This window comes from Sphingobium sp. TA15 (assembly GCF_037101235.1).
GTDB lineage: Bacteria > Pseudomonadota > Alphaproteobacteria > Sphingomonadales > Sphingomonadaceae > Sphingobium > Sphingobium indicum.
Genome location: NZ_AP025356.1, coordinates 1 through 115,343, shown reverse-complemented (window position 1 = coordinate 115,343; position 115,343 = coordinate 1). Strand labels below are relative to the sequence as shown.

96 protein-coding genes (1 of these 96 running past the window's edge) are annotated in these 115,343 nt (G+C 67.0%); 48 read left to right on the top strand and 48 right to left on the bottom strand.

What is annotated here, in order from left to right:
* From Sj15T_RS17860 to Sj15T_RS17850, 3 genes are all read right to left on the bottom strand, one after another.
* Positions 1-39 carry the beginning of an EamA family transporter gene (locus Sj15T_RS17860; protein ID WP_013053693.1) on the bottom strand. It extends 849 nt beyond the left edge of the window, so the window shows 39 of its 888 coding nt (coding positions 1-39); it begins with the start codon at positions 37-39; its stop codon lies off the left edge, out of view.
* A 330-nt stretch (positions 40-369) separates the two neighbouring features.
* A complete protein-coding gene (locus Sj15T_RS17855; protein ID WP_007688103.1) occupies positions 370-3,336 on the bottom strand; it encodes a TonB-dependent receptor in 2,967 nt (988 codons plus the stop codon).
* Positions 3,337-3,454: 118 nt separating this feature from the next.
* The gene (locus Sj15T_RS17850; protein WP_013053692.1) at positions 3,455-4,447 is read right to left on the bottom strand and encodes a cupin domain-containing protein; all 993 of its coding nucleotides are present in this window, start codon (positions 4,445-4,447) and stop codon (positions 3,455-3,457) included.
* Between the two features lie 104 nt (positions 4,448-4,551).
* Between Sj15T_RS17850 and Sj15T_RS17845 the strand changes: the two genes are divergently transcribed.
* Complete coding sequence (locus tag Sj15T_RS17845) at positions 4,552-5,028, top strand: hypothetical protein (protein WP_013053691.1); 477 nt, start codon at positions 4,552-4,554, stop codon at positions 5,026-5,028.
* Here Sj15T_RS17845 and Sj15T_RS17840 read toward each other — a convergent pair.
* Complete coding sequence (locus tag Sj15T_RS17840; protein WP_007688108.1) at positions 5,006-6,325, bottom strand: MFS transporter; 1,320 nt, start codon at positions 6,323-6,325, stop codon at positions 5,006-5,008. The two genes, Sj15T_RS17845 and Sj15T_RS17840, sit on opposite strands and share 23 nt — an antisense overlap.
* 114 nt (positions 6,326-6,439) lie before the next feature.
* On the opposite strand from Sj15T_RS17840, the gene Sj15T_RS17835 reads away from it, so the two are divergent.
* Together Sj15T_RS17835 and Sj15T_RS17830 are read left to right on the top strand one after the other, a co-directional pair.
* Positions 6,440-7,351: a cupin domain-containing protein gene (locus Sj15T_RS17835; protein ID WP_253720748.1), complete on the top strand. Its 912-nt coding sequence runs from the start codon at positions 6,440-6,442 to the stop codon at positions 7,349-7,351.
* Between the two features lie 57 nt (positions 7,352-7,408).
* On the top strand, positions 7,409-8,425 hold the full coding sequence (locus tag Sj15T_RS17830) for an SMP-30/gluconolactonase/LRE family protein (protein WP_013053689.1): 1,017 nt from the start codon (positions 7,409-7,411) through the stop codon (positions 8,423-8,425).
* Positions 8,426-8,470: 45 nt separating this feature from the next.
* On the opposite strand, the gene Sj15T_RS17825 is transcribed toward Sj15T_RS17830, so the two are convergent.
* Both Sj15T_RS17825 and Sj15T_RS17820 read right to left on the bottom strand, forming a co-directional pair.
* Complete coding sequence (locus Sj15T_RS17825) at positions 8,471-8,800, bottom strand: cytochrome c (RefSeq protein ID WP_007688114.1); 330 nt, start codon at positions 8,798-8,800, stop codon at positions 8,471-8,473.
* A gap of 9 nt (positions 8,801-8,809) precedes the next feature.
* A complete protein-coding gene (locus tag Sj15T_RS17820; protein ID WP_013053688.1) occupies positions 8,810-10,735 on the bottom strand; it encodes a pyrroloquinoline quinone-dependent dehydrogenase in 1,926 nt (641 codons plus the stop codon).
* Positions 10,736-10,884: 149 nt separating this feature from the next.
* On the opposite strand from Sj15T_RS17820, the gene Sj15T_RS17815 reads away from it, so the two are divergent.
* Both Sj15T_RS17815 and Sj15T_RS17810 read left to right on the top strand, forming a co-directional pair.
* Complete coding sequence (locus Sj15T_RS17815; RefSeq protein WP_013053687.1) at positions 10,885-12,072, top strand: CoA transferase; 1,188 nt, start codon at positions 10,885-10,887, stop codon at positions 12,070-12,072.
* Complete coding sequence (locus tag Sj15T_RS17810; protein WP_013053686.1) at positions 12,069-12,851, top strand: enoyl-CoA hydratase; 783 nt, start codon at positions 12,069-12,071, stop codon at positions 12,849-12,851. The genes Sj15T_RS17815 and Sj15T_RS17810 overlap by 4 nt, the downstream gene beginning before the upstream one ends.
* Before the next feature lie 35 nt (positions 12,852-12,886).
* On the opposite strand, the gene Sj15T_RS17805 is transcribed toward Sj15T_RS17810, so the two are convergent.
* From Sj15T_RS17805 to Sj15T_RS17760, 10 genes are all read right to left on the bottom strand, one after another.
* Positions 12,887-13,363 (bottom strand): cytochrome c, encoded by a 477-nt coding sequence (locus tag Sj15T_RS17805; protein ID WP_013053685.1) that lies wholly within the window; start codon positions 13,361-13,363, stop codon positions 12,887-12,889.
* 16 nt (positions 13,364-13,379) lie between these two features.
* The gene (locus Sj15T_RS17800; RefSeq protein ID WP_013053684.1) at positions 13,380-15,449 is read right to left on the bottom strand and encodes a PQQ-binding-like beta-propeller repeat protein; all 2,070 of its coding nucleotides are present in this window, start codon (positions 15,447-15,449) and stop codon (positions 13,380-13,382) included.
* A 41-nt stretch (positions 15,450-15,490) separates the two neighbouring features.
* Positions 15,491-16,975: an NAD-dependent succinate-semialdehyde dehydrogenase gene (locus Sj15T_RS17795; RefSeq protein WP_007688125.1), complete on the bottom strand. Its 1,485-nt coding sequence runs from the start codon at positions 16,973-16,975 to the stop codon at positions 15,491-15,493.
* Between the two features lie 20 nt (positions 16,976-16,995).
* Positions 16,996-18,231 (bottom strand): iron-containing alcohol dehydrogenase, encoded by a 1,236-nt coding sequence (locus Sj15T_RS17790; RefSeq protein ID WP_013053683.1) that lies wholly within the window; start codon positions 18,229-18,231, stop codon positions 16,996-16,998.
* A complete protein-coding gene (locus tag Sj15T_RS17785; RefSeq protein WP_007688128.1) occupies positions 18,228-18,626 on the bottom strand; it encodes a cytochrome c family protein in 399 nt (132 codons plus the stop codon). The genes Sj15T_RS17790 and Sj15T_RS17785 overlap by 4 nt, the downstream gene beginning before the upstream one ends.
* A gap of 39 nt (positions 18,627-18,665) precedes the next feature.
* On the bottom strand, positions 18,666-20,000 hold the full coding sequence (locus tag Sj15T_RS17780; RefSeq protein WP_013053682.1) for an MFS transporter: 1,335 nt from the start codon (positions 19,998-20,000) through the stop codon (positions 18,666-18,668).
* The gene (locus Sj15T_RS17775) at positions 19,997-21,367 is read right to left on the bottom strand and encodes an amidohydrolase family protein (protein WP_041386793.1); all 1,371 of its coding nucleotides are present in this window, start codon (positions 21,365-21,367) and stop codon (positions 19,997-19,999) included. Before Sj15T_RS17775 ends, Sj15T_RS17780 begins: the two co-directional genes overlap by 4 nt.
* A 223-nt stretch (positions 21,368-21,590) precedes the next feature.
* Entirely contained in the window at positions 21,591-22,316 is a 726-nt protein-coding gene (locus tag Sj15T_RS17770) for a GntR family transcriptional regulator (protein ID WP_013053680.1), read from the bottom strand.
* A 105-nt stretch (positions 22,317-22,421) separates the two neighbouring features.
* Positions 22,422-23,075: an HAD-IA family hydrolase gene (locus Sj15T_RS17765; protein ID WP_253720746.1), complete on the bottom strand. Its 654-nt coding sequence runs from the start codon at positions 23,073-23,075 to the stop codon at positions 22,422-22,424.
* Positions 23,076-23,200: 125 nt separating this feature from the next.
* Positions 23,201-23,680: a pyridoxamine 5'-phosphate oxidase family protein gene (locus Sj15T_RS17760; protein WP_338756240.1), complete on the bottom strand. Its 480-nt coding sequence runs from the start codon at positions 23,678-23,680 to the stop codon at positions 23,201-23,203.
* A gap of 104 nt (positions 23,681-23,784) precedes the next feature.
* On the opposite strand from Sj15T_RS17760, the gene Sj15T_RS17755 reads away from it, so the two are divergent.
* The 7 genes from Sj15T_RS17755 to Sj15T_RS17725 all read left to right on the top strand — a co-directional run bounded on the left by Sj15T_RS17755 (position 23,785) and on the right by Sj15T_RS17725 (position 32,724).
* Positions 23,785-24,495 (top strand): Crp/Fnr family transcriptional regulator, encoded by a 711-nt coding sequence (locus tag Sj15T_RS17755; RefSeq protein WP_013053677.1) that lies wholly within the window; start codon positions 23,785-23,787, stop codon positions 24,493-24,495.
* A 56-nt stretch (positions 24,496-24,551) separates the two neighbouring features.
* The gene (locus Sj15T_RS17750) at positions 24,552-24,749 is read left to right on the top strand and encodes a hypothetical protein (protein ID WP_013053676.1); all 198 of its coding nucleotides are present in this window, start codon (positions 24,552-24,554) and stop codon (positions 24,747-24,749) included.
* Between the two features lie 105 nt (positions 24,750-24,854).
* A complete protein-coding gene (locus Sj15T_RS17745; RefSeq protein WP_013053675.1) occupies positions 24,855-26,345 on the top strand; it encodes an ATPase domain-containing protein in 1,491 nt (496 codons plus the stop codon).
* Positions 26,342-28,354, top strand: coding sequence for an ATP-binding protein (locus Sj15T_RS17740; protein WP_013053674.1), 2,013 nt, complete (start codon positions 26,342-26,344; stop codon positions 28,352-28,354). The genes Sj15T_RS17745 and Sj15T_RS17740 overlap by 4 nt, the downstream gene beginning before the upstream one ends.
* Positions 28,355-28,526: 172 nt before the next feature.
* A complete protein-coding gene (locus Sj15T_RS17735; RefSeq protein WP_013053673.1) occupies positions 28,527-30,437 on the top strand; it encodes a TonB-dependent receptor in 1,911 nt (636 codons plus the stop codon).
* Complete coding sequence (locus tag Sj15T_RS17730; protein WP_013053672.1) at positions 30,425-31,000, top strand: YfiR family protein; 576 nt, start codon at positions 30,425-30,427, stop codon at positions 30,998-31,000. The genes Sj15T_RS17735 and Sj15T_RS17730 overlap by 13 nt, the downstream gene beginning before the upstream one ends.
* The gene (locus tag Sj15T_RS17725) at positions 30,997-32,724 is read left to right on the top strand and encodes an ATP-binding protein (protein ID WP_013053671.1); all 1,728 of its coding nucleotides are present in this window, start codon (positions 30,997-30,999) and stop codon (positions 32,722-32,724) included. Before Sj15T_RS17730 ends, Sj15T_RS17725 begins: the two co-directional genes overlap by 4 nt.
* A 59-nt stretch (positions 32,725-32,783) precedes the next feature.
* On the opposite strand, the gene Sj15T_RS17720 is transcribed toward Sj15T_RS17725, so the two are convergent.
* Together Sj15T_RS17720 and Sj15T_RS17715 are read right to left on the bottom strand one after the other, a co-directional pair.
* Positions 32,784-35,306, bottom strand: coding sequence for an FtsX-like permease family protein (locus Sj15T_RS17720; protein ID WP_013053670.1), 2,523 nt, complete (start codon positions 35,304-35,306; stop codon positions 32,784-32,786).
* The gene (locus tag Sj15T_RS17715; RefSeq protein ID WP_041386881.1) at positions 35,303-36,004 is read right to left on the bottom strand and encodes an ATP-binding cassette domain-containing protein; all 702 of its coding nucleotides are present in this window, start codon (positions 36,002-36,004) and stop codon (positions 35,303-35,305) included. Before Sj15T_RS17715 ends, Sj15T_RS17720 begins: the two co-directional genes overlap by 4 nt.
* Before the next feature lie 16 nt (positions 36,005-36,020).
* Between Sj15T_RS17715 and Sj15T_RS17710 the strand changes: the two genes are divergently transcribed.
* Complete coding sequence (locus Sj15T_RS17710; RefSeq protein WP_013053668.1) at positions 36,021-36,722, top strand: arylesterase; 702 nt, start codon at positions 36,021-36,023, stop codon at positions 36,720-36,722.
* A 76-nt stretch (positions 36,723-36,798) separates the two neighbouring features.
* Here Sj15T_RS17710 and putA read toward each other — a convergent pair whose 3' ends face one another.
* From putA to Sj15T_RS17650, 12 genes are all read right to left on the bottom strand, one after another.
* Positions 36,799-40,401 (bottom strand): trifunctional transcriptional regulator/proline dehydrogenase/L-glutamate gamma-semialdehyde dehydrogenase, encoded by a 3,603-nt coding sequence (putA, locus tag Sj15T_RS17705; RefSeq protein ID WP_041386880.1) that lies wholly within the window; start codon positions 40,399-40,401, stop codon positions 36,799-36,801.
* Between the two features lie 139 nt (positions 40,402-40,540).
* The gene (ccoS, locus tag Sj15T_RS17700; RefSeq protein ID WP_007688161.1) at positions 40,541-40,681 is read right to left on the bottom strand and encodes a cbb3-type cytochrome oxidase assembly protein CcoS; all 141 of its coding nucleotides are present in this window, start codon (positions 40,679-40,681) and stop codon (positions 40,541-40,543) included.
* Complete coding sequence (locus Sj15T_RS17695; RefSeq protein ID WP_013053666.1) at positions 40,678-42,810, bottom strand: cation-translocating P-type ATPase; 2,133 nt, start codon at positions 42,808-42,810, stop codon at positions 40,678-40,680. Before Sj15T_RS17695 ends, ccoS begins: the two co-directional genes overlap by 4 nt.
* On the bottom strand, positions 42,810-43,286 hold the full coding sequence (locus tag Sj15T_RS17690; protein ID WP_013053665.1) for a FixH family protein: 477 nt from the start codon (positions 43,284-43,286) through the stop codon (positions 42,810-42,812). The genes Sj15T_RS17695 and Sj15T_RS17690 overlap by 1 nt, the downstream gene beginning before the upstream one ends.
* 3 nt (positions 43,287-43,289) lie before the next feature.
* Positions 43,290-44,720: a cytochrome c oxidase accessory protein CcoG gene (ccoG, locus tag Sj15T_RS17685; protein ID WP_013053664.1), complete on the bottom strand. Its 1,431-nt coding sequence runs from the start codon at positions 44,718-44,720 to the stop codon at positions 43,290-43,292.
* A gap of 153 nt (positions 44,721-44,873) precedes the next feature.
* On the bottom strand, positions 44,874-45,761 hold the full coding sequence (ccoP, locus tag Sj15T_RS17680; protein WP_013053663.1) for a cytochrome-c oxidase, cbb3-type subunit III: 888 nt from the start codon (positions 45,759-45,761) through the stop codon (positions 44,874-44,876).
* Positions 45,754-45,918 carry a cbb3-type cytochrome c oxidase subunit 3 gene (locus tag Sj15T_RS17675; RefSeq protein WP_013053662.1) on the bottom strand — a complete coding sequence of 55 codons (165 nt, stop codon included), beginning with the start codon at positions 45,916-45,918 and terminating at the stop codon, positions 45,754-45,756. Before Sj15T_RS17675 ends, ccoP begins: the two co-directional genes overlap by 8 nt.
* Positions 45,915-46,661, bottom strand: coding sequence for a cytochrome-c oxidase, cbb3-type subunit II (gene ccoO / locus Sj15T_RS17670; protein ID WP_013053661.1), 747 nt, complete (start codon positions 46,659-46,661; stop codon positions 45,915-45,917). Before ccoO ends, Sj15T_RS17675 begins: the two co-directional genes overlap by 4 nt.
* Positions 46,662-46,675: 14 nt before the next feature.
* The gene (ccoN, locus tag Sj15T_RS17665; protein WP_013053660.1) at positions 46,676-48,334 is read right to left on the bottom strand and encodes a cytochrome-c oxidase, cbb3-type subunit I; all 1,659 of its coding nucleotides are present in this window, start codon (positions 48,332-48,334) and stop codon (positions 46,676-46,678) included.
* Positions 48,335-48,568: 234 nt separating this feature from the next.
* A complete protein-coding gene (locus Sj15T_RS17660; protein WP_013053659.1) occupies positions 48,569-49,336 on the bottom strand; it encodes a Crp/Fnr family transcriptional regulator in 768 nt (255 codons plus the stop codon).
* Between the two features lie 224 nt (positions 49,337-49,560).
* Positions 49,561-50,223, bottom strand: coding sequence for an OmpW family protein (locus tag Sj15T_RS17655; RefSeq protein ID WP_013053658.1), 663 nt, complete (start codon positions 50,221-50,223; stop codon positions 49,561-49,563).
* 285 nt (positions 50,224-50,508) lie between these two features.
* Positions 50,509-51,681 (bottom strand): outer membrane protein transport protein, encoded by a 1,173-nt coding sequence (locus tag Sj15T_RS17650; protein WP_007682473.1) that lies wholly within the window; start codon positions 51,679-51,681, stop codon positions 50,509-50,511.
* Positions 51,682-52,419: 738 nt separating this feature from the next.
* Between Sj15T_RS17650 and hemN the strand changes: the two genes are divergently transcribed.
* Both hemN and Sj15T_RS17640 read left to right on the top strand, forming a co-directional pair.
* Positions 52,420-53,736 carry an oxygen-independent coproporphyrinogen III oxidase gene (hemN, locus tag Sj15T_RS17645; protein WP_013053655.1) on the top strand — a complete coding sequence of 439 codons (1,317 nt, stop codon included), beginning with the start codon at positions 52,420-52,422 and terminating at the stop codon, positions 53,734-53,736.
* Positions 53,726-53,941: a hypothetical protein gene (locus Sj15T_RS17640; RefSeq protein WP_013053654.1), complete on the top strand. Its 216-nt coding sequence runs from the start codon at positions 53,726-53,728 to the stop codon at positions 53,939-53,941. Before hemN ends, Sj15T_RS17640 begins: the two co-directional genes overlap by 11 nt.
* A gap of 124 nt (positions 53,942-54,065) precedes the next feature.
* Here Sj15T_RS17640 and Sj15T_RS17635 read toward each other — a convergent pair whose 3' ends face one another.
* Entirely contained in the window at positions 54,066-55,154 is a 1,089-nt protein-coding gene (locus Sj15T_RS17635) for a helix-turn-helix transcriptional regulator (RefSeq protein ID WP_253720744.1), read from the bottom strand.
* A gap of 54 nt (positions 55,155-55,208) precedes the next feature.
* On the opposite strand from Sj15T_RS17635, the gene cysD reads away from it, so the two are divergent.
* From cysD to Sj15T_RS17620, 3 genes are all read left to right on the top strand, one after another.
* On the top strand, positions 55,209-56,150 hold the full coding sequence (gene cysD, locus Sj15T_RS17630) for a sulfate adenylyltransferase subunit CysD (protein WP_081440716.1): 942 nt from the start codon (positions 55,209-55,211) through the stop codon (positions 56,148-56,150).
* A 103-nt stretch (positions 56,151-56,253) separates the two neighbouring features.
* Positions 56,254-58,167: a sulfate adenylyltransferase subunit CysN gene (gene cysN / locus Sj15T_RS17625; RefSeq protein ID WP_013053651.1), complete on the top strand. Its 1,914-nt coding sequence runs from the start codon at positions 56,254-56,256 to the stop codon at positions 58,165-58,167.
* Entirely contained in the window at positions 58,164-58,922 is a 759-nt protein-coding gene (locus Sj15T_RS17620) for a 3'(2'),5'-bisphosphate nucleotidase CysQ (RefSeq protein WP_041386790.1), read from the top strand. Before cysN ends, Sj15T_RS17620 begins: the two co-directional genes overlap by 4 nt.
* Before the next feature lie 111 nt (positions 58,923-59,033).
* On the opposite strand, the gene Sj15T_RS17615 is transcribed toward Sj15T_RS17620, so the two are convergent.
* Both Sj15T_RS17615 and Sj15T_RS17610 read right to left on the bottom strand, forming a co-directional pair.
* Positions 59,034-59,612 carry a methyltransferase domain-containing protein gene (locus Sj15T_RS17615; protein WP_253720742.1) on the bottom strand — a complete coding sequence of 193 codons (579 nt, stop codon included), beginning with the start codon at positions 59,610-59,612 and terminating at the stop codon, positions 59,034-59,036.
* Between the two features lie 173 nt (positions 59,613-59,785).
* Positions 59,786-60,670: a LysR family transcriptional regulator gene (locus Sj15T_RS17610; protein WP_013053648.1), complete on the bottom strand. Its 885-nt coding sequence runs from the start codon at positions 60,668-60,670 to the stop codon at positions 59,786-59,788.
* Positions 60,671-60,770: 100 nt separating this feature from the next.
* On the opposite strand from Sj15T_RS17610, the gene Sj15T_RS17605 reads away from it, so the two are divergent.
* From Sj15T_RS17605 to Sj15T_RS17595, 3 genes are read left to right on the top strand one after another with little or no spacing between them, the layout of a single operon-like run.
* On the top strand, positions 60,771-62,270 hold the full coding sequence (locus Sj15T_RS17605) for a CoA-acylating methylmalonate-semialdehyde dehydrogenase (RefSeq protein WP_013053647.1): 1,500 nt from the start codon (positions 60,771-60,773) through the stop codon (positions 62,268-62,270).
* A gap of 36 nt (positions 62,271-62,306) precedes the next feature.
* Positions 62,307-63,098: a nucleotidyltransferase family protein gene (locus Sj15T_RS17600; protein ID WP_007684435.1), complete on the top strand. Its 792-nt coding sequence runs from the start codon at positions 62,307-62,309 to the stop codon at positions 63,096-63,098.
* Positions 63,082-63,825 carry a metallophosphoesterase gene (locus Sj15T_RS17595; protein WP_013053645.1) on the top strand — a complete coding sequence of 248 codons (744 nt, stop codon included), beginning with the start codon at positions 63,082-63,084 and terminating at the stop codon, positions 63,823-63,825. The genes Sj15T_RS17600 and Sj15T_RS17595 overlap by 17 nt, the downstream gene beginning before the upstream one ends.
* Here Sj15T_RS17595 and Sj15T_RS17590 read toward each other — a convergent pair.
* From Sj15T_RS17590 to Sj15T_RS17580, 3 genes are all read right to left on the bottom strand, one after another.
* On the bottom strand, positions 63,804-64,886 hold the full coding sequence (locus tag Sj15T_RS17590) for a PepSY-associated TM helix domain-containing protein (RefSeq protein ID WP_013053644.1): 1,083 nt from the start codon (positions 64,884-64,886) through the stop codon (positions 63,804-63,806). The two genes, Sj15T_RS17595 and Sj15T_RS17590, sit on opposite strands and share 22 nt — an antisense overlap.
* A complete protein-coding gene (locus tag Sj15T_RS17585; RefSeq protein WP_013053643.1) occupies positions 64,886-67,084 on the bottom strand; it encodes a TonB-dependent receptor in 2,199 nt (732 codons plus the stop codon). Before Sj15T_RS17585 ends, Sj15T_RS17590 begins: the two co-directional genes overlap by 1 nt.
* A 210-nt stretch (positions 67,085-67,294) precedes the next feature.
* Complete coding sequence (locus Sj15T_RS17580) at positions 67,295-67,657, bottom strand: hypothetical protein (RefSeq protein ID WP_007684441.1); 363 nt, start codon at positions 67,655-67,657, stop codon at positions 67,295-67,297.
* 114 nt (positions 67,658-67,771) lie between these two features.
* Here Sj15T_RS17580 and Sj15T_RS17575 point away from each other — a divergent pair, with 114 nt between their 5' ends.
* Genes Sj15T_RS17575 through fixJ form a run of 3 tightly spaced genes read left to right on the top strand, consistent with a single transcriptional unit; the run spans position 67,772 to position 70,389 of the window.
* Positions 67,772-68,587 carry a universal stress protein gene (locus Sj15T_RS17575; RefSeq protein ID WP_013053642.1) on the top strand — a complete coding sequence of 272 codons (816 nt, stop codon included), beginning with the start codon at positions 67,772-67,774 and terminating at the stop codon, positions 68,585-68,587.
* A 20-nt stretch (positions 68,588-68,607) separates the two neighbouring features.
* Positions 68,608-69,753, top strand: coding sequence for a PAS domain-containing sensor histidine kinase (locus tag Sj15T_RS17570; RefSeq protein ID WP_013053641.1), 1,146 nt, complete (start codon positions 68,608-68,610; stop codon positions 69,751-69,753).
* Between the two features lie 12 nt (positions 69,754-69,765).
* Positions 69,766-70,389 (top strand): response regulator FixJ, encoded by a 624-nt coding sequence (gene fixJ, locus Sj15T_RS17565; RefSeq protein ID WP_013053640.1) that lies wholly within the window; start codon positions 69,766-69,768, stop codon positions 70,387-70,389.
* Between the two features lie 97 nt (positions 70,390-70,486).
* Here the strand turns inward: fixJ and Sj15T_RS17560 are convergent, their stop codons facing one another.
* Genes Sj15T_RS17560 through Sj15T_RS17545 form a run of 4 tightly spaced genes read right to left on the bottom strand, consistent with a single transcriptional unit; the run spans position 70,487 to position 73,753 of the window.
* Positions 70,487-71,278 carry a DUF2182 domain-containing protein gene (locus Sj15T_RS17560; protein WP_013053639.1) on the bottom strand — a complete coding sequence of 264 codons (792 nt, stop codon included), beginning with the start codon at positions 71,276-71,278 and terminating at the stop codon, positions 70,487-70,489.
* 2 nt (positions 71,279-71,280) lie between these two features.
* Entirely contained in the window at positions 71,281-71,913 is a 633-nt protein-coding gene (locus Sj15T_RS17555; RefSeq protein ID WP_007684448.1) for a DUF1326 domain-containing protein, read from the bottom strand.
* A gap of 38 nt (positions 71,914-71,951) precedes the next feature.
* Entirely contained in the window at positions 71,952-73,100 is a 1,149-nt protein-coding gene (locus Sj15T_RS17550; protein WP_013053638.1) for a sterol desaturase family protein, read from the bottom strand.
* 53 nt (positions 73,101-73,153) lie between these two features.
* Positions 73,154-73,753, bottom strand: a complete 600-nt coding sequence (locus Sj15T_RS17545) for a TetR/AcrR family transcriptional regulator (protein WP_013053637.1) — start codon at positions 73,751-73,753, stop codon at positions 73,154-73,156.
* Positions 73,754-73,858: 105 nt separating this feature from the next.
* On the opposite strand from Sj15T_RS17545, the gene Sj15T_RS17540 reads away from it, so the two are divergent.
* From Sj15T_RS17540 to Sj15T_RS17460, 17 genes are all read left to right on the top strand, one after another.
* Positions 73,859-76,816 carry a DUF2339 domain-containing protein gene (locus Sj15T_RS17540; RefSeq protein WP_013053636.1) on the top strand — a complete coding sequence of 986 codons (2,958 nt, stop codon included), beginning with the start codon at positions 73,859-73,861 and terminating at the stop codon, positions 76,814-76,816.
* A gap of 24 nt (positions 76,817-76,840) precedes the next feature.
* Positions 76,841-80,236 carry an acyl-[ACP]--phospholipid O-acyltransferase gene (locus Sj15T_RS17535; RefSeq protein ID WP_013053635.1) on the top strand — a complete coding sequence of 1,132 codons (3,396 nt, stop codon included), beginning with the start codon at positions 76,841-76,843 and terminating at the stop codon, positions 80,234-80,236.
* A 44-nt stretch (positions 80,237-80,280) separates the two neighbouring features.
* On the top strand, positions 80,281-81,126 hold the full coding sequence (locus tag Sj15T_RS17530) for an oxygenase MpaB family protein (protein WP_041386876.1): 846 nt from the start codon (positions 80,281-80,283) through the stop codon (positions 81,124-81,126).
* Between the two features lie 103 nt (positions 81,127-81,229).
* Positions 81,230-82,093, top strand: a complete 864-nt coding sequence (gene phhA, locus Sj15T_RS17525) for a phenylalanine 4-monooxygenase (protein WP_013053633.1) — start codon at positions 81,230-81,232, stop codon at positions 82,091-82,093.
* A gap of 37 nt (positions 82,094-82,130) precedes the next feature.
* Entirely contained in the window at positions 82,131-83,171 is a 1,041-nt protein-coding gene (gene hppD, locus Sj15T_RS17520; RefSeq protein WP_013053632.1) for a 4-hydroxyphenylpyruvate dioxygenase, read from the top strand.
* Between the two features lie 303 nt (positions 83,172-83,474).
* Positions 83,475-84,383: a Flp pilus assembly protein CpaB gene (cpaB, locus tag Sj15T_RS17515; RefSeq protein WP_013053631.1), complete on the top strand. Its 909-nt coding sequence runs from the start codon at positions 83,475-83,477 to the stop codon at positions 84,381-84,383.
* Between the two features lie 50 nt (positions 84,384-84,433).
* Positions 84,434-85,576: a pilus assembly protein N-terminal domain-containing protein gene (locus tag Sj15T_RS17510; protein WP_253720740.1), complete on the top strand. Its 1,143-nt coding sequence runs from the start codon at positions 84,434-84,436 to the stop codon at positions 85,574-85,576.
* A gap of 2 nt (positions 85,577-85,578) precedes the next feature.
* Positions 85,579-86,730, top strand: coding sequence for a histidine kinase (locus Sj15T_RS17505; RefSeq protein ID WP_013053629.1), 1,152 nt, complete (start codon positions 85,579-85,581; stop codon positions 86,728-86,730).
* On the top strand, positions 86,727-88,055 hold the full coding sequence (locus Sj15T_RS17500; protein WP_013053628.1) for a CpaF family protein: 1,329 nt from the start codon (positions 86,727-86,729) through the stop codon (positions 88,053-88,055). The genes Sj15T_RS17505 and Sj15T_RS17500 overlap by 4 nt, the downstream gene beginning before the upstream one ends.
* The gene (locus Sj15T_RS17495) at positions 88,049-88,942 is read left to right on the top strand and encodes a type II secretion system F family protein (protein ID WP_013053627.1); all 894 of its coding nucleotides are present in this window, start codon (positions 88,049-88,051) and stop codon (positions 88,940-88,942) included. Before Sj15T_RS17500 ends, Sj15T_RS17495 begins: the two co-directional genes overlap by 7 nt.
* Complete coding sequence (locus tag Sj15T_RS17490; protein WP_013053626.1) at positions 88,942-89,805, top strand: type II secretion system F family protein; 864 nt, start codon at positions 88,942-88,944, stop codon at positions 89,803-89,805. The genes Sj15T_RS17495 and Sj15T_RS17490 overlap by 1 nt, the downstream gene beginning before the upstream one ends.
* 8 nt (positions 89,806-89,813) lie before the next feature.
* Positions 89,814-90,416: a tetratricopeptide repeat protein gene (locus Sj15T_RS17485; RefSeq protein WP_041386785.1), complete on the top strand. Its 603-nt coding sequence runs from the start codon at positions 89,814-89,816 to the stop codon at positions 90,414-90,416.
* 1 nt (position 90,417) lies between these two features.
* On the top strand, positions 90,418-90,615 hold the full coding sequence (locus Sj15T_RS17480; RefSeq protein WP_013053624.1) for a hypothetical protein: 198 nt from the start codon (positions 90,418-90,420) through the stop codon (positions 90,613-90,615).
* Between the two features lie 17 nt (positions 90,616-90,632).
* Positions 90,633-92,408: a pilus assembly protein TadG-related protein gene (locus Sj15T_RS17475; RefSeq protein ID WP_338756239.1), complete on the top strand. Its 1,776-nt coding sequence runs from the start codon at positions 90,633-90,635 to the stop codon at positions 92,406-92,408.
* Positions 92,409-92,481: 73 nt separating this feature from the next.
* Complete coding sequence (locus tag Sj15T_RS17470; RefSeq protein ID WP_007684467.1) at positions 92,482-92,664, top strand: Flp family type IVb pilin; 183 nt, start codon at positions 92,482-92,484, stop codon at positions 92,662-92,664.
* A 5-nt stretch (positions 92,665-92,669) separates the two neighbouring features.
* Positions 92,670-93,092, top strand: coding sequence for a TadE/TadG family type IV pilus assembly protein (locus Sj15T_RS17465; protein WP_013053622.1), 423 nt, complete (start codon positions 92,670-92,672; stop codon positions 93,090-93,092).
* Positions 93,093-93,207: 115 nt separating this feature from the next.
* Positions 93,208-93,741: a hemerythrin domain-containing protein gene (locus Sj15T_RS17460; RefSeq protein ID WP_013053621.1), complete on the top strand. Its 534-nt coding sequence runs from the start codon at positions 93,208-93,210 to the stop codon at positions 93,739-93,741.
* Between the two features lie 121 nt (positions 93,742-93,862).
* Here the strand turns inward: Sj15T_RS17460 and glf are convergent, their stop codons facing one another.
* Positions 93,863-96,109, bottom strand: coding sequence for a UDP-galactopyranose mutase (glf, locus tag Sj15T_RS17455; RefSeq protein WP_013053620.1), 2,247 nt, complete (start codon positions 96,107-96,109; stop codon positions 93,863-93,865).
* 304 nt (positions 96,110-96,413) lie between these two features.
* Here glf and Sj15T_RS17450 point away from each other — a divergent pair, with 304 nt between their 5' ends.
* Both Sj15T_RS17450 and Sj15T_RS17445 read left to right on the top strand, forming a co-directional pair.
* Complete coding sequence (locus Sj15T_RS17450) at positions 96,414-98,648, top strand: sugar nucleotide-binding protein (RefSeq protein WP_013053619.1); 2,235 nt, start codon at positions 96,414-96,416, stop codon at positions 98,646-98,648.
* 234 nt (positions 98,649-98,882) lie between these two features.
* The gene (locus Sj15T_RS17445) at positions 98,883-99,950 is read left to right on the top strand and encodes a cellulase family glycosylhydrolase (RefSeq protein ID WP_007684472.1); all 1,068 of its coding nucleotides are present in this window, start codon (positions 98,883-98,885) and stop codon (positions 99,948-99,950) included.
* 115 nt (positions 99,951-100,065) lie between these two features.
* Here the strand turns inward: Sj15T_RS17445 and Sj15T_RS17440 are convergent, their stop codons facing one another.
* Entirely contained in the window at positions 100,066-100,278 is a 213-nt protein-coding gene (locus tag Sj15T_RS17440; protein ID WP_013053618.1) for a hypothetical protein, read from the bottom strand.
* Between the two features lie 301 nt (positions 100,279-100,579).
* Between Sj15T_RS17440 and Sj15T_RS17435 the strand changes: the two genes are divergently transcribed.
* On the top strand, positions 100,580-101,800 hold the full coding sequence (locus Sj15T_RS17435) for a molybdopterin-dependent oxidoreductase (protein ID WP_013053616.1): 1,221 nt from the start codon (positions 100,580-100,582) through the stop codon (positions 101,798-101,800).
* Positions 101,797-102,111: a hypothetical protein gene (locus tag Sj15T_RS17430; RefSeq protein ID WP_013053615.1), complete on the top strand. Its 315-nt coding sequence runs from the start codon at positions 101,797-101,799 to the stop codon at positions 102,109-102,111. Before Sj15T_RS17435 ends, Sj15T_RS17430 begins: the two co-directional genes overlap by 4 nt.
* Before the next feature lie 78 nt (positions 102,112-102,189).
* Here Sj15T_RS17430 and Sj15T_RS17425 read toward each other — a convergent pair whose 3' ends face one another.
* The 5 genes from Sj15T_RS17425 to Sj15T_RS17405 form a co-directional block, all read right to left on the bottom strand.
* Positions 102,190-103,191: a ParB/RepB/Spo0J family partition protein gene (locus Sj15T_RS17425; protein WP_013053614.1), complete on the bottom strand. Its 1,002-nt coding sequence runs from the start codon at positions 103,189-103,191 to the stop codon at positions 102,190-102,192.
* Between the two features lie 94 nt (positions 103,192-103,285).
* Positions 103,286-104,503 carry an autotransporter outer membrane beta-barrel domain-containing protein gene (locus Sj15T_RS17420; protein WP_013053613.1) on the bottom strand — a complete coding sequence of 406 codons (1,218 nt, stop codon included), beginning with the start codon at positions 104,501-104,503 and terminating at the stop codon, positions 103,286-103,288.
* Between the two features lie 192 nt (positions 104,504-104,695).
* Positions 104,696-106,168: a hypothetical protein gene (locus tag Sj15T_RS17415; protein WP_049775189.1), complete on the bottom strand. Its 1,473-nt coding sequence runs from the start codon at positions 106,166-106,168 to the stop codon at positions 104,696-104,698.
* A gap of 410 nt (positions 106,169-106,578) precedes the next feature.
* Positions 106,579-107,139 (bottom strand): 2OG-Fe(II) oxygenase, encoded by a 561-nt coding sequence (locus Sj15T_RS17410; protein WP_007684482.1) that lies wholly within the window; start codon positions 107,137-107,139, stop codon positions 106,579-106,581.
* Between the two features lie 48 nt (positions 107,140-107,187).
* Positions 107,188-108,867 (bottom strand): ShlB/FhaC/HecB family hemolysin secretion/activation protein, encoded by a 1,680-nt coding sequence (locus Sj15T_RS17405; protein ID WP_253720738.1) that lies wholly within the window; start codon positions 108,865-108,867, stop codon positions 107,188-107,190.
* Positions 108,868-109,317: 450 nt separating this feature from the next.
* Here Sj15T_RS17405 and Sj15T_RS17400 point away from each other — a divergent pair, with 450 nt between their 5' ends.
* The 3 genes from Sj15T_RS17400 (at position 109,318) to Sj15T_RS17390 (ending at position 113,448) form a co-directional block, all read left to right on the top strand.
* Positions 109,318-109,593 (top strand): HU family DNA-binding protein, encoded by a 276-nt coding sequence (locus Sj15T_RS17400; protein ID WP_007684484.1) that lies wholly within the window; start codon positions 109,318-109,320, stop codon positions 109,591-109,593.
* Between the two features lie 753 nt (positions 109,594-110,346).
* A complete protein-coding gene (locus tag Sj15T_RS17395) occupies positions 110,347-111,186 on the top strand; it encodes a MucR family transcriptional regulator (protein WP_013053605.1) in 840 nt (279 codons plus the stop codon).
* 1,332 nt (positions 111,187-112,518) lie between these two features.
* Positions 112,519-113,448 carry a hypothetical protein gene (locus Sj15T_RS17390; RefSeq protein WP_013053601.1) on the top strand — a complete coding sequence of 310 codons (930 nt, stop codon included), beginning with the start codon at positions 112,519-112,521 and terminating at the stop codon, positions 113,446-113,448.
* Between the two features lie 692 nt (positions 113,449-114,140).
* On the opposite strand, the gene Sj15T_RS17385 is transcribed toward Sj15T_RS17390, so the two are convergent.
* On the bottom strand, positions 114,141-115,343 hold the full coding sequence (locus Sj15T_RS17385) for a replication initiator protein A (RefSeq protein WP_013053600.1): 1,203 nt from the start codon (positions 115,341-115,343) through the stop codon (positions 114,141-114,143).

The following is a 115,343-nucleotide window of genomic DNA, read 5'->3' as shown; positions in this document are numbered from 1 at the left end:
ACGCGTGGAAACGGATCGCGGCGCGGCAACAGAGGGCATGCGACACTCGGACTTTGAGGGACGGTCGCGGATGGACCATGCCGCGAGGACGAACTGGGATGTCCGGAAATGGCCAATAGCCGATGTTGGCCGCCCTTGCCATAGTCGTCCCCCTGGACGCCGCGCATCGCGGCGCGGGACATGGCTGGCCGCGACAATCCGGCGCGGCGCCTGTTCGCCGGCCCTGTCCCCAATGCGAAGTCCCCAATGCGAAAAGGCTCCGGAGCATGGATGCTCCGGAGCCCTTTCCTCGTCCTTCAATGCCGCATTTTCCCAGCCGTTGGCCGTGAACGGTCGACTTGAAAATGCTCCGGCGACCGGGCGGAAGGACTACATGCGGATGCGCAGGCCCACCGAGACCATGCGGCCGATCGGGTTGGAGACAAAGCCGTTATAGCCCCATGCGCCGCCCAAAATGCCGTTGGTGTTGCCGTTGTAGAAGGGCGGATCCTTGTCCAGGATGTTCTGCGCGTCGACATAGATCTGCCATCCCCGGGCGAAGCTCTCGCCCTGGAACTCATATTGCAGGTGCAGGTCGAACGTGTCGTTGGCCTTGACCTTGTCGCCGCCGCCGATGGGATTGCCCGCCGAATTGACGATGATCGGCGCCACCGTGGTGCTGATCCAGTTGCGGTAGGAACCCGTATGGTTCCAGAACAGGTCCGCCGACAGCCCGTCCTTCGCCCAGCCCAGTTGGGCGCGGTTCTTGAACCGCACAGAGGGGAAGGTGGTGTTGTAGCCCGACGTGTTGAGGATGCTGAAGTCCGTGCCTCCGCCGAAATTCTGCCGGAACTTGGTGAAATAGGTGAAGCCCGTGCCGATCACGAAGCTGCCCAGTTCGCCGATGTCCGCGCGATAGTTGAACTGGCCGTCAATGCCCTCCACCGTCAGGTTCAGCGCGTTGCGGCTGCTCTGGTCGATCAGGAAATAGACCTGCGGCGGGATCGCGCCCGACACCGTCGCGCCGTTGGCGATATTGGCGAACTCGTCGATCTGCGCCGGCGAACAGGTCTGCGGACAGATGGTCAGCAGGTTGCGCAGCCCGGCCGAGTTCACGATGGCGCTGGGGCTGGGGGAGGAGACGCCGCCGATGAACTTGTTGTGGAAATAGGTGAAGGCGGCGGTGAAGCCGGGCAGGAAGCGCGGCGCTAGGTCGATGCCCGCCGACCAGCTCCGCCCCTTTTGCGGGGTCATGTTGGAAAAGCCGCCGCCAAGCTGGCGCCGCATGCCCTGGATCGCCGGGGTGCCGATGGTGCAGGTGGTCGCATCGCACTGCACGCCGGGGATGTTCACGACATCGGGATAGTTGGCGATGGGCACGGCGATCTGCGTGCCGTTCACGCCGACGCTGCCCGAAGCGTAGAGATAGCCCTGGGTCGGATCGCCGATGACGGCGGTCGGCGGCGCCACGAAGGCGCGGGAATAGTTGCCGCGCAGCTTGACGCCCTCCACCGGCTCCCAGTTCGCGGCGAACTTCGGATTGGTGGTCGATCCCACGTCGCTATAGCTGTCGTAGCGGCCGGAAATGCTGAGGTCGAAGCTGTGCACCAGCGGAATGCCCATATCCGGGGAGACGACCGGAATATAGAGTTCGGCATAGAGCGACTTCACGTCGCGCTTGTAGTTGTAGACGCGGAAGTTGGAGCCGGTCGTGGTCGGGCCGGTATTGTTGGAGCCGGTGATCTTCTGCGTCTGTTCATACCAGAGATATTCGCCGCCGACCGCGATCTTGAGCTTGCCCGCGGGAAGGCTGAACAGCGATCCGTTCAGGTCCAGCTTCATCTGGTTGAACGTGTTGTAGTTCGTATTCTCGCTATTGTTGCGATAGAGCGAGCGGATGACCGCTTCGGAGGTCCGGTTGGTGCCGTCGAAGGGCCGCCAGACGTCCAGCGCGTTCGCCGCCGTCAGCGGCAGGTTGAGCGCGATGACGTTCTGGCCGGGAATGTTGGTCGCCGTGGTGCTGCCGCTCAACTGCGCGGTGCCGTTCAGCGCCAGCAGGGCGCAGGCCGAACAGAAGCCGTTGACGGTGTTGAGCGCCGAGCGGTTCCAGCCGAAGGCGTCGCTGAAGGTCAGCGTCCAGTCGTCATTGACGTGATATTCCGCGACGGCGGTGGAATAGATCGAATCCGACTGCGATTCCTGTTCGCCATAATTTCCGTCGGGCAGCAGGGCGAGCCATGTGACCGTCTGCTGCGTGGCGCCGGGCGCGCCGGCGGGCGCCTGGTAGAAGGGGTTGATCTGGCCGCCCCGGCCCGATCCGGGGCCGAAGGCGGCGGCGTTGGTCAGGCCGCCGGGGCCGGAGGCGTTATGGGTTTCCTGGCGGTTGTAGTTCATCATCGCCGTGACGGTGAACTTGTCCGAAAAATCGTTCGTCACCTTGATCATCGCGTTCGCACGGAACTGCGAGGGCAGGAGATTGGCGTAGACCGAATTGTTGCAGGGCGCGTTCGCCTGGATATTGGGGACGGTCGTCGTCGCGCCGGGCGAAAGGAAGACGCCGCTGACCCCCGGCGCGATGATCGTCGCGGGACTGCACTGGTAGCTGTTGGTGTTGGTGCCGCCGACCGGGCGATAGTCGCCCAGGCTGGAAAAGCGGCGATCCCTGTTCTTCAGTTCCGACTGGTCCGAATAGGAACCCGCGACATAGACGCCGCCCGTGTCCCACTTCTTGCCCCAGATGAAGTTGAAGTTGGTGTTGTGATAGCTGTCGGCAAAGCCCGCCTGCGCGTTCGCCTCGAACCCGTCGAACGTCCGCCGGGTGATGAAGTTGACCACGCCCGCGACCGCGTCCGACCCGTAGACGGACGACGCGCCGTCGGCCAGAACCTCGACCCGCTGGATCGCGCTGACCGGGATGATGTTGGGGTCGGTCTGGGCGAACTGCGTGCCGCCGCCGGGCAGGCGCAGGCCGTCCATGATCACCAGCGTCGTGTTGGACGAGGATCCCGCAAGGCTGTGGATCTGCGGCGAATAATAGGAATAGGCGTTCTCGCCCTGCGCGACCGAGCCGGCCGTGGAAATGGACGGCACGGTGTTGACGAGCTGCGACACGTTGACGGGCGCGGTCTTCTCGATCGTGTCCTGGCCCACCGAAATCAGGTTGGACCCGACCGGCGCCACGCCGCGAATGGCGGAGCCGGTGACGATGATGTCGCTGTCGGCCACCGACTGGCTGCCCTGGGGCGGCGGCGCGATGGTCGCATTATCCTGCGCCAGCGCGGGCTGGCCGGCCACCATCGCCGCCGCGATCGCGATCAGCGAGCTGTTCAATCGTGCAGGCAGATATTCTCCCAACATGACTCTCTCCCTTTCCATATCATATACTATAGGATTTCTGGTTGAACTTGCGGTTTTCCGAAGAGGCTGAAAGCCTCTGGATCGTCGAGCTTTGGCGATGCGCTCCGGGGAGCGCGCTTCAGTGCGGCTGGAAGCTGTGCAGGCCGCGGGGATAAGGGTTGATCGCGACGCGCGTGGCCATCCGGCCCGGTTGCCCGCCGAAGCTGGCCCGGTGCCACCGGCCCTGCGCGGCAGTCACGACGTCGCCGGGCGACGCGGTGAAGAACGGCACGCCTTCGATCTGGTAATCGATATTGCCTTCCATGACGAACCAGAATTCATCATAGCCGAAGTGGAAATGGCCCAGGTCGCTGGCCGGCGGAGTCTGGATGCCGGCGCCGCGAATATTGTTCACGAACAGATGATCGCCGGCCATGAAGGCGCCAGCCCTTTGCCCGCCCGTCACCACATCCCTGTAATAGTCGAGATAGGGCCGGTCGGCGGCGCCGTAACGCCCGTCCCCACCCATCAGGGCGGCCTTCACATAGGTGAAGCCGGGCACGTCCTTCGGCTTGTCCGGCCTGGTCGCGACGGGATAGAGCGGCACGTCGCCCGCGCCGTGCACCTCCAGCCACAGCGCCGGCTCCTCGCCCACGCTTTCCAGCGTGAACGGCAGGCGGAAGGGGATGTTGACCTCCCCGCCCTTGACCGCGACGAAGGGTTCCTGCCCCTTGATGCTGACCCGGAGCTGCCCGCCCCAGACGATGAGGGCGGTGGCGTTGTCGGCGTACATCAGCGGTTCGGTGCGCTGCCCGGCGGCCATCTGGCGCCAGTCCGCCTCCAGGTCGCGGTTGCGGACGATGGCGTGCGTCCAGCTTTTCTCGCCCTTGTGCGCGGCCAATATGTCCGCCAGCTTCCACCAAGGACGATTGGGCGCGTCATAGGCGCGCGGCGGCGTCCGCTTGGGCGACCAGGCATTTTCCATGGGCGGCCGGGCGGGCGGCGTGGATGGGGCCTGGGATGGAATCGGGGATGGGGCCTGGGACGGGGACGGCGCGGACGTCTGGGCCGCCGCCCCCAGGATGAGCAGAGCGGGCGAACACAGATAGAATGCGGCCTTGACGATTGCCATCAATCCTCCCCTTGAGCAGACTTTTGCGTCTTGCAATTGATCATATAGGATATGATGTTGGGGCATTAGTCAAACAAATTATGACATGAAAAGAGGAGAAGGGCGTGAAGCACATCTGGAAACTGGCCGTGATCGGCGGGATTGCGTTGTTTCCGCAATGCGTCGCCCATGCGCAGGAAGATGGCTGCGCGCGTCTGGACGACCCGTCGGAACGCCTGGCCTGCTATGATCGCCGGTCGGGCCGCGCGGCGGCGGACAGCCGCCCGATTCCCCTCCCCGCGTCGCCCGCCCCGGCACCGGCGGCGGGAGCGGCGGCGGCAGAAAGCGACAGCTATCGGGACCGTCGCGACGCGCTCAAGAGCCGCACGGATTTCGACAGCCGGCTGAAGGCCGCCGTCCCGTTGCGGCATGGCTATTACCGGCTGGAGCTGGAGGACGGCACCGCCTATGACATGACGACCGTAGGGCCGCCGCCGCCGGTCGGCGCCATGGTCCATGTCCGTCGCACGCCCTTCGGCACCACCTTCTTCGACATGGAGGGACGCAAGCCCTTCACCGTCAGGCTGTCGCGCCGCCAATAGGCCCCAGGGCGCCCTCCCCGGCCGGCTGCTCCAGCAGCCGGTTCGGGTCGACGACCGCCCAGGCGAGCACCCCCGCCAGCACCACGGCGGACCCCGCGATGAAGGCCGCCGTCCAGCCGAACTGCGCGGCGATCATCGGCGTCAGGGTGGAGGTCAGCGCCCCGCCGATCTGGCACCCCATGTTCATGAAGCCGGACACGACGCCGCTATGCGGCCCGGCGATGTCCGCCGTCACCGACCAGAAGGAGCTTTGCGAGAGGTAGATCGCGCCCGCTCCGCCCGCCAGGATCAGCACCGCCAGCGGGGCGTTGTCGACCATCGATCCGCCGGCCAGGAACAGGCCGGTCAGGACGAAGGACAGGATGCCCAGCCCGGACCGTCCCCAATAGAGGCCATGGCGCGCCGACACCCGGTCGTTGATCACGCCGCCCAGCAGGCAGCCGAAGGTCATGCACAAGAAGGGCAGCATGGAGAAGACGGCGCTCGACTTGACGTCCAGGTGCCGGGCTTCGGCCAGGTAGATGAAGAACCAGCTGAAGAATATCCAGATGACGTAGCCGAAGGCGAAATAGCTGACGAACAGGCCCCAGACGTTGCGGCTGGAAAATATGGCGCCCCAGGGAATGGGTCCGGACGACGCCCTTTTGGCTGGGGGCAGGCCCGCCTCAATATGCGCGAGTTCGGCCGCGTTGACGGAGGGGTGCTCCTGCGGCCGGTCCCGCGCCAGCCAGAACCAGATGGCGGCGGCGGCAAGGCCCAGGACCGCGCAGACATAAAAGGATGCGCGCCAGCCGCCCCACAGGATGATCGCGGTGATCAGCGGCGGCGTGATGCCCGACCCGGCCCCCACCCCGGCGAAGATCCACCCGTTCGCCTTTCCCCTCTCCTGCGCGGGTATCCAGCGCGACAGGAACTGGTTGCCGCATGGATAGACGACCGATTCGCCGATGCCGAGCGCGAAGCGGGTCAGCGCCAGCAGCAGCAGCGCGGCGCTGCCCTCCGGATGGATCAGCGCCGTCGCGGCGGTGAACACGCCCCACCACAGCAGCGCGCCCGTCAGCACGATGCGCGGGCCGTAGCGCGCCGCGAGCCAGCCCGCCGGCACCTGGAACAGCGCATAGCCGATCAGGAAGGCGCTGAAGACCCAGCCCAGCTGGACCTGGTCTATGGCATATTCCTTCCGCATCTCCACGCCAGCGACGGAAATATTGGTGCGATCGAGAAAGGCGATCGCGCTGATGATGAACAACAGGAAGATCAGGCCCAGCCTGACCCTGGACCGCGCGGCTCCATTCATAACCATCCCTCCCGCTTGGCTTCTGCGCCAAACAATATACTATATGATTCGAGACAAGATGATGTATGTCCGCATAAGCAGGCAAGAGCAAGCATTGGAGAGGGGAAGATGGGCATGGGCACGCCGCGCATGGCGCTGGTCGCAGCGCTGATGGCCTTTGGCGGAACCGCCGCGCAGGCCGCGCCGCCGCTGGCGCAACGCATCGGCCATACCGATCCGGACGGCATGCGGGTCGCGAACGGCGTCCATGGCGGCGCGGGATCGATGAAGTTCGGGCCGCTGCTGGGCGCCGATGCGCTCAGCACCAACCTCATCTTCGTCCATCGCGGGACGATCGCGCCGAAAAGCGGCATCGGCCAGCATTTCCACAATGATTGCGAGGAGATGTTCGTCATCCTCGACGGGGAGGCGGAATTCACCATCGACGGGCGCACCTCTCGCCTGGCCGGGCCGGCCGGCGTGCCCGACCGCATGGGGCATGCCCATGGCATCTACAATCCGACCGACCGGCCGCTGCAATGGCTGAACGTCAATGTCGGCATGACCAAGAGCTATGACAATTTCGATCTGGGCGACCCGCGCACCGGCGCGACGCTCGATCCCGTGCCGCAATTCATCAACATGCGGCTGGACCGCGCCCTGCTGAAGCCGGCGGCGGCAGCGCTGCCCGACGCGACCGGGGCCGTTCTCTATCGCCGCGCCTTGGGCCCCGCGGTGTTCTCCACGCCCTGGTCCTATGTCGACCATATCCTTCTGCCCGCCGGCGCGACGCTGGGCCGCCGGACGCAGGCGGACATGAGCGAGGTCTATTATGCGATCTCCGGCACGGGCGAGGTGACGCTGGGCGGGGAGACCGCGCCGATCCGGGCGGGCGACGCCGTGCCCGTCGACCTGGGCGAGGCGCGGGCGATCCGCCAGACGGGCGGCCAGCCGCTCGAACTCATGGTGATCGGCGTGGCGCGCGATCTGGCGGCGAAGGCCCGCTACCGCGCCGAAGCCGAGGCGCGCCTGCGACCGCGCCGATAGCGTCGCGCCGGTCCTCTCGCCTCCCCCCTTTCCATCATCCAAGAAGGAACCAAGCCCATGTCCTCCCGCCTTCGCGCCGCCCTGCTCGCCGCGGCGCTCTGCCCCCTGACCGCGCCGTCGCTGGCGCAGGCGCCCGCCGCATCGGCGGCCGCGCCCTCCTTCGAACGGCTGGACCCGGCGTTCGACGCGATCATCGCGCCGGGCACGCCGATCGAGCGGGTGGCGACCGGCTTCGGCTTTACGGAGGGGCCGCTCTGGCATGATGGCCGGCTCTGGTTCTCCGACGTGACCGGGGACAAGATGCGGGCCGTCACCCCGGACGGGAAGGTCGAGGAACTGCTCGCCAATTCGGGCGGCCTGCCCAATCCCCCGGCGGGCGCCAGCATCGGTTCCAACGGCATGGCCCCCGCCCCCGACGGCACGGTGCTGATGACGCAGATGGGCGCGCGCCGCATCGTCAGGGTCGGCAAGGACGGCAGCCTGCAACCCTTTCTGTCGGACTATCAGGGCAAGCGGCTGAACAGCCCCAACGACCTGGTCTATGACAAGAGCGGGGCGCTGTGGTTCACCGATCCGCCCTTCGGCCTGTTCAACGGCATGGACAAGGACCCGGCCAAGGAACTGCCCTATAACGCCGTGTTCCGCTATGCCGACGGCCGGCTGACGCCGGTCATCACCGACATGACGCTGCCCAATGGGATCGGTTTCTCCCCCGATTTCAAGACCCTCTATGTCGGCAATTACGGGCCGGACATGTATATCCGCGCCTATGACGTGCGCCCGGACGGCAGCCTGTCCGCGCCGCGCGAGCTGATCCGCTTCCCCGGCGGTCGCGGCGGGCCGGACGGGCTGAAGGTCGACACGGCCGGCAATATCTGGATGACGGGCCCCGGCGGCATCCGCATCGTCACGCCGCAGGGCAAGGTGCTGGGGCAGATCAGGCTGCCGGAAACGGCGGCCAATCTGGCCTTCGCGGAGGATGGGCACATGGTCTACATCACCGGCAGCACCAGCATCTATCGCCTGCGCAGCAAGGTGAAGGGAATGCTGCCGCTCTACGCCAGGGGTCAATGAAGGGCAGCGGGCGGCCACGCGCCGCCCGCTTGAGCCGAACCGCGTTTAACGGCCGCCCGCGCTCGGCGCGGCGCCAGGGGCGGGGGCATAGTTTTTCGCCAGATAGGCGGTGATCGTCTTGATCTCCTCCGGCGAGACCTCCGCCCCGCGATCGGCCATGCCCTGCACGGTCGCCGCCCATTCCGCCTCGCTCCGCCGCTTCTGGAACACCTGCCCGGTCGTGTGGCAGAAACCGCAGCGTTCATTGATCAGGTCCAGGCCGGGGCCGGGCGGCGGGGTCGCCGCGGCTACGGTGGCGGGCGCCTGCTGGGCCATCGCCCCCGCCCCGATCAGGGGCAGGGCAAGGGCCATGATCGTCAATCCGACTTTATGCATGTCATGTCCTCAAGGAAGCGCATAGGCCACCACCGCGTCGCTGGTGGCCGGTGAAAAGGCGAAGCCCCCCGTCGCCACGACGGCGACCATCTGCCGTTTCCCCGCGGCATAGGTCATCGGCGTCCCATAGCTGGAACCGGGCAGTTCCGCCGTCCAGAGCAGCTTGCCCGTCTTCGTTTCGAAGGCGCGGAAGCGCTGGTCCTTGGTCGCGCCGATGAAGGTCAGCCCGCCCGATGTCGTGAACGGCCCGCCCGCGCTGGTGATGCCCGCATCCTTGAGTGCGGGATGGCCGGTGTCGCCCAGGGGGCGGCGCCACGCCACCGCGCCCTTGACGACATCCACGGCCACCAGCTCGCCCCATGGCGGCTTGTGACAGGGGAAGCCGGTTTCCATGTCCGCGAAATAGGCGTAGCCGCCCTTCATGCCCCAGCTTCCGTCGGGCTGCTGCTCCAACTGCTGGGGGCTGGCGAGTTCGTTGAGGTTGATGACGTAAAGCCCCAGATCGGGGTCGAATGCGCCACCGCCCCAGTCCGCGCCGCCCAGGCTGCCGGGGAAGAAGTTGATCGCGCTGTCGGCGCGCAGCGGCTGGAACGGCTTGCTGGGGGTGATGTTCAGCTTCTTGACCAGCGCCTCGCACCGGGCCTTCAGCTCCGGCGTGACGTCCAATATGTCGTCGGCATCGTAGGACAGGCGGGTCAGCGGCGGCGGCGCGACGGGCATGGGCTGGGTCGGCCAGGGCTGCTCGCCCGGCACGTCGGTTTCCGTCGGCACCGGCACTTCGCGCACGTCGAACAGCGGCTTGCCGGTCACGCGGTCCAGGATGAACATGATCGCCGTCTTGTTCATCGCCACCAGCGCCGGCGTGACCCGCCCGCCGCGTTTGATGTCGACCAGCGTCAGCGTCGGCAGGTCGAGATCCCAGATGTCGTGGTGCACGGTCTGGAAATGCCAGAGATATTTGCCGGTCGCCGCGTCCACCGCGACCACGGAGTTGGAATAGAGATTGGCGCCCTTGCGGTCCGCGCCCCACCTGTCGAAAGTCGGCGCGCCGACGGGCAGATAGGCGATGCCGCGCTTTTCATCGACCTGCACGAAGGTCCAGACATTGGTGCCCGACCGCGCCTTCGCGCTGTCCCCCTCCCAGGTCTCCGACCCCTTCTCCCCCGCCTGCGGGATGGTGTGGAAGGTCCAGACCAGCTTGCCGGTGCGCGCGTCCCAGGCGCGCACGTCGCCCGCCGCGCCCTTGACCGGCATTTCCTGCACCCGCGATCCGGTGATGACCAGATCCTTGTAGATGGCGGGCGGGCTGCTCATGCCCAGCGGCGCGGCGCGCAGGCCGTTCATCACCTCGGGCGTCTTCATGTTGACGATTCCCGCCTCCCCGAAGGCGGCGGCAGGCTGGCCAGTCGCGGCGTCGAGCGCGATCAGCTTGCCCGACCGCGTGCCGAAGAAGATGCGCGCCCCCTTCCCCCTGGCTCCGGGCCAATAGGCGACGCCGCGGGTCGAGGGCTGGTCCTTGTTCGCCAGCGTATAGGCCCAGCGTTCCTTCCCCGTCGCGGCGTCCAGCGCGACGACGCGATTATAGGGCGTGGCGAGATACATGACGCCATCGACCACCAACGGGGTCGCTTCCGACGCCGAAAATCCCGTGGCGAACTTGGCGCGCATGCCGTCGGGCATCGGCCCCGTATCCGCTGTCACGCCGGGCGGGCGCATATGATATACCCAAGCCTGCCGCAGGGTGGACACGTTGGCGGTGGTGATCTGCCTGAGCGGCGAATGGCGCGCGCCGCCGGGATCGCGGCCATAGGCGGCCCAGTCGGCGTCGGCGGACGGCGCCGCCCCGGCCGCGCCACCCAGGGCGCTGGCGGCAACGGAAATCATGGAGGCCAATGCGATGGACCGGCGGAACGAAGATGCGATTTTCAACGACATGCCTCTCCTGAAGGCGGGGGTTGACCTTTGGCCGACAAGCCCGGTTGTTCTTTTGTCTTAGTAATGCTAGCAGAGGGTTAAATCATATACAATATGATCTGCACGGGAAAATCTGCGCCTTTCGGAACGGCGCGTGTGGGAGAAGGAATATGGCGACGCTGCCGTTGGCCGGCATAAGGGTACTCGACATTTCTCAGGTCATGGCAGGCCCGTTCTGCTGCATGCTGCTGGGCGACATGGGCGCGGACGTCATCAAGATCGAACCGCCCAAGACGGGCGATTCGACGCGCCACTCCATGGGATTCCGCCTGAAGGGGGAGGACAGCCCCGGCTTCCTGGCGCTCAACCGCAACAAGCGCAGCATCGCCCTCAACCTGAAGGACGACGCCGATCGCGAAGTGCTCTATGCGCTGGTCAAGACCGCCGACGTGCTGGTGGAAAACGCCCGCCCCGGCGTCGCGGCGCGGCTGGGCATCGACTATGACACCCTGGCCGCGATCAATCCGCGCCTCGTCTATGCCAGCATTTCCGGCTTCGGCCAGACCGGCCCCTGGGCGCAGCGCCCCGGCTTCGACCTGATCGCGCAGGCCATGTCGGGCATTTTGAGCTCCAACGGCTTTCCCGGCATGGAACCGGCGAAGAACAGCATCGCCGTGGCCGACCTGGGCGCGGGCCTGTTTTCGGCCTACGCCATCCTTTCCGCCATCATCGGCCGGGAAAAGAGCGGGCAGGGCCAATATATCGACGCATCGCTGCTGGAAGCGGCGCTGGGCCTCTCGATCTGGGAAACGACCGAGCTTTGGGGCACGGGCAAGTCGCCCACGCCCATCGGATCGGCCAACCGCATGTCCGCCCCCTATCAGGCGGTGCAGGCGTCGGACGGCTGGTTCGTCATCGGCGCGGCGAATCAGGGCCTCTGGCTGACCTTCCTGCAAGTGCTCGGCCGGCCGGAACTTCAAGACGATCCGCGCTATTCCACCAACGCCGCCCGCGTGACGAACCGCATCGCCCTGATCGAGGATCTGGCGCCGACCTTCCTCACCCGCACGCGGCAGGAATGGATCGACGCCCTGCTGGCGGCGGGCGTCCCCGCCGCGCCGATCCTGGACTATGGCGAGGCGGTCGGCAGCGAGCAGGCCGTCGCCCGCGACATGGTGATGCAGGTGCCCCATCCGGTGGAGGGCGAGTTCAAGGCGCTCGGCTTCCCGGTCAAGATGCGCGGCACGCCGCAGGAGGTCCGCCTGCCCCCGCCGCTGCTCGACGAACATGGAGAGCTGATCCGGCGGGAACTGGCGGAAAGGGGCCTGCTCGCCCCGCAGCGGGAAGCGGCGAAATGAGCAAGGCGCGCCTTATCTATGAGAAGCGGGGCGACCAGGCCCATATCCGCTTCGACAACCCGGCCGCCCACAATGCGCTGACCGGCGCGATGTGGCACGACCTGCGCGATGCGGCGCGGGACATAGCGGCCGACCGCTCCATCCGCGTCGCCGTGTTCCGCGGCGTCGGCGGCAAGGCGTTCATATCCGGCACCGACATCTCCAAATTCGCGGATTATGAAAGCGGCCGGCAAGGCGTCGATTATGAACGCGACATCGACGAATGCATGGGCGCTCTCGACGCCATACCCTGCACCACCATCGCGGTGGTGGAGGGGTGGGCCGTGGGCGGCGGCATCAACATCTCCTCCGCCTGCGATTTCCGCATCGCGACGCGGGACGCGCGCTTCGGATCGCCGATCGGTCGCACCATCGGCAATTGCCTGTCGGTCGCCAGCGTGGCGCGGATCGGCGCGGCGGTGGGCCTGCAACGGGCGAAGCGCATGGTGCTGCTGGGCGAGATGCTGACGGCCGAGGAACTGCTCGCCAGCGGCTTCCTGCTGCGGATCGTGGAGCGCGAGACGCTGGATGCGGAGGCCGACGCGCTGGCCCGGCGCGCCGCCGAAAACGCGCCGCTCACCACCCGCGCCACCAAGGAGACGATCCGGCGCATGACCTTCGGCGCCTTGCCCGATGTCGAGGATCTGATTGCGCAGGTCTATGGCAGCGCCGATTTCCGGCGGGGCGTGGCCGATTTCCTGGCGCGCACGAAGAAGCTGCCGGACTGGACCGGCGCCTGAGGCGGAACGGGGCGGCGGTTCCGCCGCCCCGCCCCTTATTTACCGCATTTGCATTCCGGCCCCGCCTTGGCCGGTTCGGGCCTTTGCGCCACGATCCTGACATTGGGCATCAGCGCCGCATTGGGCGGCAGCGCCAGGTCGCCGGCGGGAAAGCCGTTGGCTTCGAACATATAGGCTTCGATGTCCGCGACCTTCCGCCCGCCCAGGCTGCCCGGCGCGTTGAGCGGCATGGTCGTCTGGATGCGCGCGAACAGGTCGCCCGCCGAGGTGTTGTTCCAGTTGTTGAGGAATGTCGGCCCGACCAGCGCGGGCGCGACGTCGATTCCGGCGAGCGTTTCGCCATGGCAGGCGGCGCAATTTTCCGCATAGGCGGCCTTGCCCCGCTCCGCCTGATCCTTGGTGTAGACCCCGGTCCAGACGTGGCGTTCCGGCGCCTGCGCGCGCGTCACGACCGCCCCGCCCGCCAGCAGCAGCGCGCCCGCCAGCCAATATCCCCGCGTCACCTTGCCCATCAAGCCACTCCTGCCATTAAGCCACTCCGGGAAGTCGGAACGCCACCAGTTCGGCGCTGTAATTGCCGCCGCCGATGGCGACGACGATATATTGGCGGTTGTTCAGCATATAGGTCATGGGCGATCCGCTCTGCGGCGCGGGCATGTAGACCGCGCCCTTCTCCTCGCCCGTGGCCTTGTCATAGGCGCGCAGCATCGCGCCCCTGATGCCATATTCATTGGTGTAGAAGCCCGCCTCGCCGCAGATCACCAGGCTCTTGGTGCAGAGCGGCCCCAGATTGCCCGCCCGGCCGGTGCGGGGAATCTTCAGTCCCTTGAGCGCCGGATGGTTGCGGACATTGTCCGGCGTCTCGCCATGGGCGACCTGCCATTTGAGGTCGCCCTTGCTGAGGTCGATGGCGGTGATGCGGCCATAGGGGGGCTTGAGCAGCGGCAGGCCCTGCACGGTCAGGAAGCCGGGCGGCGGGCCGGAGCCGGGCTTCGCCGCCGGGGGCCGCATGAAGGGCGTCGGCGCCGCCGCGCCCATCGCCACCTGCGGCCGCACTTCGGACCCGGCAATGCCATGCACATGCGGAAATTCGGAGACGCTGGGGTCGTCGTTCGGGATGATGCCGATCACCGACGGCTGGGTCTTCGAATAGACGAAGACGGTATGGCTTTCCGGGTCGTAGCAGCCGCCCGGCCAGTTGGTGCCGCCCTGGATGCCCGGAACGGAGATGGTGCCCCAGCGGCCGGGCTTGCTGACCACGGGCGGCGTGTAGAGCGGCCCGATCTTGTACTGCTTCACCAGCTCCACCGCCTGCTTGCGCAGTTCCGGCGTGAAGTCGATGAGGTCGTCCATGCCGATGCCCTGCACGTCATAGGCGGGCGGCTTGGTCGGAAAGGGCTGGGTCTTGGCATACCATTCGCCCGGCACGTCGCCCGCCTCCACCGGCCGCTCGACAATGGGCCAGATCGGCTGGCCGTTGGTGCGGTCCAGCACATAGAGGAAGCATTGCTTGGTCGGCTGCGCCAGCGCCTTCACCGTCCTGCCGTTCACCGGAATGTCGCACAGGATCGGCGCGCAGGGAATATCGCGGTCCCACAGGCCATGATGGACAAGCTGGTAATGCCAGCGCCGCACGCCCGTCTCCAGGTCCAGCGCGACCAGCGATTCCCCGAACAGCGCATTGCCGCGGCGGAACATGCCCATCTCGTCGCCGGTGGGCAGTTCCACCGGCACATAGACCAGCCCCAGTTCCTCGTCGGCGGACATTTCCGCCCAGACGCCGCCATTGCCCGCTTCGTCGGCGTCGCCGTTCAGCCAGCTGTCATAGCCATATTCGCCCTTTTTCGGGATGGTGTGGAATATCCACTTGCGCTTGCCGGTGCGCACGTCGAAGCCGCGCACATAGCCCTTCACATTCTTGCGCACCGCCGGCACGTCGCCCGCCGTATGCGCCGCGCCCACCACCACCGTGTCGCGGGCGACGAGCGGCGTCGCGTGCAGCCCGACATCGGCGGTTTCCGGGTCCAGTTCCTGGTCGAAATCCTTTTTCAGGTCGACCACGCCGTTCACGCCGAAGGCCGGATCGGGAATGCCGGTCGCCGCGTCCAGCGACACAAGCTGATAGCCGATGGTCACGAACAGGATGCGTTCCTGCTTGCCGTCGGTCCAGTAGGAACAGCCATGGCCCGAAAGCTGGCGCGGCGAATTGAGCGCGCGCTGCCCCTCATCCTTGCGGAACATCCAGAGCAGTTCGCCGGTCGCCGCGTCGACGGCCACGCAGTCGCGCCGCGACCCGGCGGTCAGGAACAGCCGCCCCTTGACCAGCAACGGCGTCGGTTCGAACTGATATTCCTTGCGCGCCCCCAATATGTCGGTCTTGAAACTCCACGCGACCTGAAGGTCGCTGAAATTGTCGGCGTTGATCTGGTCGAGCGGCGAGTAGCGCGTATTGGCCTGGTCGGCCGCATAATGGCGCCATTCGGTGTCCGGCCCGCCGGGCAGTTCCTGCGCCATGGCGCGCCGCACCGGGGCCGTGCCGATGGTCGCGGCGACGGCGACCGTCCCGCCCAACAGCCTGCGTCGGGTCATCTTCAACATCGCGCTTTAGGCCCCTTCCCTCTCTCTTTCCCGGCTGCGGCTTACCAGCTCACCGCGATATATTTGGCTTCGCAATATTCCAGCAGGCCGTGATGCCCGCCCTCGCGCCCCAGGCCGCTCTGCTTGACGCCGCCGAAGGGCGCGGCGGCGTCCGACACCAGGCCGCGATTGACCGCCACCATGCCCGCCTCGATCCGCTCCGCCAGTTGCAGCCCGCGCTTGAGGTCGGCGGTATAGACATAGGCGGCCAGGCCATATTCGGTCGCATTGGCCAGCGCCACCGCCTCCGCCGGATCGTCGAACGGGATCACCGCCGCGACCGGGCCGAACACTTCCGTCGTCAATATCTCCGACCCCGGCTGGACGTTCGCGATCACCGAGGGCGGGTAGAAGAAGCCCGCGCCCTCCGGCGTCCTGCCGCCCAGCCTGACCTCCGCGCCGCGGCCGACCGCATCCGCCACCAGATGCTCGATCTTGTCGATCGCCTGCCGGTTGATCATCGCGCCGCACTGGGTCGCGCTTTCCGTGCCGGGGCCCATCTTCATCGCGCCCATGCGCTCCGCCAGCTTCGCGACGAAGGCGTCATGGATGCCGCGCTGGACGTAGAAGCGGTTGGCCGCCGTGCACGCCTCCCCCGCATTGCGCATCTTGGCGACCATCGCGCCCTCGATCGCCTCGTCGATGTCGGCATCGTCCAGCACCAGGAACGGCGCGTTGCCGCCCAGTTCCATGGACGAACTGATGACCTGGTCCGCCGCCTGGCGCAACAGGATGCGGCCGACCTCGGTCGATCCGGTGAAGGACAGCTTGCGCACGCGCGGGTCGTGCAGGATGCCGCTGCACAGCGGCCCCGGATCGCTGCTGTTGACGACATTGACCACGCCCGCCGGCACGCCCGCCCGGCGCATGATCTCCGCCACGGCGAGCGCCGTCAGCGGCGTTTCCTCGGCCGGTTTCAGGATGCAGGTGCAGCCCGCCGCCAGCGCCGGGGCGATCTTGCGCGTCGCCATCGCCGCCGGGAAGTTCCAGGGCGTGATCAGCAGGGCGATGCCGATGGGCTGATATTGCACCATGATGCGGTTGGCGCCGGACGGCGAGACGGCCAGTTCCCCGTTGATGCGCACCGCCTCCTCCGCATACCAGCGGAAGAATTCGGCGGCATAGGCCACCTCCCCCCGCGCGTCGGGCAGCGCCTTGCCATTTTCCAGCGATATGAGCTGCGCCAGCCATTCCTGCTCCGCCATCATCGCATGGAAGCAGGCGAGCAATATGTCGGCGCGCCTGCGCGGCGGGGTCGCGGCCCAGTCCGCGGCGGCCGCGGCGGCGGCGTCCACGGCGGCGATGCCCTCGGCCGGGCTGGCGTCGGCGACGGAAGTCAGCACCGTCTCCGTCGCGGGGTTGAGGATGTCGATGCGCCTGCCGCTGGCGGCGGGCACCCACGCCTCCCCGATCAGCAGGTCGGTCGGAATGGCGAAGGGGCCGGCATGGCCATCGGTCGTCGTGCAGCTATAGCTTTGCGTCGTCATGGGAAACCTTGTTCGAGAAGTCAGGCTGACTTGAGCGCCGCCCGCTCGCCGGCAAAGGCGGCGCGGGTGATGCTCTGCATCGCCGGGAGATCGAGGGGACGGGGATTGTTCTTGACCAGCCTGGCGGCGTTCAGGGCGTTTTCCGCCACGAAGTCCTGCTGCTCCGCCTTCAGCCCCAGCGCCGCCAGGGAGCGGGGGATGTCGACGCTGCCCAGCAGGTCGGCGACCGCATCGATGAACGCCTGAGACATGTCCTCCTCCGCCGCGTCGGGCAGTCCCACCGTCCGCGCCAGTTCGGCGAAGGCCGGGGCGCAGAAGGGACGGTTGAACTGCATGACATAGGGCAGCAGCGTCGCCACCCCGTCGCCATGCGCGGTGTGCGTCAGGTTGCCGACCGGATATTGCAGCGCATGCGCCGCCGCCGTGCCCGCCGTGCCGAAGGCGCAGCCCGCCGCAAGCGCCGCCAGCATCAGCCCCTCGCGCGCCTCCATGTCGCCGCCGTCGCGATAGGCCCGCTCCAGGAAGCGGAAGATGTTGTCGACCGCCAGCCGGGCGAAATGGTCCGACAACAGGTTCTTGCCCACGAACACATGATCCTGCGTCAGCATCGGGTCGGCCGGGCGCGCCAGCGTCGTATAGGCCTCCACCGCATGGGTCAGCGCGTCGGCGCCGGAACAGGCGGTCAGGGCGGGCGGGCAGGTGGCGGTCAGTTCCGGATCGCAGATCGCGACCAGCGGGATCAGATGCGGGCTGGCGATGCCGACCTTCACCCCGCGCTCGTCGTCGGACACCACGGCGACCGGCGTCACTTCCGATCCGGTGCCCGCCGTCGTCGGCATGGCGATCAGCGGCATGACCGGGCCGGGCACGGCGAATTCGCCATAATAGGACCGGATGTCGCCGCCATGGGTCAGCAGCACGGCGACGACCTTGGCCATGTCCATCGAACTGCCGCCGCCGATGCCGACGACCAGATCGGGGACGAAGCCGCGCACTTCGTCGACGCAGGCATTGATCGATCCGATCGGCAGGTCGGGGATCGTCCGGTCGAAGACCCGGACCTCCAGCCCATGGGCTTTCAGGTCCGCGACCATGGCGTGGAATTCGGGCTGGGCGGCCTGCCGCTCATCGGTGCAGAGCAGGGCGCGGCTGCCCAGCTTGCCGGCGGCGGAGCCGAGCGCGTGGCGCTGCCCGCGCCCGAACAGGACGGAACGGGGCAGGCGCAGCGCGCCGAAGGCGGTATGGACGTCGCTCACTTCTTCCTACCATCCGCGCCAAATTGTTTCAGATAGGCGATGATGTCGGCGCGATCCTGCGCGGCGGCCATGCCGGGGAAGATCATCTTCGTGCCGGGGACCAGCTTCGACGGGCCTTGCAGCAGCTTGTCGATGCTGGTCTCGTCCCATTTGATGCCCGACGCCTTCATCGCGGGCGAATAGCCATAGCCGCCTTGGCTGCCCGCCGCCCGGCCGACCACGCCGTTCAGCGACGGCCCCATGGCGCGCGCCGGGTTCGGCCCGACCTTGTGGCAGGCGGCGCAGCGCGCGAAAAGCTGCTGCCCATGCGCGGCATTTCCCTTCGGCGCGGGGGCGGCGACCGCCGCGCCGGCGATCACCGCGCCGATGCCCGCAGCGAATATCCAAGTCTTCACCTAAGCAACCTCCTGTCGTGCGCGCCATGCGCGCGATGTTCAGATTTCTTCCGGGGCCCGCGCCCCCTGCCCGTCTTCCAGCCTGCGCGAGGCGTCGATGCGCAGGAACAGCGCCGCCGCGATCAGGCAGAGGACGGAAAGAACCGCAAAGGCGGCGAACCAGCCGCTCATGCTGACGATATAGCCGGTGACCGCCGCCGCGACCGCCGCGCCGCTGTTGCCCAGCGTGTTCATGACCGCCGACACCGACCCCGCATATTCGCCGCCGATGTCGAGCGTCACAGCCCAGGACACGCCGACCGTCAGCTCCAGCCCGAACAGCGCGATGCAGAAGCACAGGATGCTGGCCACATGCCCGTCCATGGCGGCGGCCAGCGGTATCATCGCGGCCGCCGTCAGGAAGCCGACCACGGCGACCGATCGGCGCGCCATCTTCAGCCCCGCGCCGCGCTTCACCAGCAGGTCCGACGCCCATCCGCCCATCAGGTCGCCCACCACCCCCGCCATCAGAGGCAGGCTGGCGAACAGGCCCATCAACGCGATGTCGAACCCCCGCGCATCGTGCAGATATTTGGGGAACCAGGTCAGGAAGATGTTGATGCAATAGGCGTAGCAGAAATACATGGCCGACAGCACCCAGAGCTGCGAATTGGCCAGCAGGTGCCGCCACGGCACGCTCACCCGCGCCCGGCCCGCGCCCAGCGCGCCCTCGATCATCGCCAGTTCGGCGCCGTTGACCGCCGGATGCTCGCGCGGCGTGTCGCGATAGTACCAAAACCACAGGGCCGCCCAGCCGATGCCGATCAGCGCGAAGGCCATGAAGGGCATGCGCCAGCCGAACTGGACGATCAGCAGCGCGACGAACACCGGCGTCACCGCCCCGCCCAGCCGCGCCCCCGCATGGGTGACGCCCTGCGCCCAGCCGCGTTCCGACGGCAGCATCCAGCGCGACAAGGACCGGGTGGCGATGGGAAATGCCCCCGCCTCCCCCATGCCGAAGAGGAAGCGGCACACCATCATCGACCCGGCCGACCAGGTCAGCGCCGTGGCGGCGGTGAAGGTCGACCACCAGAGCACCACGCCCGTCAGCGCCCGGCGCGGCCCGAACCTGTCGCCCAGCCAGCCGCCGGGTATCTGGAACAGCGCATAGGCGATGGAGAAGGACGCGAAGATCCAGCCCATCGTCACGGGCGAGAAGCCATATTCCTTCTCGATCACCGGGGCCGCCGTGGCGATCACGACGCGGTCCATATAGGTGATGAGATAGGCCAGCACCGTCAGCCACAGGACGACATGGCGCGCCCGCGTCGGGCGCGCCGCGCCGGCTCCGGCGGCGGCGCCGCGCGGTTCCGCGACGCTTGCCTCGCCGGTCACGGGCGGGGTCCGCAGGCATCGGCGGCGCGGCCGGTGCAGGTCTGCCAGATGGTCGGCACCTTGTTGCCGGCGATATAGACGGCGTCGATGGCGCGGGTGTTGCGGATGTCCGCCGTGGGATCGCGGTCCAGCACCAGCAGGTCGGCCCATTTGCCCGGCGCGACCGCGCCGATGTCCCTGGCCCCCATGAATTCCGCATTGGCGCTGGTCGCGGCCGTGATCGCCTGCATCGGCGTCACCCCGGCCTTCACCATCAGTTCCAGTTCCCAATGCGCGAAATAGCCGGGGAAGCGCGCCGTCGGGCCGCTGTCCGTGCCCATGCCATATCGGATGCCCGCCTTCGCCTCCGCCGCGAAATTGTCCATCGCATATTGCAGGGTGGGCGCATATTTGGGGAAGTTGGGCGCCGCGCCCAGCTTCGCCGCCCGCTCCGGACTGGCCAGTTCCTTCAGCACGGCGGGCGTCACCCCCCGCGCGAAGAAGGGATCGTCCAGGAAGGGCAGCGTCTTGTAGGTGAAGGACGCCTCGCGGCTCAGCGTCGCGGCCATCTGCCACACGCCCCTGGCCTTCATCTGGCCCAGCAGCGCGTCGTCAACGGCGCGGTCGCGCACGGAATGGGCGAAGGCGTCCACGCCTTCCCGCGTCAGTTCGGCGGCGTTGGAATAATAGAAGATATGCGCGACGGCCTTCTTCCCGTCCTTGTGCGCCTGGTCGATCACGGCGCTGCTGATCGGGGGCGGCATGCGTTCCTCCAGCATGCCGAATTCGTCGTCGACCCACAGCTTGATGAGGTCGGCGCCCTTGGCCGCCTCCCTGTCCACCATCGCCCGCGCCTCTTCGGGCGTGGCGACCGACTGGTCGAGGCCGGCGACGCCGCCATAGCTGCCCTTGAAGACCACGCCCTGCCCCACGGTATAGACCCGCGACATCGCCGCGCGGCCCTTGCGCCGCTGCTGGATCGGGAAGATCATGTCCTTTTCCGTCCCCAGCGTCTGGACGGTGGTGACGCCGTAGGCGGCGTAGGTGCGGAGCTGCTTCTCGATATTTTCCGGCGTCTGATATTGCAGGTTCTGGGTGATGCCGTCGACCAGCCCCAGATGGACATGGCTGTCGATCAGGCCGGGCATCAGATATTTGCCCTTCAGCCTTTCGACCTTCGCGCCCGCCGGCGCCTTGAGCTTCGCGACCGGCCCGACCCATTTGATCCGCCCGTCCGTCATGACCAGCGCCTGGTTCGCCGCGGGCGCCTTTCCGGTGCCGTCGATCAGCGTGAAGTCGCGCAGCACCGTGGTTTCGGCCATCGCCGTCGCCGGAAGTCCGGCGAGCATCGCGACCGTCAGGCTGACAAGTGAAAAACCGGCTTTCATGGCTGACCGCATATCCATCCTCTCCAGACCTATTTCATATCCTATATGATCTGGTAAGCCCGTGGTAAGTGGTTGCCGCAGGCGCGTCAAGGGCCTTTCCCACCTTGTCGAACGGTCGGGCGGCCCGCGCCGCGCATCATTCCGAAAGCCGGTGCCAAGGACGCGACCGCCATGGGCCGCCCGTCCCCGGCCGGCGGGTTCGCGCTTCAGGCGGCCATGGCCGTCAGCGGGGCGACGTGCCGTTCGCCCGGTCCATCCGCTGCTGAGAACAGGTCAGATGGTCGCGCACCGACTGCTCCGCCGCGACGGGATCGTGCGCCAGCAGGGCGGCGATGATCGCCTGATGCTCCCGCGCCGCCACTTCGGGCGCATTGGGCTGGGCGCTGTTCTGGTAGAGCGATCGGAAGATCTGGAGATGCGCGTGCAGCCGCTCGATCGTCTCCTCGATCAGGCGGTTGCCGCTGCCCTTGGCGATCAGCCGGTGGAGCAGCGCGTCCGCCTCCGCGAAGCGGGCATAGGCCTGCTCGTCCCGCTCGACGACCGCGTCCATGTCCGCCTGGATCGACTGGAGGATGGAGAGCGTCTCGTCGTCCATCTGCTCGGCGGCGCGGGCGGCGGCATAGGGTTCGATCAGCAGGCGCAGCGTGTAGAGGTCATGCACCTCCTCCGGCGTCATCTGCGGGCTGGCGCGGTAGCCGACATTGGTGGTCTTGTAGACCAGCTTCTCCGCCTCCAACTGGCTCAGCGCCTCGCGAATCGGGGTCTGCGAAATGCCGAGCTGCCGCGCCACGGTATCGATGGGGATGCGTTCGCCCGGCGCGATCTTCACCGTCATCAGCATGGAGAGAAGATGCTCATAGGCGCGCTCCACCAGCGTCGGTCCGGAAGCGGCGCGCGCTGCGGGACCGATGGCGCTGGCAGGCTGTGACATATTGTGCAGGTCGGACATGATCGCCGCTTATAGGGTCGGATACGGAACATATAGGATATTTTCGTCGCAATGGCGATGGCGTTCTTGCATAGGCAGGGCGGCGCGAGGGAAATCGTCACGGTCTCAGCCCATCGGCCCGATGCGCACGGCCCCGCCGGAATCCGGCACCGCGCCCAGGCCGCGATAGTCGATGATGACGGGATGGCGCGTCTCCATCGGCCGGTGGTGGGTCGCGGCGACGACCAGGATGCTCGCGCCGGCGCGTTCCGCCGCCATGATGCCGGCAACCGAATCCTCGATCACCAGGCAACGGTCCGCCCTCGTCCCCAGCCGCTCGGCCGCCAGATGGAAGCAGTCCGGCGCGGGCTTGCCGCGTTCCACGTCCTCCGCCGCGATCAGCAGCGGCGGTGCGGGCAGGCCCGCCGCCCGGATGCGGCGCCGGGCAAGCCGGCGCGGGGCGGAGGTGACGACGGCCCAGCGGCAATCGGCCAGCGCGGCCAGGAACGCCGCCGCGCCCTCAATGGCCTCTATCCCCTCGACCGCGTCGATCTCCGCCTGGGTGACGAGCGCCGCCTCCGCCACCGGATCGACGCCGGGCAGGCCCAGCCGCCTGATCGTCTCCACCGACTGAACGCCATGGACGGTCGGCAGGAAGGCGTCGACATCCAGCCCATGGCGCAGCGCCCATTCGCCCCAGACGCGTTCCGCCGCCTTGATGGAATTCAGGATCGTGCCGTCCATGTCCAGCAGCACCGCATCCACGGACCTGTGTTCCATCAGCGTCGTCATTCCTGTGAAAAGGCCTTCAGGGGCGGGTCGGGGGCCGCACCATGCCTCCTACACAGGGGCGGATCGAAACGCACGTCCGTTTCGATCCGCCGGCGCGCCGCCGGACCGACGGGTCACTTCGCCGTCGTCTCGACCCTGGCGTGACTGCCTTCCTCGCCCGGACGGATCTTGCCGCCGAACAGCATCTTCAGCTTGCCGGTCAGGGACACGTCCGCCTCCCACAATTCCGCCTCGTCGATGTCGAAGCGCAACAGGGCCAGATTGGGGTCCGACTTGCCGCCGGGGAACCAGGCTTCGACCGTGGTCGACCACAGCTTGTCGATCATCGCGGGATCATTGTCGATGCGCGCTTGGCCCGCGAAGCAGGCGAAGAAGTCGTGCCCCTTGGAAACGAACTGCCCCATCGCCGCGCCGCCGCCGGCCAGGCGGTTGTCCTTGCCGATGAAGAACCACAGCCTGTCCACCTGGTCCTCGTCCAACTGGACGGTGAGCGGCTCGCTATGCTGTCCGCTGCCCGTCAGGCCCAGCATCATGAAGGGGCTGTCGGCCATCCGATCCCACAGATGTTCCTTCAGCTTTCGCGCATCGGTCATGATCGTCTCCTGATTTATGGAACCGGCTATACGAACGGCAGGCGCGAAGGGTCCGCCATTCCCGACGGGATGAAGCCGATCGGCCGTCCAGGCGTTGTCCACCCATGATCTTCGCCGATTTCCTCCGCAACCGTCGCCGCGAGCAGCTGTCGGAGCGCGATCTCGCGGCGCTGGAGGCCAGCGTCAGCCAGGTGCGCAAGACCCATGCGCGCCAGCTTATCGCCCAGGCGGGCGAGCCGATCGCGTACAGCACCTATCTGATGGAAGGGTTCATCTGCCGCTACATGGACGACCGCAACGGCCTGCGCCAGCTCGTCGCCGTCCATGTCCCCGGCGATTTCGTCGACCTGCACGGCTATCCGCTGGGGCGGCTGGACCATGATGTCGCGACCCTATGCGCATCCCGGATCGCCATGGTCCCGCATGAGGCGCTGGACGGCCTGCTGGCGCAGCGGCCCAATCTGACGAAGCTGCTGTGGTTCAGCACGCTGCTGGACGCGGCCATGCACCGGGAATGGATATTCCGCCTTGGCCGATTGGACGCCATGGCGCGGATCGCGCATTTCTTCTGCGAGATCGAGGCGAAGCTGCGCGCCGTGGGGCTGAGCGACGGCAGCCGGTTCGCGCTGCCGCTGACCCAGGCGGACCTGGGGGAGGCCTGCGGCATGACGTCGGTGCACATCAACCGCATGCTGCGGGAACTCCGCGAACGGGAACTGCTCCAGGTCCAGCGCGGGCGGGTCACCATCTTCGACCTCGCCGCCCTGCGGCGGCTGTGCGATTACGACCCGTCCTATCTGTTCATCGGCGGCTGAGGGAACCGCATCCGCCCGCAAAGCGTCCTTTGCACCCGAACGGAAGAGGAGAATCCATGCCCCGAGACGGCGTTTTCGATGAATCTGGCAAGGCCTATGCCGAGGAAGGACAGGTGATGCTGGACGGTCCCGACGGCGTCGCCATCAGCATGACGCCCGATGCGGCGGAAGAGACGGGGAACGAACTGATCCGCGCCGCGGCGGAGGCGCGGCAACAGATCGACGATAGCGCGCGCGGCGCGCACGGCCCATGAGCCGCATCGGACCGGCGGGACTTGATCGAAATCAATCTGCGACGCATTCAGGGCCGCCGCTTCTCGTGGTAATCGCCGATGCTCCTGCTCTGAAAGGGAGGTGACGTGGAGACCTATTCGACCAAACAGGCCCTGGCGGGCGTGGATGGCCTGGACGACATTCTTTCCGGCGGGCTGACCCGCGGCCGCGTGTTCCTGCTGGAAGGCAGTCCGGGCACGGGCAAGACCACCATAGCGACGCAGTTCCTGATCGAGGGCGCGCGGCGCGGCGAACGCTGCCTCTACATCACCCTGTCCGAAACCGAGGAAGAGATGCGCGAAAGCGCCGCGTCGCACGGTTGGACGCTGGAGGGGGTGGACCTGTTCGAACTGGTCCCTCCCGAAAGCCTGCTGGACGAGCAGCAGCAGCAAAGCCTGCTCTATTCGTCCGACCTGGAACTGGGCGAGACCACACGCCGCATCTTCGACGCGTTCGAACGGGTCCGGCCGGACCGGGTGGTGCTGGACAGCCTGTCGGAAATCCGCCTGCTGGCGCAAAGCTCGCTGCGCTACCGCCGCCAGATCCTGGCGCTCAAACATTTCTTCTCGAAACAGAATGCGACCGTGCTGATGCTGGACGACCTGACGGCCGAGGTCGCGGACAAAACGGTGCACAGCGTCGCCCATGGCGTCATCCGGCTGGAGGAGCTGTCGCTCGACTACGGCCCGGAGCGCCGCCGGATGCGCGTCATCAAATATCGCGGCCGGCATTTTCGCGGCGGCTTCCACGATTTCGTCATCGAAAGGGGCGGCGTCCGCGTCTTCCCCCGGCTGGTGTCGGCCGAACACAAGACCGATTTCCAGCGCGACGTGCTGAAAAGCGAGTCCACCGAACTCGACGCCCTGCTGGGCGGGGGGATAGAGCGCGGTTCGAGCGTGCTCGTCCTGGGCCCGGCGGGCACGGGCAAGTCGCTGCTCGCCCTCACCTTCGTCACGGCGGCGGTCGCGCGCGGGGAAAAGGCGGCGATCTTCGTCTTCGACGAGGAGATGGGCCTGCTTTTCAACCGCGCCCTGGGGCTGGGCATCGACATGCGGGCGATGGCCGACAGCGGCGACCTGATCGTCGAGCAGGTGGACGCGGCCGAACTGTCCCCCGGCGAATTTTCCCAGCGGGTGCGCAACTGCGTGGAACGGCATGGCGTGAGAACCGTCGTCATCGACAGCCTGAACGGCTATCAGTCCGCCATGCCGGAGGAGAATGCGCTGGTCCTGCACATGCATGAACTGCTGCAATATCTGAACCGGCAGGGGGCCACCACCTTCCTCACCGTCGCGCAGCATGGACTGGTGGGCGACATGAAGACGCCGGTCGACGTCACCTATCTGGCCGACACGGTCATCCTGCTGCGCTATTTCGAGGCGCTGGGCCGGGTGCGCCGCGCCATGTCGATCATCAAGAAGCGCACCGGATCGCATGAGGACACGATCCGGGAGTTCCGCATCGGTTCCTACGGCATCCGCCTGGGCGAACCGCTGATCGGCTTCCAGGGCGTGCTGCGCGGCGTGCCGCATTTCGTCGGCGGCGCGCCCGCGCTGCTGGAAGACGAGGAGGCGTGATCCCGCACCTGTCCGAACGGGCGCTCATTCTCGCTCCGGTCGGGCGCGATGCGGAGATCGCGGCGTCGATGCTGGCGGAGGCGGGATTGCGCTCGCATGTCTGCCGGGATCTTCCCGACCTGCTGGGCGGCATCGACCATGGCGCCGGCTTCGCGCTGGTGACGGAGGAGGCGCTGCACAATCGCGACCTGCATCCCCTGGTCGGCTGGTTGCAGAACCAGCCGGAATGGTCGGACTTCCCCTTCATTCTGCTGACCCGGCGCGGCGGCGGGCTGGAGCGCAACCCGTCGGCGTCCCGCTATCTGGAGATGCTGGGCAACGTCAATTTCCTGGAGCGGCCCTTCCACCCCACCACGCTGATCAGCCTCGCCCGGTCGGCGCTGCGCGGCCGCCGCCGGCAATATGACGCCCGCGCAAGGCTGGAGGAACTGCATCGCGGCGCGGAGAAATATCGATCCCTGTTCGATTCGATCGAGGCGGGCTTCTGCATCATAGAGATGATCTTCGACGATGCGGGGAAGCCGGTCGACTATCGCTTCATCGAAACCAATCCCGCCTTCGCGCGCCATACCGGCCTCAGCGACGCGGTGGGAAAGAGCATGCGATCGCTGGTGCCGGGGCATGAACAGCATTGGTTCGACATTTACGGCCAGGTGGCCCGCACCGGCGAGGCCGTCCGCTTCGAGGACGCGGCAGAGGCGCTGGGCGGCTATTGGTACGATGTCTACGCCTTTCGCGTGGGCGATCCCAAAGCGCCCCAGGTCGCCGTGCTGTTCAACGACATCACCGAACGCCGCCGCATGGAGGCGGCGCTGCGCCGGAGCGAGGAGCGGCTGCGCGCGCTCAACGAGACGCTGGAGGAACGCGTGCAGCAGCGGTCGCATGAACTGGAACTGGCGCAGGAGGCGCTGCGCCAGTCGCAGAAGCTGGAGTCCATGGGCCAGTTGACCGGCGGCGTCGCCCATGATTTCAACAACCTGCTGACGCCGATCGTCGGCAGCCTCGACCTGCTCCACCGCCGCGGCCTGGGCACGGACCGGGAGCGGCGGCTGATTGAGGGCGCGCTGCAATCCGCCGACCGGGCGAAGATGCTGGTGCAAAGGCTGCTCGCCTTCGCGCGGCGGCAACCGCTGCAACCCACCGCCATCGACATAGGCGGGCTGGTGCGGGACATGCGCGACCTGATCGTCAGCACGTCCGGCCCGCGGGTGCAGGTCGAACTGGCGGTGGCGGAAGGCCTGCCGGCCGCCCATGCCGACGCCAACCAGATCGAAATGGCGTTGCTGAACCTGGCGGTGAATGCGCGCGACGCCATGCCGGATGGCGGACAGCTTCGCATCGGCGTGACATGCGACAGCATGGCGGCCGACAACCGGCTGCGCCTGCGGGAGGGACGCTATGTCCGCCTGTCGGTGGCCGACACCGGCATCGGCATGGACCAGCAGACCGCCGAAAAGGCGATAGAACCCTTCTTCACGACCAAGGGCGTGGGCCAGGGGACCGGCCTTGGCCTGTCGATGGTGCACGGCCTGGCCGCGCAACTGGGCGGGGGCCTCACCATCGAAAGCGCCGTGGGCCAGGGCACGACGATCAGCCTCTGGCTGCCGACCAGCGAGATCGAGGCCGGAAGGGACGCGGCCGGGCCGGACACTGCGCCCGTGAAGCTGGACCATGGCATGGCGCTGGTGGTGGACGATGAGGAACTGGTGCGCGCCAGCACCGTGCATATGCTGCGCGAACTGGGATATGACGTGCTGGAGGCCAGTTCCGCCGAACATGCGCTGGCGATCATGAAGGCCGAGCCGGACATCGACGTGCTGGTCACCGATCATCTGATGCCGGGCACGACCGGCACCGACCTGATCGAGCAGGCACGGGTGCTCAAGCCGGCGATCCGGGCGCTGCTGATTTCGGGCTATGCCGAAAATGCCGGGATTTCGGCGGAACTGCCGCGACTGACCAAGCCTTTCAAGCAGATCGATTTGGCCAAGAGCCTTGCCGCGCTGTGACGGCGGGATGGCTCCGGCGGCGCGTTCAAGGCGGATTGCGCAAGGAATTGCGGGAGTTGGCGTGGAACTTTTCCGGCGCGGCCGCGTAACGACTCCGCGGCGCGCGGGGGATCATCGCATCGGGCCTCGCGTCGGGGGCAAGCGCAATGGGCAGCGCGGGGGGATAATGGGAATGGCATGGGCTTTTGGCGGCGCGGCGTTCGGCGGAATGGCCGTGGGCCTTCTATCCCTATGCTGCACCGCCGCCCAGGCGCAGAGCCTGGAAGAATTGCGCGACATGCCGATCGCCGCCCTGTCGAAGCTGGACGTCACCTCCGTCACCCGGTCGACGGCGTCGCTGGCCGATTCCCCGGCGTCGATCTACGTCATCACCCATGACGACATCGTCCGTTCGGGCACGCTGACGCTGCCGGGCATTCTCCGGCTTGCGCCCAATCTGCAGGTCATGCGCGGCGGCCCCAACAATACGGTCATTGCCGCCCGGGGGATGGGCGGCAATGACGCCGCGCAGAGTTTCTCCAACAAGCTGCTGGTGCTGATCGACGGCCGCAGCATCTATTCGCCGCTCTATTCCGGCGTCTATTGGGACATGCAGGACGTTTTGCCGGAGGATGTCGACCGCATAGAGGTGATTTCCGGCCCCGGCGCCACGCTGTGGGGGTCCAACGCGGTCAACGGCGTGATCAACATCATCACCCGCGACGCGGGGGCCTCCCAGGGCCTGTACGGCACGGGCGTGGTCGGCAACAGCACCTATGACCTGGGGCTGCGCTATGGCGGCCATGCCGGCGGCAACGCCAGCTACCGCCTGTTCGTGAAGCGGCACGAGAATTTCGAGAGCGCGAACGACGCGGACGACGGCAATCGCCGGACCCAGGCCGGCTTCCGCTTCGACTGGAACGCGACGCCCGACGACGCGCTGATGGTGCAGGGGGACGGCTATTACGGTTCCCGCTCGCAGGGGGCCGCGCCGGACGAGAGCCTGCACGGCTACGACCTGCTTGCCCGCTGGCGCCATGGCGCGGCGTCCGGGGCCACGCTCCAGCTCCAGGCCTATTACGACCACAGCGCCCGCAAGATCGAGAATGACGGCGGCCGCTTCGCGCTCGACACCTTCGACGTGGAGGGGCAGCACAGCTTCGCGCTAGGCTCCGGCCACAACATCGTCTGGGGCGGCGGCGCGCGCCTCAGCCGCTATGTGATCCGCAACATTCCCGGCCTGGACTTCGTGCCCGACCGGCGAAACCTTTTCGTCGGCAATCTGTTCGCGCAGGACAGCATCGCCCTGACGCCGTCCGTCACGGCCACGGTCGGGGCCAAGCTGGAGCGGCGCAGCTATATGGACCTCACCTTCCTGCCCAGCGTTCGCCTGTCCTGGAAGCCCGACGCCGAAACCCTGCTGTGGGGCGCGGTTTCCCGCGCCGTCCGTTCGCCCACCCCCTTTGACGAGGATGTGGTCGAATCCATCGGGGGCACCGTTTTCCTGACCGCCCTTCCCGGCTTCCGCTCCGAAAAGCTGACCGCCTTCGAACTGGGCACGCGGCTGATGCTCTCGCCCCGCGCGTCGCTTTCGGTATCCGCCTTCTACAATGTCTATGACGACCTGCGGACGGTGGAGCCGGCGCCGGGCGGGTTCCTGCCGCTGCGCTGGGGCAATGGGATAAAGGGCGACAGCTATGGCTTCGACGCCTGGGCCGACATCCGGCTGGCAAGCTGGTGGCGGCTCAAGCCCGGCTACAGCCTGCTGATCCAGAAGTTCCGCTTCAAGCCGGATTCGGTGCCCCTGATCGGCGTGTCGCAGGTCGGCAACGATCCCAGGCACCGCGCCACGCTGCGCTCCTCCATGGACATCGGGCCGGAGGTGAATGTCGATTTCGACCTGCGCTACGTGTCCGCCCTGCCCGACCCGCATGTGCCGGGCTATGTGGAACTGGGCGCAAGGCTGGGCTGGCAGTTCGACGAGCGCGCCGAATTGTCGGTGTCGGGCTTCAACCTGCTGCACCGCCGCCACCGGGAGCTTCCCGCCTCGCAGGCGACGCCGCTTCGCCGCAGCGTGTTCGTGGCGCTCAAATGGACGATCTGAGCCCCTGGCGCGGCAGGCGCGGGCAACGACGACGCCGTGCCGCGCTGTCCTGTCTCGCGGCGGTCGCGCTCCTCGTTCCGGCGCCGGTGCCGGCCAATTCGCCCGCCGCGCTGGAACGCGCGATCCAGGCGAATTTCCTGTTCAAGTTCGCGCCCTTCGTGGAATGGCCCCCGGCGGCATTTTCAGGGACGGAAAGGAATTTCGTGATCTGCGTGGTTGGGGAGGATCCGTTCGGCGCCATGCTCAACGATGTGGTGCGCGGGCAGAAGATGGTCGGCCGCCCGGTGGTGGTGCGGCGGACCGGCGGCGAGGCGGGTCCGGCCTGCCACATCCTGTTCGCCGGCCGCTCGGCCGACCCCGGCTATGCGCCCTTCGCGACCACGGGCGGCCAGCCGGTGCTGACGGTCGCGGACAAGGGCGCCGGTCCCAGCGGCGCGATGATCGAATTCGTGCGGCGGAACGGGCGGGTGCGGTTCCAGATCGACGACAAGGCGGCCCGCGCCAACGGCCTCAAGATCAGTTCCAAATTGCTGGGCCTTGCCATCGCGGTGGACCGGAAATGAAGCCGGCGACCCAAGGCAGGCTCAGCCTGGGCAAGGTCGTCGGGCAGATGGCGACGCCCCTGTCCGCGGTCCTGATCGCCTTCCTGCTGCTCGCCGCGGGGCTGGCCGCCGCCATCCAGCTCGAACAGCTCGGCCGGGTCGAAAAGCTGCGGCAGACGACGGTCCAGGCGCAGGTGCTGGCCAACGGGATCGCCGCGCCGCTGGCGTTCGAGGACGATGTCGCGCTCCAGGAATATCTGAACGCGCTGAAGGCCGATCCGCAGATCGTCGCGGTCGCCGCCTATGACGGCAAGGGCGCCTTCGTCGCCGGCTTCGCGCGCCCTCCCGCCCGGCTGCCCAGGCTGGCGGCGGAGGCGGGCCGGGATTCGCCGCCGTCGGGCCTTGCCGTCACGGTCCCGGTGAAGCAGGGCGGCACGCAGCTTGGCTCCGTCTATCTGCAATCGACCATGGACAGCCTGTCGCGCCGCCTGACCCGCTATCTGGGCATCGCGGTCATCGTCATCGCGGCGGCGGTGCTGATCGTGATGCTCGCCGCCTCCTATTCGTCGCTGCGCCGCGCGCATCAGGCCTTGCAGGCGGAGATCGCCAGCCGCCAGCAGGCCGAAGAGGCGCTGCGCCAGTCGCAGAAGATGGAGGCGATGGGCCAGTTGACCGGCGGCGTCGCGCATGACTTCAACAATCTGCTGATGGTCGCTTCGGGTGGCCTCGACCTCATGGAACGCACCCAGGACGCCGCCAGGCTGGAGAAGCTGCGCGCCGGAATACGCCAGGCGCTGGACCGGGGCGCGAAGCTGACGCGGCAACTGCTCGCCTTTTCCCGCCGCACCCCGCTCAATCCCGAAGTCGTCGACCTGCGGGAGCGGATCAGGGGCATGGACGCGCTGCTCGAACGATCGCTGGGCGAAAGCATAGAGGTGGCCATGCATCTTCCCGCCGACCTCTGGCCGGTGGAGGTCGACGCGTCGGAACTGGAGGTGGCGATCCTCAACATCGCCCTCAACGCCCGCGACGCCATGCGCAAGAGCGGCGCCATCGTCATAGAGGGCGCGAACCGTCCGGGCCATGGCGGCCTGCCCGACCGGGTGCAGATCGCGGTGACGGACAACGGAGAGGGCATCGCGCCTGAACTGCTCAACAAGATATTCGAACCCTTCTACACGACCAAGGCGGTGGGACAGGGCACGGGCCTTGGCCTCAGCCAGGTCTACGGCTTCGCGCGCGCTTCCGGCGGGGAGGTGCTGGTCGACAGCATCGTCGACCGGGGGACGACCATCACCCTGCTGCTGCCGCGATCCCTGCTCGCCCCCCGGCCGGGCGACGGGCCGGTCGAGCCGGTCGGCGCCTCCGGCAAGCAGCGCATCCTGCTGGTCGAGGATGACGACACGGTGGCCGACACGGTGGGCGGCATGCTGACGACGCTGGGCTATGAGATGGAGCGGGTCGACAATGGCGACGCTGCGCTGCGCCGGCTGGAGCGGGCGGACGATTTTTCCCTGATCCTGTCCGACATGATCATGCCGGGCGAGGTCGGCGGCATGGAACTGGCGCTCCGGGTCCGGACGCACTGGCCGCATCTGGGCACGATGCTGATGACGGGCTACAGCGCGGCGGCGGCCTCCGCCGCGAAGGAGGGCGTGCCGCTGCTGGCCAAGCCCTTCACGATACAGGATCTGTCCGTCCACCTGATGGCGGCGCTGGACCGCGCCGGCGGGCACAGGGCATAGAGCTTGTCGTCATTTGAACCTTGTTCCTGCGCAGGCAGGAACACGACCCAAGCCAAGGCTCAGAGCGCCCGCAGCGCCCGCGCCGGCCGCACCGACATCAGCGGGATCGACCCCAGCAACCCGATCCCCAGCGTCAGCACCGCCCCCGCGCCCAGCGTCAACAGCACCAGCAGCCAGTCCGGCGCCCAATGGAATTCGAATATCCGCACGATCACGAACCACCCCGCCGCCAGCCCCAGCCCCAACGCCACCAGCGCCAGCACCCCGGCCAGCAGCGCATATTCGATCCCCTGCGCCCCCAATATCTGCCAGCGGGTCGCGCCCAGCGTCTTCAATATCACGCTGTCATAGGCCCGCGCCTGCCGCGACGCCGCGATGGCGCCGATCAGCACGGCGATCCCCGCCAGGATCGCGACCGACCCCGCCAGCACGATGGCGGTCGACATCTGCCCCAGCAGCACCGTGACCTGCGCCACCACATCCCCCACCGCTATGATCGATATGGAGGGGAAGGCCGCCAGCAGCGTCCGCGCCATCACCCCTTCCGACGCGCCCTTCATCGTGATCGTCGCGGACAGGCTGTGCGGCGCGCCGCGCAGCGCGTTGGGGGAAAAGACCATGATGTAGTTGAACCCCATCGTCTCCCAATTCACCTGCCGCAGCGATGCGATGCGCGCCTCCATCTCCCGCCCCAGCACCGACACGGTCAGCATGTCGCCGACGCCGACGCCCATCACCTCCGCCGCCTCCCGGTCGAGCGAGACCAGCGGCGGCCCGGCATAGTCGCGGGGCCACCACCGCCCCTTCACCAGTTCCGATCCTTCGGGCAGCGCATCGCTATAGGTGACGCCGCGCTCGCCGCGCAGGAACCACGCCCCTTCGGGCAATTGCTTCAGGTCCGCCACCCGCTGCCCGCCATAGGCGACGATGGTGCCGCGCAGGGTCGGCACCATATTGACCTTCGCCCCCGGCGCCTCTTGTCCGACGAGGGCAAGGAAGCGATCCTTGGCGGCGATGGGAATGTCCAGCACGAACTGGTCCGGCGCGGTCCGGGGCACGGTGTTGCGGATTTCGGCGCTCAGGCTCGACTGGATCGCCGCCAGCGTCACGAACAGGGTCAGCCCCAGCCCCAGCGCCACCACCAGCGCCGACGTCTGCGCGCCGGGCCGGTGGAGATTGGCCACCGCCAGCCGTGCCAAGGGACGACGCGGCGCGGGCGCCCGCCGCGCCCCATGCCGGACGAGCAGCCCGATCCCGGTCAGCAGCGCCAGCATCCCCGCGACCGCGCCCAGCATCGCCGCCGCGAACCACGGCTCCCGCGCCGTGCCCAATGCCAGCGCCAGCGCAGCCGCCCCCGCCGCGCCCACGGCGATCATGCTCGCCCGGTCGACGCCGCGCCGCCGGTCCACCGTCTCGCGGAACAGGGCGGCGGCGGGCAGGGTCCGCGCCCGCGCCAATGGCGGCACCGTGAAGATGAAGGCGATCAGCAGGCCGTAGAGCGCGCTCGTGACCAGCGGCCAGATCGCGACGGCGAAGCCCGGCTGCACCGGCAATATGTCCCGCATCGCCGTCACCAGCCCCAGCGGCAGCACGACCCCCGCCGCCAGCCCGCAACCGATGGCCAGCAGCGCGACCGCGCCGATCTGCATCAGGTAGATGCGGGCGATGTCGGCGGAGGACGCGCCCAATATCTTCAACGTCGCGATGCCGTTGCGCTTGATCGCCAGATAGGAGGCGACCCCGTTGCTGACGCCGATCCCCGCTATGGCGAGTGCGGCGAGGCCGATCAGCGACAGGAACTGCCCCATCCGCTCCAGGAAACGGCTGGTTCCCGGCGCCGCGCCGTCGCGATCCTTGATCTCGAACCCGGCGGAGGGAAAGGCGCGTTTCAGCCGCTCCGCCGCCGCCCCGGCATCCCCGCCCGCGCTCAGGCGGATGCGATATTTGCTTTCATAAAGGCTGCCCGGCTGGATCAGCCCCGTGCGCCGGATGCCCTCCATCGACGTGAGCGCCACCGGCCCCAAAGTGAAGCCCTCCCCCACCCGGTCCGGCTCGTCGGCGATGATGCCCCGGATGCGGAAGGCCGCAGCGCCGTAGCGCAGGCCATCGCCCGGCTTCACGTCCAGCCGGTCCGCCAAGGCCTGCCCGATGACCAGTTCGTCGGCGCGCATCGGCCCGGCGCGCCCGCCTTTCAGGGTCAGCGCGCCATAGAGCGGATAGGCCCCGTCCACGCCCTTGAGTTCGGTCAGCACGGCGGACGGGCCATTGCCAGCGCCCTGCCCCACTCGCTGGGCCATCGCCCGCAATCGGATCGTCTCGCTCAGCGCGCCCTCGCGCCGGAAGGCGGCCTTCTCCGCAGCCCCCGCCTCGCGCTGCGACATCGCCACCTCGACATCGCCGCCCAGCAGCACCTGTCCCTTGCTGGCAATCTCTCCGGTGATCGCGGCGGTCAGGCCGCCGATGGTCGCCAGCGTCGCCACGCCCAGGAACAGGCAGATGAACAGCAGCCGCAGCCCCCGGAAACCGCGATGCAGGTCGCGCCGGGCGATCCGCCAGCAGCCGCGCCAACCCAGCGCCTTCACGGCCTGCGGTCCGCGACGATCGACCCGTCGCGCATCTCCACGATGCGGTCGCACCGCGCCGCGAGGCCGGGATCATGGGTGATGATCACCAATGTCGCGCCGTTCGCGGCCCGCCGGGCGAACAGCAGTTCGACGATGGACCCGCTGGTCGCCCCGTCCAGATTGCCGGTCGGCTCGTCGGCGAAGATGATGTCCGGCCCCGGCGCGACGGCGCGGGCGATGGCCACGCGCTGCTGCTCGCCCCCCGAAAGCTGCGCCGGATAATGGTGCAGCCGGTGCCCCAGCCCGACCGCCGCCAGTTCGTCCGCGGCGCGGGCGAAGGCGTCGGCAAAGCCCGCCAGTTCCAGCGGCACGGCGACATTCTCCACCGCCGTCATGGTCGGCAACAGGTGGAAGCTCTGCAATATGATGCCCACGCGCCCGCGCCGCGCCCGCGCCAGCGCATCCTCGTCCAGCGGCCCATAATCGATCCCGGCGACCCGCACGTCGCCGCCGCTGGCGCGCTCCAGCCCCGACAATATCGCCATCAGCGACGATTTGCCCGACCCCGACGGACCCAGGATCGCCAGGCTCTCGCCCTTGGGTATGGAAAGGTCGACGCCCCTCAATATCTGCGTCGGCGCTTCGCGGGTGCCGAGCGAAAGGGTGACATTGCGCGCTTCAATCGCAATATGGGCAAGGGAGGACGAACCGTGCATCGGCGAAAGGAACCCCATGAAGGCGGGAAGACGGTCAATATATGTGGGCGCGGCGGCGATTGTGCAATTGCTCACCGCCTGTTCGGGCGAACCCGCCGCCGACAATCATGCCGCGCCGTCCGTTCAGGCCGGTAACGCGGCCGCCCCGGTCGCGGACGGCAAGCTGGTGCTGGCCTTCGGCGACAGCCTTTATGCGGGCTATGGCGTGGCCCAGAATGAAAGCTTCCCCTTCCGCCTGGAACAGGCGCTGAAGGCGCAGGGGCTGGCGGTTCAGGTCCGCAATGCCGGGGTCTCCGGCGAAACCTCCTTGGGCGGCATGCAGCGCCTGGCCTTCACGCTGGACGGCCTGCCGCGCAAGCCCGACCTGCTGCTGCTCGACCTGGGCGGCAACGACATGCTGCGCGGCCTGCCGCCGGAGGACAGCGAGAAGAATCTGCGCGCCATATTGGACGAACTGAAACGGCGGCAGATCCCCGTGCTGCTCACCGGCATGCTGGCCGCGCCCAATATGGGCAAGGATTATGGCGCGAAGTTCGACGCCATCTATCCCCGGCTGGCGAAGGATTACGGCCTGCCGCTCTACCCCTTCTTCCTGGACGGCGTGATCGGCGATCCCAAGCTGATGCAGGCCGATTCCATCCACCCCAATCCCGCCGGTGTGAACATCGTCGTCGGCAGGATCGCGCCGGTCGTCGCGGGCTTGCTCAAGGACGCATAAACGCGCCGCGGGCCCGCCTGCGTTCGATTAACGCACCGTGTTCCTGCGCAGGAGCACCTTGCCCTTTAACCAGCCCTCATCCGATCATCATCAGGCTCGCATTCCCGCCGGCGGCCGTCGTGTTGATGGAGGTCGACACCTCCTCCAGCAGCCAGTGGAGCGGATACATCCCATCCGCCCCCGCCGCATGGACGCTGACGACCGGCCCCGGCAGGCCGGCCACGTCCCGAACCGCCGCGCCGATCCGCCCGGCATCGCCCTCTACCAGCACCGCCCCCAGCGGCCCTTCCGGCCGAGACGCGAAATGCGCGGCGATATGCGGGGGCAATCCCCGCGGCAGCGCCATGTCCTGCAGCACCCCGCGATTGCCCGTCGCCAGCACCGCCGCCATCTGCCGCAACAGGCCCTGCCGCGTCGCGGGCCGCATCCCGATCCATCCGCGCGGATGCAATGCATAGAGGTTGCGCTCCCCCACCGGCCCCGGCAGCGCCATCTCCACCCCCAGCGCCGAGGCATCGCCGCAGCGCCGCGCCATGGCCGAAGCCTCCGCCTCGCCCTCCGCCGCCAGCCAGTCGGCGAAATCGGCGAGCGCCGACGGGAACGAATCGGCCCGCCCGGCAAAGGCCGGCGGCACGCGCACAAGCCGCCCCAGATAGAGCGGCCCGCCCGCCTTGGGTCCGGTGCCCGACAGCCCGCGCCCGCCAAAGGGCTGCACCCCCACGATAGCGCCGATCACATTGCGGTTCACATAGAGGTTGCCCGCCTTCACCCGCCCCGTCACCTGGGCGACGGTATCGTCCAGCCGCGTATGCAGGCCGAAGGTCAGGCCATAGCCGGTCGCGTTGATCGCATCCACCAGCGCGTCCAGCCCTGCGCGGGGGAAGCGGATGACGTGCAGCACCGGCCCGAACACCTCCCGCCGCAACTGCGCGATGTCGTCGATCTCGATGATCGTCGGCGGCACGAAGCTGCCATGCGCGCTTTCCTCCGGCAATGGCTGCTGCTCCACCGCGCAGCCCAGGGCGCGCATCGCCTCTATGTGCCGCCCGATTCCTTCCTTCGCCTCGTCGGTGATGACCGGCCCGATGTCGACCGCCAGCCGGTCGGTCCGCCCGATGCGCAATTCCCTGAGCGCGCCCTTCAGCATCGCCAGCGTCCGGTCCGCCACATCCTCCTGCAGGCAGAGGATGCGCAGCGCCGAACAGCGCTGCCCCGCGCTGTCGAAGGCGGAGGCGATGACATCCGCCACCACCTGTTCCGCCAGCGCGGAACTGTCGACGATCATCGCATTCTGCCCGCCCGTCTCCGCGACCAGCGGAATGGGCCTGCCCGAAGCGGAGAGGCGCGAGGCCAGTTGCCGCTGGATCAGCCGCGCCACCTCGGTCGATCCGGTGAACAGCACTCCTGCGGTTTGCGGCGCCGCCACCAGCGCCGCGCCGATCTCGCCGCCGCCGGGGATCAGTTGCAGAGCGTCCCCCGGCGCTCCCGCCTCGTGCAGCAGGCGCACCGCCTCCGCCGCGATCAGCGGGGTTTCCTCGGCGGGCTTGGCCAGCACCGCATTGCCCGCGACCAGCGCCGCCGCCACCTGGCCGGTGAAGATCGCCAGCGGGAAATTCCAGGGCGAAATGCACACCACCGGCCCCAAAGGCTCCTGCGCCGGGCCGAAGGTCGACCGCGCCTGCTCCGCATAATAGCGCAGGAAATCGATCGCCTCCCGCACCTCGGCTATGGCGTTGGGCAGCGACTTGCCCGCCTCCCGCACGATCAGGCCCAGCAGGATCGGCATGCGCGCCTGCATCGCGTCGGCCGCCCGCTCCAATATCGCGGCGCGTTCCGTCACGGGCGCCCGCGCCCAGCCGCTTCCGTCCGCCCGCGCGACCGCCGCCCGCGCAAAATCCGTCGACGCCTCGAACACCGTCCCCACGACATCGCGCCGGTCGGCGGGGTTGAGCACGGGCCGCGCCGCGCCCTCCCCGCCCTCCGGCCGGGCCGTCCAGCCGATCTGCGCGCTTTCCGCCAGCGCCCGCGTCAGCATGGCCAGCGCATTTTCATCGCTGAGGTCGATCCCGTCGGAATTGCGCCGGTCGGGATAAAGCCCGGACGGCAGGGCGATGTCCGCATGCCGCGCCCCCGGATGCGGCATCGCCCGCACCTGCTCGACCGGGTCGGCGATCATCTCCTCCACCGGCACGGCCGGATCGGCAATGCGGTGCACGAAGGAGCTGTTCGCGCCATTTTCCAGCAGCCGCCGCACCAGATAGGCCAGCAGCGTCTCATGCGTGCCGACCGGCGCATAGATGCGGCAGGGCCGGTCGAGATCGCCCTTCCCCACCACCTGCTCGTACAGCGGCTCGCCCATGCCGTGCAGGCACTGAAACTCATAGTCGCCCAGCGTGAAACCCGGCCCCGCCAGATGATGGACCGTCGCCAGCGTCTGCGCATTATGCGTCGCGAATTGCGGAAACACCCGGTCCCGCGCCGCCAGCAGCTTCCTCGCGCAGGCGATATAGGCGACGTCGGTATGGACTTTGCGCGTGTAGACCGGGAAATCGGCCAGCCCGTCGACCTGCGCCCGCTTGACCTCCGCGTCCCAATAGGCGCCCTTGACCAGCCGCACCATGATCCGCCGCCCGGCCCGCCCGGCCAGATCGACGATCCAGTCGATGACGAAGGGGCAGCGCTTGCCATAGGCCTGCACCACGAAGCCCAGCCCGTTCCACCCCGCAAGCTCGGGGTCCAGCGCCAGACTCTCCAGCAGGTCGAGCGACAATTCGAGCCGATCCGCCTCCTCCGCGTCGATATTGAGGCCGATGTCATGGCCCTTGGCGAGCAACGCCAGCTCCTTCACCCGGGGCAGCAATTCCCCCATGACGCGATCCGCCTGGGCACGGCTGTAACGCGGGTGCAGCGCCGACAGCTTGATCGAAATGCCCGGCCCGGCATAGACGCCGCGCCCGTCCGACGCCCGGCCGATGGCGTGGATCGCCTGCCGGTAATCCTCCAGGTAGCGCGCCGCGTCCGCCGCCGTCGCCGCCGCTTCGCCCAGCATGTCATAGCTGTACTGGAAGCCCTTGGCCTCCTGCGCCCGCGCCCGCTTCAGCGCTTCCCCGATGGTCTCGCCGGTCACGAACTGCTCGCCCATCATCCGCATGGCGAGGTCGACGCCGCGCCGGATCACCGGCTCGCCCAGCCGCGCCACCAGCCGCGTCAGCGCCGCGCCGAGGCCCCGGTCATCGACGCTGCCGACCAGCTTGCCCGTCACCACCAGCCCCCAGGTCGCCGCATTGACGAACAGCGACCTGCCGCCGCCCAGATGCCCGCCCCAGTCGCCGTCGGCGATCTTGTCGCGGATCAGCGCGTCGCGGGTCGCATCGTCGGGAATGCGCAGCAGCGCTTCGGCCAGGCACATCAGCGCCACGCCCTCCTGGCTGGAGAGCGAATATTCCTGCACCAGCGCCTCGACCCCGCTGCCCTTGCCATTGGCGCGCAGCGTCGTCACCAGCCTGCGCGCCATGTCCCGCACTCCCCGCCGCATGGCGTCGGGCAGCGCGGCGGCTTCCAGCAGGGGCGCCATGCACTCCGCTTCGTCGCGGCGATAGGCGGCGGTGATCGCCTGGCGGAGCGGCGACTGCGGCCGGATGACAGGGGCGAAATCGGTGAAGGTGGGCGGGTTCGTCATGCGCGCCATGATAGGGAAATCATGGCATGCAATCCGACTTATGAACAGCCGATGCCAAGGAGATAAGCCTTATTGCAGCGGAATTTTCAGCCAAATCGACTATCCTGACGAGCTTCAACGGACGAAAATCCGCCTGCCGTCAATCCTCGTCAATCAGGATGCGCACCGCCGCCCCGTCCGTATCCTCGAACTGGCCATTGCCCAACGCCCAGAAAAAGGCCGCCAGCCCCAGCAGCCCCAGCCCAAGCGCAATCGGAATCAACAGGCTGAGACCCGTCATTTCACGGCTCCTTTCAGGCGCAGGGCATTGGCGATCACGATCAGCGAGGATGTCGACATGGCCACCGCCGCGACCAGCGGCGTCACCTTCCCCGCTATGGCCAGCGGCACCGCCAGCACATTATAGCCGATCGCCAGCGCGAAATTCTGCTTCACCACCGCAACCGTCCGCCGCGCCGCATGCACGGTCAGCGCCACTGGCGCCAGCCTGTCGCCCAGGAACACGGCGTCGGCGGTAAGCTGGCTCGCATCGCTGGCGGAGGCGGGCGCCATGCTGGCATGACCCGCCGCCAGCGCCGGACCGTCGTTCAGCCCGTCCCCGATCATCAGCACCTTCTCGCCCCTGGCCTTCAACCGGTCGATCAGCGCCAGCTTGTCGGCGGGGCGCAGATGGCCGATGGCGGTAGTGCGGGTTTCGCGGGCAATCTCCTCCAGCGCTTCGGGCCGGTCGCCGCTGGCGATCAATATCTTCATCCCCATGCCGCGCAGCACGTCCAGCGTTTCCGCCGCATCGGGCCGCAGCGCGTCGGTGAAGCCCAGCAGCAAGGCCTGATCCCCGCGCCGATATTCCGCCGCCAGCCCGAACAGGTTGATCAGGCTGCGCGGACGCGCCAGCGACACGGCCACGCCTTCATAGTCCCCGAACACGCCCTCTCCGGCGACTTCGCGGACATTGTCGAGCGCGGCGGGCGTCACCCCCCGCGCCTCCAATGCTTGCCTCAAGGCGACGCTCAGCGGATGGCGGGACGCCCGCGACAGGGACAGCAGGATCGACCGGTCGTCCCGCCACAGACGGCGCAACCCCTGCGGCACCGGACGGCCCAGCGTCAGCGTGCCAGTCTTGTCGAACACCGCCTCGCTGACCTCCGCCAGCCGTTCCAGCGCCGACCCGTCCTTGACCAGCACGCCCCGCCGCATCAGCGCGCCGCAGGCAACGATCTGCGCCGCGGGCACCGCCAGCCCCAAGGCGCAAGGACAGGTGATCAGCAACACCGCCACCGCGATCAGCAACGCCTGATGCACCCCCGCCCCGGCGATCATCCACCCCGCGAAGGACAGCGCCGCCAGCAGATGGACGCAGGGCGCATAGAGCCGCGCCGCCCGGTCGGCCAGCCGCACATAGCGCGACTTGCCCTGCCCCGCCTCCTCCATCAGCCGGGCGATGTCGGCAATGACGGTGTCGGCCCCCGCCGCCGTCACCTCCACCCGGATCGGCCCGTCGATATTGAGCGCACCCGCCTGCACATCGTCGCCGGGATGCACCCGCACCGGGGCGCTTTCGCCGGTCAGAAAGGCGATGTCGAGCCCGCTTTCCCCCTCCGTCACACGCCCGTCGGCGGCCAGCCTTTCGCCCGCCGCCACCAATATCGTCATGCCGGGGCGCAGCGCGTCCGCCCGCATCCACCGGCTGCTCCCGTCCGCCTCCAGCACCAGCGCGCCCGGCGCGGTCTGCTTCAGCAGCGCCGCCACCCCCGCCCGCGCCCGGCCGCGCATCATGCTGTCGAGCGAGCGCCCCGCCAGCAGGAAGAACAGCAGCATCACCGCCCCGTCGAACCAGGCATGCGCCCCGCCGGTGACGGTCTCATACAGGCTCATTCCGGTGGTCAGCAGCACGCCGATGCTGATCGGCACGTCCATGTTCGTCCGCCCCTGCCGCACCGCCGCCCAGGCCGAACGGAAGAAGGGCTGGCCCGCATAGGCCACCGTCGGCAAAGCGATCAGCGCGGAGAGCCAGTGGAACATTCCCCGCGTCGCGCCCGCCGCCCCGGACCAGACCGACACCGACAGCAGCATGATGTTCATCGCCGCGAAGCCCGCCACCACCAGCGCCCGGGTCAAACGACGACTTTCCGCCGCCGCCACGTCCAGTCCCGCATCAGCCAGCGGCTCCGCCTCGAACCCCAAAGCGGCGATGGCGGCGCGCAGGTCGGGCGGGGTCAGCGCCGGATCGTGCCGGATGGCGACCCGCTTCGCCCCCATATTGACCCGCGCCGACATAATGCCGGGCTGGCGGGGCAGCCCCTCCTCGATCTTGGCGATGCAGCCGACGCAATGGATGCCGGGAACGGCGAACAGGCTTTCGGCCGCCCCTTCCGCCACAGGATCGGAGATCAGCGCTTTCGTGGCCATCAGTCGACCTCCCTCAACAGATGCTCCTCGCGCCCGGTCAGGCGCAGGTCGAAACGGATCTGCCACCGCCCCTCCGGCAAGGCCCGGTCGCTGGCATAGACGCCCGGCGCGGTCTCGCGAAAGACCAGCGACAGGTCCGGCGTCCGCCCCAGCGGATGCTGCGCCACCGCCGTCACCTGGCCGCCCGCCACTGGCGCGCCCTTGGCGTCGGTAAGGACCAAGCCGACATGCCGCGCCGCATCCAGCGTCACCGCGTCCCGCCATCCCAGCCGCTTCTGCGCCCGCGCCTGCGCCAGCCAGCCGTTGAACTTCTGGCTGGCGACATAGCTGTTCTCGACCACCGTGCCGCCGAAGGATCGCACCGCGACGGTCGCCATCAGCATGTTGACCGCGATCACCACGGCAAAGAACGCCACCAATATCGCCGTCATGTGCCAGCCGGTGAAGCGGCGGAGGGGGGATGGAGCAGGGGTCATGCTTCAGGGCCTTTCAAATCGGGCGGGTTCGCTGGCGCTGCCGCCTTCGCGATCGATGGCGCGCACGGTGAAGCGGAAATCCTGCCGCGCCGGGCCGCCGGAAGGCAGCGTCAGGAAGATGCGCAGCTTCGCCACGCTGTCGGCGGGCACGGTCGTCCGCACCGTCGCGGCGGCATTCTCCCGCGACCCCGCATCTGTCCATATCCGGCCTCCGGGCAGGCCGGTGAGGCCCACCTCCATCGGCCGGGGCCGCGCCTGCATATTGCGCAGCTTGACCGTATAGGCGTTGCGGATCGCGCCGTCGGACAGGCGCACGAAGATTGGGTTGCGGTCCTGCTGCGCGCTGATCTCCAGCCGCTCCCGCGCCCCCAGCGCGAACAGCATGGCCGCGCCGATCCCGGCCCAGATCGCGAAATAGGCGATGGTGCGCGGCCGCAGCAGCGTCTTCAGCACCGGGCGCGGTTCCGACCCCTTCTGCTCCGCTTCGGCGTCATCCTGCGTGCAATAGTCGATCAGCCCGCGCGGCCGCCCGACCTGCGCCATCACCTTGTCGCAGGCGTCGATGCACAGCGCGCAGGTGATGCAGCCGATCTGCGGCCCTTCGCGAATGTCGATGCCGGTCGGGCAGACCGCGACGCACTGGTTGCAGTCGATGCAGTCGCCGAACGCGCCCGGACGCGCTTCGGCCTTCTTCAGGCTCCCGCGCTTCTCCCCGCGCCAATGCTTGTAGGTGACGACCAGCGACTTCTCGTCCAGCATCGCCGTCTGGATGCGCGGCCAGGGACACATATAGATGCACACCTGCTCCCGCATGAACCCGCCCAGCACGAAGGTGGTCGCGGTCAGCACGAAAGTCGTCGCATAGGCTTGCCACGCGGCGGTCCCGCTCCAGAATTCCCGTTGCAGGGTCGGGGCGTCCGCGAAATAGAATATCCACGCGCCCCCGGTGACGAAGGCGATCCCCAGCCAGACCGACCATTTGACGATCCGCCGGGCAATCTTGGCCGCGCTCCACGGCGCCTTGGCCAGCCGCAACTGCGCATTGCGGTCGCCGTCCACGAAACGCTCCACATGCTGATAAAGATCGGTCCACACCGTCTGCGGACAGGCATAGCCGCACCAGGCCCGCCCCACCGCCGAGGTAACGAGGAACAGCCCGATCCCCGCCATGATCAGCAGGCCCGCGACATAATAGAATTCCTGCGGCCAGATCTCGATGGCGAACATGTAGAAGCGCCGATGGGCGAGATCGACCAGCACCGCCTGATCCGGCGCATAAGGCCCCCGGTCCCAGCGCAGCCAGGGCGTGCCCCAGTAGATGGCCAGCGTCACCGCCATGATCGCCCATTTCAGGCGACGGTAGAAGCCGTCGACGGCCTTGGGATAAACCCCCTTGCGCTTCTCATAGAGCGAGGCGGACCCAGACATCAGCACCCCCCTGTTCCTCCCTGCGCCGAAGGCGTGGGGAGGGGGACCAGCCGAAGGCTGGTGGAGGGGAAATGCGCAACCTCAGCCCATTTCCCCTCCACCACCGCCTTCGGCGGCGGTCCCCCTCCCCATGCAAGCATGGGGAGGAACAGAAAAGCCTCACCGCCCCGCATCACCCTCGCCCCCGCCAAGGCTATGCACATAGGCCGCCAGCATGCGGATGGTCGCCTTGTCCAGCTTGTCGTCCCAGCGCGGCATCACGCCATGGCGGCTGTTCCACACGGTCTCGCGGATGGTCCCGGCATCGCCGCCATAGAGCCAGATCGCATCGGTCAGATCGGGCGCGCCCAACGCCCGGTTCCCCTTGCCCGCAGGCCCATGGCAAACCGCGCAATTGTCGGCGAAGACCCTGTCCCCCCGCCGCGAAGCCGCGCCTGGCCGGTCCTGCCCGCTGATCGCCCGGACATGCGCCACCACGTCATCGACCTGCGCCGCCGTCAACAACTGATCCTTGCCGAAGGCGGGCATCAGCGACTGGCGCGTGGCGTCATGACCGGGATTGCGGACGCCGTCGGTGATCGTCTTCTCGATGGCCGCCAGATCGCCGCCCCACAGCCAGTCGTCGTCATTGAGGTTGGGATAGCCCTTCGACCCCGCGGCCCCCGACCCATGGCACTGGACGCAATGCACCCGGAACGCGGCGCGCCCGCCCTCGACCGCCTGCTGCATCAGTTCGGGCCGCCCCGGCAGCGCCGTGACCGGCGTCTCCGCAATCGCTTTCCGGATCGGCGCGATCTGCCTTTCCCGCGCCGCCAGTTCCCTGTCCAGCGCCCCCCGGCTCGACCAGCCGAGCATGCCGCCGGTCGCCCGGTCGATCATCGGGATGGCCGGATAGGCGATCATGTACCCGACAGCGAACAGGATCGTCGCGTAGAAGGTCCACAACCACCAGCGCGGCAGCGGCGTGTCCAGTTCCTGGATGCCGTCCCATTCATGATGCTTGATCTCCGTCCCGGTGGCGGGATCGATGCGCTTCTCGTCAGCCATGGTCGGCTTCCTCTTGCTCGAAAATGGCGAGCGCGGCGTCGGCGCTGCGCTGCCGCCCATGGGGCAGGAAATGCCAGCCGATCAGGATCGCATAGAGCAATCCCATGAAGACCAGCCCCCAGCTATCGGCGAAATGCCGCAAGGCGTCGTAGCTCATCGCCCAACCTCCTGCGGCTTGGCGCTGTCCACATCGACCAGCGTGCCCAGCATCTGGAGATAGGCGACCAGCGCATCCATCTCCGTCAGCTTGCCCGGATCGCCGTCGAAATCGCGCGCCTGCGCCTTGGGATAGCGTTTCAGCAGGTCGCTGCTGTCCGCATCGGGATCGGCTTGCGCCTTCAGGTCGTCATTGGCCCTGTCGATATCGTCCTTCGTATAAGGCACGCCGACATCGTTGAGCGCGGTCAGATCCCGGCTCATGTCGCCCGCCTTCAATTCCCGCTCCGCCAGGAAGGCATAGCCGGGCATGATCGATTCCGGCACCACCGCGCGCGGGTCTTTCAGATGCTGGACATGCCATTCGTCCGAATAGCGGCCGCCCACGCGAGCCAGATCCGGCCCGGTCCGCTTCGATCCCCATTGGAAGGGGTGGTCGTACATGCTCTCCGCCGCCAGGCTGTAATGGCCATAGCGTTCCGTCTCGTCCCGGAAGGGCCGGATCATCTGGCTATGACAATTATAGCAACCCTCGCGGATGTAGATATTCCGCCCCGCCAGCTCCAGCGGCGTATAGGGACGCACGCCCTCCACCTTCTCGATAGTGTTGTCGATCCAGAAGAGCGGCGCGATCTCCACGATGCCGCCGATGGCGACTGTAATCAGGGCTGCGATGCCCAGCAGCGAAACATTCCGCTCCAGCCTGCCATGGTCGAAGAACTTGCCCTTGGTCTTGGTTTCCATGTCCGGATACTCCTTCAGGCGGGCTGCGCGACGATCGGCCGGTCGGCCGCGGCATCATAGGCCGCATCGTTCATCGGCTTCTCCACGCGCAGCGGGCTGCCCGCGATGGTCCTGCCGATATTCCAGGCCATGACGAGCGCACCGCTGAGGTACAGCAGCCCCCCCGCCGCCCGGATCAGATACATGGGGAACATGGCGCTCACCACTTCGGAGAAGGCGTAGACCAGATAGCCGTCGCTGCCATATTCGCGCCACATCAACCCCTGCATGATGCCCGCGACCCACATCGACGCGGCGTAGAGAACGATGCCCACCGTCGCCAGCCAGAAGTGACAGTTCACCAGCCGAAGACTGTACAGCCGCTCCCGCTTCCACAGTCGTGGCGTCAGATAATAAAGACAGGCGAAAGTAATCAGCCCGTTCCAGCCCAGCGCCCCGCTATGGACATGGCCGATGGTCCAGTCGGTATAGTGGGAAAGACTGTTGACCGCCTTCACCGACATCATCGGTCCTTCGAAGGTCGACATGCCGTAGAATGCCAGCGCCATCACCATCATGCGGATGATCGGATCGGTGCGGATGCGGTCCCACGCGCCGTTCAGCGTCATCAGCCCGTTGATCATCCCGCCCCAGCTAGGCATCCACAGCATGACCGAAAAGACCATGCCCAAGGTCTGCGCCCAGTCGGGCAGCGCGGTATAATGAAGATGGTGCGGCCCTGCCCATATATAGAGGAAGATCAGCGACCAGAAATGGATGATGGAAAGCCTGTAACTATAGACCGGCCGCTCCGCCTGCTTGGGCACGAAATAATACATCATGGCCAGGAAACCGGCGGTCAGGAAGAAACCGACCGCATTATGCCCGTACCACCATTGGGTCAGCGCATCCTGCACGCCCGCGAAAGCGCTGTAGCTCTTGGAACCGAGCAGGCTGACCGGCATGGAAAGATTGTTGACGATATGCAGCATCGCAATCGTCAGGATGAAACTCAGGTAAAACCAGTTCGCGACATAGATATGCGGCTCGCTGCGGCGCAGGATCGTCCCGCCGAACACGACCAGATAGGCGACCCAGACGATGGTCAGCCACAGGTCGACATACCATTCCGGCTCGGCATATTCTTTGCCCTCGGTAATGCCCAGCAGATAGCCGGTCGCCGCCAGCACGATGAAAAGCTGATAGCCCCAGAAGACGAACCGCGCCAAAGCCGGAAAGGCCAGCCGCGCCCGGCATGTCCGCTGCACCACGTAGAAGCTGGTGGCGATCAGCGCATTGCCCCCGAAGGCGAAGATGACGGCGGAGGTGTGCAGCGGCCGCAGCCGCCCGAAACTCGTATATTCGATCCCCAGGTTGAGCGCCGGAAAGGCCAGTTGAAGCGCGATATAAAGCCCGGCCAGAAAGCCCGCCAAGCCCCAGAAGACCGTCGCGATCACGCCCCAGCGGATCGGATCGTCGTCATATCTGCCTTGCGACGCAGGCATCTTCAGCAGCCCGCGGGTGATCGCCTCATAATCGGCGTGCCGCATCGTCAGCACCGCCACGGCCAGCGCGGCCGCGCAGGCGATCCCCATATGCACGGCAAAGCCGAAGTCCGCCGCCGCCAGCGCCGCCAGAAAGGCCAGCGTCGCGAGCGCGAACCAGCCGCCCGTCTTCCACACCAGTTGCTCCATCGGATTTCCCCGTCAAAGGCTATGCGGCGTCCTTCCTCCGGGAGCCGCACCCATGCATTGACCTCTGTCAAAGCCGGCGGCGCAGGTATGTAGGGGAATGTCCGTATGGGGCGGCCCTGGTAAGCCCCTCCCCTTCAGGGGAGGGGTTGGGGTGGGGGCGTGCCGTTATCCCCAAGCTTTCGCGTGGGGCACGCCCCACCCCTCGGTCCCCTCCCCTGAAGGGGAGGGGAAGTGCTATTCCCCCTCGGCCATCCCCTCCAGCCGCTCGGCATCCACGACGCGCACCCCGCGCCGCCCGGCCAGCGCGATCACGCCCATCCGCTTCAACTCGCCGATCTGCCGCGACACCGTCTCTATGGTCAGCCCCAGCACGTCCGCGATCTGCTGCCGCGACAGGGGCAATTCGATCACCCCGGCCCGGTCCGCCCGCAGCCGCCGCCGCATGTCCAGCAGCAACGTCGCGACCTTCTCCCGCGCATTCTTCCGCCCCAGCAGCAGCATCCACGCCCGCGTCCGGTCCAGATCGTCCAGCGTCCGCCGCAACAGCCGATGCTCCAGCGCCGGATGCTCCCGCGCAAAGCCGTCGAACGCCCCGCGCGGATAAAGGCACAGCCGCGCATCGGTCAGCGCCGTGACGCTGTGCGGCGTGCGCGCGCCGAAGGGGCGGCCGATGAAATCCGAAGCATAGACGACGCCGACGATCTGCTCGCGCCCGTCGCCGGTGGAGGTGGACAGCTTCAGCGTCCCCTCGATCACATTGGCGACCAGCGTCGAACTGTCGCCTTCCCACATCACGGTCTGCCCGGCCTGCAACGACACCCGCCGCCCGATCCGGTTCAGCGCCCCGCGCTGCTTTTCGTCAAGATCGGCGCAGATCGCCTGATCGCGCACCTCGCAACGGTCGCAATATTGCCCGCCGCAGCCCTTGGCCGATGGCGTTGCCGCCATGGCGAAGGCCGCATCCTCCTGCGCCTTTTGCGCCAGATCAAATCGCATATCCATGCGCCGATCCATGCCGCCCCGGCACACCGCGACCTATCCGTAATTGTCCCTATGAGGCGGAAGTGGGTGGAAAGCCGACGTTCCCGATTTCGTCACCCCGGGCTTGACCCGGGGTCCCGCTTTCTTTCTGAGTCCGCGCCCAGCCCAAGGCAGCGGGACCCCGGATCAAGTCCGGGGTGACGGAAACTGATATCAGCTATTGGCCAAAAGCCGCCACCCTCCCATCAAAACTTCATTCCCACGCCCACGCCGAAGACGAAGGGATCAAGCTCCAGCTTCACCCTCTGCACGCCCGCACCGGCGGTCGACAGCCGCGCCGTGGTGTCGATGTCGATATATTTGACGTCGAAATTCAGGAACATCCGCTCGTTGAGGTCGATGTCGACCCCCACCTGCCCCGCCCAGCCGAAGCTGTCGGACATATGCACTTTGGTCGCGCCCACCGCGCCCTCCAGCGCGCCCGAAGCCTTCTCGCTATAGAAGAGCGTGTAATTCACCCCCGCCCCGACATAGGGCCTGATCTTCCCTTCGGGCAGGAAATGATATTGCGCCGTCAGCGTCGGCGGCAGCACCCAGGTGGAGGCCAGCTTGCCGATGCCGCCGGTCGTGCCGCTCCGCCCGCTCGCGCTATGCTTGGTGGTCGCGGCGATCAGTTCGAAGCCGATATGGTCGGTCGCCATATAGGTGACGTCCACTTCCGGCATCACGCTGTCGTCGACCTTCACCTTCTCGCCCGGAAAGGCGGGCAGCACGCTGCCGCTCTTCTCGTTGGGCGCGACCATGATGCCGCGCAGCCGCACCAGCACGTCGCCCTGCGCCGCCTCAGCAGGCCCGGCCAGAACAGCGCAACCGGCGGCCGCGCCCAGCAGGATCGTCTTGACGCTCATGTCTTTGAAACTCCATCCCTGTTGTCGATGGAGCCCCTTGTGCCGGGCCGCGACGCACCCGGCATTGATCCCGCGCAACCGGCAATTTGACCTGGCTCAATGTGGCGGGCCGCCAACCCGCTACTTTCGCTTCCGATATGAAAAGCGATTCGAAACAGCAGGGCGCCCGCCATCCCGCCCCGTCCCGCAAGCGGGCGACATGACCGTTGCCGTCATGTTGCAGGACCGGCAGCGCCGGCGGCGGGATATGGTCCCGCCGCCGGCGCGCATGGTCCGATCAGGACGTCAGAAACGGTGGGAGAAGCTGAGGCCGGTGAACCCATAGCGCGAACGGATCACCGTCCCCGCGCTGTGGCCCGTCCCGACCACCTTGCCGTTCAATTCATAGTCCGCGCTGAACGTAAGCTCATCCTTCTCGCCCAGCCGCTTGGTGAAGCCGAAGGTCAGCGATTTGGACGACGTGCCCGGAGTATTGACGTTCGCCAGGACGAATTCGCTGCCGAAATGCCGCTTGGCAAGGCTGGTGCCTGCGCGAACCGTCAGCCCCGGCATCAGGCCATAGGCCACGCCGAGCTTGAAGGTGGTGTGATCGCGCCAGCCGAAGCCCGCCTGCTCGCTGAAGGCCTTGACGCCGCTCCAGTTGGTCCGGATCACGTCGAAGCCCAGCGTCAGGCGATCGTTCGGCTTGACCGAGACGCCGGCGCCGAACTGCTCGGGCGTGTCTATGCTCCCGCCCAGGCCGGCGAGCAGGTCGTCCTCATATCCCTTGAGGTTGGACATGTGCACCTTGGTGAAATAGGTCGCGCCCAGGCCCACGGCGGGAACCGGCTTCCACAGGATGCCGAACCTGCCGCCGACGCCGAAGGCATGGCTCCACCCATGGTTCGGCAATTGCGCCGGTCCCTGGGGCGTCGGCACGATGACGCCCCTGGCCCGGAAGAACTCGTTGACCACGCCTAGGCCCACGCCGATGGAAAGATTGTCGCGCAGTTTAAACGCGATGGTCGGCGCGATGCCCGCCTGGATGAAATTGGCGCGTTCCTTCGAAAAGCCCATGCCCGGCACGAAGGGCTTGTTGTAGCTCTGGCCCAATCCTCCGCCGAAAGAAGTGACGGCGATCGTCACCTTGTCGTTCAGGTGATAGTTGACGCCGAAGTCGGGAATCGGCTGATATTGATGGCCTTTCACGTCATTGCCGGGGAAGAACAGGTCCGTAGTGCGGGTGTTCAGGATGAAAAGCTGGGCGCCGATCTCGAAACCATTGTCGACGAAGGTCGCGCCGGCCGGGTTGATCGTCGCCGCTTCCGGTCCCTGGGGCAGAGCGATGCCGACGCCGCCCATGCCCGTGGCCCGCGCATTGGCGCCGGTGAGATAATATCCGTCCGTGGCGTAGGCGGGAAATGCGATCCCCAGGCCGATGAGGCAAATTCCGGCACTGAAGATATTTAACTTGTTCATCACTCTTGACTCTCTCCAACATTAAAACGTGCCCGGCCTCTAGACGCGAGGCCGGGGTTCTTCCGGATCAGGCGCAGCAAGGGATGGGACGACCTCCAGGGAGAGCCACCCCGTTCAGCGGTTTCCCGCCGTCATCGGGTCGAAAAACCCGCATGTTCATCAACTTATTGTTCCGCCGAATGACCTTCATTCAAATTCCGTATCACGTCGGCCCGGCGATTCGAGGTCTTTGGCTGAATGGCGGTCATTCGGATAGTGGATTGGAACCGGTCGAACTGATCCAAATCAGGGGCGCGCCGGCCAAAAACCCGCCTTCTCCTGCCATCTTCCGGAAAAATACTATGACATTCGATATATGAATTGCGGTCATTCACCGCAAATCCGCCAATGAAAACGGAAATTCCCCATGCGGATGACGCGAATCCACATCGCGGCAAGCCATGCTTGGACGGAATGCGGGGAAGAAGGTCGTTGTCCTGCCGAAGGGATGGGAGGGACTGTCCGGTCCGAACGATCTTCCGGCCGCCCGCCCCCTTCCGTTAGAACTCACGCCCAGCGGGGTCGACGAAATTCGAACCCGATTGAGATAAATCAAGATGCGTGCGCGCTCGCTGTCCTACACAGGCTCGGCGATGAGGGCCGGCGACGGCTCCAGCATAGTCAGATTTAGGCCGGAGCAAGCCAGCATGTCCGTCGCGATTTCTTCCGAACCGGCAAGACCGGCCTGAGTCCAGGATCATGTGGACCTATCATCCCGACCTGCTCGACCGGCCCGTCCCGCGCTACACCAGCTATCCCACCGCCGCGCAGTTCGGCGGCGATGTCGGCGCGGCGGAACTGGCCGCCCGGCTGGATGCGGTGGCCGGGGTGAAAAGGGACGACGCCCTCTCCCTCTACGTCCACATCCCCTATTGCCACGACATATGCTGGTATTGCGGCTGCAACACCGGCGCGGCGAACCGGGTCCAGCGTCTCGCCGCCTATGTCGAATCGCTGGAGCGGGAAATCGCGACCCTCGCCGCCCGGCTGAACGGACGCGGCCGGGTGCGGCGCATCGCCTTCGGCGGCGGCAGTCCCAACAGCCTGCCGCTGGTCGATTTCGTCCGCCTGCTCCAGCAATTGCTGCTCTGCTTCGAGGCGCATCATGCCGAATTGTCGGTCGAACTCGATCCCCGCCGCCTCGACGGCCAATGGATTTCGACCATGGCCGCGATGGGCGTCGACCGCGTGAACCTGGGCGTCCAGACCTTCACCCCCCATGTCCAGGCGCGGATCGGCCGCATCCAGCCGCTCGACATGGTGGAACGCGCCGTCGGCCAGTTGCGCGCCGCCGGGATCGCGACCGGCTTCGACCTGATGTACGGCCTGCCCGGCCAGACGCAGGACGACCTCGCCGCCACGCTGGAGGCCGCCATCGCCATGCGCCCCGCCCGCATCGCCCTGTTCGGCTATGCCCATATGCCGCGCCTGCTGCCACGCCAGCGCCGCATCGACGCGGGCGATTTGCCCGATCTCGCCACCCGCTTCGCCATGGCGGCGCGGGGTCATGAGACGCTGACCGGCGCGGGCTATGAAGCCATCGGCTTCGACCATTTCGCCCTGCCCGAAGACGCCATGGCCCGCGCCGCCCGCGAAGGCCGCCTGCGCCGCAATTTTCAGGGCTTCACCGACGATCCGGCGGACATATTGCTGGGCCTGGGCGCCAGCGCGATCAGCCAGTTCCCCGACCTCATCGTCCAGAATGAGAAACAGGCAGGCCCCTGGCGCGCCCTGGCCGACGCCGGGCAATTGACCGCCGCCCGCGGCACGCTCCGCACGCCGGAGGACCGCCGCCGCGGCCGCATCATCGAAGCCCTGCTCTGCCAGGGAGAGGCGCATGTCGGCACGGCGCACCCCCTGCCCGACCTCAGCCGCTTCGAACGACTGGGCCTCGTCCGCCTGAGCGAAGGCCGCGTCGCCCTGACGCGGGACGCCCTGCCCTATGCCCGCAGCATCGCCGCCTGCTTCGACGCCTATATGGAACCGGCGGAAAGGCGCTTCAGCCATGCGGTCTAGCGCGCTGGCATTGCTCGCCATCATCCCGCTGACCGCCGTCCAGCCACCGGCAGCCGCCGCCCAAAGCCCCTGGTATTGCGGTTCCGCCCCTCCCGGCTGGACGCCCCCCTGGCAACGCAAGCCCGCCACCCCGGACGACAAGAACGCCCCCTGCCATTTCATCCCCTGCGACCGGAAGAAGATCCGCAGCGAAACCTGCCGGTAAAGAACCTACGTGCTCCTGCGAAGGCAGGAGCCCAGTCCCGCCCTTAGTGGATGATCGGACCGTCTGAACTGGGCTCCTGCCTTCGCAGGAGCACATATCGTTCCATGGCCATAGCCAAACCTCATCAAGCCAAAGCCAGCACGCTCGTCAGAATATTCCGCACCAGTTCCGCCTGCCCCCGCGCTCCGGTCTTGGCGTAGATCTTCTTCGAATAATTCCGCGCCGTCTCCACCGTCAGCCCCAGATCGTCCGCCGCCTCCCCGATCGACATGCCCTGCGCAATGGCCCAGGCCAGCCGCGCCTCGCTGGGCAGCAGGCCGAACAGGTCGACCAACTGGCCGCACCTGTCCGCCTGCGACCATCGGTCGCCGCTGATATAGGCGATGGCGACGGGCGGCGACTGGACCGAGGGGGACCGGTCCTGGATCGGCCGCACCAGCATGTCGATCATCGGATCGCGGCTGAGGTTGATCGCCTTGGGCCGCGCCTCCGCATCCTCGGCGAAGCGCTTGACCAGAGCGGTCAGTTCCCGGTCCACCGCCGGGGAAGAGGGCATCAGCCGGTCATACCGCCCCCGCCGCAACACGCTCGACCGCTGGAAGAGCGGCTCCAGATGCGCCGTCATGTCGACGATGCGGCACCGCGCATCCAGCGTCAGCCAGCCCGAATTGAGCCGCCCGAACGCCTCCGAAGTCACCGACGACCGGAATTTCTCCCGCTCGAACGCGACGAAGCTGCGCAGCGCGATGCGCAGATGCGGCACCAGCGCGGTCAGCAGCGCGCCGACCGCCGGTCCCACCTCCCGCCCGCCCGCGCAACTCAGCCAGGCGTCCATGCCGCTCGCCTCCGCGACGCGCACCGACCGGAAGGCGGTGATGCGCAACGGGTCCAGCCATTCCCGGCGATAGGATTGCAGCGCCGCATCCTTCGGCTCGATCAGTTCGTCCAGCGTATAGACCCGCGCCTCCCGCATCCGCCGGTAGGGCAACGGATCGCGCCCCTGCTTCTCGTTGAACAGCCGGTCCGGATGCAGCGGCCCCGCCGGCCCGGCATGCAGTTCCACGATCCTTTCCTCATCGATGGGCCGGAACGCCAGCCCGGCATAGGCCGCCCCGGTCCGCGCCCGCAGCTTTTCCAGGAACCCGTGCCAAAGGGGTTGCTCGAACATACCCTCATGGAGAGCCGCCAATAATCCGCCGTCGTCCAGTCGCATGACTAATATGTATATCCTCCCATATGGGAGGTCCAGTCCCTCCCCGCTTCTGCCATCAGGCCGTCACGAAACAAGGCGGTGAACATGATCGATTCGAAAAGGCTGACCCATCTGGAACGTCTGGAGGCGGAGAGCATCCATATCCTGCGTGAAGTGGTGGCGGAGGCCGAAAAGCCCGTGATGCTCTACAGCGTCGGCAAGGATTCGGCGGTGATGCTGCATCTGGCGCGCAAGGCCTTCTACCCCTCGCCGCCGCCCTTCCCGCTGCTGCATGTCGACACCACCTGGAAATTCCGGGCGATGTACGACCTGCGCGACCGGATGGCGCGGGAATCGGGCATGGAACTGCTGGTCTACCGGAATCCCGAAGCGCAGGAACGCGGCATCAACCCGTTCGACCACGGCCCGCTGCACACCGACATGTGGAAGACGGAGGGGCTGAAGCAGGCGCTCAACCTCTACGGCTTCGACGCGGCCTTCGGCGGCGCCCGCCGCGACGAGGAAAAGAGCCGGGCGAAGGAGCGCATCTTCTCCTTCCGCACCGCCAGCCACGGCTGGGATCCCAAGAACCAGCGCCCGGAACTGTGGAACCTCTACAATGCCCGCAAGAACAAGGGGGAGAGCATCCGCGTCTTCCCGATCAGCAACTGGACCGAACTGGACATCTGGCAATATATCCACCTGAACGACGTCCCCATCGTCCCCCTCTATTTCGCGGAGGAACGCCCGACGGTGGAGCGCGACGGCATGCTGCTGATGGTCGACGACGAACGCTTCCCGCTGAAACCGGGCGAGGAGCCGGTGATGCGCTCCATCCGCTTCCGCACCTTGGGCTGCTACCCGCTGACCGGCGCGGTGGAAAGCACGGCCAAGACCCTGCCGGAGGTCATTCAGGAAACCCTGCTCACCACCACCTCCGAACGCCAGGGCCGCGCCATCGACAAGGACGCAGGCGGCGCGGGAATGGAGAAGAAGAAGCAGGAAGGTTACTTCTAGCCCACCTCTCCTCCGTTCGGGCTGAGCCTGTCGAAGCCCTCCACTTTTATCTTCAAGAAGAAAAGCCCTTCGACAAGCTCAGGGCGAACGGGACTGGAACGAGATGACCGACACGCTCGACGACCCCATCTACAAGACCGACGCCCTGATCGCGGAGGACATCGACCGCTATCTGGAGGTGCACCAGCACAAGACGATGCTGCGCTTCATCACCTGCGGGTCGGTGGACGACGGCAAGTCGACGCTGATCGGCCGCCTGCTCTACGACAGCAAGATGATCTTCGAGGATCAGCTTGCCGCCCTCGAAGCCGACAGCAGGCGCGTCGGCACCCAGGGTCAGGAAATCGACTTTGCCCTGCTGGTCGACGGCCTCGCCGCGGAACGCGAACAGGGCATCACCATCGACGTCGCCTATCGCTTCTTCGCGACGGAAAAGCGCAAGTTCATCGTCGCCGACACGCCCGGCCACGAACAATATACGCGCAACATGGTGACGGGCGCGTCGACCGCCGACCTTGCCGTCATCCTGATCGACGCGCGCAAGGGCGTGCTGACCCAGACCCGCCGCCACAGCTATCTCGCCCACCTGATCGGCATCCGCAACATCGTGCTGGCGGTGAACAAGATGGACCTGGTCGACTATGACCAGGCGGTCTATGACGGCATCGTCAAGGATTATGCCGAATTCGCCAACGGCATCGGCATAAAGGCCTTCACCCCGATCCCGATTTCGGGGTTCAGGGGCGACAATATCACCGGCCTCAGCGCCAACACCCCCTGGTACAAGGGGCCGGCGCTGATGGAGCATCTGGAGACGGTGGAGGTCGATCAGGTCTCCGACCGGGAAAAGCCCTTCCGCATGGCGGTGCAATGGGTCAACCGCCCCAATCTCGACTTTCGCGGCTTTTCCGGCCAGATCGCGACCGGCACGGTCCGCGTCGGCGACCCGATCCGCGTCCTGCCGTCGGGCAAGACCAGCACGGTCAGCCGCATAGTCACGCTCGAGGGCGATCTTGACTCCGCCGTCGCAGGCCAGTCGATCACCCTCTGCTTCGCGGACGAGGTCGACTGCTCGCGCGGCGACGTGATCGCCGCGTCCGACAACCCGCCCCAGTCCGCCGACCAGTTCGAGGCGACCATCGTCTGGATGGCGGATGAGGACATGCTGCCCGGCCGCCCCTATTGGCTGAAGATCGGCACGCAGACCGTCACCGCCACGGTGCAGCAGCCCAAATATCAGGTCAACGTCAACACGATGGAGCATCTGGCGGCGAAGACGCTGGAACTGAACGCCATCGGCGTCGCCAACCTGTCGACCGACCGCCAGATCGTGTTCGAACCCTATGCGCAGAACCGCGCGCTGGGCGGCTTCATCCTGATCGACAAGATCAGCAACGCCACGGTGGCGGCGGGCATGCTGCATTTCAGCCTGCGCCGGGCGCAGAATGTCCATTGGCAGGCGACCGACGTCAGCCGCGACTTCCACGCCAATCTCAAGAACCAGAAGCCCGCCGTGCTGTGGTTCACCGGGCTGTCGGGCGCGGGCAAGTCGACCATCGCCAATCTGGTGGAAAAGAAGCTGGCGCGGATGAACCGCCACACTTTCCTGCTGGACGGCGACAATGTGCGCCACGGCCTCAACAAGGATCTGGGCTTCACCGACGCCGACCGGGTGGAAAATATCCGCCGCGTGGGCGAGGTGGCGAAGCTGATGACCGACGCGGGCCTGATCGTCATCACCGCCTTCATCTCCCCCTTCCGCGCCGAGCGGGAGATGGTGCGCCAGATGATGCAGCCCGGCGAATTCATCGAAGTGCATATCGACACCCCCCTCGCCGATGCGGAGGCCCGCGACGTCAAGGGCCTCTACAAGAAGGCGCGTTCGGGCGAACTCAAGAATTTCACCGGCATCGACAGCCCCTATGAAGCGCCCGAAGACCCGGAAATCCGCATCGACACCACCGCCATGACCGCCGAACAGGCGGCAGAGGCCATCGTCGCCCGGATCATTCCATGAGCGGACCAGCCAGCACCATGACCGACGCCGAACTGGCCGCGCATCTGGCTGAGGTGGCCGGACGCATATTGGTCAATGTGCGGGAAAGCGGCCTGTTCGGTCCCGCCGCGCTGGGCAAGGCGGGCGACCAGACCGCCAACCAGTTCCTCTGCCGCGCCCTGCGGGAGACGCGGCCCGAAGACGGCCTGCTGTCGGAGGAGGAGAAGGACGATGAGGCGCGCCTGACCAAAAGCCGGGTCTGGATCGTCGACCCGGTCGACGGCACCCGCGAATATGGCGAGGCGCGGGCCGACTGGGCCGTGCATGTCGGCCTCGCCATGGACGGCCGCCCGGCGGCGGGCGCGGTCGCGCTGCCCGGCCTGAACGGGGGCACCTTGCTGCGCTCGGACCAGCCGGTCCCCATCCCGCCCGCGCCGGAAAAGCTGCGCATGGTCATATCCCGCACCCGCCCCGCCAAGGAGGCGGTCGCGGTGGCCGAACGCCTCGACGCCGAACTGGTGCCGATGGGTTCTGCGGGGGCCAAGGCGATGGCGGTGATATTGGGCCAGGCCGACATCTACCTGCACAGCGGCGGCCAATATGAATGGGACAGCCTGGCCCCTGTCGCCGTCGCCCAGGCCCACGGCCTCCACTGCTCCCGCATCGACGGCTCCCCCCTCATCTACAACCAGCGCGACGTCTACCTCCCCGACCTGCTCATCTGCCGCAAAGACCACGCCGACAAAGTGCTGCACCTGATAGCGGACCTACCCTGAAATTCCTCCCCATCGCAGATGGGGAGGGGGACCGCTCGCAAAGCGAGTGGTGGAGGGGAAATACGCAGGTCACGCCCCCTTCCCCACGCTTCCTCCAGTCCTCACCCCCAATCACCCAGGCCCCGAAGCCCAATAAAGATGACAAGGCGGCAAGTTCCGCCACTCGAACCCCACCCTGACCTCCTCGAAGCGCCGCTCCAGCAACGGCTTCACCGCCCTGCGCATCTGATAGGCCAGGAACTTCCCCTCCGGCCGCAACGCGCAGGCGCTCGCCTCCATCAGCCGCTCCGCCCGCTCCGGCGCCAGCGTCGAAAAGGGCAGTCCGGACAGGATGCAATCCGCCCTGTCCCACCCCTGCGCCGCCATGATCTCCAGCACGCCGTCGGCCGACCCCGTCACCGCGACCAGCCGCCGGTCCCGCATCTCCCCGCGCAGATGGCCGATGAAGGCCGGGCTGGTGTCGATGGCCAGCAACCGCGCATGCCCCGGCAGCCGGTCCAGCAGGGCGCGGGTGAAGATGCCGGTGCCCGGCCCATATTCGATCACCCGCTCCATCCGGCTCCAGTCCACCGGCCCGAGCATGGCGTCGACCAGGAAATGCGACGCCGGAAAGGCCGACCCGACCGCCAGCGGATTCCTGAAAAACTCCCGAAAGGCGAGCGCCGTCCTGTCTTCGACCAATGTCGCCACGATTGCTTCCCTCTCCACCATTGTCCTGCAAGGCAAACCCACAGAACCAAAGCCCGGTTCCTGCACCCCTAATCCTCCCCATCAAAGATGGGGAGGGGGACCATTCGCAAAGCGAATGGTGGAGGGGAGCGCCCAAAGGGCGCTAAGCCCTCTCCTCCGCCAGCCTCCCTCTCCTACAACCGCTCCCGAACCCCCCGCATCACCTCGTCCAGAAAATCCGCCGCCGCCCGCACACGCGGCAATCTCTGCAAATCCGCATGCATGACCAGCCAATAGCTGCGCCACACCTCCATCGACTCCGGGAAGATCTGCACCAGCCGCTCATCCTCCGCCGCCGCGAAGACATGCAGCACGCCCAGCCCCATCCCAGCCGCCACCGCCGCATGCTGCGCCGCGCTGGAACTGGCGCGAAAGACGATGGCCGCGCCGGGCAGCAACTGGTCCAGCGCGATCATCTCCGCGAACCCGGCCAGTTCCTCGATATAGGAAACGAAGACATGACGGCTGAGGTCGGCGCGCAGGGAGGGCCGCCCCTCCCGCTCCAGATAGGCCTTCGACGCATAGAGGCCCAGGCGATAATCGGCCAGCTTGCGGGTCACGAACCGCCCCTTGGGCGGCGGCTTCAGCATCACGGCGATCTCCGCCTCCCGCCGCGACAGGCTGGCCGCCTTGCTCTCCGACGCCAGTTCCAGCGTCAGGCGCGGATGCCGCTCCCGCAACGCCGCCACGCGGGGCGCGATCAGATGGCTGGCGAAGGCCTCCGGCGTGGCGAGCCGCACCGTCCCCTCCACCTCCCGGTCGCGCCCGGCGACGCTGCTCATCGCGGCCAGCAACTCGCTCTCGATCCGCTCGGCATGGGACACCAGAGCGAAGGCGGCAGGCGTCGGCGTCACCCCGCGCGGGCTGCGGTCGAACAGGCGCGCGCCCAACGTCGCCTCCATATTGGTCAGGCGGCGGGCGACCGTGCTATGATCCACCCCGATCCGCCGGGCCGCGGCCAGCATATTGCCCTCCCGCATCACCGCCAGGAACAGCCGCAGTTCGTCCGAGTTCAGCATAGGCAAATCCGCACAATCAATGTGTCGACATACATGTATATCTGCAAAGCCGGCCCGTCTATATCCATCCCATCCCACCGGCAGGAGAGGAACCGGAAAAATGCGTTCAGTTCACCATTTCATTCATGGACAATCCGCCCCCCAACCCGGCGCCCGCCTGTCCGACATCCTCAACCCCGCCACCGGCGCGGTCCAGGCCCAGGTGGAACTCGCCACCGCCGCCCATCTCCAGAAGGCGGTCGATTCCGCCCTTTCCGCCCAGCCCGAATGGGCCGCCACCAACCCCCAGCGCCGCGCCCGCGTCATGTTCCGCTTCAAGGAACTGATCGAACAGAATATGGACGAACTGGCCCTGCTGCTCTCCTCCGAACATGGCAAGGTGCTCGCCGACGCGAAGGGCGACATCCAGCGCGGCCTGGAAGTCGTCGAATTCGCCTGCGGCATCCCCCATCTGCTGAAGGGCGAATATACCCAGGGTGCAGGCCCCGGCATCGACGTCTATTCGATGCGCCAGCCGCTGGGCATCGCGGCGGGCATCACTCCCTTCAACTTCCCCGCGATGATCCCCCTCTGGATGAGCGCCATGGCCATCGCCTGCGGCAACGCCTTCATCCTGAAACCCTCGGAACGCGACCCCTCCGTCCCGGTACGCCTCGCTGAACTCGCCATCGAGGCGGGCATTCCGGCGGGCATCCTGAACGTCGTCCATGGCGACAAGGAAATGGTCGACGCCATCCTCGACCACCCGGCGATCAAGGCGGTCAGCTTCGTCGGATCGTCCGACATCGCGAACTATGTCTATGCCCGCGGCGCCCAGAACGGCAAGCGCGTCCAGGCGATGGGCGGCGCGAAGAATCACGGCATCATCTTGCCCGACGCCGACATGGACCAGGCGGTGGCCGACATCGTCGGCGCGGCCTATGGCTCGGCGGGCGAGCGCTGCATGGCGCTGCCGGTCGTCGTGCCGGTGGGCGAAGCGACCGCCGACGCCTTCCGCGCCAAGCTGCTGGACGCCATCGAAACGCTGCGCCCCGGCATCCCCACCGATCCCGACGCGCAATATGGCCCGCTGGTCACCGGCGTCCACAAGGCGCGGGTGGAAAGCTATATCCAGATGGCCGCCGACGAAGGCGCGGAAATCGTGGTCGACGGGCGCGGCTTCTCGCTCCAGGGCTATGAGGAGGGTTTCTACCTCGCCCCGACGCTGATCGACCGGGTGACGCCGGACATGAAAAGCTATCAGGACGAGATTTTCGGCCCGGTGCTTCAAATCCTGCGCGCCCAGAGCTTCGAGGAGGCGCTGAGCTATCCCTCGAAGCATCAATATGGCAACGGCGTCGCCATCTTCACTCGCAACGGCGATTATGCCCGCAAGTTCGCCGCCGATGTCGAGGTCGGCATGGTGGGCGTCAATGTGCCGATCCCGGTTCCGGTCGCCTATCACAGCTTCGGCGGCTGGAAGCGGTCGGGCTTCGGCGATCTCGACCAGTACGGCATGGACGGCGTGCGCTTCTACACCCGCACCAAGAAGATCACGCAGCGCTGGCCCGACGGCGGCGCGGTGATCGACCAGAGCTTCGTCATCCCGACGATGAAATAAGCCCGCGGAAACGGAAGGGGGAACGGAAGCGCCCGCTTGTCCGTTCCCCTGGGGATGAACCGCGAACCCGCCACCTTCGATCCTCCACCGGACGCGGCGGAATTCTATGCCGAAAGCCTTGCGCATCTGGTCCAGTCCGGCATCCCCTTCATGCTGTCGGGCACCTATGCGCTGGGATGCCATACCGGCATAACGCGGCCGACCAAGGATCTGGACGTCTTCTGCAAGCCGGGCGACGCGCCCCGCATCCTGGCCTATTTCAAGGCGCTGGGACATCGGGTCGAATTCGAGGACGAACGCTGGATCGGCAAGGTCTGGCGCGACGGCAATTTCTTCGACGTCATATACAACATCTCCTCGGCCAGCCTGCCCGTGACCGAGGAATGGTTCCGCGACATATCCCATGCGGAAGTCTATGGCACGACGGTGCGGATCACCCCGCCGACCGAATTCATCCTGTCCAAGGTCTTCATCCAGGATCGATACCGCTATGACGGCGCGGACGTCGCGCACATCATCCTGCGGCAGCATGAGCGCATCGACTGGCAACGGCTGCTGGACGCGATGGAACTGCATTGGGAAGTGCTGCTCATCCACCTGCTGAATTTCCGTTTCATCTATCCGACCGAGCGGCATTGCATTCCGCTCTGGCTGTTCGAGGAATTGCTGGGCCGGTTGCAGACCCGCGCCGAACTGCCCGTTCCCAATCTGCGCGTGTGCCGGGGACGGCTGCTTTCGCCGCGCGACTATCTGGTCGACATCACCGACTGGGGCTTTGCCGACGTGGTGGGCAAGGGGCTGGAGGAGAGCCATGACCGCAACCAGTGAGGCGCGGCCGAGGGACAGCCTGGTCCTGGCCGCCGTCGGCGACCTGCACGTCACGGATTCGTCCGAGCATCGCTACCGCGCCATGTTCGAGGAGATTTCCGCCCGGGCGGACATATTGGCCCTGTGCGGCGACCTCACCAATTTCGGCAAGACGCGGGAGGCCGAAGTCCTGGCCGAAGACCTGCGAAGCTGCACCATCCCGACCGTCGCGGTGCTGGGCAATCACGACCATGAATGCGGCCAGCCCGAAGTCGTGGCGCAGATCCTGCACGGCGCCGGCGTCACCGTGCTGGACGATCAGGCGGTGGAGATAAGGGGCGTGGGCTTCGCCGGGGTGAAGGGCTTTGTCGGCGGATTCGGCCGGGGGGAACTGGGCGCCTTCGGGGAAAGCGCGATCAAGGGCTTCGTCGAGGAATCGATCAACGAGGCGCGCAAGCTGGAAAACGCGCTGCGTTCGCTGCGGACGGAGCGGACCGTGGCCGTGCTCCACTATGCCCCGGTGGTCGATACCGTTCAGGGAGAGCCGCCGGAGATCTTCCCATTCCTGGGTTCCTCCCGGTTGGCCGAAGCCATCGACAGGTTCGACAATGTCCGCTTCGCCGTGCACGGCCACGCCCATCGCGGCGCGTTCGAAGGAAAAACGCCCGGCGGCGTTCCGGTCTATAATTGCGCCCAGTTCGTGCTGTCGGAACGGTTCGACCGGCCCTATGCCCTGATCGCGATCTGACGCGGGCGCGCCGCCCTTGCCGGACGCCTGAACCAGAAGGTCCAGACCGCGAGCGTGCCGAGCAGCGTCATCGCCAGCCCCGCCAGGGTCATGACCAGCCTGAACGCCAGGCCCCCGACCTTCGCCGCATGGAGGGGATAGAGCAGATTATACCCCTTCACCACCGTCGGCAGCGTGGCGGCGTCGCGCGCCGCGACCAGCGCGCCGCTGTCGGCCGCGAACCAGAGGGTGGTGCGACCATTGGGCAGCCATTCCTGCGGCCGGCGCATGCGGAGGGTGATCAGGCCGCTATTCTTGCGCGGCAGGCTGAGGCTGCGCAGTTCCGCGTCGGGAAAGCGGGCCTTGGCCGTCACGATCATGCCCGCCCAGTCCAGTCGGTCGGCAAGTCTGGCGTCGCGGGGCGGCGGAGCGGCCAAGGCCTTGTCGATCTGCGCGGGCGCGCCCGGCCCGAACAGCAGCGCCGCCATCGGCCGGAACACCAGCACGGCCCCCGTCGCCAGCGACAGCAGCAACAGCGGCGCGACGACGACGCCCAGGTCGCGATGATGCCGCACGATCGCCGGGCGGCTCATCCGCGCCGGCCATAGCCGCCATTCGAAGGTCCGCCGCGTGCGCCACCAGAGGATGAGGCCGGTGAACACGAAGAACAGCCCGCAAAGCGCGGCGATGCCGATAACCCAATCACCCGTCTCGCCGGAGAAGAGGTGATGGTGGAAGTCGAACAGCCAGAGTTCAGGCCGCTCCCACTGGCTGCTCCACCGCATCACCACGCCGCCGCGCTGATCGGCATAGGCGCCGCCGCCATTGTCGAACAGCAGTTTCAGCAGCCCGAAATCGTCGGACGCATAGGTGATCGATTGGGGCCGCGCCGCCGGATCGACCATGATGCGCTGCGTCACCTGCGCCAGTTGGCGCACATCCTCCACCCGCGGGTCGCCGGCATGGGGCGCCAGCGTCCAGGCATTCTTGTGAACCAGCAGCGCGCCGCTGAGGCCCAGAAGGGCGAGCAGCAGCCCGATCAGTCCGCCGGTCCAGCGGTGAAGGGCGTCGATCAGCTTCACTAGAACCGATAATCCCAGGACAGGGTGAAATTGCGCCCGCGCCCCGCGAAATAATGGGCCTTGTCGGTGGGCCGGACGGTTTGCGTGTAATAATCGATGGTGAATCTGTCGAAGATATTTTGCGCCGCCAGCGTCAACGCCCCGAACCGCGTCTGATAGCGGAGCGACACATCGGTCACCTCATAGCCGTCGAACCTGTATAACACGGGATATTTGCCCGGTTCGCGTTCGAACTGGCGCGAAAGGAAGAATTGCGTCTGGATGCGCGCCGACAGCGGCCCATGCACATAGCTGGCGGCGACATTCAGGCGGTCAGGCGAAATGTTCGCGCCGTCCAGGTCGCGATCCACCTTGTCGATGCCATTGTCCGATCCGTCGGTGCGTCCGATCAGATGGGCGTAGCCGGTGGACAGGGTCAGCCCCGGCAGCGGCGTCCTGACTGACAGGTTCAGTTCCAGGCCCTGTATCTCCACCCGCTGGCGTTGCACCTCGAACGGCGCGCCGACCGACTGCTGCACCAGCAGCGACCCGTTCTTGCTGGTCGACCAGAAATAGGCCGCGCTGGCATCCACGGGGCCGCGCTTCACTTCAACGCCGATCTCGCGATTGTTCGACACGATAGGGCTGATGTTCACATAATTGTCGATATCGACCCCGGCCCGGTCGACGGCGCGCGCGATGCGTCCGACGTCGGGGACGGTGTAGCCCTCGGCATAGCTGGCATAGGCGCGGATGCCCTCCCACGGCTCCAATATGGCGCCGCCGTTGAACAAGGTGTCGTGAAAGGTCGGCGTCCCGCCCGCCACGTCGAAGCCGCCGCGATAGGAGGCCAGCGTGTGATAGTCGTCGATATGGATGCGCACATCCTCATATCGGATACCGCCCGCCAGGCGCAGCTTCTTGTCGAACAGCGCCAGGTTGAGCTGGGCGAAGGGCGCCAGGCTGCGATAGTCGGTCGGCGGCACCCAGGTCCGGCCGGTGGCGATCAGGCGCTGTTCGGTCAGATCGTAAAGCGCATCGAAACCCAGAACGGCGGTCAGCGCCTCGAAACCCGGCACGGCGCGTTCATAGCTGATCTTGCCGCCATATTTGCGGCTGCGGTTCTGCGACTGGTCGAACAGCGTGTTGACCGGCGCGATGGCCGCATCCTGGAAGGTGGCGATGGGCGCAACCTCCCCGCCATAGGTGTCCCGCGAGCGGTTGAAGAAAAGCTGGGCGATGAAGTTGCCGCCCCACAGGTCGCCGTCGGTGAGCGTCAGCGCCGCGCTTTCGGTGCGGTTGGTGGCGGGGACGCCCGGCGGGGTGCCGCGCACGGAGGTCGTCGGGAGGTCGATGGCGGGATTGCCGTCCAGCGTGACGTAGTCGCCCTCCCCCTTCAAATGGAAGCGGCTCATGGTCAGGTCCAGCCGGGCGCTGTCGCTGAGCGCATAGCCGAAGCGGCCGAACAGCGACCAGCTTCGGCTGTCCTGCGTCTCGCCCTGGGTCAGGTCGGTGCCGACGCGATTGCCGTGGCCGTCGTAGAATGCGCCGCGCTTCTCATAGGCCGCGCCCACCGTCGCGTCCCAGCGCCCGGCGCGCCAGGCGAGCAGCCCCGCGATCTTGCCGCCGACGCCGTCGCCGTGAAAGCCGGTGTCGGCATTGCCCTGCACCAGCATCCGGCCCGACAGGCCGTCGCTCTGGGGCGGCGCCACCGTCACCTGGTTGACGATGCCGCCGGCACCGCCGATCCCCTGCAGCGCGTTGGAACCGTAGATCAGTTCGACCCGGTCGATGAAGAAGGGGTCGATGGTGAAGCCGTCCCGCGATCCGTCGCGCAGCGGCGCGGTTTGCGGGATGCCGTTGATCGCATAGAGGGGCGAACGGCCGCGCAGCGTCTCTCCCGCGCCGGACAGCTTCTGGCGCGTGGGCGAGAAGGACGGGGTCAGCGCCGACACCGCATCGACGATGGAGCCGCCGATCGCGACCTGTTGGTTGAGCGTTTCCCGATCGATTACGTCGATGGTCATCGGCAGGGCGTTGGCGGGCAGGATCGTGCGCGCCGCCGTCACGACGATCGGGCCTGCGCCCTCGGCCTCGGCCGCGGGTTCGGACTGGGTCGCGGGTTCGGACTGGGTCGCGGGTTCGGACTGGGCCAGGGCAGGCCGGCTCGACAGCGCGAGCATGGTGGTGACGAGCAGGAAAGACGGTCGGATGTGCATTCATTCCCCCATGAGGCTGCACTCCCGCTAGCCAAATGAGGAGGATGTTGCAAGTCATTAGCAGTATAGATTTGCATTTCGCGGGTGGCTCTGCCGACTCGATTCAGCGCCATCAACGCCCTGGGACCGGGCCGAACCCGCTTGTTCCCGAAGATCGACTCCCGGCCAGGCTCGCGGCAGCGACTGCGGGGCGAAGTGCGGCCGCCGCGATCAGGCCGGACTCATCCCCTTCACCACGAAGGGCAGGCATTCCCCGTCCGGGTCGGTCAGCGTCAGATAGGCGCCGGGCTGGATGGCGTGGGCGTCCAGCCGGTAGATCTTCTCGTCATCCGCCTCGCCCTGCTCATAGGACAAGGCCCAACCATTCCCGGTGTGCAGCAACGTGCCGTGCCGGTCCGGCTCGTTCGGCCAGAAACGGCGCGCCGTCGCCAGTTCGGGATGGATGCGATATTCCCTTTCGTCGATCAGGCCGCCGCTGCCCAGCGGCAGGCGCAGCACATAGCTTCGCGCCGCCGATCCGTTGGGAAAGGCGGGCGTCCGGGCAAGTTCGAGGCGTATGGTCGTCCAACTCATATTCCATGCAATCGGATTCCGCGCCGAAAAGGGATATAAGGATTATTCCTGATGGCGACCGCGCCGGGGGAGTCCTAGCCAAAAGGGAAAGAGACGCTTGCCGGGAGACAGACGATGAAATCGGTCCTGTTGCACATTCATGAAGATCGTGGCGCGGAAAGCCGCTTGCAGGCCGCCTGCGATCTTGCCCGCGCATCGGGCGCGCACATCCATTGCGTGCAGGTGACGGCCATGCCGGATTTCGTGGCGGCCGACATGTACGGGGGCGCGTCCATGGCCCCGGCGATGATGGCGGAACTTTACGACATCGATGAAAAGGCCCGGATGCGCGTGGAGGATCGGCTGCGCCGCGAGGATGTGAGCTGGGACTGGCGCCATGTGGAAGGCGATGTCGTCCATGGCCTGCTGTCCGCGGCGGCGCTGACCGACGGCATGATCGTCACCCTGCCGTCCGGGCCGCGCCGGGAATTCGCAGATCCGCTGCACCTGGCCGCCGACCTGGCGCTGGCCGGGCGGGTTCCGGTGATCGCCGTGCCGCAGGAAGCGAAGTCCTTTCCGGTCACGGGCCGCGCGCTGGTGGCCTGGGAGGGTTCGCAGGAAGCATCCGCCGCGCTGCGCCTGTCCGTGCCGCTGCTGAAGCTGGCGGAGGAGGTGCATGTCGTGACGGTCGAGGAAGCGGGCAAATATCCCTTCCCCGCCACCGACGCGCCGGAATATCTGGCCCGCCATGGCATCAAGTGCCAGTTGCACACATGGCCGCAGGACGGGCGCACCATCGATGCGTCGCTGAAGGCCGCCATCGGCGTGCTGAAGCCGGACTGGATGGCGATGGGCGCCTTTGGCCATAGCCGGTTGCGCGAAATGATATTCGGCGGCGTCACCCGCGCCATGCTGCGCGAGGCGCATGTTCCGCTCTTGCTGGCGCATTGAAGCCACGGCATGGTGTCGGCATGGCGGTAGCGGACGATGAAACCGATGGCCTGACGCAGCGCGAGCACAGCCTGGAACAGGCGTTGCTCGGCTCCATCCTGGCGACCGTCCCGGACGCGCTGATCGTCATCGACATGCGCGGCACGATCGTGTCGTTCAGCGCGGCCGCGCAGCGCATGTTCCAATATGCCGAAAGCGACGTGCTGGGCGAGAATATCTCCATGCTGATGCCGTCTCCTGATCGGGAGAAGCATGACGGCTATATCCACCATTATCTGACGACCGGGGAAAAGCGGATCATCGGCATCGGCCGCCTGACCAGCGCGCGGCGGCGGGACGGGTCGACATTCCCCATCGAACTGTCGGTGGGGGAGGTGCAGGATGAAGGGCGGCGGCTGTTCACCGGCTTCATCCGTGACCTCACCGAAAGCCAGCAGGCCGAGCGGCGGGTGGCCGACCTTCAGGCCGAACTGGCCCATGCGTCGCGGGTGACGGCGATGGGGACGCTGGCGTCGGCGCTGGCGCATGAACTGAACCAGCCGCTGACCGCCATCGCCAACTATCTGGAGGCGGGACGCGACATGCTGGACGCCGGGGAGCCGGTGGACCGCGAACTGCTGCGCGAGGCGATGGCGGAAAGCGCGAACCAGGCCTTGCGCGCAGGCGAGATCATCCGGTCGCTGCGCGAGTTCATCAAGCGCGGCGAGACGATGCGCCAGCCCGAACCGCTGCGCGGATTGCTGGCGGAGGGGGCGGCGCTGGCCTTCATCGGCGTGGACAGCCGGGGGTTGGACATGGACATCAGCGTCGACCCCCGCGTCGACAAGGTGCTGGTCAACCGGGTGCAGTTGCAGCAGGTCATCATCAACCTGACCAGGAACGCCGTGGAGGCGATGGCGGACAGCCCGGCGCGCATCCTGCGCCTGTCTGCCGTTCCGGGGGAAAATGGCCGGGTGGAGGTGATCGTCGCGGACAGCGGGCCGGGGCTGGCGCCGGATATGTCGCGCACGCTCTTCACCCCCTTCACCACCACCAAGGCGTCCGGCATGGGCGTCGGCCTGTCGATCAGCCAGACCATCGTGGAGGGGCATGGCGGGCGCATCTGGGCCGGACCGTCGCAATGGGGCGGCACGGCCTTTCACTTCACTTTGGACGCGGTGGATTAGGATGAAAGCCCGATGAGCGAGCCATTTCCCATCTATGTCGTGGACGATGACGAGGCGATCCGGCGGTCGCTGTCCTTCATGCTGAAGACCAGCGGTTTCGCGGTGAAGCTGTTTGAGGGCGGTTTGCCCTTTTTGAAAGAGGCCGCCGGTCTGGAGCCGGGCTGCGTGCTGCTGGACGTGCGGATGCCCGACATGGACGGGCTGGCGGTGCAGCGGGAGCTGCGGGATCGAGGCATCATGCTGCCGGTGGTGATCATGACCGGCCATGGCGACATCGACATGGCGGTGACGGCGATGAAGGCGGGGGCCAGCGACTTCATCGAAAAGCCGTTCGAAAAGGCGGCGCTGCTGGGCTGCGTCGAGGCGGCGCGGCGGATGGCGGTGGCGGACCGCGGCGCGAATGCGCGGGCGGAGGATGCGCGGGCGCGGCTCAACATCCTGACCGAGCGGGAGCGCGAGGTGCTGGACGGGCTGGTCGAAGGGTTGCCGAACAAGACCATCGCCTACGACCTGGCGATCAGCCCGCGCACGGTCGAAATCCACCGCGCCAACCTGATGCAGAAGCTGGAGGTGAAAAGCCTGGCCGAAGCGCTCAGGATCGCCTTCCACGCGGGCGTGGAGAAGGACAAGGCCTAGGGGCTGGCGGATGGCGTGGCCAGACCTGGCCATGAGGCGCACGCTGCGCTTCAATGAGAGCGGAAGGCGCGGAACTACCCCTGGCGGCCAAAAACCGTCACCCCATCAATATCGCCCACGCCGACAGGATGCAGCCTATACCCGTCGCCACGGAGACGACGCGGCCCCATGGCAGCAGTTTTTCCAGACCCACCAGCAGCGTCAGCAACGCGATCCAGGCGAGGTTCATGATCCCGCCCACGAACAGCAGCGCCATCAGCATCCAGCAACAGCCGACGCACCAGGCGCCATGGAGCGCGCCCATGCGCAGCGCGCCGGTCCAGCCCGGCCGATAATGGCGGCTGAGGAACTGCGCGGGATTGCGGCATTGGCGCAGGCAGGCATCCTTCCACGGGCTGATCTGATAGGTCCCCGCCGCGATCAGCAGGGCGGCGGCCAGCGGGCGGCTGGACGTCGCCATCGCCATGGGGGACAGCATCGCCATTGCGGCCAGGCGCCATTGCGCCAGGGTGGCGATGAGCGAAAAGAAACCCCAGACCAGCAGATAGCCCAGGGTGAAGCTCTCCGTCGCCGGGCGCGTGGAGGCGGGCGCGGCGCGGGCGTAGAGCAGGACCATCGGCGCCGCGGAGGGAAGCATCATCGCGACCATCATCACCCACCACATGGCGAAGGTCATGACGAACCGCGCCATCGCCCATGGCATGTCGCCGGGCATCATCATCGCCGCCATCGGGTCTTCCGCCAGGCCGGCCGGAAACAAGGAGGCGGTGAGGGCCATCCCCATGCCCGCGCCTGAAAGCAGCCAGCCCCAGGCCAGCAGGATCAGCACCGCGAGCGCGACAAGCGAAATCAAGCGGTGCCGGGCAAGCACCACGCTCCATATCGGCATCGTCAGCCCCTGACGACGCCGTGGCTGTCGAGGTGGAGATAGGCGAACTGGCCATAGCTCGCCGCATGGTCGAGCCGCATCGGCGCGATCGAGCGGCTGGTGCCGGAGCCGATCTCCGCCACTTCATATTCGAAGCCGTCGGGCAGGTCGATCCGGGCGCGGATTTCCGATCCGTCCACCGGGCTGCGGATGGGTTCGCCGTCCATTTCCAGATGCCCCGCTATGCGCAGGCGGCCCTTGCGTCCTTCCACGTCGACCTCGAAGTCGACGGGGACGAAACTGGGTTCGTGCATGGTGGTGATGGTGGAGGCGAAGACGGCGAAGACCGTCGCCATCGGGGCGGTGTCGCCGCCGGTCATGATCGTCAGCAGGGCGTTGCGCTGCGCTTCCGTCGCCCGTTCGTCGACGAAGGCGGCGCATTCCCCCTGCCCTTCGTGGATCGGGCCGGGCCAGCGGAAGACGGCTGCGATGTTGAGGCCCGACAGGTCGGTGTCGCCGTGACGCCCCTCATCGATGGCGAAGCCGAAGGCGGCCTGGCAATGCCCCTTGTCGGGCAGGCCGCCGAACTGGCAGTTGCAGCCATATTCGCAGTTGCAATTGGCGAATTCGCGGCCCTTGAGCATCCAGTAGACCATGGTCCGACTCCCCTGACAGCCGGAAGACCATAGCAGATTCACAAGGCTGCGTCGCGCTTTCGGCGGAAGGGGTAGAGAAATTGCGCGCGATAGCCCTGGGGCACCTGTTCGGGCACGCCATAGCCGGTCGGCCATGCGCCGTCGGGCAGATGATGTGTGCCGAACAGGCGGTCGAGAAAAGGGAAGTGGATCGCGAAATTCTTGTCGACCGCGACCTCCTCTATCGCATGATGCCAGTGGTGGAAGCGCGGCGTCGCGACAATGCGGCCGAGGCGGTTGAAATCGCCGCGCAGATTGGCGTGGAGCAGCGAGGAGTAGATATAGACGAAGCCGATATAGGCCTGCATCACCGATGGCGAGAAGCCGAAGGTGAGCAGCGGCAGGGACGTCACGCCGCGCAGGGCGATGATCTCGAAGAAATGCATGCGCGCGCCCGCGAGCCAGTCCATCGACCGGGCCGAATGGTGCACGGCATGGAAGCCCCAGAGGAAGGGGACGCGGTGGAAGGCGCGGTGGAACCAATATTGGACGAAGTCGGTCAGCAGCACCACTTCCAGGAACTGGAGCGGCCAGGGCTGGCCGGCGATCATGGCGCGGACGCCCGCCAGGCCGGCGGTGTTGGCGTTGATGAAGCTGGACGGCGCCAGCGCGAGGAAGGTGATGAGCTGCACCATCATCGAACTGATCAGATAATAGAACAGGTCTTCCCGCCATTCCTGTCGGAACAGCCGTTGCTGCGCCCTGTGGGGGAACAGGCGCTCGATCGGCGCGAACATCAGGCCGGTGGCGACCATGTTGACGGCGAAGAAATCGACGCCGAAGAACACGCCCCAGTCATGGGTCTCACGCGGTTGGACTTCCGCTCCGCCCAACAGGGTGGCGAGCAGCGCGACGATGAGCGCGGTGGCGCCGATGGCTTTGCGTGTGCGCAAAAGCAGGCTGAGCAACGCCAGGGCATAGCCGCCGATCAGCAGCGCATGGACCAGAGGACGCAGCCCGCCCCAGGCGTGCAGCGCGGCCAGTTCGGGCGTCGCGAACCAGTCGGGCCAGCGCAGCGCCATCACCAGACAAAGCCCGGTGGTGCTGAGCAGCAGCGCGAAGAAGCCCGAGAACCAGCCGCTGCCCAGGCGCCGCACGGCAAGCGGCGATTGCAGGTCGCGTTCCAGGCTGTCGAACCAGTTTGCCATGATATGTCCCCCTTTTGTCTCCAGCTTGCCGCCCGCCGTGCCTGCCGCCTATGTTAAAGCTCCGCCCCTGCCGCCCTCAAGCTTTCCTTGACCCGCGCCGTGGCCATTTCGAGGGGGTCCGTCTCGCCCAAAAGGGCGAAGCTGCCGTTGAGCGCGAAGGTGCAATGGCCATGGACCGTCGCCACCAGCGAGCGGGCGAGGCGCGGAGCGACATCCTGGGATTCCGGCGGCAGCACGGCGGCGACTTCGCGCACGACGACATCGGTGAGACCGGCGCGCTGCCGGGCATATTCCTCCGGCAAGGGCACGCCGGACGGCAGGCGATGGTCGTAGATCGCCATCCAGATGTTCGTGTTTTCCGAAGCGAAGCGGAAATAGCCCTCCACCAGCGCGGCGATCCTGTCCCGCGGCCGGCTGGCGAGGCGCCGTTCCAGAAAGGCGGCCCACAGGTTGAAGGTGCGCGTGTTGATGGCGGCGACCAGCCGGTCGTAGCTGCCGAAGACATTATAGAGCGTGCCCACCGAATAGCCGATGCGCTTGGCCACCTCTCGCGAGGAGAATTTGGCGAAACCGGACTCGGCCATGTGGCGGTGGCCCTCCTCCAGGATGAGCGCCTCCAGCTCCTCGCGGCTATGGTCGGATCGTCTGCCCATGGAGAGGCGAATAGAAGATCAATTGAACGCTGTCTAATTATTTTATTGAACAGTGTGCAATTTTGCGGTAGCCGATGGGCATTGCTGGGTGCAGGGGTTCGAATCATGCTTGTGACGCTGGTTCTGCTGGTTTTTGGGGTGATGCTGTTCGACATGCGCGGGCGGTTGAAGGCGGCCGAGCAAAGGTTGGCGCTGCTGGAAGGGGGTGTTGGAAATGCGCCCTCCCTTCCCGACCGCCCCGTCCCAGAAGACGGGGATGACGATGCGCGGGCGAGGCCGGCGGCGCCCGCAAGCGTCGTGGAGCGGCGGGTCGTCATGGACGCCGCGGCTCCGCCCCCCGCGAGCGCGGTCATCGTTGACCGTCAATCCAGCGAAGGCGGGACGGGCGGGGAAGAGGCGAAAGGCATCGCCATCGAAGTCGCGCGCCCTGCACGCCCCTCCTTCAGCTTCGAGGAACTGTTCGGCCGACGCCTGCCGATCTGGGCGGGCGGCGTGACGCTGGCGGTCGCGGGCGTGCTGCTGGTCAAATATTCGATCGATGCGGGGCTGCTCTCGCCGCTGGTGCGGGTGGTTCTGGGGCTGCTGTTCGGCGGGGCGCTGATCGGCGGGGCGGAGGCGGCGTTGCGGCTGGAGGATCGGGTCCGCGATGCGCGGGTGCGGCAGGCGCTGGCGGGCGCGGGGCTGGCGACGCTCTATGCCGCAGTCCTGGCGGCGCACATGCTCTACGGGCTGGTCGGGCCGGGCATCGCCTTTGCGGGGCTTGCGGGCGTGACCGGGCTGGCCATGGCGCTGTCGCTGCGCTTTGGCGCGCCGAGTGCGCTGCTGGGGCTGGTCGGCGGCCTGGCGGCGCCCGCCCTGGTCGAGGCGGGGCAGCCCAATGTGCCCCTGCTGAGCTGTTATCTCGCCCTGGCGGTCGGTGGGCTTTGCGTGCTGTCGCGCACCCAGCGCTGGATGTGGCTGGGGGTGAGCGCGCTGGCCGGCGGGGCCGGCTGGGGCGTCGTCATGCTGGCCATGGGCGCGCTGGATTGGGCGTCGTCGCTGTCGGTCGGGTTGCTGGTGCTGATGCTGGGGATGGCGTTGCCGGTCCTGGCCTTTTCCGGAATGCGGGCCGCGCTGCTGCGCATGGGCGCGGCCGTGGTGGCGGCGGGCCAGATGGCGGCGCTGGTGGCGACCGGCGGCTTCGGCCTGCTGCAATGGGGATTGTTCGGGCTGCTGTCGCTTATGCTGGTGTGGCTGGGGCGGGAGGCGGCCTTGCGGCCGCTGGCGGCGATCGGCGCCGGTGTCGCGCTGCTGCTGGCGGCGGTGTGGCCGCAGCCGGAAATGGGTCGCTTCGCCCTGGTGATGCTGGGCATGGCGGCGATTTATGGCGGCGCGGCCCTGCTGCGGGTCTGGCGAGGCGGATTGGTCGAGGCGGGGCAGATCGCGGGGCTGGCGCTGGGCGGCTTTGCCGTGGCGCTGGGGCAGTGCTGGCGGGTCGGGCTGGACGGGGAATTCGCCCTGCTGGCGCTGGCTGCCGCCGGATTGCCCGGCGCGGCCATGGCGATGGGCTGGCGATGCGGCACGCGGCGGGAGGATGCGCGCTTCGTGACGCTGGCGAGCGCCGCGGCGCTGCTGCTGGTGGTGGCCGGCGGGCTGGGGCTGCCGGAATGGACTCTGGCCATGGTGATTGCCGCGGTTGCGGCCGGGCTGCTGAAGCTGGCGGCGCTGGCGGAGGACCGGCGGGTTGAATGGAGCGGCTGGGGCTTCGCCTTCGGCGCGCTGGTGGTTCTGGCCGGATCGGACGATGTCGTCCGGCTGTGGGGAGAGGCTGCGGATGGGCCGGGCTGGCAGGGCGTGATGCGCTGGACGGCGGGCGCGGCAATGGCGGCGCTGTTCGCCTGGCGGGCGCGCTTCGCGGAGGGACGGATGGTCGCGCAGGGCGTGGCGGTGCTGCTCGCCTATGGGGCCGTGGCGCAGGCGGTGCCAACGCCCTGGGTGCCGGTGGGCGCCGCGCTGGGGCTGGCGGTGCTGGCGGAAGGAGCGCGGCGGCTGGCGGGCGGGCGAATGGCGCCTGCCCTGGGCGTGGCCTTGGCGCTGGTGGTGCTTTGGGCGGCCTGGCCCCTGGGGATCTGGCTGGGCCGGGTGTTGCTGTCGCTGGTGGGTGAACCCGTGTTGGTGCGGGACTTGCCCGGAACAAGCGAGGTGGCGCGGCGGATCGCCTTGCCGGCGATGGCCCTGGGCCTTGCCTTGTGGCGGGGCGGTTCCGCCGTGGATGCGGTCGGGCGACGGATCGGCGGCTGTGTCGCGGCGGTGCTTGGCGGGGTGGCGGCGCATGTCGCATTCAAGCAGCTTTTCGCTTTGGGCAGCCTGGCGGAGGTGACGCGCCTTGCTCTGGCGGAGCGCACGCTTTGGGAAGCTGTGCTGATAGGCCTGGGTTTCGTTGCGTTGGGGGCCCGGATCGCGCCGGCCCATTTCCACCCGTCGCGGAAAGCCGGGGAGAATTGGGCGCGCGTGGTCGGGACATGCCTCGTCGCGGCAGGATTGGGGCATTTGCTGGTTTATTCGGTGGTGCTGCACAATCCGCTCTGGTTCCCGCAGGCGGTGGGGCGTTGGCCCTTCGTCAATCTGCTGCCGGTGGTGCTGGCCCTTGCCTTTGTTGCGCTGAAGGTGGCGGACGGCTGGTCGCGGCGCATCGCCGATGGGGTGCGCATGGCGTTGATCGCGCTGTTCGGCGTGGCGATGCTGCGGCAGCTTTTCGTCGGATCGCTGCTGACCGTGCGCGGAGTGGGCCAGGTGGAGGATATTCTCCGTTCCGTGCTCGCATTGGCGCTCGCCATCGGCTTCCTGCTCTGGGGCATCCGCAGGCAGGCGCAGGCCGAAAACGCCAGAGACTGGCGCATCGCTTCGCTGCTGCTGATGCTGCTCGCCGTGGCCAAGGTGTTCCTGTTGGATGCGTCGGGGCTGACCGGGCTGCTGCGGATCGCATCCTTCCTGGCCCTGGGCTTCAGCCTGATCGGCATCGGATGGCTCTATAATCGCCTGTTGCGGGAGCCGATTAACAACTCCGCGACTATTGCTGCATAATGCGTGAAGGACGGGGGTAAGAAAATGTCCGCACCTGATCTGTCTTTGCTGGGTAAACGCCGTTTCGCGCCCTTGTTCGTGGTGCAGTTCCTGGGCGCGTTCAACGACAATCTGTTGAAGTTCGCGCTGCTGTTCCTCGCCAATTTCGGCCTCTATCGGGCCGAGCCCGACAAGGCGGAGATGCTGGCGACCGTCGCCACGGGCCTGTTCATCCTGCCCTATTTCCTGTTTTCCGCGCTGGCCGGGCAACTGGCCGACGCCTGGGACAAGGCGAAGCTGGTGCGGGCGGTGAAGGCGGCGGAAATCGTCATCATGACCCTGGCCGTCACCGGATTCTGGCTGGAATCGGTGCCGCTGCTGCTGTCCTGCCTGTTCCTGATGGGGCTGCATTCGACCATCTTCGGGCCGGTCAAATTTTCCATCCTGCCGCAGCATCTGCGCACCGACGAGATCATGGGCGGCACCGGCCTGATCGAGGCAGGCACCTTCCTCGCCATATTGAGCGGTCAGTTGCTGGCCGGGGTGATCCCGCCATGGGAAGCCGGGCTGGTGGCGGTGGGCCTGGCGATCCTGGGCTTCCTGGCCAGCCTGGCGGTGCCGTCCGCGCCGACGGTGGTGCCGGGGCTGCGCATCGAACCCAACATCTTCAGGAGCACCTGGCATATATTGAAGGCGGCGCGGCATGGGCGCGGCGTGTGGCTGTCGATCCTGGGGATAAGCTGGTTCTTCGCCGTGGGCGCGGTATTGCTGGCGGAGTTCGCGCCGCTGGTGAGCGGGGTGCTGAAGGCGAAGCAGGAGGTCGCGACCTTCTTCCTGCTGATCTTCTCGGTCAGCGTGGCGCTGGGGTCGATGCTGGTCAACCGGCTGCTGGGCGGGCAGGTGTCCGCCCGCTTCGTGCCGGTATCCGCGCTGGCGCTGGCCGGGTTCATGATCGACCTGTGGCTGTCGACCGGCTCCTATGCGCCCATGCATTCGGGCGCGGGCATAGCGGAATTCGTCGGGTCGCCGGGGAGCTGGCGGATCATGGTCGACCTGTTCGGCATCGCCTTTTCAGGCGGCATGTTCATCGTGCCGCTCTATGCGATCCTCCAGACGCACAGCCCGCGGCAGGAGCGGTCGCGCACCATTGCGGCCAACAACATCGTCAATGCGGCGGTCACGGTGGCGGTCGTCGCGGTGGTGACGGCGATGCTGGCGCGCGGCGAGAGCGTGCCCGGCGTGATCGGGGCGATGGGCTTTGCGACGCTGGCGGTGGCGCTGATCAGTTGCTGGCTGCTGCCGGAGACGGTGATCAAGGCCATCGTGCGCGGGATGCTGCGGCTCTGCTACCGGGTGGAGGTCATCGGCGCTGAAAATATGCCCGGCGCGGGCGAACCGGCGGTCGTCGTGGTCAACCATGTGTCGTTCCTGGATGGCCTGCTGCTGGCGGCCTTCCTGCCGGGCAAGCCCACCTTCGCGGTGCATACGCGCATTGCCAGGGCCTGGTGGGTCAAGCCCTTCCTGCCGCTGTTCGACGCCTTTCCGGTCGACCCGACCAATCCGCTGTCCGCCAAGGCGATGGTGAAGGCGGTGCGCGAAGGGCGGACGCTGGTGATCTTTCCCGAAGGCCGGATCACCGTCACCGGCGCCTTGATGAAGGTGTTTGACGGCCCCGGCATGGTCGCGGACAAGGCCGACGCGCCGATCATTCCCGTGCGGATCGACGGCGCGCAGTTCACGCCCTTTTCCCGCCTCAGGGGCAAGGTCCGGCTGCGGCGCTTTCCCCGAATCACGCTCACCGTGCTGCCGCCCCGCCGCTTCGCCATAGAGGGCGAGATGACGGCGCGGGCGCGGCGCGCTATCGCCGGGCGGCGGCTCTATGACGAGATGAGCCAGATGATGTTCGCGACCTCCGACACGGACAGGACATTGTTCGAAGCGCTGCTGGAGGCGAGCCATGTCCATGGGCGCGGATCGGCCGTCGTCGAGGATGTGAAGCGCGAACCGCTGACCTATGGGCGGCTGGTGACGGGATCGCTGGTGCTGGGACGCGTGCTGGCGCGTTCGACCCGGCAGGGGGAGGCGGTCGGCGTGCTGCTGCCCAATGTCGCCGGGGTGGCGGTGGCCTTCTTCGCGCTCCAGGCAGGCGGGCGGGTGCCGGCGATGTTGAACTTCACGGCGGGCCTGGCGAACCTGAAGGCGGCCTGCATGGCGGCCGAAATCCGGACGGTGGTGACGGCGCGGGCCTTTGTCGAGCAGGGCAAGCTCGGCGATGTCGTCGCGGGGCTGGAGGCGGAGGGGATCGCCTTCCTCTGGCTGGAGGATGTGGCGGCGGGTATCGGCCCCGGCGCGAAGCTGCGCGGGCTGATCGCCAGCCGCTTTGCCGGGCGCGCGCACCGGCGGCTCAAGGTTTCGCCGGACGATGCGGCGGTGATCCTGTTCACCAGCGGGTCGGAGGGGCTGCCCAAGGGCGTGGTGCTGACGCATCGCAACCTTCTGTCCAACTGCCGGCAATTGGCGGCGCGCATCGACTTCAATTCGGCCGACGTGGTGCTGAACGCCCTGCCGGTGTTCCATAGCTTCGGCCTGACCGGGGGCACTTTGCTGCCGATCTTCCACGGGGTGAAGACGCTGCTCTATCCCAGCCCGCTGCATTACCGGATCGTGCCGGCGCTCGCCTATGACGCCAATGCGACGATCCTGTTCGGGACCGACACCTTCCTGTCGGGCTATGCGCGGATGGCGCATGGCTATGACTTCTACTCGCTGCGCTACATCTTCGCGGGCGCGGAGCGGGTGCGGGACGAGACCCGGAAGATCTATGCCGAGAAATTCGGGCTGCGCATCCTGGAGGGCTATGGCGCGACGGAGGCGGGGCCGGTGATCGCGGTCAACACCCCGATGCATTTCCGCGCCGGATCGGTCGGACGGCTGCTGCCGGGGATCGAGGCGCGGCTGGACGATGTGCCGGGGATCGAGGAAGGCGGGCGGCTTTCGATCCGGGGGCCGAACATCATGGCCGGCTATATGAAGGCCGATGCGCCGGGCGTGCTGCAACCGCCGGAAGGGGGCTGGCACGATACCGGCGACATCGTGACCATCGACGATCAGGGCTTCGTGACGATCCGGGGGCGGGCGAAGCGCTTTGCGAAGATCGGGGGCGAGATGATCTCCCTGCCGGCGGTGGAGGGCTATGCCTCCGCGGTCTGGCCGGATGCGGACCATGCCGTGGTGACGCGGCCCGACGCGCGCAAGGGGGAGCAACTGGTGCTGTTCACGACCGCGCGGGATGCGAAGGCGGCGGCGTTGCAGGCCTGGGGCAAGGCCAATGGCGTGGCGGAACTGGCCTTGCCCAGGGAAATCCGGGTGCTGGATGCTCTGCCGCTGCTGGGAACCGGGAAGACGGATTATGCGTCCATGACGCAGATGGCGGCCGGGTAGGACAGATCCTTCCTGCGCCGAAGGCTTGGGAAGGATTTGTGTCGGTGGAACGGCCTTCGCATCTGGTGCGGCGGTTGCTGGTGCGCCAGGTGCGGGGCGTGTTTCATGACAGCGCCCGAGGAGAAGCGCCGGTCGTCGCTTCGGACCGGGCGCTCTATCCGCCGGGGTCGGTGATCCGGCGCGTGCATGGCGACGTCACCAGCATGATGATCGGCGGGGTCGGCGCATTGCTGCTCCAGATGCTGCATCCGGCGGCCTTGGCGGGAATCTGGGACCACAGCCGGTTTCGGGACGATATGCTGGGGCGGCTGCGGCGGACGGCGCGGTTCATCGCCGTCACCACCTATGCCGAACGGGCCGAGGCGGAGGCGGCGATCGCGCGGGTGCGGCAGGTGCATGACCATGTGCGCGGGACGCTGGCGGACGGGACGGCCTATGCGGCGGGCGATCCCTGGCTGCTCGCCTGGGTGCATGTCTGCGAGGCGGTGAGCTTTCTCGACGCGTGGATGGCCTATGGCGAGCCGTTCATGCCGGTGGCGGAGCAGGACCGCTATTTTGCCGAGGCGGCGCTGGTGGCGCGGGCTTTGGGGGCTGATCCGGTGCCGGAGAGCCGGGCCGAGGCGATGGCGCTGATGGCGCGCTTTCGCGGCGAGCTGGCCGTGACGGAGCGGACGCGGGAGGTGGCGCGGATCGTGCTGCGGCAGCCTGCGCCCTCGCTGGGGCTGATGCCCGCGCAAGCGATGACGATGCAGGCGGCGGTGGCGCTGCTGCCCGGATGGGCGCGGCGGATGCATGGCTTTTCCATGCCCGTCGTGGCGCGGCCGCTGGTCCGGGCGGCGGCTTTCGCGCTGGCGGGGACGATGCGCTGGGCGTTCAAGGCGCAGAAATGAGATTTCATAATCCGCCGATATGTGACCACCCCATTTCATTGGGGGCCATGAAGGGCGTCAGAATGAAACCCTTTTTCCGTCGGAACATGGGATAAGGCTGAACATGGCACAGGCGGACATGACACCTCCCGAGGGCGCGGCTGCGGACTGGACGGTTCCGCAGGACTGGTCTGCCTATACGCCCGGCGAGCATGCCATGTGGGACCGGCTGTTCGAACGGCAGGCCGCGATGCTGCCGGGGCGGGTGGTGCCGGAATTCCTGGAGGGGCTGGACATATTGCGGATGACGCGGCCGGGGATTCCCGACTTCGCCGAATTGTCCGAACGGTTGATGAAGCGCACGGGCTGGCAGGTGGTGGCGGTGCCGGGACTGGTGCCGGACCGGGTTTTCTTCGAACATCTCGCCAATCGGCGGTTTGTGGCGGGGCGGTTCATCCGCAGGCCCGAACAGATCGACTATCTGCAGGAGCCGGACGTGTTTCACGACGTGTTCGGGCATGTGCCTTTGCTGACCCATCCGGCCTTTGCCGATTATATGCAGGCCTATGGCGAGGGCGGGCTGCGCGCCGACGGGCTGGGGTCGATCGATCATCTGGCGCGGCTTTACTGGTATACGGTGGAATTCGGGCTGATGCGGCATGGCAACGACTTGCGGCTTTACGGGGCGGGGATCGTTTCGTCCTTCGGCGAGTCGGTGTTCGCGCTGGAGGATGCTTCGCCCAATCGGATCGGTTTCGATCTGAAGCGGTTGATGCGGACCCAATATCGCATCGACGATTATCAGCAGAGCTATTTCGTCATCGACAGTTTCGAGGATCTTCTGCGCAAGACGTCCGATGTGGACTTCGGGCCGATCTATCGCGAATTGGAGACGGAGAGCGACGTGGCGCCCGATGCGGTGCTGGCGCAGGATCGCGTCTATCATCGCGGCAGCCAGGATCACGCCCGCGCCAAAATGCCATGCTGACGCGGTAACCCCAACCATAATCGAGAGGATTGGCTTCATGGCCGACATCATCAATCCGCTGGGCCTAAACGGTTTCGAATTCGTCGAATTCACATCGCCGGATCCCGAAGCCATGGGGCGGCAGTTCGAACAACTGGGCTTCGTGGCCAGCCACCGGCATCCGACCAAGAACATCACCCGCTACAAGCAGGGGCGCATCAACCTGATGCTGAACCGCGACGATGCCGGGCGGGTGGCGGCCTTCCGGGGCGAGCATGGCCCGTCGGCGAGCGCCATGGCCTTTCGCGTGGCCGATCCGGAGGCGGCGATGCAATGGGCGCTGGAGCACGGCGCCAGGCCGACGGACGAGGACGATACCGTCATCCAGGGGATCGGCGGTTCCTATCTCTATTTCATCAAGGACGGCGAAGACCTTTATGCCGATTGGGCGGAGTTTCCCGGCTGGCGGCAGGCGGCGGCGGAGAACGATGTCGGCTTGGACCTGCTCGACCATCTGACGCATAATGTCCGACGCGGGCAGATGCGGGTGTGGAGCCAGTTCTATCGGACGCTGTTCGGATTCGAGGAGCAAAAATATTTCGACATCAAGGGGCAGGCGACCGGGCTGTTCAGCCAGGCGATGATCGCGCCCGACAGGGCGATCCGCATCCCCCTGAACGAAAGCCAGGACGACAAGAGCCAGATCGAGGAGTTCATCCGCCAATATCATGGCGAGGGCATCCAGCATCTGGCGCTGACCACCGACAATATCTACGAGACGGTGGAGAAGTTGCGGGCGCGGGGCGTACGGTTGCAGGACACCATCGAGACCTATTATGAACTGGTCGACAAGCGGGTGCCTGGGCATGGAGAAGATTTGGAGAGATTGCGCCGGAACCGGATATTGATCGACGGATCGGTGGAGAATGGCGAGGGAATCCTGCTGCAAATCTTCACCGAGAACATGTTTGGACCGATCTTCTTCGAGATCATCCAGCGCAAGGGCAATGAGGGCTTCGGGAATGGAAATTTCCAGGCCTTGTTCGAGAGCATCGAGTTGGATCAGATCAGGCGCGGGGTGATTTCGGTCGACGCCTGAGGTGGCAAGGCCCGGCGGGGAACGGTCATGAAAGGACGCTGGACCCTCCTTGCGCGCAGCGTGGGGAGGGAGGCCGCGGTAATTGTCGCCGATTTGGATCAATCATCGTGGCTTCCAGCGGCTTTTGCGTGAGCGAAATCGGTGAAAACATCTGGCGTTCCTGCGCAAAGCCACCATTTGCCAGTGCAAGCGCTTTGCACCGTAACGGTTGCTTCTTTCATGCCCTGACAACAGCGCCAGGGTTATGAATTCCCCCGGTTGAAGCGCTTTTGCGTTCACGCAAAGCGCCGTTGGGGGAAAGCAATGCGTCTGGGTTCGAAAGCCAAGCTGACGATCGCCGTCGGGCTGACCTCCGCTTCGGCTTTTCTGGCGCTGGGCGTCCGCGAATTGCGCAACGCTTCCGCCGCGACGGTGCAGGGCCAGGCCGCGCCCGTCAGGGTGGCCGCGCCTGTCCTGCTGGTGCGGGCGGCCCGCGCGATCCGCACGGGGGAGACGATCACGGCCGCCATGATCCGCAACGCGCCGGGCGATCCGACGCGCTATCCCTATGCGGCGACATCCGCCGAGGTGGTGGGCAAGGTCGCGACGCGGGACATAGGCCTGCATGCGTTGATCGCCCGCGATGCGGTGGGGATGGAGAGCAAGCTTGCCATCCGCGTGCCGATGGGGATGCGCGCAATCAGCATCGACACCACGGCGGAGATCGCCGTCGCCGGCCTGATCCGTCCGGGCGACCGGGTCGACGTGCAGGTCGTCTATCCCGGCGCCGACGCGATCAGCGGGGCGCGCGGATCGGGACGCAGCCGGGCGCAGGCCCTGCTCCAGATGGTGCAGGTGCTGGCCGTGGGCGAGGTGGTGGTGGGAACGCAGCAGGCGTCGGGAGCCAATGGCGGCGTGGAAGGCGCGCTCTCCTCCCCTCCCCCGCCGGCGCGGACAGTGACGCTGGCGTTGACGCCGGAGCAGGTGTCGATCCTGTCGCTGGCGAAGAATATCGGGGCGCTGACCTTGTCGCTGCGCAATCCGGCGGACAGCGCGCAGGTCGCGGTGGCCGTGGCGGCTTCGGCGGGGGTCGAGCCGGTGGCGGCGCCCGCGCCGATGCCGGTGGCGACGGCTCCCGCGCCCCGCGCGACGGCGCGTCCTGCGCCCCATGCCATCGAACTGGTCGTGGGGAGCCGGCGCGAAACCATCTATTCGGGGAGTGGCGCGAAGTGAGGATTTCGGGCTGTTGGCAGCGGGCGCGTCTTGGATTGGGGCTGATCGCGATGGGCCTGCCCCTTGCCACCGTGGCGCAGACGGCGTTGCAGGTGAAGGAGCAGCGCACCCTTTCCTATCCCCGCGCCATCGGGCGGGTCGAGGTGGACCGGGAGGGCGTGTTGTCCATCGCCGCGCCTTCTGCCCGGTCGCTGCGGCTGACGGCGATTGGCGAAGGCGCGGCGACCGTCAGCGTCTATGGCGGCGATGGCGGACTGATGGCCCGGGAGCCGGTCAGCGTCGCGCCCGATGCGGCGGCGAGCGCGCCCATCGTCAGGGCGGGCGAGCAGGTGGTGGCGGTGGACGTGCAGTTCGCGGCGGTCTCCGCGACGACGCTCAAGGCGCTGGGCTTCAACTTCTCCAAGCTCAGCGGCGATATTCAGGGGGCCATCGTTTCGCCCAGCAGCCTGGGGAGCGCGTCCTTCAATCCCGATGGGCTGGCGCTGGAGGCGAGCGCGCCGATCCAAAACGCCTTCAACCTGTTCCTTTCCGCGCCCAATCGGGGGATCGGCGCGGTGTTGAGCGCGCTGTCCTCCAACGGGCTGTCGCAGCTATTGGCGCAGCCGACCTTGCTGGTGCGATCCGGCGAGCAGGCGAGTTTCCTGGCCGGGGGCGAGTTTCCGGTGCCGGTGCCGCAGGTTTCGGGATCAGGCAATACTCTGTCCATCCAGTATAAGGAATTCGGCGTGCGGTTATCGGTGACGCCCTTCGTGTTGTCGAAGGATCATATCGTGCTGAAGATCGCGCCGGAGGTCAGCGAACTCGATTATAATAATGGCGTGCAGTTGCAGGGCTATGTCGTGCCGGGGCTGCGGCGGCGGTCGGCGGAGACGACGGTCGAACTGGGCAGCGGGCAGAGCTTCGTCATCGCGGGGCTTAGCTATTCCAGCCAGACGGTGACGAAGGAGAAGACGCCCCTTTTCGGCGATATTCCGGTGCTGGGCGCCTTCTTCAAGCGGCAGCAGAACCAGAAGGAGAAGCAGGAGCTGATCATCGTCGCGACGCCCCGGCTGGTGGGGCCGATGAAGCCGGAGGAGGTGCCGCCCTTGCCCGGCGCGGCGACGGCGGGGATCGACCCCGGCATAGGCGACATGATTTTGGGCACGGACGGGCTGGACCAGTCCAGCGCGCCCTTCGGCGTGGTGCGGCGGTGAGCATGGCGAAGATCCTTCTGCTGTCGGTCGACCGGGTGCTGGCGCAGCGCATCGAGGAAGCGGCGGGCGGCCGCGCCACGGTCGAACTGGCGCAATCGGTGGAGCGCGAGGCGCTGGACGGGCTGGCGCTGATCGTCATCGACCGCGCCGCCATTCCGCCCGAGCGCGCCCTGTCGGTCGCGATCGGCGCCGTGGTGGCGGACGCGGGCGGCCGGCCCGTCCTGCTGGCGACCGACGAGATGGAGGCCGAGCCGTTGCTGCGCGCCATTCGCGCCGGCGTGCATGACGTCGTTCCGCGCGACGGGCAGCGCGGGGAGATCGCCCCCATATTGGCGCGGCTGTTGAACGAGGCGGTCGCGGACCGGGGCGGCCGGGGACGGCTGACGCTGCTGCTGGGCGCGGACCGCGATGCCTGCGCGATGGTGGCGACCGATATGGCCGTCGCCACGACGGCGCGGGGATCGACGTTGCTGATCGACTGCACCCTGCCGACGAGCGCGGCCGCGAGCTATCTGGACCTGGTCGTCGATTATGGGCTGGCCTCCGCTATCGGCGACATGGACCGGCTGGACGCCAGCCTGCTGGCCAGCACGGTGGCGCGGCATGAACCGAGCGGTGTGATGCTGCTGACCTTCGACGGCGGGACCGGGGCCGAACCGGCGGGACTGACGCCAGTCGACCTGGCCGCGCTGATCCGGCTGCTGCGGGGCTGTTGCGGGCATGTGGTGCTGAATGCGGGCAGCCTGCGCCATGGCGGGCTGCTGCGCGAGGTGGCGGCGGAGGCGGATCGGGTGGAATTGCTCTGCGGCCAGACCATTCGCGAGATCGAGGCGTGCCGCCGCTTGCTGGACAGGATCGGGACGGAGCGCGAGCGGATAGAGGCGATGCGGCTGCTGGTGTGGGATCATCTGCCCGGCGTGCTGCTGGATGGGCGGCGGATGGCGGATGCGCTGGGCGTCGGCGCGGCGCTGGCGCTGCCCATCGACCGGGCGCGGATGCGCAATGCGCTGAACGCCGGGCGGCCGATGGCGATGGAGGCGGATGGCGGGGCCTATATGGCCGCGATCCGGCGGCTTTGCGGGATCGCGCCGAAGCCTGGCGGGATCGACCGGCTGCGGGGGGCGATGCTGCGCGTCGTCCAGCGTGCGTCATGAGCCTGCTGACCGGGGAAGAGGGTTTCATTCCGGCGCGGGAGGTGCGGATCACGCCCGTCGCCCAGCCCGCCGCGCAACGGATGAGCGACATCTATCAGCTCGCCAAGGCGCAGACCTGCGCCCAGTTGATCGAGCAGCTGGAGGCGCGGGGCGAGACGGCGGAGACGCTGGGGCCAAGGGCGCTGCGCGAGGAGATAGAGCAGGTCATCTCCAGCCGCAGCCGCCGTGGGCAGATGGCGCTGAACAGCGCGGAGCGGCTGCTGCTGATCGAGGATGTCGAGGATGAGGTGGCGGGCATGGGGCCGCTGGCGCCGCTGCTGCGCGATCCGGGAGTGGACGACATCATCGTCAACGGGCCGGGGCATGTCTATGCCGAGCGGGGCGGATTGCTGGAGAAGGTGGAGACGCGCTTTCGCGACGACGCGCACCTCATGAACATCATCCAGCGGATCGTGGGGCCTATCGGACGGCGCGTGGATGAGGCCAGCCCCTATGTCGATGCGCGGCTGGCGGACGGGTCGCGGGTGAATATCGTCATTCCGCCGGTGGCTCTGGACGGGCCGACGCTCTCTATCCGCAAATTCCGGTTGCAGAGCATGACCATCGAGGACTGCGTCGCCGGCCAGGTGATGAGCGCGGACATGGCGGCTTATCTGAGCGCGGCGGTGCGGTCGCGGCTGAACATCCTGATCTGCGGCGGGACGGGTGCGGGCAAGACGACCCTGCTCAACATGCTGTCGACCTTCATCGGGGATCGCGAGCGGCTGATCACCATCGAGGACGCCGCCGAACTGCAGTTGCGGCAGAGCCATGTGGTGCGGCTGGAAACGCGGCCGCCGACGGTGGACGGCAGCCGCGAGGTGAGCAGCCGCGAACTGGTGCGCAACGCGCTGCGGATGCGGCCGGACCGGATCATTTTGGGCGAGGTGCGCGGCGTCGAGGCCGTGGAGATGTTGCAGGCCATGTCGACCGGGCATGACGGGTCGATGGCGACGCTGCACGGCAATAGTCCGAGGGACGCCTTTGCCCGGCTGGAGATGCTGCTGGGCTTTGCCGGGGTGCAGAGCGACGTGCGGGCGATCCGGCGCTTCATCGCCAACAGCGTGCATGTGGTGGTGCAGTTGCAGCGGCTGTCCAACGGCAGCCGGCGGGTGATGTCGGTCAGCGAGGTGACGGGGCTGGAGGGCGAGGCCTATTCGCTGAACGAACTGTTCGCCTTTCAGGAGCAACCTGCGCTGTCGGGGCTTGGCGAGTTTCAGACGTTGTCGCCGCGGCCCTTTTTCGCGGGGCGGCTGCGCGATTATCGGGGCAATCGGCCGTGCTGAGCGGGGCGGCCTTCATGATGCTGTCGCTGATGATCCTGATGGGAATCGGCTGGCAGTTGCTGGCCGATCAGGCGCGGGAGCGGGCGGTGATCGACCGGCGGCTGGGACTGACCCCGACGGCGGCCATGCCGCGCCCGGCGGTGCTGGCGGCGCCGGACAGGATGGCGCCGCTGCTGGCGCAGGCGCAGATCGACGTGACGGCGCGGGGGCTGGGCATGGTCGGCGGCGGGCTGCTGCTGATCGCGCTGTTCGCCCTGCTGGCGGCGGGGCCGGTGGCGGCGCTGGCGGTGGCGGCGGGCGTGCCGGTGGCGCTGATCGGCTGGGTGCGGCGGCGGGCGCAGCGGCGCGTGGAAGCGCTGATCGAGGCGCTGCCCTATTATATCGACGCGGTGCGGCAGATGCAGGCGGTCGGCAATTCGCTGGCGCAGGCGCTGGACCGGGCGCTGGCCGACGCGCCCGCCGTGGTGCGGAGCTATATCGCGCCGGTCGCAAGGCGGCTGGAGCTGGGCGCGCCGGTGGCCGATGCGATGCAGGTGCTGGCGGAGCGGCTGCGCGTTCCTGAAATATCGATGCTGGCCGCCGCGATCCGCACGAACATGCGCTATGGCGGGTCGATTTCGGCGGTGCTGCTGAACCTGGCGAACATCCTGCGCGAGCGCATCCGCATCAAGCGCGAGCTGAAGGCCGCCATTTCCGAAGCGAAGATCAGCGGCCGGGTGCTGATCGTCATGCCGCTGGTGGCGATGGCCGTGCTGGTGGCGATGAACCCCGATTATATCGACTTCTTCCTGCGCGATCCGCGTGGGCATCGGCTGGCGGTGGTCGCGCTGGTCTTGCAGGGCATGGGCATGCTGGTGATGCGGCGGGTGATGAGGCTGGCCTTCTGATGGGGGCGCTGTTCCTCCTTTGCGCGGCGCTGGGCGTCGCCTGCGCCGCGATGGGCATGCGGATGCTGCTGGCCGACCGGCGGCTGGAGGCGCGGCTGGGCATGGCGGGCGACCGGCCGGGCTTCCGCCTGCCCGCAGCCTTCGGGGCGCGGGGGCGGGATCGGTCGGAAATTGCCGACAAGCTGATGCTGGCGGGGTTCCAGGATGCGCGGGCGGCGGACAGGTTCGTCTGGGCGCGCATGGCGGCGACCGTCGGCGCGGGGCTGGCGGCGATGCTGGTTTCGCGGATCGGCTGGGGCGGATTCCTTGCCCAGCCCTTGTTGGTCGTCATCGTCACGGGCCTGACCTATGTCGGGGCGAAGCAGGCGATCCATCTGCTCGCGGCGCGGCGGGCGCGGGCGATCATGGCGGAATTTCCCTTCCTGCTGGACCTGATGCTGATGATGCTGGAAAGCGGCATCTCGCTCGACCAGTGCTTCCGCTCGATTGCGCGGGACGAGGCCATTGCGGTGCCGCATCATGCGCGGCTGATCGCGATGCTGGTCGCCGATCTCGACCGGGGCATGCGCTATGAGCAGGCGCTGGACCGCTGGGCGGCGCGGGTGGCGGTGAACGGGGCGAAGGAACTGGCGGCGCTGTTCCGCCAGGCGCTGTTCCAGGGGGTCGAGCTGGCCCCTGCCCTGCGCGAATTCGTGCGGGAGTTCACCCAGCGCCGCGTCGCCAATGCGCGGGAGGCGATGGGCGGCATCACCGTGCGCATGGTTGTGCTGATGATCCTGTTCTTCATGCCCGCCCTGTTCGTGGTGCTGGGCGGGCCGCCGGTGGTGGCGATCTTCGATACTTTGCGGGGGGTGTCGCAATGAGGCGGTTGATGCTGGCGGCGATGCTGATCGCGGCCGCGCCGGGGCAAGCGGAGGAAGCGCCGGACACGCGCGGGCTGTATCTGCAACTCATCCACCAGGCGCGGGCCGATGGGCGGCCACGGGCGGCGCTGGCCTATCTCGACGATTTCGAACGGCGCTATCCCGGCGATGCCGAGGCGCGGCTGTTGCGGGTCAACAGCCTGCTCGACCTCAAGCAGATCGACGCGGCGGAAGCGGTGGCCCTGCCGCCCGAAACGGCGAGCGGCGGGGTCAGCGCGGTGCGCGGGCATCTGCTGGCGGCGCGGGGGCGATGGGACGAGGCGGCCGCCTGTTACGAGCGGGCGAGCCGGGCGAGCCCGGCCGATCCGCTGCCGCGCAATGCGCTGGGCTATGCGCTGTTGCGAGCCGGGCGGATCGGCGCGGCGATAGAGGCGTTGCGCGGGGCTAGCGATCTGGCGCCGCAACTGGCGGTGGTGCGCAACAACCTGCTGCTGGCGCTGATCATGGGCGGGCGGCGCGACGAGGCGGAGGCCGGGTTGCGCCGGGCGGGAGACGGGGCGCTGCGGCAGAAGCTGGCGGCGGAAGCGGCGCGGATCGGCAAGGGAGGCTGAGATGGTAGTGCTGTTGCTGATGGCGGCTGCGCCCGCGCCGGTGCCGGTGGGCGAAGCGCGGCGGGTGGTGGAGGCACAGTTGAAGGCCCCGGTGCGCGAGGATGCCGAACTGTCGGCGGAGGAGGCCGCGGTCATCCGGCAGCGCTATCTGGAGTCCATCGGCCGGCGGGTCGAGCGGGCGGTGGATGGGGCGCGATGATCCGATCGAGGCGCCCCGTGTTTCGTCGGGCCTGGCTTCGCCCGCTGCTTGGCGACCGATCCGCCGCAGTCGCGCCGATGTTCGCGGCATTGGGGGCGGTGTTGATCGGCGCGGCGGGATTCGCGCTGGATGGCGGGCTTTATTATGTCGGCCAGCGCAATCTGCGGGCGGCGACCGATGCGGCCGCGCTGGCCGCCGCGCAGAATCCGGCTCAGGCGGCCGCGCGGGCGCGGGACAGCCTGAGCCGCAACGGATATGATCCGGCTATTCTCCGATCGGTCGAACTGGGCCGCTATTGCGCCGATGCGGGGTTGGGCGCCGCGCAGCGCTTCGACGCCAGCATGGCGCTTTGTCCCGGCAATGGGCGGGTCAATGCCGTGCGCATCCGCACCGGGAAGCCGGCGCGCCAGTTCCTGATGCGCGTGCTGGGTCCGGCCAATCCCCTGCCCGACCTGTCGGCCAGCGCCACGGCGGCCCGCATCGACGAGGCGGGGATCGGCATCAGTTCCGGCGTGCTGACCGTCACAAATGCGCTGGTGAACAGCGTCAACGACCTGCTGGGCGCACTGCTGGGCATCGAGCTGCGCCTCTCCGCCGCCGATGTCGAGGCGCTGATGGCGAGCAATGTCGATGCCGGCCTGTTCTTCGATGCGCTGGCGCAGCGGGTCGGGGAGAGCGGCACCTATGGTGCGCTCACCGCCCGCACCGTGGGGCTTCGGGACTTGCTCGCCGCCGCCGCCAGCGCGGCCGACGACAGCGCGACCGCCGCGACCCTGAGCCTGCTCGCCGGGCAGGTCGGCAATGGTCATGCGGTGCCACTCAACGGCCTGTTCGGCCTTGGCGTGTGGAAGAACATGCCGGTCGGCGGGGCGGACGAGAAACCGGCCCTGCGCGCCGGGATCAATGCCTATCAGCTCTTTTCCTACGCCGTGCAGGCCGGCAATGGCGCGGTCGACCTGTCGGACGCGATCGGCGCCGTGGCGCCGGGCAGCAGCGTCCTGCTGGCGGCGATGGCGACCGGGCCGATGGACCGGCCCCGCTTCTCCTTCGGTCCGGCGGGGGAGACCAGCGTTTCCACGTCCGCCTTGCGGCTGCAACTGGATGTCGGGATCAGGAACGTCAGCCTGCTGGGCGTTCCGCTGATCGTCGTCAAACTGCCGGTCACGATCGACATTGCGGCGGCGCAGGGGCAGGTCAGCGCCATCGATTGCCCCGACACGGCGGAACAGGCGCGCGACACGCGGGTGACGGTGCAGGCCGGCAGCGGTCTCGTCAACGCCTATATCGGCGCCTTGCCCGCCGGCGCCATGACGCGGCCGATGCCGCCCCTGTCCGCCGCCGACGTGCGTTCGGTCCGGATCGTCAATGTGCTGGGCGTCGTCACGGTGGACAGCCGCGCGGTGGCGCAGCCGGTCATGGGCGCGAGCGGCGCCCTCGTCTTCGGCCCCGGCGGGCAGGGCAGCATAGGCCGTCCCGGATCGCCCGGCACGCCCGCCAGCATCGGCAATGGGGCGCAGGTCGGGCCGCTGCTGACATCGCTGGTGGGCAGCCTGGGCGGACAGGACGGGTTGCAGGTGACGTTGCTGGGATCATGCCTGCCGATCGTCTGCGACGCGACCAGGGCGCTCGCCCGGTCGCAATTGTCGAGCGCGGTGGTCAATCCGATTGCCGGGCTGGTCGGCACCACCATCGATCCGCTGGTCACCGACCTGCTCGCCGCGCTGGGCGTCCAGCTTGGCCATGCGACGCTCTGGGCGACAGGCGCGCGCTGCGGGGTGCCGGTGCTGGTGTGAGTTTTCACGGCGGCGCGCGGTCCCCCCTCATCGTGCGCCGTTGGTCTTTTGCAGAGGGGATTGGAGGACAAGGATGAACAAGTTTTTAGGTTCGCTGATCGCGAAACTGGCGCGGGATGAAAAAGGCCTGACGGCTGTGGAATATGCCGTGCTGGGCGCGGTGGTGGTCGCCGCCATCGTCGCGGTCGGCGCCAATTTCCGCACGCAGCTCGGCACCGCCTTCACGACGATGTTCAACAGCGTCAATCCGGGCTGATCGCGATGCCGGCGCTGCGGCTGCGGACATGCGAGCGGGGGCTGGCGGCGCTGGAATTCGCGCTGCTGGCGCCTGCGCTGCTGATGCTGGTCTTCGCGGTCGTGCTCTATTCCTTCTACTTCGCCGCGCTGATGGGCGTGCGCCATGCCGCGGTCGAGGGCGCTCGCGCCGCCGTGGCGGGGCTTTCCACCACGGAACGCACGGCGCTGGCGCAAAGCCGGGCGCGGGCGGTGGTCGACGGATATGGCGCGTTGCTGGCGGCGGGCGGCGGGCCGATGGTCACGGCGGGGCCTGATGCGACCGGGACGTTCCGGGTGCGGGTCAGCTATGACATGAGCGGCAGTCCGATGATGCGTTACGCGACCTTCATCCCCATGCCCTCCCCCACGGTCAGCGCCAGCATCGTCGTCACGAACGGCAGCTATTGAAGGGGACGCCCCTAAACCTGTGTTAGCGGCCTTCCGCTTTGGTCCGCCGTTCAGGAACCGGAAGCGCGGTGCCGCGCTTGCATGGGAGTCACGCCCATGAGCAGAGGAGAATCCCATGTCCGTCATCGACAGGTTCGTCGCAGCCGTCACGCCGCCGGAATCGGAAGAGGACCGCGCCCGCGCAAGAGAGAAGGCGCGGGCGGCGGCCGGGGCGGGAGACTGGCTCGACCAGATCCTCCAGCATCACCAGCAGATCGAAATGGCCTTCAGCGAGGCGGAGGCGGCGATGGACGCGTCCAGCCGCACGCGCGCCCAGCGAAAGCTCGCCGCGCTGCTGACGGCCCATTCCAGCGCGGAGGAAGCGGTCATCTACCCGCAGCTTTCGCACGACCATAAGACGCATATGGCGATGGCCTATGAGGAGCAGCAGGCCGCCAAGGTCCAGCTCGCCCTGCTGGAAGCGCTCGATCCGCTGAGCGACGATTGGGGCGAAAAGCTGGAGCATATCAAGGGCGCGGTCGCCCATCATGTCTATGAAGAGGAAAATGACCGCTTCCTTCACCTGAAGGAGGAAATCCCGCCGGCGGATCAGGAACGGATGACCGCGCGCTATCAGGAGGAGATGGCGCGTTACGACAGCGGGCTTTAGGTTTCCAAGCCGATAGGATCATCGGCTGGCTCGGAAAAGGCGGTAAAACAAAGGCCTGAAGCGGCCGATCCGACTACATCGGATCGGCCGCTTCAATGTCGATCCTTTCCAGCTTGGTGAGTCACCCCGCCGAAGGGCGGGGCTGCGCGGCGGCGGCGAGGTGGGCGGGCACGGTGCGGATGGCGGGGGTCTTCGTCATCCGGCGATAGGTCGCCAGCGCCTGTCCCACCACTTGGTCCATGTTGTAATAGCGGTAGGTGGCGAGCCGCCCGACGAAGGTGACGTCGGTCTGCGCCATCGCCAGCGCTTCATAGCGTTTGAAGAGTTGCTGGTTTTCCGGCCGGGGGATCGGATAATAGGGGTCGCCCTCCGCCGCCGGGAATTCATAGGTGATGCTGGTCCCCGGCACCTGCTGCCCGGTCAGGTGCTTATATTCGGTGATCCGGGTGTGCGGCACGTCGGGGGACGGATAGTTCACGACCGCCACCGGCTGGTATCGGTCGACATCCAGGCTGACATGCCGGAACCTAAGCGAGCGGTAAGGCAGCTTGCCATAGCGATAGCCGAAATATTCGTCGATCGGGCCGGTGAACACCAGATGATCGTGCGGATAGGCGTCGCGCGCCTCGCAATAGTCGACCCCCAGCAATATGTCGATATTGGGATGGTCCAGCATCCGCTCGAACATGCGCGTATAGCCTTCGAGCGGCATTGCCTGGAACCTGTCGGTGAAATAGCGATCGTCTTTGCTGGTGCGCGTCGGCACGCGCGAGGTCACCGCCTTGTCCAGTTCCGACGGATCGAGACCCCATTGCTTGCGCGTATAGCCCTGGAAGAACTTTTCATAGAGTTCCCGTCCCACGGCCGAGATCACCACATCTTCCGAAGTGCGGACGACCGACACCGGCTCCGCCTGCGCAGCGAGGAAGGCGGCGGCATCCTCCTCCGTCGCCAGGTCCAGGCCATAGAGCAAGTTGAGCGTGGTCCGGTTGATCGGCATCGGCACCAGCAGGTCGTCCACCGCCGCCAGCACGCGATGTTCATAGGGCCGCCATCGGGTGAAGCGGGAGAGATAGTCGAATATCTCCTGCGAATTGGTGTGGAAGATGTGCGGGCCATAGCGGTGGATGAGGACTCCGGCATCGTCCAGCTCGTCATAGGCATTGCCGCCGACATGCGGGCGGCGGTCGACCAGCAGCACCTTCCTGCCGCCGTCGGCGGCCAGCCTTTCGGCCATGACGGCGCCCGCGAAGCCCGCCCCGACGACCATCGCGTCATAATGCCGCGACGGGCCGCTTTTCCAACTGGTGGGCGACACGATGGGATGGGCATGGGCGCCGCGCGAGATCGCTTCCCTGATGAGGCGGCTCATCTGCTGGAAACTCTTGTCCCAGGACATGCCGGCCAGCACCTTGTCCGCCTCCGCCAGCCAGTCGCCGCCGGAGCGGGAAAGGGCCAGCGCCGCATCGCAGGCGCGGATGAAGGCGTCGCCGCGCTCCGCGATCCGCACCGCCTCGATCTGTCCGTAATGGCGGATGACGTCGGCGATGGGCGTCGACACGACCGGCTTTCCGGCCGCCAGATATTCGGGCGTCTTTGTCGGGCTGATGAAGCGCGTCGCGTCGTTGATGGCGAACGGCATCAGCGCCACATCCCAGTCCGCGACGCAGCCGGGCAGGTCGTCATAGGAACGGCCGCCCAGGAAATGGAGATTGGGCCGGCGCGGCAGGTCCGCCTCGCCGATCTTCACGACCGGGCCGACGATCTCCAGATCCCAGCCGGGGCGCGCATCGGCCAGCGCCGCCAGCAGTTCGACATCCATCCTCTCGTCGACGACGCCGTAAAAGCCCAGGCGCGGGCGGGCGTCATCCGGACGCCGGATCGGGGCAGAGCGGGCCTGGGCGAAATGCGCGGCATCGACGCTGGAGGGAAAGGGATAGACATGGCCATGCCGGTCCTTCTTCGCCTCATAAAGGCTGTAGCCGCCGGTGAACACCAGGTCGGCCTGGGACAGCAGGCGCTGTTCCAGCGGCAGCAGTTCGGGCGGCGCGCCCTTGAAATTGGCCAGCTCGTCCATGCAGTCGTAGACGATGCAGTCAGCCATGACATGTTCCGAAAAGGGCAGCATCATGGGGGTGTAGTACCAGCGCACGAACGGGCCGGATTCGCCCGTCAGGAACAGGTCGAGCAGGCGCTTCGAATTCTCGCCATCCTCTTCCCGCGCGCCGTCGGCCGGCAGTTGCGGCGTGATGACGATGACGCCGCTGGTGGCGCAGACGTCGATATGCAGGTCCGGCTCCGGCAGGCCTTCGACAAGGCAGGGTTCTTCCCAGAAGAGGACGCGGGATTGGGCGGCGAAGCGACTCATCAGATGCTGAGGACGCTGAAAGACGAATTTCCACCGCAGATGACTGAAGCAGAGAATGGTATGCGCGCCGTTCGACGGAATTGATCCAGATTCATGCCAAGGGGAAGACTGGGTCTGGACCATATTACGCAACCTTTCTGCGGTGTGAACATTGGTCAAACCACGACGGCGAACGGTCCGTTCCTTGTCCTCTATTGATCCAGGTTGCTGGGACGTCGCAATTCTCCGCTTTTCACTTGATCGAAGTTCAACGAGCCAAATAATCGACCGATCATCGCGCCCGCCATTGCAACGGAGGACCGGAATGACCATGCAGCCGCAGCTATGGGGTGGTCTGGAATGCACCGTGAACCGCGTCCACGACCGTTACCAGGACCAGGTCCGGGCGACCGGGCATCAGGACCGGGCGGAAGACCTGGACCGGCTGGCGATGCTGGGCATCCGGGCGATCCGCTATCCCGTCCTGTGGGAGAGGGTCAGCCCGCGCCATCCGGACGAGCGCGACTGGCAATGGACCGACGAACGGCTGGGGCGGCTGCGCGACCTTGACATCCGCGTCATCGCCGGGCTGGTCCATCATGGCAGCGGCCCGGCCTATAGCGGCCTGCTGGAAGAGGGTTTCGCAGCCGGGCTGGCGCGTCATGCGGGGGCGGCGGCGGAGCGCTATCCGTGGATCGCCGACTGGACGCCGGTCAACGAGCCGCTGACCACCGCCCGCTTTTCCGCCCTGTACGGCCATTGGTATCCGCATCATCGGTCCGAACCGTCCTTCTGGCTGGCGCTGCTGAACCAGATCGACGCCGTTCGCCTGTCGATGCAGGCGATCCGGCGGGTCAATCCCGCCGCGCGGCTGATCCAGACCGACGATCTGGGCCGCAGCTACGCCACCGCATCCCTTCGCGAACAGGCCGGGTTCGACAATCTGCGCCGCTGGGCGAGCTGGGATCTGCTCTGCGGCATGATGACGCGCGAGCATCCGCTGTGGGAGCGCCTTTCGGGCTTCGGCTTTCAGGACAGGCTGCGCGCCATCGCCGACGATCCCTGTCCGCCGGACATCATCGGCATCAACCATTATCTGACGAGCGACCGCTTCCTCGACCACCGGCTCCACCGCTATCCCGCGCATAGCCATGGCGGCAGCGACACGCAGCTCTATGCCGATGTGGAGGCCATCCGCGTGCTGGAGCCGCCGCCCCAGGGGCTGGAGGGCGCCCTGCGCGAGGCATGGACCCGCTATGGCCGGCCGCTGGCCGTCACGGAGGTCCATAATGGCTGCACGCGGGAGGAGCAGTTGCGCTGGATCGCGCAGGCCTGGGACGTCGCGAGCCGATTGTGCGCCGAGGGGATAAAGGTCGAGGCCGTCACCCTCTGGTCGCTGCTGGGCAGTTCGGGGTGGAACAGCCTGCTGACGCAGCCGGGTCATTATGAGCCGGGGCTGTGGGACGTCAGCAGCGGAACGCCGCGCGCCACGGCGCTGCTGCCGCTGGCGCAGGCGCTGGCCCGCGGGGGTGAGCGCCCGATGCTGGCGGATGGCGCGGGCTGGTGGCAGCGCCCCGTGCGGATCGTCCATCCGGGGGTCGCCCGCCCCGCATCGATGAAGGCGCATCTGGCCGGGCGTTCGCATAACTCTGCGGCCCGTCCTTGTTCGGACCATCTCTCTTCGGTCCGCCCGCTGCTGATATGCGGCGCGACGGGAACGTTGGGCCGGGCGATGGCGCGGGCCTGCGCGCTGCGGAACATTCCCTTCATCCTGACATCGCGGGCGGAACTGGACCTGACGGCGCCGGAGACGGTCGCCGCCGCGCTCGACCGCATCGCGCCCTGGGCGGTCGTCAACGCCGCCGGCTGGGTCCGGGTGGATGAGGCGGAAACGGCGCGGGACGCCTGCCTGAGCGCCAATGCGCGGGGAGCCGTGGCGCTGGCGAAGGCGTGCGGGGATCGCGGCGTCGCGTCGCTTTCCTTCTCCAGCGATCTCGTCTTCGACGGGAAGAAGGGCGCGCCCTATGTCGAGGACGATCCGGTCGCGCCGCGCAACTGCTATGGCCTCAGCAAGGCGGAGATGGAAGAAGGGATCGCCGCGCTGGGCGCCCCTCACCCGTCCGGTCGCCACCTGATCATCCGCACCGCCGCCTTCTTCTCGCCCCATGACGATCATAATTTCGCGGTCGCCGTGGTGCGGTCGCTGAGGCGCGGGGAGACCATATTGGCGGCGGAGGACCTGATCGTGACGCCCACCTATGTGCCGCATCTGGTCGCGACGTCGCTGGACCTGCTGATCGACGGCGAGGCCGGGCCATGGCACCTGACCAATGGCGAGGCGCTGTCCTGGGCCGATTTCGCGCGCCGGATCGCGATGAGCTGCGGCTGCGACCCCTCGCGCATCCGGGGCGTTCCCCACCGGACGCTGGGCTGGACGGCGGAGCGGCCCGCCAATGCCGCGCTGGCCAGCCGCCGGGGGGCGCCGCTGCATTCGCTTGCCATGGCCATCGATCATTTCGCGGCGCATCTGCCAGGGGAGATGATCCGGCAGGCGGCATAAGACCATGTCCGGCCTGGCGATTATGCTCGTTTCGCCGTGGCATTTATTTCGACTTCATAACCAAAGGGCGGATTGGCGTACTATAACGTAAGTGTAATGAAGAAGTGCTATAATATCTTCTCAAAAGATCGAAATTTCCTCTTACTCAGATCATATTAATCTTCTTGCCCTATAGCTGAGCGATGTTAATGGCCGCCTTCAGGGCGGCAATAGAAGCGGGTCTTGAGCGGGCATATGGGCAATCGTTGGACGCCGGAAGCGGCGCATCGCTGGTTCGCGCGGCAACCATGGCTGGTCGGGTGCAATTTCACGCCCTCCAACGCCATCAATCAACTGGAAATGTGGCAGGCGGGCAGCTTCGACCTTGCCACCATCGACCGCGAGCTGGAACTGGCGGCCTCGGTGGGGATGAACAGCGTCAGGGTCTATCTGCACGACCTGCTGTGGCTGGACGACGCCGCGGCCTTCCTGGCGCGCATCGACGCCTTCCTCGCGGTGGCGGACCGTCATGGCATCCGCACCATGCTGGTGCTGTTCGATTCCTGCTGGCATCCCGAACCGGCGCTGGGGCCACAGCCCCAGCCGCGCGAGGGGGTTCACAATAGCGGCTGGGTCCAGTCTCCAGGCGTCGCCGTGCTCCGGAATCCGGACGAGCATGCGCGGCTGGAGGATTATGTGCGGGGCGTGGTCGGCCGCTTCGGACAGGACCGGCGCGTGCTGGCCTGGGACATCTGGAACGAGCCCGACAATGGGCCGGAGGTCGCGCTGTGCGACCCGGCGGCGCTCAAGGCGAAGGCTGATCTGGTCGTGCCGCTGCTGGTCGAGGCGTTCGGCTGGGCGCGGGCCATGCAGCCGATGCAGCCGCTGACCAGCGGCATCTGGCTGGGCGACTGGTCGGCGCCCGACCTGCTCAGTCCGATCCAGCAGGCGCAGACGTCGCATTCCGACGTCATCTCCTTCCACAATTACGGCATTGCGGAGGATTTCGCCCAGCGCGTCAAATGGCTGAAGACCATGGGCCGTCCGCTGCTCTGCACCGAATATATGGCGCGCCCGGCGGGCAGCACCTTCCAGGCGATCCTGCCCATCGCGAAGGAGGAGCAGGTCGGCACCTTCTGCTGGGGCCTGGTGAAGGGGAAGACGCAGACCCACCTGCCATGGGACAAATGGGAAAACCCCAATCTGGAGGGGCTGAAGGAAAAATGGTTCCACGATATTTTCGATGCGGACGGCACCCCGCATGACGAAAGCGAAGTGGCCTTCCTGCGGCTCATCAACCGGCTGGACGAAATGACCGCCTGAACGGATTTTCTCCGGGCGGAGGGGCGATGCTGCCTCGCGCCGAGGCAAAGTGTTTCCCGCGACGGGACGTCATCGAAGCGCAACCTGTTCCTGCGCGGGCAGGAACAGGTCAAATTTAGCCGGGGTTCCGATCCACTTTGCGCAGCGCGTCCAGTATCTCGTCGATGGGGATCGGCCGCTTGTGGGGGGGCGGGCGCCTGACGGCGGGATTGCCCTCCACGGCATTGGCGTCCGAAGCCCAGGATGCAAGGATGGCGCGCTTCACCTCAGGTTCCAACTGGGGATGATGGGCCACTTCGAAGGGGCCTTGAAAATGGGAGAGGGACATGGGCTTGCCTCCTTTCTTCCAATCCTCTCTTCCTTCCGGCGGTGACCGCCAGGCGCCAAATTAAGGGCGGGAAAGCATCCATTCAAGGTCGTTTTTTCAGCTAGGCCGGCTCTCCTCATCGCCGATTTGGTTTCCGCCGGGGCAGCGCCGCACCTGCCGGATTGACTGGCCAGCCGCCACGTCCTACCCACAGCGGATCGGCATTCCCACCGGGATGGCCGGGGCAGCCAGACTGCGCACCGGACAACCGGCCGCATCCATTCCGATCATCAGAGTGCAGGAAGGTGCAGGCAGGACAGCCATGGCGGACGGACGGACCATGAATGGGGTGGATCGGCGCGGCCTTATCGCCGCCATGGCGGGGGCGCTGTTGCCGGTATCCGGCTGGGCGCGGACCCGTGGCGGCTACGCCGCCCTGCCCTTCGGAAATGGCGAGCGGCCCCTGGTCCGCTATCCGCAGAAGCGGGCGCTCATCGGTCTCACCACGCGCCCGCCGCAGCTTGAAACGCCGCTGGCCCTGTTCGACGGACCGATCACGCCCAATGACGCCTTCTTCGTGCGCTATCATCTTTCGGATCTGCCGCTCGACATCGATGCGCGGAGGTTCCGGCTGGCGCTGGGCGGTCATGTCGAGCGGCCGCTCTCCCTTTCGCTCGCGGAACTGAAGCGCGACTTTCCCGTGCAGGAGATCGTCGCGGTCAACCAATGTTCCGGCAATGGGCGCGGCTTTTTCGAACCGCGTGTAGGCGGCGGGCAACTCGGCAACGGCGCGATGGGCAATGCCCGCTGGCGCGGCGTTCCGCTTCGCGCGCTGCTGGACCGCACGGGGGTGCGCGCCGGGGCGCGGCAGGTCACGTTCAACGGACTCGACAATCCCCAGGCCGACGGCATTCCCGACTTCGTCAAGGCGCTGGACGTCGACCATGCCCGCGACGGCGAGGTGATGGTCGCCTGGGCGATGAACGGGGCGGACCTGCCCTTTCTCAACGGCTATCCGTTGCGTCTGGTCTTGCCGGGCCATTACGGCACCTATTGGATCAAGCATCTGCATGAGATCAACGTCGTCGACGCGGCCTATGACGGCTATTGGATGAAGACCGCCTATCGCATTCCCGACAATGATTGCGCCTGCGTCGCGCCCGGCGGCAAGCCGGACAGGACGCGGCCCATCGGCCGGCTCAACATCCGGTCCTTCCTCACCAGCCATATGTCCGGGGCGCAGGTGGCCGCGGGCAAGCTGACAGTCCTGTCCGGCATCGCGTTCGACGGCGGATCGGGGATTGCGCGGGTCGACATCTCCACCGACGGGGGCGCAAGCTGGCGGCAGGCCGATCTGGGCGAGAATCTGGGCCGCTACAGCTTCCGGGCATGGCGGTCGGCGCAGAGCCTGGCGCCCGGCCGCCATCGCATCCTCGTCCGCGCGACGGGCCGGTCGGGAGAGGTCCAGCCGTTCGATCCGCTCTGGCAGCCCGCCGGCTATATGCGCAATGTCGTCGAAGCCGTGGAGGTCGTCGCCCTGTGAAAGCGCTACTGCCCATCGCCCTTCTCGCCGCGAGCGGCGCGGCTGCCGCGGGCTATCGCCTGCCCGACGAACGACCCATTGTCCTGCCGCCCGGCGATGGCGCGGAACTGACGACGGCGATCTGCTCCGCCTGCCATTCGCTGGACTATGTCACCACTCAGCCACGCGGCAAGGGGACGCAATTCTGGAAGGATAGCGTCGGCAAGATGATCAAGGTCTATGGCGCGCCGATCGAGCCTGCCGATGCCGAACGGATCGCCGCCTATCTGGCCGCCACTTATGGGCGGAAGGAGGCCGCCGGGCCTTCATAGAGGCGCTGGCATCAGTGGTCGCGGGCTTTTTGCGTATACGCAAAGTCGCCTGTTGAGGCTCCGGAAGCGATCGCGTTCCTATGGCATGACCGGCGCGGCCCGGGCCGCGACGATGGTTTCGCGCAGCCGCGCCAGCAGTTCGTCCAGATCGGCATCCTCCGATATGTTGAGGTCGATGGTCAGGCCGCCGCTCCGGCCGGGCCTGGCGCGGCCGATGCGCGCCCCGCCCGCGATGATCGCCATGTCGCGCCCTTCCTCAACAGGCTGCGGCATGGCGGCCTCCCGCAGCCGGGCCAGCACCGTCGCGGGCGAAAGCATGCGGCCGCCCTCCCGCGCCAGCTCTTGTTGCTGTTCCCCGATGGATCGCGCCTCGGCAATGATGCGCGCCCGCTGGTCCGGACGGCGCAGCAGCGGCGTCAGGATTTCGGAATAGCGCACGCGCAACTCGTCCCGCGTGGCAAAGGCGTCCACCACCTCCTCAGGCAATTGCGCCAGGGCGAGCAGGCGGCTTAGCTGGCTGTTGGAAAGGGTAAGCGCCTCGGCCATGCGCGATTGCACCCCGCCGTAGAAGCGTTCGACCGCATGCTGATAGCTGCGCGCCCGGTCCAGTTCGCTGATGTCCGCCCGCTCGCGATTTTCGATGTCCGCCAGGCGGAAGGCTTCCTCGTCCGACAGGTCGACGACCAGGGCCGCCAGCCGCATTTCCGGCCGCCCATTATGGTTGAGCCAGTCCACCGCGAAACGGCGGCGGCTGCCGACCAGAAGCTGGTAGGGCCGGTCCGAACCCGGCGGATTGAGGCGCACGAGGACGGGGATGCGGTTCCCGCCTTCGCTGGCGATGGAATCGATCAGCGACCGGCAGCCGTCCGCCGTCAAACCCGGCTGGTCGCGCGGATTGCCGTCCCAGACCGAACATTCGTCCGGCTGGATCGAAATCGTGCCGCGCGATCCCGGCCCCTTGTCCGTGAAAGGCGCGAGCCGCTGGTCAAGGCGGCTCAGCTCCTCCTGATCGACCGGACCTTTGCCGGCGGCGGGTTCATGGGAAAGGGTCGCCAATATGTCGCGGATGAAGCGGGCCATGGATCACTTCCTTTGCGTGAGCAGGCCCACGCAATAGCGGGACAAGTATGATTGCGGCGCGAAATCCGGTTCGTTTCGGAGCAATCCCTTTTGCCTAGAAACGCCGTCCGACCGTCAGCGCCGCCGCATGAACATGGCGGTCGGAACTGAACTCGCCCGCATAGCCCAGGCGGAACGTGGTGCGGTTGTTCCAGGTCGCGCTGATCCCGGCATTCACCAGGCCCGCGTCACGCGCCAGCCGGGTGGGACGCAGCGTGAAGATGGGCAAGTCGCGGGTGGAGAAGCGCGCTTCGATCCGGCTGTCGGGGCGGCTGCGTAACTCGCGCTGCCATTGCGCCTCGACCGACGGGCGAAGGGTCCAGCCGCCTTGCGCCACATTGGCGGAGAGGCGCGCGCCCAATGCGCCGCGAAGCGACTTGGTGCGGAAGGTGGCGACCTCCAGCGCGGCGGGTCCGCCATTTTCGACGAAGCCGCTGACGTCGGCATAGCGATAATGCAGGCCGGCGAAGGGCTGCATCCGAACCGGGCCTGCGCGCAGCATCGCGCCCGCCTCGCCGGATGCGGCCCAGCCGTCGCCGTCCACGGGCGCCACCATCCGCCCGGCGAAGCCCGCCCAGCCGATTTGGCGCCGCAGCTTATATTCGGAGAGCGTATAGGCCGCCGTCGCGTCGACATAGAAGCGGCCGTCGCCATAGCTGGCATAGGAGCCGATCTGGCTGTTGAACTGGCTGATGCGGGGGCGCCGCGCCGGGTCGAGTCGGGCGTCGATGCCGTCGATGCCCAGCGTCGCGCCGACGATGAGGCCTGGCACGGGCTTCACATCCATGGCGAAGCGCAGCGACCGGCTGTCGGACTCCGCTTCAGGGCGGTCGACGCGGGCCTTATAGCTCGCCTGCTTTATTCCTCCGCTCAGCATCATGGTGATGGTGCGGTCGCCGCTGGCCGGAACATCGGCCGGGGCATCGATGGCGATGCTGCGCCGCTCGGCCAGCCAGGAGCGAATCTCCCGGTCGGCGGCGTCCATCGACTGGATCGACAGGCGGGGCAGCAGGGAATAGCTGCGCGGCGAGAGCTGGCCCAGCGCATCGGCCCGCGCCGCGGCCGTCGGCAGGGCGTCGATCGACGCGAGCATGGCCGCGCGGTCGCCGCCGGGCGCGCCCCCCGCCGCGTCCAGCATCGTTCCCACCGCGGTTTCGCCCGGCGTCACGGCATAGGGCGCGTAGGGACCGGCCATGGCGGGCTGGGCATTGAGGAGCAGCAAGGCCGCTGCGCCCTCAATCAGGCGGCGGATCGGAAAAAGGCGGTTCGGCAAGGTGATATTCCCCTTATGAAGAAGATTTTTGCGTGAACGCAAAGGCCAGCGGCCAGCGTTGGGGATCGGTTTGAGGAGGCAGTGCGCCCACTGCCTCCTCGCCCCCGCCCTACCCCCGGGGGCTATATGGGGGAGAGCATCGTGGCAGGCGGCCCGTCATGCATGAGGACCATGGCGGACCGCCACGCCGCGTCAGTTGCCGCCGCCCAGCAGCCCGCCCAGCAGGCCAGTCACAGGAGCCGTGGCGGAACCCGATCCGGTCGCCGGGGCCAGCGCGCCGTTCAGCAGGCCAGTGACGGGGGCCAGGACATTGCCGGTGGCCCCCTCCCCTCCTCCCAGCAAGCCGTCGACCAGGCCGGTCACGGGCGCGAGTGGGGAACCGCTCTCTCCTCCGGGCAGCGTCGGGGCGAGGCTGTTGACGGTGTCGAGCAGGGGCGCGGCCACGCTGTCGACCGTGCTGGTGACGGTCGCCACCACAGGGGCGACGGCGCTGACGACCTGGTTGACGGTCGTTTCGGCCTGCGGTCCCAGCAGGCCGCCGGCCAGATTGCCTGCCGGTTGCAATCCCGCCTCCACCCCGGCGGCGGTCGTCGGCACGGTGACGTCGACCAGATTGCCCTGCGTCAGGACATCGACCGTCGCCAACTGTCCGGCAACCGCGCCGCCATCCGACGGCAGCAGATTGACCCCGACCAGCGTGCCCGAAGTCGAGGCGCCGGTCAGGACATCGCCGCCGACATTCGCGCCGATCAGCGGCCCGCCCAAAGCGGCGGAAGGATCGCCCCCTATGCCGCCCAAGGCGCCGGTCAGGCCGCCCACCGCATTTTCGACCAGCCCCGTCACGGGGGCGAGGACGCCATTGCCGCCCACCAGCGGATCCGTGACGGGCGAGAGCGCTCCGTTGACCGTGTCCAGCAGCGGCGCGGCGAGCTGGCCCACCGTCGAGGTGACGGCCGCCACTGCGGGGGAGAGACCGTCGGTAAGCTGGGTCACGGCCTCCCCGGCCGGGGCGCCGAGCAGGCTGCCGGCGAGCGTGCCCACCGGCGCCAGCCCCTGCTGCACGCCCTGGGGCGTGGTCGGCAGGGCGACCTGCGCGACGGTGCCGTCGCCCGTCAGCAGATCGACGGTGGCCACGCTGCCGGTCGCCGGAGTGTCGCCCGGCAGGACGTTGACGCCGATCAGCGATCCGGGCCCCGTGGGTCCGACCAGCGGCTGATTGCCGATGGACGCCCCGATGATCGATCCGCTGCTGGTGGGGCCGGTCGGGCCGGTGGGACCAGTCGGACCGCCCGGGCCGGTGGGTCCGCCGGGGCCTGTCGGGCCAGCGGGTCCGGTGGGACCGCCTGGGCCGGTCGGACCGCCTGGACCCGTAGGACCGGAGGGGCCGGTCGGACCCGCTGGGCCAGTTGGGCTGGTGGGACCGGCCGGGCCACCCGGACCCGTGGGGCCGCTTGGGCCAGTGGGGCCGGACGGTCCGGTCGGGCTGGTCGGGCCAGTGGGACTTGTCGGACCTGTCGGGCCGCTGGGACCGGAAGGAGACTGGCCGCCCCCTGCCCCTATGTCGAAACCCACGCCGTCGGCGCAGGCGCTGAGCAAAAGAAGAGGTATCGCCGTGGCGCACAGCAGATAGCGCCGTCCCGACCGGACCGATCCATGAAGTGGCATTGCAAGACTCCCTGTTTTCCTGCGAGCAGATCGCAACGGGAGCACGTTAAGCCGGGCAGTGCTTATCGCCGCGTCAAGAAGAAACCAGTCTGGTCAGAACGGTTTACTTCACCCATCTTCGTCACAATTCGACACGCAAAAGCATGTCGCGGCCCGCGCAAAGCCGCGCAAGAGATAAGGCAATCCCCGTAACAACCGGCTTTTACCTGGCTTCCCGACACTTGCTTGTCCGCAAAGCCGGGCCAGGGCCGCGCAAGTCGCCCTTGGCGGGATTTCTTCCGATATGGCTCATTTTCGCGACCGAAGGCATCGGTCGCCGCTGCGATCGGCACGCATCCATCCTGCCCGCGCCCCATCGGCGCGGTTCTTTGCCAAGGGTGAGGATGGAGGATCGTGCCGTCAGGTGCGGCTCACCGCCATCTGGGCCCTTCGATCCAGCTCACCAGGCTGCGGCGGAGGCCCTTGGTCACCGGCAGTACGCGATGCTGGAGGAAGGAGGGGAAGATCAGCATGCTGCCCCGCGACGCGAAATTCACGCCCGGTTGCTGAAGGCCGAAAAATTCGAAGGCGCCGCCCTCATATTCATCCGGGTCGGACAGTTGCACCACGACCGACAGCTTGCGATCGAACGGGCGGGAGGATTCCAGCCACACATCCTGATGCCAGTCATATTTGCCCTGCGCGCGGCCGTGATATTCGGTATATTGCAACTCAAAGGGGCCGGCGATGTCGATCCCGAAATTGGTGCGGTTGGAAGAATGGACGAACTGCATCAGCCGGTCGACAATGTCCTTGTCGCGATGGACATCCAGCCAGCTTATGGTGGACGATCGATAGGCATGATCGCTGCGCACCGCCTGCGCGAAGCCGACGGTCGCGCTTTCCGGCTGATAAAGCGCCGCGCGCTTGACGATGGCGTCGCATTCCGCCCCGGTCAGGGCCGCGGGCCATACCTCCCACACATTGTTCATTGTCTTGCTTCCCGCTTCTTTGTTTTTGCGTATCCGCAAAAGGACGGATCAAAATGCCCGCCCTACCCCGAAGAAGAATCGCGCCTTTCGGCTATGGCCCGGGTCGGGCCGCTTGACCGGCACGGCCACCTCAGCGCTGACCCGCCATTTGGGGCCAAGGCCCAGTCGCACTCCGCCCCCGGCCGATGCAAGGCTGTAGTCCCGCGCCGCAAGGCGGTAGGCGGGCCGCGCCGTGCCATGCGCCAGCGCCCCGTCAAGCGCAACGAACAGCGCGCTCGCCTTCAGCAAGGGCGATCGGGCCGGAAGCGACCACGAAAGTTCCGCGCTGCCGGCAACGGCCTGTTCCGCCGTCAACGTTCCGGTGCGGAAGGCCATGCCGACGCCCCGGCCGCCCAGCGGGAAGCGCTCCGTCACCGGAAGATCGTCCTTCGAATATTGGCCCTTGATCGACGTCCTGAGGCTGAGCTTGCCGCTGATCCCCTTCACCGCGACGGCCTGGACATTGACCTTGGTGAAGCCGGTTTCGGAAAAGCCGGCAAAGGGCCTGGCGCCCAGGGCGTCGATCCCCTGGCTGACGACCGTGGAAATCGCATAGCCGTCCCGGGCGTCGGCGCGGGACCAGGAAGCGCCCAGGCGCAGCGCCCGCGACCGATAATCCCCGAAACGGATGTCGAGGAAATAATTGTCGCTGTCGATGCCGTCGAGGGACGCCGTGACCGACAGTTGGGACTTTGTCGACCGTAGCACGGGATAGCTGAGCGCCAGGCCGGCCAATGTCGCCTCACCCGTCGTCCTGCTGTCGCGCGAACGGGTTTCGACATGGGCGGCCTGCGCGGCCAGGGTCAAGCCGTTGCTGCCGATGGGGGTGGCGTGGCTGAGCGAATAATATTGATAGCGGTCGGGATAGAAGGGCAGGTAGCCGGCAATGCGCGTGCTGTCGCCTTCGCGGACGAGGCCGTTGACCGTGACCGACATCTGCGCCTGCACGCCCTGCACGACATTGCTGACCCCGCTATTGTCGATCGTCAGGCCGATCTGCACCTGCTTGCGCTTGACGATGAGGTCCATCAGCAGGTCGCCCGGCGCGCCCGACTGCCGCAGGCGGGCATCGACCGTCTGTCCCGGAATATCGCGCAACAACGCCAATGTCCGTTCCAGGCTGCTCTTGCGCAGCGGCGCGTCCCGCATCAGCCGGCGCATATGCGCGGCGATCAGCCCGGCAGGCATGCTGGGCGACATGCCCGCGAGGCGATAATCCGTCACCCGCCCCTCGACCAGACGGATGGTCAGCACGCCACCGCTCGGCACCTGGGGCGGGATGGAGACGGAATAGAAGGCGATGTCGCTCCGCGCATAGGTCGCGCTGATCGCATTGGCGATGGCCTGGAGCGTCTCGCCGGTTAGCGGATGTCCGATATAGGGCGAGGCGGCGGCATCAAGCTGGCCCGTGGGCAGCGTCGTTCCGCTATAGCGCAGCCGCGTCAGCAGGGTCTGGCCTGCGGAGGAGGCCGCAGGCGCGACCTGGACCGACGGCGCAGGGCGCGGCGCGGCGACGGGCGGCGACGCGATCTGCGGCTCGAGCCGGTCGGTACGGTCGCGATCGATGATCGGGGCCGCGCTCTGCTGGCCGGGCGCTGCGTCCTGCGCGGCCGCCGGGACCGCCAGCATCAGCCCCAGACCCGTTGCAACCGCCCATGCCGCGCCCCTGCGCCACCCCATCCCCGCCATGATCCGCCGCCACCTGCCCCCACGCCATCCCGGCCGCCAATGGGCCGCTGCGCAGAAGGATGGGCGAAAACGACCCGGCCTTCATCTGCAACCGGGACCGGATCGGTTATATCTGCAAGCCTTTGTAAAATATCCGCGCAGTGCCGAAGCCCCGCCTTGGCCGATCCGCCCAGGCCGGCATCGCCTGGCGCTCGACAATTGCGACCATTTTGGCGGAACGGACGCCCGCCCGGCCCTTGCCCCGGCCCGAACGCCTCCTCGCGCCGGGGAGATCAGAGTCGCGGCGGAGCGGAAATGCCCCCAAAGGCTCCCGATCGGGCATGATTTCGGCATCGCAAAGCGCCAATAACGCGATTTTGCTGCCGATTTTCGCTGTTCGCCGGTCGCAAAGGGGCTGGTTGAGCGCGAAGAGACAGGTTAAGACCATCCGTCCACGAAAGGGAGATCACCATGAACAATACTGAACTCGCCGAAGCATTGGCCGCCGATCATGGCCTGACCAAGGCCGATGCGCGCAAATATGTCGACGGCGTCTTTTCCGCCATCGCCGGCGCCGCCGCGAAGGGCGAGGAAGTGTCGCTGAACGGATTTGGCAAGTTCAAGGTCAAGGACCAGCCCGCTCGCGAAGGCCGCAACCCCTCGACCGGCGCCGTGATCCAGATCGCCGCTTCGAAGAAGCTGACCTTCACCCCGGCCAAGGCCGTGAAGGACCAGTTGAACGGCTGAAAATGGCCCCGGCGGCCGCACCTGGCCGCCGTCCCAATCTCCGCCGACACATGATCGGAAGGATCGGCCCGGATGAACGGGACGGCACCCCTCCCTTGATCGAATGGCGCGCCCCAGCCGAACGGGCGGGGTGCGCCATATTGGCAGGATCGATGCCTGCCCTCCCCCTCCCCATCTGATGCAGGTCCGCGATCTTTGCGCGGTTTAGACCGATCGTCATGGAGTGTTCTGCCGGGATGTCGGGAAGCCCTTTTCCGCTCTTCCCGCTGTGCTGCCCGATGAAACCGCCCGGATGGATTGCGTGAAACGCAATCACATCGCCGCGTTTCGCATTTGCCATTGCACGCCCGCCGCGCCAATTGGCGAGTGCCTTTCAGGCATCCTCTCCTAACTCATTGGGCCGGTCGAAAGACCGGCCTTTTTTTTGGTCCACCGGAAACAGGTTTCGCGGCGGACAAATATTGCCTTGCGCTGGCCGAACACTGGTAGGCGCGACACGAATATAGATCGATATTCCGGCTTTGCTGTATGGAGCGTGATGCTTGCGCAATGTAACTGACGGACCATGGACGAAGATGGTCTGCTACATGGCACGGAAGCGCACGATAAAGCTGTGCCATCCCGAAACAAAATGCGCTTGTTTGTTCCTGTTCGACAGCATGCGACCGGGCTGTCAAGTTGTTTCGGATTTACATTTCACGCAAAACCGCTCAAAAGGCCCTCTCTATTAATCGAAGATGGGAAGCGGGGCCAATGTCTGAAAACAACCAGCCTGACATCACGACGCTCACTGTTCAGCTGGTGAGTGCCTTTGTCTCCAACAATAATGTCGCGAGCGAAGGTCTTGCCGATCTCATTCGGACCACCCGCCTGGCCTTGACTGATGATCTTGCCGCAAAGCCCGAAGATGCGGCGGCGCCGACTTACACGCCGGCGGTGTCGGTTCGCAAAAGCCTGTCTTCGCCGGAGCATATTCTCAGCATGATTGACGGCCGACCCTACAAGACGCTGAAGCGCCACCTTGCCAGCCATGGCCTGACCCCCAACGAATATCGCGAACGCTATGGGCTGCCGAAATCCTATCCGCTGGTCGCGCCCAACTATTCGGAAGCGCGGCGAGCAGTCGCCACGAAGCTCGGCCTGGGCAAAAAGCCGGTGAGCGTCAAGAAGCCGGCCGAAGCGGCTCCTGCTCCCGCTGTCGCCGCGCCGGCGGCTGCGAAGCCCGCCGCTGCTCCCAAGGCAGCGCCCGCAAAGGCGGCGCCTGCCAAGCCGGCCGCGGCGAAGACGCCCGCTCCCAAGACTGCGGCCACCAAGGCCCCGGCAGCCAAGCCCGTGGAGGCCAAGCCCGCCGTCGCCAAAGCGCCCGCCGCAAAGGCGCCGGCCGCAAAGCCTGCCGCATCGCGCAAGCGCCTCTCCATAGCAACGCCGTCTGCACCCGCGCCGAAGAAAGACGCCGCTCCTGCCGCCAAGCCTGCCGAAAAGGCGGCGGCAGGCAACAAGCCCGCCCCGGCTGCCAAGGCGCCCGCCAAACCCGCTCCCAAGAAAAAGCCTGCCGCCAAATCCAGCAAGGCGACGGCAGCTGAAAAGGCCTGATCGTCAGATTGGCGGACGTGCTTTCATTCATCATGAAAGCACGTCCACCTTTTGACGCCGCATTTCCGGGCCGGGCAGTCCGGTTGCCGATCAGGATCACGCTCCGGCCAGCGCAAATGTTGGTCGGGCGTTTTCCTTGATGTCAATTGGATAGATATTCGGCCATGGCCCGCCAATCGGGTCAGGTTCATCGTTCGGATTATGCCACAAGAATCCGGTTGCCGAAAAAATGATGGCGGGAGCAAGGCAAATCCCGGAGGATAAAAGGACTGTTCAGCTAATCTATTTTCTTTGTCGGGATTGACCCATCGGCTTCTCGAGAACTTGCAGCGGCATGTTTCGGTTTTTACGAGAACCCTTCACCGTCAATTGAAAATCAATGGCTCATTCAGGACATCGTCCCAGCGTGCTGATGGGTGACGGGTTTTGTTATACGTCTCTGACGGATTTTTCGCTGCTCGCCAGCCTATCTTCGGGACCATTTATGGATGAAGATTTACGGCTTTTAGAATTTAATCTGATCCGCTTCATGACTAGGCAGCTTGGACAAATTCGAAAATGTCGTGAAATGGCCATGAGCGGTCATTACCCCCACCGTCACCCCGGACTTGATCCGGGGTCCCGCTTTTGCCTCTACACCGCGCCCAGCCCAAGGCAGCGGGACCCCGGATCAAGTCCGGGGTGACGAATAGGGGGGGAAAGGTGACGAATAGGGAATGGCCCCTCCCCACCCAAATCACTCAGTCCGGCAAGTCTTGAATTTGTCCACGCTGCCTAGGCTTCAATATATCAACCCGATCTTCGACGGTGATGCCCAGCCTTGAGGCCAATGCCATCCTGTCTCGCAGTTATCCGCCGCTTGGCGCTTTTTCCCATTGCCAGGCTTCATCTTCCCTGGCGCTCGATCCGGCGTTCAAAGCTACGCCAGCGGCCATTGCCCAAAATTTAGGCAGGCTGGGAAGCTCACAGGAAAGAAATTCGCCCTGCTGACGGGCCAACCTAGCTGGCCCCCTCCGCGGCGCCTGACGAGCCTCCGAGGGCGAAATAGGCGCGTTTCCTGTTCTGTTCCCTTTTCCCAGACGGTATAAGGACTCCCTCTTGCCTCGGCAGGCCAACGCCACCTGCAAAATAAGCGCGGTCGTCGCGCAACGCTTTCATCCCATCGCGCGAGAGGATGTCGAATGATGCTGGCGGGCATCGCCTTGTTATGGCATATAGCTATGGCCTGAAGGGTCGCCTCAAAACAGGAGGCGCCATCTATCCACCCCCATCCCAGCATGTACAACCAACCATATTATTTGGTTGTAGTCCATCTTGCGCTATGACCGGGGAATGCACGATTTTTCAGCTTCGCCGGATCATGCCCTGCTTGTCCTGGGGCGGCTGGACGGGCGGCTCTGCAACAGCCCGGCGGCCGACATCTGGCTGGCCAGGGAAAGGCTGAAGGGCGCCTCCATGCTGTCAGGCTTTGCCGGGGTGCCGGTGTCGGTTACGGAGCTTCAGAACTGGATTTGCGGGCGGACGCCGCCGCCGCGCCATAGCGAGGGTCTCAACGATCCGCTCTCCGTTGCCGCCCTCTTCCATTTTGCCCTGTCGGCAAGCGACGATCGGGATCCGATCGCGCGGGCGACCCTCAATATCTCCCGCACGCTGCTCGATGACAGGAAGGAGGCTGGACTGTGGGCGCCCGAGGATCTGGTCCGCTTCGGCCCGTCATGGCGGATGGCCCAGATGCTGCTGGAGGCCCCCTACCCTGCCGGCACCTTGCTGGGGATCGCGCAGCGGCTGATAGATGCCAGAGGGAGTCTCGACGCGCCTGTCACCGAGGGTCATCTGGTGACGACGGCGGACGGGCGGCAATGGCGCATCGATCCGCGGCGGTTCGATATGGGCTGGGTGCTCGCCTGCCATCTTCCAGGCGCGTTGCTGGCGGCGGGCCTCAGCCTGCGCCGCTTGCCCTCGCTGGTGGGACTGCCGCGCTTCTTGCCGGACGATGCTGGTTCATTGGCGAAAGCGATTGCGGCCATGATCGCCCGGCAGGCCGGGCAGGGATTGATCGAACTGGACCGGCTGGAGGCGAAGCTGGCACGGTTGCCGAAGGAATTGCGAGTGACGCGACGAAGCAAGGCCCCGCTGCTCATGCGGCTTGAACTGGCCTATCCCGGGCTTGGCAAGATGGCGGTCGCCCGTTTGCTGGGCATTTCGCACCAGGGCGCGACGAAGCTGGTTGCGCAGGTGGAGAGGCTGACGGGAGGGCATTAGGAAATGGAGCCTTCGTCCATCCTGCTTCATTTTCCAGAAAATATCGTGCTGCTGTTATAAGGTTTCTAGGAAAGTTAAAGAGTTAGCGGCTGAGAGTTTCGGCCCGAATCGCCGGAATCGCACGAGTCGGCCTTTGTGCCGCGTTCCCATAAGGTCGATTGTCCGTTCCTGTAATGTCGACGCTGGCGTTCCCGAAATGTCGGGGAAGCGTTCCTGAAGAGGCGAAGACCGTTCCCGGAATGTCGAGGCTCGCCATTTGCGGTGGGTGGCGCTTGGCGGATTGAATCATATTGGGCGGGGGTGTCGGGAAGGACGTTCAAATTCGGCGGCGGGTCGGGTGCATTGAACTGTCGTGCGCGACAGCGGGGTCCGCCATATCCGTGTCACCCGACACTTCGGGAACGCTCTAGCCATGGGGCAAGGCAGAGGGACGGTGGGTCTGACATCGAGCGGCGGATATGAGATATGTTTCCGTCCGGCATCGGAAAATGGAGACAAGAGAAATCGGAGTGCGATCCGCTGCAATCGCAATCTAAGCGGACCGCGCTCTAGGGTGTATCGACATTCAGAAGATGGCGAGCCGAAAATGGTGGTTTACCGTGACCCGGCGCGCAGCCTACTCAAAGTAGGTGAGCACCGGAAGCACGGAAAACCACCATTTGCAGGCCGCCAGGGCTGAATGTCGATACAGCCTAGAGACGGTGCCGGTTCTTCTCATGGAAGCGGCGGACGAAGCCGATGAACGCCTTTTGATAGTTGACCGGCGTGCGTGCGGGATCGGCGTCGAGCCAGTCGCGGAATTCCTGATGGAGCGTCTGATAGTCCCAGCCGGGATATTCGGCGCGCAGGGTCGCCATGGTCGCGTCGGTGATTTCGCCGGCGCTGGCTTTGGCGGACATGCCGGCCAAGGTTCTGCGGATCATGCCGCCCGCGTCGACCAGCATGTCGGCATCGGCCGGAGGGTGGCGGACTGCGCTGTTGTTGTGGGTAGCGGCGGCGGCCGACTGCGGGGTCGCGGCCGTCCGCCGTGAAGTCGTCGTGGGGGGAAGCGGATCGGATTGGGTTCGGCGGCGCATGCGGAGCGAGGGTTCGCGCTTGCCTTCGGGCTGTTCCAGCTCGACCGTATAGCCGGGCAGCGGATCGCGTTCGGCGATCCTGGCGATCTCGAACTTGAAGCGGCGATAGGCGCCCTCGGCCCCTGATTTTTCGAACAGGGTGGGCATGGAGATGGCGAAACCCCCCTCCCCTGCTCCGCCCGCATGCTTGCGCGCCACCTTGTAGAGCCAGCGTTCGCGGCCGCCGGTGAGGTCGAAATAAGCGCGGTCGATGCTGAGCACGCCGCCCTGCATCAGCACGCCTTCATAGAACCAGTTGCTGAGTTCGATGGTCATGCCGCGGGAGCGTTCGGTGCGTTCGTCGACCAGCTGGGTCCAGCCGTCCAGCCAACTGAAGGTCGCTTCGCGGCGGTTTTCGGCGCGGATATTGGTCTTGATCGTGGTGGAGACGAGCCGGTCGAGCGACTGGCCGAGCAGTTCATAGGCGCGGCCGGTGGTCGGGCGGTGGATGGCGCGCAGCAGGTCATAGGGCATGAGGTGCAACTTGCGCGGCACGTCGTTGAGGCCGCGGCGGGCCATGTCGGCCAGGACCGAGGCGCAATAGATGAGGATGTCGGCGTCCCAGATGGTGGCCATGCCATAATCGGGATTGGCCGAGACATGGACCCAGGCCTTGCCGTCGGGGGAGGTGTAGTCGATCGGCTTGACGCGCTTGGTCTTGGCGAGGCTGAAGAAGGGGCGCTCCATCATCTCGCGCTGGTCGCGCAGCGGCATGTCCGCGATATAGGGGAGGAAGAGTTCGAACTGGTCGTTGATCTGCGTCCGGGCGGCGCGGGTCAT

Bases quoted from the DNA above. Each gene is read 5' to 3' on its own strand.
- fixJ (WP_013053640.1), top strand. From the start codon at position 69,766: ATGAGCGAGCCATTTCCCATCTATGTCGTGGACGATGACGAGGCGATC.
- Sj15T_RS17750 (WP_013053676.1), top strand. From the start codon at position 24,552: ATGCCCCGAGACGGCGTTTTCGATGAATCTGGCAAGGCCTATGCCGAG.
- Sj15T_RS17695 (WP_013053666.1), bottom strand. From the start codon at position 42,810: ATGGCCACGAAAGCGCTGATCTCCGATCCTGTGGCGGAAGGGGCGGCC.
- Sj15T_RS17840 (WP_007688108.1), bottom strand. From the start codon at position 6,325: ATGAATGGAGCCGCGCGGTCCAGGGTCAGGCTGGGCCTGATCTTCCTG.
- Sj15T_RS17710 (WP_013053668.1), top strand. From the start codon at position 36,021: ATGAAGGCGGGAAGACGGTCAATATATGTGGGCGCGGCGGCGATTGTG.
- Sj15T_RS17755 (WP_013053677.1), top strand. From the start codon at position 23,785: ATGATCTTCGCCGATTTCCTCCGCAACCGTCGCCGCGAGCAGCTGTCG.
- Sj15T_RS17550 (WP_013053638.1), bottom strand. From the start codon at position 73,100: ATGGCAAACTGGTTCGACAGCCTGGAACGCGACCTGCAATCGCCGCTT.
- hemN (WP_013053655.1), top strand. From the start codon at position 52,420: ATGTGGACCTATCATCCCGACCTGCTCGACCGGCCCGTCCCGCGCTAC.
- Sj15T_RS17825 (WP_007688114.1), bottom strand. From the start codon at position 8,800: ATGCATAAAGTCGGATTGACGATCATGGCCCTTGCCCTGCCCCTGATC.
- Sj15T_RS17500 (WP_013053628.1), top strand. From the start codon at position 86,727: ATGAGCCTGCTGACCGGGGAAGAGGGTTTCATTCCGGCGCGGGAGGTG.
- Sj15T_RS17735 (WP_013053673.1), top strand. From the start codon at position 28,527: ATGGCATGGGCTTTTGGCGGCGCGGCGTTCGGCGGAATGGCCGTGGGC.
- Sj15T_RS17470 (WP_007684467.1), top strand. From the start codon at position 92,482: ATGAACAAGTTTTTAGGTTCGCTGATCGCGAAACTGGCGCGGGATGAA.
- Sj15T_RS17690 (WP_013053665.1), bottom strand. From the start codon at position 43,286: ATGACCCCTGCTCCATCCCCCCTCCGCCGCTTCACCGGCTGGCACATG.
- Sj15T_RS17815 (WP_013053687.1), top strand. From the start codon at position 10,885: ATGGCGACGCTGCCGTTGGCCGGCATAAGGGTACTCGACATTTCTCAG.
- ccoS (WP_007688161.1), bottom strand. From the start codon at position 40,681: ATGACGGGTCTCAGCCTGTTGATTCCGATTGCGCTTGGGCTGGGGCTG.
- Sj15T_RS17555 (WP_007684448.1), bottom strand. From the start codon at position 71,913: ATGGTCTACTGGATGCTCAAGGGCCGCGAATTCGCCAATTGCAACTGC.
- ccoP (WP_013053663.1), bottom strand. From the start codon at position 45,761: ATGGCTGACGAGAAGCGCATCGATCCCGCCACCGGGACGGAGATCAAG.
- Sj15T_RS17395 (WP_013053605.1), top strand. From the start codon at position 110,347: ATGTCTGAAAACAACCAGCCTGACATCACGACGCTCACTGTTCAGCTG.
- Sj15T_RS17400 (WP_007684484.1), top strand. From the start codon at position 109,318: ATGAACAATACTGAACTCGCCGAAGCATTGGCCGCCGATCATGGCCTG.
- Sj15T_RS17580 (WP_007684441.1), bottom strand. From the start codon at position 67,657: ATGAGTTGGACGACCATACGCCTCGAACTTGCCCGGACGCCCGCCTTT.
- Sj15T_RS17855 (WP_007688103.1), bottom strand. From the start codon at position 3,336: ATGTTGGGAGAATATCTGCCTGCACGATTGAACAGCTCGCTGATCGCG.
- Sj15T_RS17560 (WP_013053639.1), bottom strand. From the start codon at position 71,278: ATGCCGATATGGAGCGTGGTGCTTGCCCGGCACCGCTTGATTTCGCTT.
- Sj15T_RS17805 (WP_013053685.1), bottom strand. From the start codon at position 13,363: ATGGGCAAGGTGACGCGGGGATATTGGCTGGCGGGCGCGCTGCTGCTG.
- ccoO (WP_013053661.1), bottom strand. From the start codon at position 46,661: ATGGAAACCAAGACCAAGGGCAAGTTCTTCGACCATGGCAGGCTGGAG.
- Sj15T_RS17545 (WP_013053637.1), bottom strand. From the start codon at position 73,753: ATGGGCAGACGATCCGACCATAGCCGCGAGGAGCTGGAGGCGCTCATC.
- Sj15T_RS17385 (WP_013053600.1), bottom strand. From the start codon at position 115,343: ATGACCCGCGCCGCCCGGACGCAGATCAACGACCAGTTCGAACTCTTC.
- Sj15T_RS17675 (WP_013053662.1), bottom strand. From the start codon at position 45,918: ATGAGCTACGACGCCTTGCGGCATTTCGCCGATAGCTGGGGGCTGGTC.
- Sj15T_RS17535 (WP_013053635.1), top strand. From the start codon at position 76,841: ATGTCCGCACCTGATCTGTCTTTGCTGGGTAAACGCCGTTTCGCGCCC.
- Sj15T_RS17445 (WP_007684472.1), top strand. From the start codon at position 98,883: ATGGGCAATCGTTGGACGCCGGAAGCGGCGCATCGCTGGTTCGCGCGG.
- Sj15T_RS17810 (WP_013053686.1), top strand. From the start codon at position 12,069: ATGAGCAAGGCGCGCCTTATCTATGAGAAGCGGGGCGACCAGGCCCAT.
- Sj15T_RS17540 (WP_013053636.1), top strand. From the start codon at position 73,859: ATGCTTGTGACGCTGGTTCTGCTGGTTTTTGGGGTGATGCTGTTCGAC.
- glf (WP_013053620.1), bottom strand. From the start codon at position 96,109: ATGAGTCGCTTCGCCGCCCAATCCCGCGTCCTCTTCTGGGAAGAACCC.
- Sj15T_RS17795 (WP_007688125.1), bottom strand. From the start codon at position 16,975: ATGACGACGCAAAGCTATAGCTGCACGACGACCGATGGCCATGCCGGC.
- Sj15T_RS17770 (WP_013053680.1), bottom strand. From the start codon at position 22,316: ATGTCCGACCTGCACAATATGTCACAGCCTGCCAGCGCCATCGGTCCC.
- Sj15T_RS17830 (WP_013053689.1), top strand. From the start codon at position 7,409: ATGTCCTCCCGCCTTCGCGCCGCCCTGCTCGCCGCGGCGCTCTGCCCC.
- Sj15T_RS17820 (WP_013053688.1), bottom strand. From the start codon at position 10,735: ATGTCGTTGAAAATCGCATCTTCGTTCCGCCGGTCCATCGCATTGGCC.
- Sj15T_RS17505 (WP_013053629.1), top strand. From the start codon at position 85,579: ATGGCGAAGATCCTTCTGCTGTCGGTCGACCGGGTGCTGGCGCAGCGC.
- Sj15T_RS17760 (WP_338756240.1), bottom strand. From the start codon at position 23,680: ATGACCGATGCGCGAAAGCTGAAGGAACATCTGTGGGATCGGATGGCC.
- Sj15T_RS17450 (WP_013053619.1), top strand. From the start codon at position 96,414: ATGACCATGCAGCCGCAGCTATGGGGTGGTCTGGAATGCACCGTGAAC.
- Sj15T_RS17460 (WP_013053621.1), top strand. From the start codon at position 93,208: ATGTCCGTCATCGACAGGTTCGTCGCAGCCGTCACGCCGCCGGAATCG.
- Sj15T_RS17800 (WP_013053684.1), bottom strand. From the start codon at position 15,449: ATGTTGAAGATGACCCGACGCAGGCTGTTGGGCGGGACGGTCGCCGTC.
- cysN (WP_013053651.1), top strand. From the start codon at position 56,254: ATGACCGACACGCTCGACGACCCCATCTACAAGACCGACGCCCTGATC.
- hppD (WP_013053632.1), top strand. From the start codon at position 82,131: ATGGCCGACATCATCAATCCGCTGGGCCTAAACGGTTTCGAATTCGTC.
- Sj15T_RS17605 (WP_013053647.1), top strand. From the start codon at position 60,771: ATGCGTTCAGTTCACCATTTCATTCATGGACAATCCGCCCCCCAACCC.
- Sj15T_RS17640 (WP_013053654.1), top strand. From the start codon at position 53,726: ATGCGGTCTAGCGCGCTGGCATTGCTCGCCATCATCCCGCTGACCGCC.
- Sj15T_RS17655 (WP_013053658.1), bottom strand. From the start codon at position 50,223: ATGAGCGTCAAGACGATCCTGCTGGGCGCGGCCGCCGGTTGCGCTGTT.
- Sj15T_RS17595 (WP_013053645.1), top strand. From the start codon at position 63,082: ATGACCGCAACCAGTGAGGCGCGGCCGAGGGACAGCCTGGTCCTGGCC.
- Sj15T_RS17440 (WP_013053618.1), bottom strand. From the start codon at position 100,278: ATGTCCCTCTCCCATTTTCAAGGCCCCTTCGAAGTGGCCCATCATCCC.
- Sj15T_RS17490 (WP_013053626.1), top strand. From the start codon at position 88,942: ATGGGGGCGCTGTTCCTCCTTTGCGCGGCGCTGGGCGTCGCCTGCGCC.
- ccoN (WP_013053660.1), bottom strand. From the start codon at position 48,334: ATGGAGCAACTGGTGTGGAAGACGGGCGGCTGGTTCGCGCTCGCGACG.
- Sj15T_RS17435 (WP_013053616.1), top strand. From the start codon at position 100,580: ATGGCGGACGGACGGACCATGAATGGGGTGGATCGGCGCGGCCTTATC.
- Sj15T_RS17405 (WP_253720738.1), bottom strand. From the start codon at position 108,867: ATGGCGGGGATGGGGTGGCGCAGGGGCGCGGCATGGGCGGTTGCAACG.
- Sj15T_RS17620 (WP_041386790.1), top strand. From the start codon at position 58,164: ATGAGCGGACCAGCCAGCACCATGACCGACGCCGAACTGGCCGCGCAT.
- Sj15T_RS17725 (WP_013053671.1), top strand. From the start codon at position 30,997: ATGAAGCCGGCGACCCAAGGCAGGCTCAGCCTGGGCAAGGTCGTCGGG.
- Sj15T_RS17730 (WP_013053672.1), top strand. From the start codon at position 30,425: ATGGACGATCTGAGCCCCTGGCGCGGCAGGCGCGGGCAACGACGACGC.
- Sj15T_RS17585 (WP_013053643.1), bottom strand. From the start codon at position 67,084: ATGCACATCCGACCGTCTTTCCTGCTCGTCACCACCATGCTCGCGCTG.
- Sj15T_RS17485 (WP_041386785.1), top strand. From the start codon at position 89,814: ATGCTGGCGGCGATGCTGATCGCGGCCGCGCCGGGGCAAGCGGAGGAA.
- Sj15T_RS17635 (WP_253720744.1), bottom strand. From the start codon at position 55,154: ATGCGACTGGACGACGGCGGATTATTGGCGGCTCTCCATGAGGGTATG.
- Sj15T_RS17510 (WP_253720740.1), top strand. From the start codon at position 84,434: ATGGGCCTGCCCCTTGCCACCGTGGCGCAGACGGCGTTGCAGGTGAAG.
- Sj15T_RS17765 (WP_253720746.1), bottom strand. From the start codon at position 23,075: ATGGAACACAGGTCCGTGGATGCGGTGCTGCTGGACATGGACGGCACG.
- Sj15T_RS17480 (WP_013053624.1), top strand. From the start codon at position 90,418: ATGGTAGTGCTGTTGCTGATGGCGGCTGCGCCCGCGCCGGTGCCGGTG.
- Sj15T_RS17715 (WP_041386881.1), bottom strand. From the start codon at position 36,004: ATGCACGGTTCGTCCTCCCTTGCCCATATTGCGATTGAAGCGCGCAAT.
- Sj15T_RS17850 (WP_013053692.1), bottom strand. From the start codon at position 4,447: ATGGCAATCGTCAAGGCCGCATTCTATCTGTGTTCGCCCGCTCTGCTC.
- Sj15T_RS17465 (WP_013053622.1), top strand. From the start codon at position 92,670: ATGCCGGCGCTGCGGCTGCGGACATGCGAGCGGGGGCTGGCGGCGCTG.
- cpaB (WP_013053631.1), top strand. From the start codon at position 83,475: ATGCGTCTGGGTTCGAAAGCCAAGCTGACGATCGCCGTCGGGCTGACC.
- Sj15T_RS17835 (WP_253720748.1), top strand. From the start codon at position 6,440: ATGGGCACGCCGCGCATGGCGCTGGTCGCAGCGCTGATGGCCTTTGGC.
- Sj15T_RS17425 (WP_013053614.1), bottom strand. From the start codon at position 103,191: ATGGCCCGCTTCATCCGCGACATATTGGCGACCCTTTCCCATGAACCC.
- Sj15T_RS17410 (WP_007684482.1), bottom strand. From the start codon at position 107,139: ATGAACAATGTGTGGGAGGTATGGCCCGCGGCCCTGACCGGGGCGGAA.
- Sj15T_RS17415 (WP_049775189.1), bottom strand. From the start codon at position 106,168: ATGCCACTTCATGGATCGGTCCGGTCGGGACGGCGCTATCTGCTGTGC.
- Sj15T_RS17660 (WP_013053659.1), bottom strand. From the start codon at position 49,336: ATGGATATGCGATTTGATCTGGCGCAAAAGGCGCAGGAGGATGCGGCC.
- Sj15T_RS17775 (WP_041386793.1), bottom strand. From the start codon at position 21,367: ATGAAAGCCGGTTTTTCACTTGTCAGCCTGACGGTCGCGATGCTCGCC.
- Sj15T_RS17650 (WP_007682473.1), bottom strand. From the start codon at position 51,681: ATGAACAAGTTAAATATCTTCAGTGCCGGAATTTGCCTCATCGGCCTG.
- Sj15T_RS17570 (WP_013053641.1), top strand. From the start codon at position 68,608: ATGGCGGTAGCGGACGATGAAACCGATGGCCTGACGCAGCGCGAGCAC.
- phhA (WP_013053633.1), top strand. From the start codon at position 81,230: ATGGCACAGGCGGACATGACACCTCCCGAGGGCGCGGCTGCGGACTGG.
- Sj15T_RS17575 (WP_013053642.1), top strand. From the start codon at position 67,772: ATGAAATCGGTCCTGTTGCACATTCATGAAGATCGTGGCGCGGAAAGC.
- Sj15T_RS17390 (WP_013053601.1), top strand. From the start codon at position 112,519: ATGCACGATTTTTCAGCTTCGCCGGATCATGCCCTGCTTGTCCTGGGG.
- Sj15T_RS17610 (WP_013053648.1), bottom strand. From the start codon at position 60,670: ATGCTGAACTCGGACGAACTGCGGCTGTTCCTGGCGGTGATGCGGGAG.
- putA (WP_041386880.1), bottom strand. From the start codon at position 40,401: ATGACGAACCCGCCCACCTTCACCGATTTCGCCCCTGTCATCCGGCCG.